This window comes from Achromobacter insolitus, from assembly GCF_002209555.1.
Classification (GTDB): domain Bacteria; phylum Pseudomonadota; class Gammaproteobacteria; order Burkholderiales; family Burkholderiaceae_B; genus Achromobacter; species Achromobacter insolitus.
This window is the reverse complement of record NZ_NJIF01000013.1, coordinates 57,672-148,567: the sequence shown is the minus strand read 5'-3', so window position 1 is coordinate 148,567 and position 90,896 is coordinate 57,672. Positions and strand designations below refer to the sequence as shown.

General features: G+C 63.3%; 81 protein-coding genes, 1 tRNA gene and 1 pseudogene. 21 read left to right on the top strand and 62 right to left on the bottom strand.

Annotated features, from left to right (window positions below; translation table 11 throughout):
- The 3 genes from CEY08_RS27650 to CEY08_RS27640 form a co-directional block, all read left to right on the top strand.
- A partial coding sequence (locus CEY08_RS27650; protein ID WP_088607851.1) for a VCBS domain-containing protein occupies window positions 1–3,788 on the top strand: 3,788 nt, incomplete at its 5' end.
- A gap of 103 nt (window positions 3,789–3,891) precedes the next feature.
- Complete coding sequence (locus CEY08_RS27645; protein ID WP_063639696.1) at window positions 3,892–4,575, top strand: transglutaminase-like cysteine peptidase; 684 nt, start codon at window positions 3,892–3,894, stop codon at window positions 4,573–4,575.
- 17 nt (window positions 4,576–4,592) lie between these two features.
- A complete protein-coding gene (locus CEY08_RS27640; RefSeq protein WP_076817584.1) occupies window positions 4,593–6,551 on the top strand; it encodes a bifunctional diguanylate cyclase/phosphodiesterase in 1,959 nt (652 codons plus the stop codon).
- A gap of 29 nt (window positions 6,552–6,580) precedes the next feature.
- Here the strand turns inward: CEY08_RS27640 and CEY08_RS27635 are convergent, their stop codons facing one another.
- From CEY08_RS27635 to CEY08_RS27625, 3 genes are read right to left on the bottom strand one after another with little or no spacing between them, the layout of a single operon-like run.
- Complete coding sequence (locus tag CEY08_RS27635) at window positions 6,581–7,420, bottom strand: M48 family metallopeptidase (RefSeq protein ID WP_063639583.1); 840 nt, start codon at window positions 7,418–7,420, stop codon at window positions 6,581–6,583.
- Window positions 7,421–7,457: 37 nt separating this feature from the next.
- Window positions 7,458–8,528 carry a chorismate synthase gene (gene aroC / locus CEY08_RS27630; protein ID WP_042792882.1) on the bottom strand — a complete coding sequence of 357 codons (1,071 nt, stop codon included), beginning with the start codon at window positions 8,526–8,528 and terminating at the stop codon, window positions 7,458–7,460.
- A gap of 36 nt (window positions 8,529–8,564) precedes the next feature.
- Window positions 8,565–9,947 (bottom strand): putative bifunctional diguanylate cyclase/phosphodiesterase, encoded by a 1,383-nt coding sequence (locus CEY08_RS27625; RefSeq protein ID WP_042792881.1) that lies wholly within the window; start codon window positions 9,945–9,947, stop codon window positions 8,565–8,567.
- 514 nt (window positions 9,948–10,461) lie between these two features.
- Between CEY08_RS27625 and CEY08_RS27620 the strand changes: the two genes are divergently transcribed.
- Window positions 10,462–12,435, top strand: coding sequence for a bifunctional diguanylate cyclase/phosphodiesterase (locus CEY08_RS27620; protein ID WP_076812419.1), 1,974 nt, complete (start codon window positions 10,462–10,464; stop codon window positions 12,433–12,435).
- Window positions 12,436–12,530: 95 nt separating this feature from the next.
- Window positions 12,531–13,982 carry a sensor histidine kinase gene (locus CEY08_RS27615; RefSeq protein WP_232033747.1) on the top strand — a complete coding sequence of 484 codons (1,452 nt, stop codon included), beginning with the start codon at window positions 12,531–12,533 and terminating at the stop codon, window positions 13,980–13,982.
- Window positions 13,983–13,997: 15 nt separating this feature from the next.
- Here CEY08_RS27615 and CEY08_RS27610 read toward each other — a convergent pair whose 3' ends face one another.
- The 3 genes from CEY08_RS27610 to CEY08_RS27600 all read right to left on the bottom strand — a co-directional run bounded on the left by CEY08_RS27610 (window position 13,998) and on the right by CEY08_RS27600 (window position 16,785).
- Window positions 13,998–14,717: a response regulator transcription factor gene (locus CEY08_RS27610; protein WP_042792879.1), complete on the bottom strand. Its 720-nt coding sequence runs from the start codon at window positions 14,715–14,717 to the stop codon at window positions 13,998–14,000.
- A 212-nt stretch (window positions 14,718–14,929) separates the two neighbouring features.
- Window positions 14,930–16,417, bottom strand: coding sequence for a protein adenylyltransferase SelO (locus CEY08_RS27605; protein ID WP_076812416.1), 1,488 nt, complete (start codon window positions 16,415–16,417; stop codon window positions 14,930–14,932).
- Entirely contained in the window at window positions 16,414–16,785 is a 372-nt protein-coding gene (locus CEY08_RS27600; RefSeq protein WP_042792877.1) for a DUF2069 domain-containing protein, read from the bottom strand. Before CEY08_RS27600 ends, CEY08_RS27605 begins: the two co-directional genes overlap by 4 nt.
- 17 nt (window positions 16,786–16,802) lie before the next feature.
- Here CEY08_RS27600 and CEY08_RS27595 point away from each other — a divergent pair, with 17 nt between their 5' ends.
- On the top strand, window positions 16,803–18,113 hold the full coding sequence (locus tag CEY08_RS27595; RefSeq protein ID WP_076812413.1) for a YihY family inner membrane protein: 1,311 nt from the start codon (window positions 16,803–16,805) through the stop codon (window positions 18,111–18,113).
- A 38-nt stretch (window positions 18,114–18,151) separates the two neighbouring features.
- On the top strand, window positions 18,152–18,610 hold the full coding sequence (locus CEY08_RS27590) for a CBS domain-containing protein (RefSeq protein WP_042792875.1): 459 nt from the start codon (window positions 18,152–18,154) through the stop codon (window positions 18,608–18,610).
- A 28-nt stretch (window positions 18,611–18,638) separates the two neighbouring features.
- Here CEY08_RS27590 and dusA read toward each other — a convergent pair whose 3' ends face one another.
- Complete coding sequence (dusA, locus tag CEY08_RS27585; protein WP_042792874.1) at window positions 18,639–19,619, bottom strand: tRNA dihydrouridine(20/20a) synthase DusA; 981 nt, start codon at window positions 19,617–19,619, stop codon at window positions 18,639–18,641.
- A 221-nt stretch (window positions 19,620–19,840) separates the two neighbouring features.
- Here dusA and CEY08_RS27580 point away from each other — a divergent pair, with 221 nt between their 5' ends.
- The gene (locus CEY08_RS27580; protein ID WP_042792873.1) at window positions 19,841–20,809 is read left to right on the top strand and encodes a homoserine kinase; all 969 of its coding nucleotides are present in this window, start codon (window positions 19,841–19,843) and stop codon (window positions 20,807–20,809) included.
- Window positions 20,810–20,874: 65 nt separating this feature from the next.
- Window positions 20,875–21,678, top strand: coding sequence for a BPSS1780 family membrane protein (locus CEY08_RS30240; protein ID WP_042792872.1), 804 nt, complete (start codon window positions 20,875–20,877; stop codon window positions 21,676–21,678).
- A gap of 6 nt (window positions 21,679–21,684) precedes the next feature.
- Here the strand turns inward: CEY08_RS30240 and CEY08_RS30385 are convergent.
- The 11 genes and pseudogenes from CEY08_RS30385 to CEY08_RS27520 form a co-directional block, all read right to left on the bottom strand.
- Window positions 21,685–21,921 (bottom strand): annotated as a pseudogene (locus CEY08_RS30385) (DUF192 domain-containing protein); the annotation flags it as partial.
- Window positions 21,918–22,790 carry a type II secretion system F family protein gene (locus CEY08_RS27565; RefSeq protein WP_076817582.1) on the bottom strand — a complete coding sequence of 291 codons (873 nt, stop codon included), beginning with the start codon at window positions 22,788–22,790 and terminating at the stop codon, window positions 21,918–21,920. The pseudogene CEY08_RS30385 and the gene CEY08_RS27565, both read right to left, overlap by 4 nt.
- A gap of 99 nt (window positions 22,791–22,889) precedes the next feature.
- On the bottom strand, window positions 22,890–23,735 hold the full coding sequence (locus CEY08_RS27560; RefSeq protein WP_042792871.1) for a type II secretion system F family protein: 846 nt from the start codon (window positions 23,733–23,735) through the stop codon (window positions 22,890–22,892).
- On the bottom strand, window positions 23,732–25,426 hold the full coding sequence (locus CEY08_RS27555; RefSeq protein ID WP_076812405.1) for a TadA family conjugal transfer-associated ATPase: 1,695 nt from the start codon (window positions 25,424–25,426) through the stop codon (window positions 23,732–23,734). Before CEY08_RS27555 ends, CEY08_RS27560 begins: the two co-directional genes overlap by 4 nt.
- Window positions 25,423–26,793 carry a type II and III secretion system protein family protein gene (locus CEY08_RS27550; protein WP_076812402.1) on the bottom strand — a complete coding sequence of 457 codons (1,371 nt, stop codon included), beginning with the start codon at window positions 26,791–26,793 and terminating at the stop codon, window positions 25,423–25,425. Before CEY08_RS27550 ends, CEY08_RS27555 begins: the two co-directional genes overlap by 4 nt.
- Window positions 26,790–27,641: a Flp pilus assembly protein CpaB gene (gene cpaB, locus CEY08_RS27545; RefSeq protein ID WP_076812399.1), complete on the bottom strand. Its 852-nt coding sequence runs from the start codon at window positions 27,639–27,641 to the stop codon at window positions 26,790–26,792. The genes CEY08_RS27550 and cpaB overlap by 4 nt, the downstream gene beginning before the upstream one ends.
- Window positions 27,638–28,429 carry a hypothetical protein gene (locus CEY08_RS27540; protein WP_063639636.1) on the bottom strand — a complete coding sequence of 264 codons (792 nt, stop codon included), beginning with the start codon at window positions 28,427–28,429 and terminating at the stop codon, window positions 27,638–27,640. The genes cpaB and CEY08_RS27540 overlap by 4 nt, the downstream gene beginning before the upstream one ends.
- Complete coding sequence (locus CEY08_RS27535; protein WP_076812396.1) at window positions 28,426–29,037, bottom strand: TadE/TadG family type IV pilus assembly protein; 612 nt, start codon at window positions 29,035–29,037, stop codon at window positions 28,426–28,428. Before CEY08_RS27535 ends, CEY08_RS27540 begins: the two co-directional genes overlap by 4 nt.
- A complete protein-coding gene (locus CEY08_RS27530; protein ID WP_076812393.1) occupies window positions 29,034–30,452 on the bottom strand; it encodes a pilus assembly protein TadG-related protein in 1,419 nt (472 codons plus the stop codon). The genes CEY08_RS27535 and CEY08_RS27530 overlap by 4 nt, the downstream gene beginning before the upstream one ends.
- Window positions 30,449–30,715 carry a hypothetical protein gene (locus tag CEY08_RS27525; RefSeq protein WP_042792867.1) on the bottom strand — a complete coding sequence of 89 codons (267 nt, stop codon included), beginning with the start codon at window positions 30,713–30,715 and terminating at the stop codon, window positions 30,449–30,451. Before CEY08_RS27525 ends, CEY08_RS27530 begins: the two co-directional genes overlap by 4 nt.
- 346 nt (window positions 30,716–31,061) lie before the next feature.
- Window positions 31,062–31,331, bottom strand: a complete 270-nt coding sequence (locus tag CEY08_RS27520) for a MaoC/PaaZ C-terminal domain-containing protein (protein WP_232033891.1) — start codon at window positions 31,329–31,331, stop codon at window positions 31,062–31,064.
- On the opposite strand from CEY08_RS27520, the gene CEY08_RS29915 reads away from it, so the two are divergent.
- The gene (locus CEY08_RS29915) at window positions 31,278–31,418 is read left to right on the top strand and encodes a hypothetical protein (RefSeq protein WP_175147407.1); all 141 of its coding nucleotides are present in this window, start codon (window positions 31,278–31,280) and stop codon (window positions 31,416–31,418) included. The two genes, CEY08_RS27520 and CEY08_RS29915, sit on opposite strands and share 54 nt — an antisense overlap.
- A 15-nt stretch (window positions 31,419–31,433) precedes the next feature.
- On the opposite strand, the gene CEY08_RS27515 is transcribed toward CEY08_RS29915, so the two are convergent.
- Together CEY08_RS27515 and CEY08_RS27510 are read right to left on the bottom strand one after the other, a co-directional pair.
- Window positions 31,434–32,027: a BPSL1445 family SYLF domain-containing lipoprotein gene (locus CEY08_RS27515; RefSeq protein ID WP_042796896.1), complete on the bottom strand. Its 594-nt coding sequence runs from the start codon at window positions 32,025–32,027 to the stop codon at window positions 31,434–31,436.
- Between the two features lie 70 nt (window positions 32,028–32,097).
- A complete protein-coding gene (locus CEY08_RS27510) occupies window positions 32,098–33,123 on the bottom strand; it encodes a LysR family transcriptional regulator (protein ID WP_076812390.1) in 1,026 nt (341 codons plus the stop codon).
- A 166-nt stretch (window positions 33,124–33,289) separates the two neighbouring features.
- Between CEY08_RS27510 and CEY08_RS27505 the strand changes: the two genes are divergently transcribed.
- The 3 genes from CEY08_RS27505 (at window position 33,290) to CEY08_RS27495 (ending at window position 36,549) form a co-directional block, all read left to right on the top strand.
- Window positions 33,290–34,279 (top strand): Bug family tripartite tricarboxylate transporter substrate binding protein, encoded by a 990-nt coding sequence (locus CEY08_RS27505; protein ID WP_076812387.1) that lies wholly within the window; start codon window positions 33,290–33,292, stop codon window positions 34,277–34,279.
- A 38-nt stretch (window positions 34,280–34,317) separates the two neighbouring features.
- Window positions 34,318–35,811 carry a M81 family metallopeptidase gene (locus CEY08_RS27500; protein WP_076812385.1) on the top strand — a complete coding sequence of 498 codons (1,494 nt, stop codon included), beginning with the start codon at window positions 34,318–34,320 and terminating at the stop codon, window positions 35,809–35,811.
- Window positions 35,812–35,973: 162 nt separating this feature from the next.
- Complete coding sequence (locus CEY08_RS27495; RefSeq protein WP_076812382.1) at window positions 35,974–36,549, top strand: acyloxyacyl hydrolase; 576 nt, start codon at window positions 35,974–35,976, stop codon at window positions 36,547–36,549.
- A gap of 100 nt (window positions 36,550–36,649) precedes the next feature.
- Here CEY08_RS27495 and CEY08_RS30290 read toward each other — a convergent pair whose 3' ends face one another.
- The gene (locus CEY08_RS30290; RefSeq protein WP_263283740.1) at window positions 36,650–36,775 is read right to left on the bottom strand and encodes a hypothetical protein; all 126 of its coding nucleotides are present in this window, start codon (window positions 36,773–36,775) and stop codon (window positions 36,650–36,652) included.
- A 208-nt stretch (window positions 36,776–36,983) separates the two neighbouring features.
- On the bottom strand, window positions 36,984–37,235 hold the full coding sequence (locus CEY08_RS27490) for a hypothetical protein (protein ID WP_063962061.1): 252 nt from the start codon (window positions 37,233–37,235) through the stop codon (window positions 36,984–36,986).
- Between the two features lie 880 nt (window positions 37,236–38,115).
- Here CEY08_RS27490 and CEY08_RS30355 point away from each other — a divergent pair.
- Window positions 38,116–38,337 (top strand): CrpP-related protein, encoded by a 222-nt coding sequence (locus CEY08_RS30355; RefSeq protein ID WP_076812378.1) that lies wholly within the window; start codon window positions 38,116–38,118, stop codon window positions 38,335–38,337.
- An 89-nt stretch (window positions 38,338–38,426) separates the two neighbouring features.
- Window positions 38,427–38,756, top strand: a complete 330-nt coding sequence (locus tag CEY08_RS30315; protein WP_313378096.1) for a CrpP-related protein — start codon at window positions 38,427–38,429, stop codon at window positions 38,754–38,756.
- Window positions 38,757–39,315: 559 nt separating this feature from the next.
- On the opposite strand, the gene CEY08_RS27480 is transcribed toward CEY08_RS30315, so the two are convergent.
- From CEY08_RS27480 to CEY08_RS29910, 3 genes are all read right to left on the bottom strand, one after another.
- Window positions 39,316–39,735, bottom strand: coding sequence for a hypothetical protein (locus tag CEY08_RS27480; RefSeq protein WP_063639645.1), 420 nt, complete (start codon window positions 39,733–39,735; stop codon window positions 39,316–39,318).
- Window positions 39,736–40,145: 410 nt separating this feature from the next.
- Entirely contained in the window at window positions 40,146–40,271 is a 126-nt protein-coding gene (locus CEY08_RS30285; protein ID WP_269471923.1) for a hypothetical protein, read from the bottom strand.
- A gap of 43 nt (window positions 40,272–40,314) precedes the next feature.
- A complete protein-coding gene (locus CEY08_RS29910; protein ID WP_126389644.1) occupies window positions 40,315–40,566 on the bottom strand; it encodes a hypothetical protein in 252 nt (83 codons plus the stop codon).
- A gap of 13 nt (window positions 40,567–40,579) precedes the next feature.
- Between CEY08_RS29910 and CEY08_RS27475 the strand changes: the two genes are divergently transcribed.
- The 4 genes from CEY08_RS27475 (at window position 40,580) to CEY08_RS27455 (ending at window position 46,156) form a co-directional block, all read left to right on the top strand.
- Window positions 40,580–40,798 (top strand): hypothetical protein, encoded by a 219-nt coding sequence (locus CEY08_RS27475; RefSeq protein WP_126389647.1) that lies wholly within the window; start codon window positions 40,580–40,582, stop codon window positions 40,796–40,798.
- 408 nt (window positions 40,799–41,206) lie between these two features.
- Entirely contained in the window at window positions 41,207–42,256 is a 1,050-nt protein-coding gene (locus CEY08_RS29905) for a S24 family peptidase (protein ID WP_084738518.1), read from the top strand.
- Window positions 42,257–42,298: 42 nt separating this feature from the next.
- Window positions 42,299–43,651 (top strand): hypothetical protein, encoded by a 1,353-nt coding sequence (locus CEY08_RS29900; protein ID WP_126389650.1) that lies wholly within the window; start codon window positions 42,299–42,301, stop codon window positions 43,649–43,651.
- Window positions 43,652–45,664: 2,013 nt separating this feature from the next.
- Complete coding sequence (locus tag CEY08_RS27455; protein ID WP_197723187.1) at window positions 45,665–46,156, top strand: tyrosine-type recombinase/integrase; 492 nt, start codon at window positions 45,665–45,667, stop codon at window positions 46,154–46,156.
- A 76-nt stretch (window positions 46,157–46,232) separates the two neighbouring features.
- On the opposite strand, the gene CEY08_RS27450 is transcribed toward CEY08_RS27455, so the two are convergent.
- From CEY08_RS27450 to ndk, 20 genes are all read right to left on the bottom strand, one after another.
- Window positions 46,233–46,311 (bottom strand) — tRNA-Ile (locus tag CEY08_RS27450).
- A gap of 9 nt (window positions 46,312–46,320) precedes the next feature.
- Window positions 46,321–48,573 carry an RNA polymerase sigma factor RpoD gene (gene rpoD, locus CEY08_RS27445; RefSeq protein ID WP_042792862.1) on the bottom strand — a complete coding sequence of 751 codons (2,253 nt, stop codon included), beginning with the start codon at window positions 48,571–48,573 and terminating at the stop codon, window positions 46,321–46,323.
- A 776-nt stretch (window positions 48,574–49,349) separates the two neighbouring features.
- The gene (gene dnaG, locus CEY08_RS27440; RefSeq protein WP_076812365.1) at window positions 49,350–51,410 is read right to left on the bottom strand and encodes a DNA primase; all 2,061 of its coding nucleotides are present in this window, start codon (window positions 51,408–51,410) and stop codon (window positions 49,350–49,352) included.
- Window positions 51,411–51,430: 20 nt separating this feature from the next.
- The gene (gene rpsU, locus CEY08_RS27435; protein WP_006218592.1) at window positions 51,431–51,643 is read right to left on the bottom strand and encodes a 30S ribosomal protein S21; all 213 of its coding nucleotides are present in this window, start codon (window positions 51,641–51,643) and stop codon (window positions 51,431–51,433) included.
- A 390-nt stretch (window positions 51,644–52,033) separates the two neighbouring features.
- Complete coding sequence (locus CEY08_RS27430) at window positions 52,034–52,576, bottom strand: phosphoribosyltransferase (RefSeq protein WP_042792860.1); 543 nt, start codon at window positions 52,574–52,576, stop codon at window positions 52,034–52,036.
- 84 nt (window positions 52,577–52,660) lie between these two features.
- Window positions 52,661–53,956: an adenylosuccinate synthase gene (locus CEY08_RS27425; protein ID WP_042792859.1), complete on the bottom strand. Its 1,296-nt coding sequence runs from the start codon at window positions 53,954–53,956 to the stop codon at window positions 52,661–52,663.
- A gap of 76 nt (window positions 53,957–54,032) precedes the next feature.
- The gene (locus CEY08_RS27420; RefSeq protein ID WP_063639647.1) at window positions 54,033–55,190 is read right to left on the bottom strand and encodes an ATP phosphoribosyltransferase regulatory subunit; all 1,158 of its coding nucleotides are present in this window, start codon (window positions 55,188–55,190) and stop codon (window positions 54,033–54,035) included.
- 264 nt (window positions 55,191–55,454) lie between these two features.
- Window positions 55,455–56,357: a protease modulator HflC gene (hflC, locus tag CEY08_RS27415; protein ID WP_042792858.1), complete on the bottom strand. Its 903-nt coding sequence runs from the start codon at window positions 56,355–56,357 to the stop codon at window positions 55,455–55,457.
- 18 nt (window positions 56,358–56,375) lie between these two features.
- Window positions 56,376–57,677: an FtsH protease activity modulator HflK gene (gene hflK / locus CEY08_RS27410; RefSeq protein WP_042792857.1), complete on the bottom strand. Its 1,302-nt coding sequence runs from the start codon at window positions 57,675–57,677 to the stop codon at window positions 56,376–56,378.
- On the bottom strand, window positions 57,643–58,749 hold the full coding sequence (gene hflX, locus CEY08_RS27405; RefSeq protein WP_063639648.1) for a GTPase HflX: 1,107 nt from the start codon (window positions 58,747–58,749) through the stop codon (window positions 57,643–57,645). Before hflX ends, hflK begins: the two co-directional genes overlap by 35 nt.
- 84 nt (window positions 58,750–58,833) lie before the next feature.
- On the bottom strand, window positions 58,834–59,070 hold the full coding sequence (gene hfq, locus CEY08_RS27400; RefSeq protein ID WP_006218585.1) for an RNA chaperone Hfq: 237 nt from the start codon (window positions 59,068–59,070) through the stop codon (window positions 58,834–58,836).
- A gap of 157 nt (window positions 59,071–59,227) precedes the next feature.
- Complete coding sequence (gene hisC / locus CEY08_RS27395) at window positions 59,228–60,301, bottom strand: histidinol-phosphate transaminase (protein WP_042792855.1); 1,074 nt, start codon at window positions 60,299–60,301, stop codon at window positions 59,228–59,230.
- A gap of 3 nt (window positions 60,302–60,304) precedes the next feature.
- Window positions 60,305–61,657 (bottom strand): ribosome biogenesis GTPase Der, encoded by a 1,353-nt coding sequence (gene der / locus CEY08_RS27390; protein ID WP_042792854.1) that lies wholly within the window; start codon window positions 61,655–61,657, stop codon window positions 60,305–60,307.
- A 25-nt stretch (window positions 61,658–61,682) separates the two neighbouring features.
- The gene (gene bamB, locus CEY08_RS27385) at window positions 61,683–62,840 is read right to left on the bottom strand and encodes an outer membrane protein assembly factor BamB (RefSeq protein WP_063639651.1); all 1,158 of its coding nucleotides are present in this window, start codon (window positions 62,838–62,840) and stop codon (window positions 61,683–61,685) included.
- A 5-nt stretch (window positions 62,841–62,845) separates the two neighbouring features.
- The gene (locus CEY08_RS27380; RefSeq protein ID WP_076812359.1) at window positions 62,846–63,484 is read right to left on the bottom strand and encodes a YfgM family protein; all 639 of its coding nucleotides are present in this window, start codon (window positions 63,482–63,484) and stop codon (window positions 62,846–62,848) included.
- 3 nt (window positions 63,485–63,487) lie between these two features.
- Entirely contained in the window at window positions 63,488–64,774 is a 1,287-nt protein-coding gene (gene hisS, locus CEY08_RS27375) for a histidine--tRNA ligase (protein WP_088607852.1), read from the bottom strand.
- 54 nt (window positions 64,775–64,828) lie between these two features.
- Window positions 64,829–66,115: a flavodoxin-dependent (E)-4-hydroxy-3-methylbut-2-enyl-diphosphate synthase gene (gene ispG, locus CEY08_RS27370; protein WP_063639653.1), complete on the bottom strand. Its 1,287-nt coding sequence runs from the start codon at window positions 66,113–66,115 to the stop codon at window positions 64,829–64,831.
- Between the two features lie 13 nt (window positions 66,116–66,128).
- Window positions 66,129–66,623, bottom strand: a complete 495-nt coding sequence (locus CEY08_RS27365; RefSeq protein WP_042792850.1) for a helix-turn-helix domain-containing protein — start codon at window positions 66,621–66,623, stop codon at window positions 66,129–66,131.
- A complete protein-coding gene (rlmN, locus tag CEY08_RS27360) occupies window positions 66,620–67,774 on the bottom strand; it encodes a dual-specificity RNA methyltransferase RlmN (RefSeq protein WP_042792849.1) in 1,155 nt (384 codons plus the stop codon). Before rlmN ends, CEY08_RS27365 begins: the two co-directional genes overlap by 4 nt.
- Window positions 67,775–67,818: 44 nt before the next feature.
- Window positions 67,819–68,244, bottom strand: coding sequence for a nucleoside-diphosphate kinase (ndk, locus tag CEY08_RS27355; RefSeq protein ID WP_042792848.1), 426 nt, complete (start codon window positions 68,242–68,244; stop codon window positions 67,819–67,821).
- Window positions 68,245–68,586: 342 nt separating this feature from the next.
- Between ndk and CEY08_RS27350 the strand changes: the two genes are divergently transcribed.
- Window positions 68,587–71,481, top strand: a complete 2,895-nt coding sequence (locus CEY08_RS27350; protein WP_042792847.1) for a valine--tRNA ligase — start codon at window positions 68,587–68,589, stop codon at window positions 71,479–71,481.
- Window positions 71,482–71,581: 100 nt separating this feature from the next.
- On the opposite strand, the gene trmD is transcribed toward CEY08_RS27350, so the two are convergent.
- From trmD to rpsP, 3 genes are all read right to left on the bottom strand, one after another.
- Window positions 71,582–72,406, bottom strand: a complete 825-nt coding sequence (gene trmD / locus CEY08_RS27345) for a tRNA (guanosine(37)-N1)-methyltransferase TrmD (RefSeq protein WP_076812350.1) — start codon at window positions 72,404–72,406, stop codon at window positions 71,582–71,584.
- A complete protein-coding gene (gene rimM / locus CEY08_RS27340) occupies window positions 72,406–73,023 on the bottom strand; it encodes a ribosome maturation factor RimM (protein ID WP_063639655.1) in 618 nt (205 codons plus the stop codon). Before rimM ends, trmD begins: the two co-directional genes overlap by 1 nt.
- A 91-nt stretch (window positions 73,024–73,114) precedes the next feature.
- Complete coding sequence (rpsP, locus tag CEY08_RS27335) at window positions 73,115–73,375, bottom strand: 30S ribosomal protein S16 (protein WP_042792843.1); 261 nt, start codon at window positions 73,373–73,375, stop codon at window positions 73,115–73,117.
- Between the two features lie 426 nt (window positions 73,376–73,801).
- Here rpsP and CEY08_RS27330 point away from each other — a divergent pair, with 426 nt between their 5' ends.
- Complete coding sequence (locus tag CEY08_RS27330) at window positions 73,802–74,383, top strand: hypothetical protein (RefSeq protein WP_042792842.1); 582 nt, start codon at window positions 73,802–73,804, stop codon at window positions 74,381–74,383.
- 75 nt (window positions 74,384–74,458) lie between these two features.
- Here CEY08_RS27330 and CEY08_RS27325 read toward each other — a convergent pair whose 3' ends face one another.
- The 14 genes from CEY08_RS27325 to panD all read right to left on the bottom strand — a co-directional run bounded on the left by CEY08_RS27325 (window position 74,459) and on the right by panD (window position 90,718).
- Window positions 74,459–74,728: a sulfurtransferase TusA family protein gene (locus tag CEY08_RS27325; RefSeq protein ID WP_063639656.1), complete on the bottom strand. Its 270-nt coding sequence runs from the start codon at window positions 74,726–74,728 to the stop codon at window positions 74,459–74,461.
- A complete protein-coding gene (gene alaS / locus CEY08_RS27320) occupies window positions 74,728–77,352 on the bottom strand; it encodes an alanine--tRNA ligase (RefSeq protein WP_063962050.1) in 2,625 nt (874 codons plus the stop codon). Before alaS ends, CEY08_RS27325 begins: the two co-directional genes overlap by 1 nt.
- Window positions 77,353–77,431: 79 nt before the next feature.
- The gene (locus tag CEY08_RS27315; RefSeq protein WP_063639658.1) at window positions 77,432–78,469 is read right to left on the bottom strand and encodes a hypothetical protein; all 1,038 of its coding nucleotides are present in this window, start codon (window positions 78,467–78,469) and stop codon (window positions 77,432–77,434) included.
- A 41-nt stretch (window positions 78,470–78,510) separates the two neighbouring features.
- On the bottom strand, window positions 78,511–79,143 hold the full coding sequence (locus CEY08_RS27310) for a type 4 pilus major pilin (protein ID WP_084738516.1): 633 nt from the start codon (window positions 79,141–79,143) through the stop codon (window positions 78,511–78,513).
- A gap of 58 nt (window positions 79,144–79,201) precedes the next feature.
- The gene (locus CEY08_RS27305) at window positions 79,202–80,338 is read right to left on the bottom strand and encodes a general secretion pathway protein (protein WP_076812347.1); all 1,137 of its coding nucleotides are present in this window, start codon (window positions 80,336–80,338) and stop codon (window positions 79,202–79,204) included.
- Window positions 80,331–82,049 (bottom strand): ATPase, T2SS/T4P/T4SS family, encoded by a 1,719-nt coding sequence (locus tag CEY08_RS27300; protein WP_063639660.1) that lies wholly within the window; start codon window positions 82,047–82,049, stop codon window positions 80,331–80,333. The genes CEY08_RS27305 and CEY08_RS27300 overlap by 8 nt, the downstream gene beginning before the upstream one ends.
- Complete coding sequence (locus CEY08_RS27295; protein ID WP_063639661.1) at window positions 82,046–82,525, bottom strand: hypothetical protein; 480 nt, start codon at window positions 82,523–82,525, stop codon at window positions 82,046–82,048. The genes CEY08_RS27300 and CEY08_RS27295 overlap by 4 nt, the downstream gene beginning before the upstream one ends.
- The gene (locus CEY08_RS27290; RefSeq protein ID WP_232033750.1) at window positions 82,512–83,834 is read right to left on the bottom strand and encodes a type IV pilus inner membrane component PilO; all 1,323 of its coding nucleotides are present in this window, start codon (window positions 83,832–83,834) and stop codon (window positions 82,512–82,514) included. Before CEY08_RS27290 ends, CEY08_RS27295 begins: the two co-directional genes overlap by 14 nt.
- Window positions 83,835–83,836: 2 nt before the next feature.
- A complete protein-coding gene (locus CEY08_RS27285; RefSeq protein WP_076812344.1) occupies window positions 83,837–85,423 on the bottom strand; it encodes a hypothetical protein in 1,587 nt (528 codons plus the stop codon).
- Complete coding sequence (locus CEY08_RS27280) at window positions 85,420–86,262, bottom strand: TrbG/VirB9 family P-type conjugative transfer protein (protein WP_076812341.1); 843 nt, start codon at window positions 86,260–86,262, stop codon at window positions 85,420–85,422. The genes CEY08_RS27285 and CEY08_RS27280 overlap by 4 nt, the downstream gene beginning before the upstream one ends.
- 188 nt (window positions 86,263–86,450) lie before the next feature.
- Entirely contained in the window at window positions 86,451–87,791 is a 1,341-nt protein-coding gene (locus CEY08_RS27275; RefSeq protein ID WP_042792835.1) for an extracellular solute-binding protein, read from the bottom strand.
- Between the two features lie 4 nt (window positions 87,792–87,795).
- Window positions 87,796–89,052, bottom strand: a complete 1,257-nt coding sequence (locus CEY08_RS27270) for a D-amino acid dehydrogenase (protein ID WP_042792834.1) — start codon at window positions 89,050–89,052, stop codon at window positions 87,796–87,798.
- 180 nt (window positions 89,053–89,232) lie between these two features.
- Entirely contained in the window at window positions 89,233–90,285 is a 1,053-nt protein-coding gene (locus CEY08_RS27265; protein ID WP_042792833.1) for a CDP-6-deoxy-delta-3,4-glucoseen reductase, read from the bottom strand.
- A 64-nt stretch (window positions 90,286–90,349) separates the two neighbouring features.
- Window positions 90,350–90,718: an aspartate 1-decarboxylase gene (gene panD, locus CEY08_RS27260; protein WP_006224022.1), complete on the bottom strand. Its 369-nt coding sequence runs from the start codon at window positions 90,716–90,718 to the stop codon at window positions 90,350–90,352.
- Window positions 90,719–90,896: the final 178 nt, after the last annotated feature.

Sequence of the window (90,896 nt, the reverse complement as noted above, 5' to 3'; positions counted from 1 at the left end):
CCACCGGCACCATCTCCTACTCCTACCAGGAGACGGGCGGCGCCGACGACCACACCGCGGGCGACGACTCCGTCAAGGACAACTTCACCGTCACCGTCACCGACGTGGCCGGCGTGTCCTCCAGCAACGACCTGGTCATCCAGATCCTCGACACGGCCCCGGTCGCCAACGACGACACGGCTGGCATTACCGAAGACACAATTGCTCCGATCACCGGCAACGTGCTGACCAACGACACGCTCGGCGCCGACGCGGCAACGGCCGTCCTCAACACCAGCGATGCCAAGTACGGTCAGCTCGTCGACAATGGCGACGGCACCTGGTCGTATCAGCTCAACAACAGCCTGGCCGCCGTGCAAGCCTTGAAGGCCGGGCAGCTGCTGACCGAAACGATCCGCTACACCGTTACCGATGCTGACGGCGACCTCAGTGAAGCCGTGCTGACCATCACGATCACTGGCACCAACGACATCCCCGTGGTGACCAATGACGCGAAGTCGGTCACTGAAGACGTGGGCGTGTCGGATGGCAAGCTCAGCGTGAACGGCGCGGTCACCATCAGCGACCCCGACGCCGGCGAGTCGACCTTCAACACGAACAGCCTCAAGTTCACCGGCAGCACGCACGCCGGCGGCCAGTTGGGCGCGGTCACCATCAACCCCGACGGCACGTACACCTATAAGGTGGACAATGCCGCCGTGCAGTTCCTGAAGGCCGGCCAGACCATCGTCGAGACCTACACGGTCGCGTCCGCTGACGGCACTGCCACCAGCACCATCACGATCACCATCAACGGCACCAACGACGTGCCGAAGGTGACCAATGATGCGAAGTCGGTCACCGAAGACGTGGGCGTGTCGGACGGCAAGCTCAGCGTGAATGGCGCGGTCACCATCAGCGACACCGATACCGGCGAGTCGACCTTCAACACGACCAGCCTCAAGTTCACCGGCAGCACGCACGCCGGCGGCCAGCTGGGCGCTGTGACCATCAACCCCGACGGCACATACACCTACAAGGTGGACAACGCCGCCGTGCAGTTCCTGAAGGCCGGCCAGACCATCGTCGAGACCTACACGGTCGCATCCGCCGATGGCTCCGCCACCAGCACCATCACCATTACCATCAACGGGACCAATGACCTGCCGGTGATCCAGGCCCAGACCAATCACGGCCTGGAAGACCAGACGGTGTCCGGTAACGTGCTCACGGGCTCCAGTGACACGGACAACGATGCACTGAGCGTCGCCGAATTCACCATCAATGGCACGAAGTATGCCGCTGGCGCCACGGCCAACATCGTGGGTGTCGGCTCGATCTTCATCAATGCCGATGGCAGCTATGTCTTCACGCCCAACGCCAACTGGAACGGTGTGGTGCCGCAAATCACCTACACCGTGACGGACGGCACGGGCCAGGTGTCTTCCTCGCTGGACATCGATGTCCTGCCGGTGAACGACGCGCCTGTGTCCCAGGATGGTTTCGGCCACGTGACCGAGGGCAAGGACTACGTGTTCGGCACGAAGGACTTCGCCTTCTCCGACCCGGTGGAAGGCCATTCGATGAAGTCGGTAATCATCGATTCCCTGCCTTCCGGTGGCACGCTGTACCTCAATGGCCAGGCTGTGACGCAAGGCCAGGAGATCAGCGCGGCGGATCTCGCCAGCGGCAAGCTGGTATATACGCCCAACGCCTCGAACGTTGGCGAGAACGCGGGCGCGTCCTTCCAGTTCCAGGTCAAGGACACCGGCGGCACTGCCAACGGCGGCCAGGACACGTCCAGCGATCAGACGTTCACGCTGCACGTCGACCAGTTCACCACTGGCAATAACGGCGACGAAACCGTGAAGGGCGGGTCCGGCGACGACGTATTGTTGGGCGACCAGGGCGGCATGATGAAGAACGTGACGCCGGGCGCCAGCTACAACATTGCGTTGGTGTTGGATCTGTCCGGTTCGATGGACTACTACTGGGGTAGTGGTTCCAGCCAGGAGCGGCGCATCGAGACCGCCAAGAAAGCTCTCAAGGCGCTGCTTGAGAATCAGTTGGCGACTCACGACGGTACTATCAACGTATCGCTAATCACCTTCGCGGATAGCAGCGCCAAGCTGCAGAAGGCTATCTCGGGCCTGAACCCCGACAATGTCGACGAAATGGTGGACATTCTGCTGGGCCTGAAGGCGGACGGCGGCACACCCTATGGCGCGGCGTTCCACGAAGCCAAGGACTGGTTCAACGGCCAGCCCACGGTTGATGCCAACGGCAAGCCGTACAAGAACCTGACGTACTTCCTGACGGACGGTGAACCCACCTCCGAAGGGTGGTGGGGCTATGACCGGGATGCCGAGTTCAACTCGCTGGCCGGTGTCAGCGATGTCCACGGCATTGGCATCGGCTCGGGTGTATCCACTTCCACGCTCAATAAGTACGACAACACCGGCGGCCGCTATACCTCCGGCGGCGAGGTTTACGCGAACTTCTCCGGAAACACGGGAGCGAACAATCCCGCCAACTGGCAGCAGGATGGAAACGGCACTGCCGTGAAGAACAGCAATGCGATGCGCCTCACCGACACGATGGCGGACGGTAAGGAATTCACCGTAACAATGAATGCCGCCAACAAGATGGTCGTGACCAGCGCCGGCGGCGCCACGTTCAGCTTCGACGCGAGCGTTGCCAACAAGGGAACCGGCGATACATTCAAGTGGGTGCTGCTGAAATGGAATGGCTCCGCCTGGGCACCGGTGGAGTCGGGCTCGGAAGCAAACACCCGCTCGAGCATCCATGGCCCCGGCGAGTATCTGTATCAGTTCGTCCTCAATGACAAGAGTTCCAGTAACAACGCGTTCCGTGTGGATATCGACAATATTCGCTCGTACACGTCGGGCCGTACCGACAACTCGCAAGTGGTGTTGAGTCCGTCGGACCTGGAGTCGGCGCTGGCCGGTGGCAGCACGACTACCGAACTGGCGCCTGTCGGCAACGACAATATCTTCGGCGGCGATGGCAATGACATCCTTTTCGGCGACACGATCAATACCGATCAGTTGCCTTGGGGCGTGAACGGCAATCCCGCCAAGCCGGCCGACCTGGGTGACGGCGCTGGACTGGATGGCCTGAAGCAGTTCCTGCTGCTGAAGAACGGCGTGCAGCCCACAGACGCGGACCTGCATAAGTTCATCCTGGACAATCACTCGATCTTCGACGTGCAGGGCGATACGCGCGGCGGCAATGATGAATTGCACGGCGGCAACGGCAACGACATCATCTACGGCCAGGGCGGCAACGACACTCTGTACGGCGATGCAGGCAATGACACGTTGTACGGTGGCACCGGTAACGACACGCTGTATGGCGGCGACGGCAATGACGTCCTGATCGGCGGCCAGGGCAATGACATCCTGGTCGGCGGCGCAGGCAGCGACACGTTCAAGTGGGAACTCAACGACCAGGGCACCACCAGCGCCCCGGCCATCGACACGATCAAGGACTTCTCGAAGGCCTCGGTCGCCGATGGCGGCGACGTCCTGGACCTGAAGGACCTGCTCGTGGGCGAGAACGACGGCAACCTGTCGCAGTACCTGAACTTCAAGCAGGATCCGGCCAACTCCAACAACACGCTCGTCGAGATCAACACCCAGGGCAAGCTTGGCACCCAGGGCGCGGATCAGAAGATCGTGCTGGAGAACGTCGACCTCACGCACGACGCCAACGGCCAGGTCATGAACAACCAAGCCATCATCAATGACCTGCTGCAGAAGGGGAAGCTGAACGTCGACCACAGCTAAGCGCTAGCAAACAGGGGAAGGGTTCGTCGAGCCCTTCCCCCGGACGTCTCATTTTTTTGGACTTTTCAACAGAAACGTTCAGAAACATGTGAAAATCCGGTTCATGCCATCGACCCGCCGTTACCCAAGCGTGCTGAAGCTGTGCCGATTGGCTTTGCTATGCCTGGCTTGCGGCTGGAGCGGAAGTTCCGCCCTGGAAGTGAACGCCGACCGGCTGCAAAGCCTGTCGGCCAGCCGCTATGGCGCGAAAGGATCCAAAGCGGTGTCGGAATGGCTGCAACTGATGCGCAGCCCTGCTCCCGCGCCGGAAAGAGGCGCGCTCACGCAGGCCAATGATTTCTGGAACCGCTCGTTGATGTCCGGCGAGGACATCACCATATGGAAGCAGGCCGATTACTGGGCCACGCCACTGGAATCGCTGGGCAGAGGCGCAGGAGACTGCGAAGACTACGTCATCGGCAAGTATTTCACGCTGCTGGCGCTGGGCGTCCCGGCCAATAAGTTGCGTTTCATCTATGTTCGCGCTCGTATCGGCGGAGCTGCCAGCAGCACCCAGATCGCCCACATGGTGTTGGGCTACTACGAAACCCCGAACGCCGTGCCACTCGTGCTGGACAACCTGATCTCGACCATTTTGCCCGCCACGCAGCGTCGCGACCTGACGCCGGTGTTCAGTTTCAATGCCGACGGCGTCTACGTGGACGGCAAACCCGCCGCGCCGGTTGACCGCCTCAGCCGCTGGCGTGATCTACTTCAACGCATGGAACGGGAAGGCGTGCGCCCCTGATGTTCGGAAACAAGACTATGTCCATACTTCGACAGCTATTGCTCAGCGTTACCCTTGCCATCGGCGTCATCCTGCTGGGCACGCTGGCGCTCAGCGTAAATGCCGCCAGGGAGTACCTGTCCGGGCAATTGCAGGTACAGAGCACCGACGCTGCCGTGTCGCTTGCATTGTCGCTCTCGCAACCCGCCAACAATGATCCGGTCGTACAGGAATTGCTGGTATCGGCGCTCTACGACGGCGGGCATTTCTCGCTGGTACGCTTGAGCGACCCTGAAGGCAAAGTCCTGATCGAACGGAAGTCCACCGCGACCGCGGCGTCCGTTCCCGCCTGGTTCCAGGCCCTGGCCCCCCTGACCGCGCAATCGGCCAGTCACGCCGTTAGCGATGGCTGGCGCCAGATCGGCGAAGTCACGCTGATCGCCAACGACGCCTATGCCTGGGAAGCCCTGTGGCGCAGCAGCCTGAAGATGATCGCCCTGGTGGTGGGCGCTGGCATCCTGTGGGCGGTATTCGCCTTCATGCTGGTGGGTTGGATCAAAAATCGCCTGCTGCGTGAAATCAGCGACCACGTGCGCAGCATTGGCCAGGAATCCCCGACGGAACAGGTCGAGGCGCGCGTGCCCGAACTGTCGGGAGTGGTGCAAGCGCTGAACCAGACTCGCGAACGCATCCACGCCAGCGTCGAAGAACAGAACGCCAAGATCGAATCGCTGGAGCTGGAACTGAACCAGGACCCGGTCACCGGCCTGCCAAACCGGAAGTACTTCGTCAACGAGTTCCGCCGCGCGCTCGAAGCTCCGGCCATTCCGACGGGACGCGGCATCGATGGCGGTCATGTCCTGGTGTTCCGCCAGCGCGACCTGGCGGACCTGAACCGTCACATGCCGCGCGAGTTCATCGACCAGTGGCTGCGCACGGCGTGCGAGCGCATCCGCGGCACCCTCAAGAGCATGCACGTGGCCTCCCCATTGCTGGCCCGCTTGAACGGATCGGATTTCGCGCTGCTGCTGCCCGGTTGCGCGGCGCCCCAGGCCATGATGGTCGCGGAACAGGTGCGTGCCGATCTGCACGCTTCGCGCATCCCCGTGGGTGAAGGACATCTGTGCCGCTGGGCACAGGCCATGACCGACTACGGCCACGGCAGCCAGGCGGGGCCCGTGCTCGCGCGCCTGGACTTCGGGCTGATGCGAGCGGAAAGCGCCGGCAACGACCAGGTCGTGATCGCTGGAGCCACCGACATGCAATCGCCTTCGGAATCCGGCGAACGCGCCTGGAAGGACGCCATTCTGTCCGCGCTGGAGGACCACCGTTTCGAACTGGCCACGGAAAGCCTGCAAGCCACCGACGGCAGCCCTGTCCGGACCGAGGCCATGCTGATGCTGCGCACTGCCGCCGATCAGGTACCGATACCGGCAACGCTGTTCATTCCGCCCGCCGTGCGCCTGGATTTGGTCGCCGATTGCGATCTGGAAGCCGTGAGCCTGGGGCTGGATTGGCTGGCTGCCAACCCCGGGGAACTGGCGGTGCGGGTGGCCCTGCCCTCGTTGCGCGGCCAGAAGTTCTTCCGCCAATTGGCCTTGCTGCTCACGGAACACCGGCCGCTGGCGCGCCGCCTGTACCTGGAGATCGACGCGCACGGCTTGGTGGAATGCCACGAGCAGATCGCCACGCTGGCCCGCGTCGCCTCGGAATTCGGCGCGCATATCGGCGTGCGGCGGCTGGCGCAGCAGTTCGGCGCGGTGGCGCAATTGCACACGCTGCCCTTGTCGTATGTGAAGCTGGGCGGTGGCTTCGTGGGCGGCATGTCCCAAAGCCCAGGCAGCCAGCAACTGACGGCATCCGTGCTGGAAACCGCGCGCGGCTTGAATATCGCGGTCTATGCGGAAGACGTGCCGGACGCCGAAACGCAGCGCATCCTGGCCAGACTGGGCATCGGCGTCATGCGCGGCCCCGGCGTCAAGACTGCCGCGGCATAAACCGGGCCGCTGGGGCCGCCAAAGCGGCCTCAGCGAGCGGCTTTACCCTTGGACTGTTCGTACAGCGGCAGCACTTGCTGCGCAGCGGCCTGCAGATCGCTGATGCGTGATGCGGCCGACGGGTGGGTCGACAGGATTTCGGGCGGCGCGCTGCCCTGGTCGGCAGCGCCCATCTTCTGCCACAGCGTCACGGCGGCGCGCGGATCATAGCCGGCCCTGGCCGCCAGCTCCACGCCCATGCGGTCGGCTTCCGTTTCGTGCGTGCGGCTATTGGGCAGCGTGAACATCACGCTGGTGAACTGTTCGCCCAGATCGGAAGCTGCGGAAGACCCCGTAGCGATCGCGAGGACCGACAACCCCAGATTGGTGGCCATCTGCTGGGATACGCGTTCGCGCGCATGCTCACGCAAGGCGTGCGAGATCTCGTGCCCCAGCACCGCCGCCAGCTCGTCGTCCGTGGGCTTGATCTTGGAGAGCAGGCCCGTATAGACGGCGATCTTGCCACCCGGCATGCACCAGGCGTTGATTTCGTTACTGGACAGCACGTGCACTTCCCATTTCCAGCTGGCGGCGTCCGGCCGGAACACACCGGCCTGCGCGATCAACCGCTGGGAAATCGCGCGAACGCGCGCCACCTGCTGGGGGTCGCGGTCCAACAGCCCCTTGGCTTGCGCCTGCTTCAGGATGTCCGCGTACTGCTGGGTCGCTTCCTGCTCCAACGCCTGCGAAGGCACCATGCTGGACATGTACTGGGTCCGATTGACGCCTATGGCGCCGGACTGCGTGGTATTCATGCCCGTGCAGCCAGCCAGGGCCGCCAGCGCGAGCGCAGCGCCCGCATTGCGCAGCAAATGACGTTTCCGTTTCATGGCGTGCCCCCAGTCGATTTAGAAGAACGACAGCGTATCAGACTACCGGATCACCGCACTGGCCGCGATGGCGCAGGGCATGGTCGATCAAGACCAGCGCGAGCATCGCTTCGGCGATGGGCGTGGCGCGGATGCCGACGCAAGGATCGTGGCGGCCCAGCGTCTGCACCATAACGGGGTCGTTGGCGCGGTTCACGGAACGACGTTCGACGCGAATGCTGGAAGTCGGTTTGATGGCGAGCGACACCGTCACGGGCTGCCCGGTGGAAATGCCGCCGAGCACCCCGCCCGCGTTGTTGGTCAGGAAGCCGTCCGGCGTAAGCTCATCGCCGTGCTCCGAGCCGCGTTGCGCAACGCTGTCGAAACCCGCGCCGATCGACACGCCCTTCACGGCGTTCAGACCCATCATCACATGCGCGATGTCCGCATCCAGACGATCGTAGATCGGCTCGCCCCAGCCAGCAGGCAGGTTCTCGGCGATGACTTCGATCCGGGCGCCGACGGAGTCGCCATCCCTGCGCAACTGGTCCATGTAGGCTTCCAGCTCCGGCACGATCCCGGCGTTGGGCGCGTAGAACGGATTATTGGGGACGTCGTCCCAGGTCACGAAGGGAATGGGGATAGGACCAAGCTGGCTCATGTAGCCGCGCACTTTGACGCCGTACTGCTCTGCCAACCATTTCTTGGCGATGGCGCCCGCGGCGACAGTGGGCGCGGTCAGGCGCGCCGACGACCGGCCGCCCCCGCGCGGATCGCGCACGCCGAATTTGCGCCAATAGGCGTAATCGGCATGACCCGGACGGAACGTATCGGCAATGTTGGAATAGTCCTTGCTACGCGCATCCGTGTTGCGGATGAGCAGGCCGATCGGCGTACCCGTGGTCACGCCCTCGAATACGCCCGACAGGATTTCGACCTGGTCCGCTTCTTGGCGCTGCGTGACGTGGCGGGAGGTGCCAGGACGCCGGCGGTCCAGTTCAAGCTGGATGTCGGAAGCGTCCAGCGACAGCCCCGGAGGACAGCCGTCCACGACACAACCGATGGCCGGCCCGTGGGATTCGCCGAAATTGGTAACGGTAAAGAGGGTACCTAGGGTATTGCCGGGCATAGGGAGTCAACAGGTCGGATTTGCAAGCAACCCCGATTATGACACCGCCGAGGCCAAAGCCTGGATTTCCGATGCCGGCGCCGGGCGCCCCAACAGGAAACCCTGCATCACCCGGCAACCCAGGGACTTGAGGATCTCGCGCTGCCCCTCGGTTTCGACACCCTCCGCAACCACCGGCAGGTGCATCGCCTGGCACAGCCCGAACAAGGCCGAGACGACTTCGCGGCTGCCTGCGTCGGACTCCAGCGCGGAAATGAAGCTGCGGTCGATCTTGACCCAATCGATGGGCAGACGGCGCAAGTGGTTCAGGCTGGAATAACCGCAGCCGAAGTCATCCAGCGCCACGCCTATGCCCATCGCCCGCAGCGTGTTCAGGATTTTCACGTGCCGTTCGTAGTGCAGGATAAAGAGGGATTCCGTGATTTCCAGCACCAGCTTACGAGGCGCCAGGCGCGCGGCTGCCAGCGCATTCGACACGAGTTCGACAAGACCGTCCTCGTTCATCTGCTTGACCGACAGGTTCACGTGCACACGCCAGCTTGCCGGCCAGAGCGCCGCCTGCATGCAGGCCTTTTCGAGGATCCAGGCGCCAAGCGGCACGATCAGCCCGCTGCGTTCGGCCAATTCGATTGTCACGGCGGGCGAGACGCTGCCAAGCACGGGATGATGCCAACGCAGCAGCGCTTCGCACCCCTGCACCATGCCGGTGCCGCTGTCACAGACCGGCTGGTAATACAGTTCGAACTGCTCCATGGCCGGCGTCGTCAGCGCCAGCCGAAGGTCGTTTTCCAGCCCTTGCTGGTCGCGCTGGCGTGCCAGCATCCTGAAGTCGAACAGATTCCAGCCCGGCCCGCCACGTTCCTTCAGCGGCAATAGGGCCACCTGCACGCAACGCTGCAATTCTTCCACGCTGCGGCCGTGCTCGGGGTACAAGGCCGCCCCAACCCGGAACATCGCCATCAGCGGGCGCCCGCCCAGTTCATAGGGCACGCTCAATGCTTCCAGCAGCTTGGCGGACACTTGGGCCGCGCCCGCTTCATCCACGTCGGGCGCGCAGACGGTGAACGCATCCGCCCCCGTGCGTGCCACCATGCCGCCCATGGAGCGGCAGATCAGGCGCAGGCGGTCGGACACCTGCAGCAGCAGGTGCTGGTCTTCGCCCGCGCGCAACATGGCGCTGATCTCGGCATATTGCTCGAAGCTCACCAGGAAGAAAGCGCCGCGGGCCGTTCGGCCTTCGGCATTGTTCAGCCAGGCGCGCGCGCGCCGGTGCAGTTCCTGCTGGCTCAGGGCACCGGTCAATTCATCGCGCGTCAGGCGTTGACGCAACCGACGTTCCCTGCGCACGAAGACCAAGCACATCGCCACAAGTGCGCCCGCAAGCGTCAGGCACAGTGCGAGCAGGTAACTCTCACGCACGGAGCCCCCTATCCATAAGCCCCTGGCGTTGCGGTTCGGAATGGAACCCAAGGGCTGTAACATTTTTTAAAATATGCATTATTTTCGCAAAAACGCCACACACTTCAGAGGCAACGCACCTCTTTTCCCTGTATTCCTACGGTTTCTCTGGTTGTTCACGGAGGGTTCGGACGGACCATGTAAGGCTTGGGCCGGCCCCTATTGCGCCATGCTCGCCCTACTACTACGACAGCCGCACCCGAAAAATTAATACACCGTGTCTCGATAGTTGTCATTCAAAAACCGACAGCATCGAAATAATTGCACAGCTTGTCCCCTCCTGGCACGAATTTAGTAATATTCGGTACCTTCTGTGACATGTAGAATTGCTGTGCCACTGATGTATTAGTGGCTCGTGTCACCCTTCGTACCCAGGCTTTTATTGCGCCGGTCACGATCCGACGCCGTTCCAACCGGACACCTGGCAGTCCTCAGTTCAGGCCGCTCAGCGGCCAGGAAGGGAACCTCCACATACATGTCCACATTCCGCCGGCTACTCGTCTTCACCACCATCCTGATCGGCCTCGTTCTGCTCGGCGCGCAGGCGGTGGGGATGTTGGCTGCGCACCGCTATCTCAGCGCGCAACTGGCACAGCAAAGCACTGACGGCGCCAACGCGCTGGCCTGGGCCTTGTCGCATGCCGCGGGCGGCCCTGGAGAGCGGATGGCGCTGGCAGATCAAATGTTCGCGCGAGGCGGTTACGCGCTGGTGCGCATCACGGACGACCACAGCTCCTCCATCATCGAACGGCAAACGCCGCCGACCGATTCCCAGTCCCGGGAACACGATTGGCGCGATGTCTGGCTGAGCATGGAAGCGCCCGCCGTTTCGCTTTCATATGCAAGCCCGGACGGCACCCTGCGTGGCACCGTCACGGTACAGGCCGATTCACGCGCAGCTCGCAATACGCTGTGGCAAGGCGGCGTGCGGGTCTTGGGGCTGGTACTGGCTGCGGGGCTGTTGTGGGTCCTGTTTTCGGTGAACCTGGCGCGACGAATGGAAGCTCGCACCTCGCGCGATATCTGCGAACGCGTGCGCGCGCTGGCCCCGGGAAACCGCAATGCGCTGAGCGGAGGGTGCGAACTGGCAGGCGTTGATCAGGCGCTGGTCGACGCACAGCGCATGGTTGCCGCTACCGTCCAGGAACAGAATGCCCGGATCGAATCTCTGCAAAGCGAGATCTACCGGGATCCCATTACCCGCCTGCACAACCGCAAGTATTTCATCGACCAGTTCAGGTCGGCTCTGGCGGACAAAGACCCGGAAGCCGGCGGCCACCTGCTGATGTTCCGCCAACGCGACCTGGCGCAGATCAATCGGCATCTCTCGCGGGCCTTCACGGACCAGTGGCTGCGTTCGTCCTCCGACCGCCTGCGCAAGCTGGTCGCCGAATTTGGCGGCCCTGCGGCCATACTCGCGCGCATCAGCGGTTCCGACTTTGCGCTGCTCTTGCCTCGCACCTCGGCCCCGCAGGCCAGCCTGCTGGCCGAGCGGGTCCGGCGCGAACTGCGCTCCTTGCGCGTGCCCATGGACAAGCACGAGTCCTGCCGCTGGGCACTGGCGCTCGCCGCCTACGCGCCAGGCGACAGCATGAGCGACACGCTGGCGCGACTGGACCACGCCCTGATGTGCGCCGAGAGCGCCGACGACGATCAGATCGCCCAAGCCAGCCGCGCGCCCGACAGCACCCACATCGGGGAGTACAGCTGGCACGACGCCCTGGTCACCGCGCTGGAACAACACAGGTTCTCCTTGTCCGTGCAGCCCCTGCATGACATGTCCGGCGCGCTGTTGCACCAGGAGGCCAGCCTTACCCTGCACGACACCACGGGCGCCGACCCCGTGCCGGCCTCCATCTTCATGCCTGCAGCCGTGCGGCTCGGCCTCTCCACCGAATGCGACATACAGGCCATTCGCCTGGGGCTGGACTGGCTGTTCGCGCGTCCTGGCGCGCTGGCAGTGCCGATCTCGCTCCCCTCCATCACCCAGCCATCGTTCCAATCGCGGCTGCAACGCATGCTGGCGGACCGCCCAGCCCTGAGCGCCCGCCTGATCGTGGAAGTCGACGCGGCCGCGCTGGCCGTGCAAGGAACGGAGCTGCGGCAGCTGTGCGACATTGTCGTGGCCGCCGGCGCCAGGGTCGGCGTGAGCCGGCTGTCGTACCAGTTCGGGGCCATCGAGCATCTGCACGAGTTTCCCCTGTCCTACCTCAAACTGTGCGGCGGCTTCATCACCGGCCTGCTCCACAGCCCGGGTAGCCAACATCTTGCGGCGACGGTCGTCGCAACCGCCGCGGCGCTTGGCATCGCCGTCTATGCGGAAGACGTGCCCGACATCGCCACGCAGAACGTGCTGGCGGGCATCGGTGTCCACGCCATGCGCGGGCCTGTCGTAAACTCCGCCCAGACGCAAGACCTCGTTCCTGATCATCCATGGGTTTCCAGTTGACGGAAGGCATGCTGCTTCGCATCTGTTGGCTTCTTCGCATCCGCAGGCCTTTGCGCCCGCGCCGCGCCGATGACGCGCCCGCGGCGCGGCCAGCCATGTTGCCCCGCCTGGGAGCCTTGCTGTGCGCCCTGCTCGGCTCCAATGCGGCCTTGGCCTACAACCTGGACGTCTCATACGAAGACTTGCACCTGGGCTTGACGGCCGGTGTCGCCATAGCCTGCGGCACCGCCTGTGCCGTTGCCTGGGCAGCCACCCGCAATGCCATCTACGGCGCCGGACTGGCCTTCATGCTGCTGGAAGGCGTATTCCGCTCCATGCCTGCACTGCTGCCGCCGGCGGCGTTGCAAGCCGGCTCCTATGCGGCCTTGCTGGCCCTGACCACGCCCATGCTCTCGGCCGCGTCCGCGACCAAACTGGCAACAGCCACCCGCTGGTCCAGCGTGGCGCTGACGATAGCGGCGGTGCTGGCGCTGATCATCGCCTACGACCCCGGCAACGGCATTGTGTCCACCGTCATTGCCGGCGCGTGCGCCATCGCGAGCCTGCCACTGGCTGTCTGGTTTCTGGTCCGCGCCGCAGGCAAGACACCCGCGCGCGCCTCCTCGCTGGCCTTGGCCTGTGCGTACATCGTTTCCACCTGGCTGCTGGGCCACGATGCCTGGCTGATGGGCGGCGGCGCGGCCGCGGGCACGCTCGCCGAACTGGCCCGGCTGCTGCTGGTGGCAAGCGCCCTGCTCTTGCTGGCGATCGGCCAACAAGCCCATGCGCAGAAGGGCTCGAAGCGCGCGGGCCATGAGCATAGCGACGCGGAGCACCTCGCACAGGGAGAACTCAGGCTGGCCGAACTGGCGGGCGCGCTCGACACGCAGCGCCAAATGAACGCGCTGATCTCGCACGAACTGCGCGCGCCGCTGGCCACGGTCAGCGCGGCAGCCCAGTCCCTCGACATGATTCTTGCCGAAAGCGGCGAAGCCGTGGACAACCGCCTCGCGCGCATCCATCGCTCGGTCGCCCGCATGACCGAACTCATGGACCAATTGTTGAACCAGGACCGGCTGGGTGAACAGGCGTGGACGCCTCGTGGCGAACAGACCGACATGGCGGATCTCGTGCGCGATGTCGTCACCGCGATGCAACCGGATACCGCGCACGCGCTGATGTTGCAGGCCGGGGACTCCCTGCCCGTCTACTGCGATCGCCCCCTGACCAGCGTGGTCGTGCGCAACCTGATCCACAATGCCATCAAGTATTCGCCGGCCAACGAACCTGTCCGCATAGAAACCGGCCATACGCGGGTCGGGGCCATTCCCATGGCTTGGGTAGCTGTCATCGACCGCGGCCCGGGGATAGGCACGGAGGAGCAGGCCAAGATTTTCGAACCGCATTTCCGGCGCTCGGCGCATCGGGAAACGCAAGGCATGGGCATCGGCCTGTACCTGGCCCGGCGCATCTGCCAGAACCAGGGCGGCTCGCTGACCATGGAAAGCGAGGTCGGCGTCGGCACGCGCTTCGTCGTGACCTTGCCGTCCAGCGCGCCGGCGGCTTGACCGCCATCACGAGATTCAGGCGGCGAACACGTAACCCTGACCGCGCACCGACAGCACGGGCAATTTCAGGCCCGCGCTTTGCGCCTTGGCGCGCAAACGACTGACCAGCACGTCGATGCGGCGCAATTCGAAGCCGCCCGGGCTGTCCGGCAAAAACAACTCCGCCAGCACTTGGCGGCTGACTGCGCTGCCGGCAGCATCCATGAGGGCAATCAGGAAAGTCCGTTCCTGGGCGCTGAGGTGCAGCGAAGCGCCGTCTGGGGCAACCAGGATCCAGCCGCCATCCTGCAGGGACCACGAAGTATCGGCGGAGGCGCGCGTTTCCGAATCCGCGGGGCGCGGCGCCTTGGCCAGACGCATCCGGCGGGCCAGGCTGCGGATGACCGAACTTAGCTCCAGCAGATCCACCGGCTTGGTCATATAGACATCGGCGCCCCCCTCGAGGCCGCGCACCCGGTCTTCCAGCGCACTACGACCCGTCAGCATGACAATGCCAACCGGACTGAGCGCGCGCAAACGGGTCGCCACGGAGAAACCGTCTTCTCCAGGCAGATGGGCGTCAAGAATGACAATATCGCAGGGCTGCTCCTGCAACCGGCGATAAAACGCCGCGGCATTATCACAGGCAAATGCCACGCGGAAACCATAGCCACCCAAGCCTAACGCCAACTCCTCCCGGAAGTCGGCGTCATCCTCAAGCAGACCGATACACAGCAAACCATCTGCGCCAGCCATATTTAGAGTGCTTTATTTTGAAGATTATCGACAAATGCCCCGCGACGCAGAGTCCCGGGTATTCCGTTGGCGATAATCTTACGTCTTTTACAATGGAAACGAATGATTGCAATGAAAAAAACTGCGATATTCCTTGTCCAAACGGTTATTTTCTCGTAAATCGCAGCAAAATCGCTTTCATCCGCGTTCGGTTTTTGCCGCTGGCAGCCGAATCACGACGAGCAGCTGACCTCCAGGCTGCCCGCCCAATCCGGCGGCAGCCCCGCATATCGCTCATGTCCCGGCTGGGCCTCGTAAGGGTTGCGCAGCAGCTTCATCAGCGTGTCGATCTCGCCGGCATCGCCGGATTTGGCCGCGCGAATCGCCTCTTCCGCCAAGTGATTGCGAAGCACATAAAGCGGGTTCACACGATTCATGCCTGCAACCACCTCCTGTGCCGGCCGGCCATCCTGGGCATGTCGTCCGACCAGGCGATCCAGCCACGCGCCCGCGGCCGGCCGGTCGATAAACAAATCCTCGAATGCGCTGCGCTGGCCCGACAAGGCATCGGCCATGCGCCGCCACGTCAACGTAAAGTCGGCCTGGTTGGCGTCCATCAGCTTGAGCAGATCGTCCAGCAGCGCTTCGTCGGCCGGCCGCCATGCGGCCAAGCCCAGTTTGGCGCCCATCCGGTCGTGGAAGGCACGCGTAAAAACCGGTTCAAATTCGTCCAGAACGGCTCGCAGCCCCTCCACGTCCTGCACCAGCGCGTGCAGGCTGCCGCCCAGGCGATACAGGTTCCAAAGCGCTACGGACGGCTGACGGTTCCAGGAATACCGGCCCTCGGAATCCGAATGATTGCAGACATGCCCCAGGCGGAAACCGTCCATGAAGCCATAGGGGCCGTAATCCAGCGTCAATCCCAATATGGACATATTGTCGGTATTCATCACCCCGTGGCAGAAGCCAACGGCCTGCCAGTCCGCCATCAATAGCGCGGTGCGCCGCGTGACGGCGCGCAGCAGGTTCATATAGGGAGCGACGTCGTTATTGGCCTCGCCCGTCCCTGCATCCCGGCATTCGGGGTAATAGCGGTCGATGACGTAGTCCGCCAAGGTCTTGAGCAGATCAGGCTGGCGGCGCGACGACCAATGTTCGAAAGAACCGAAACGTACGAAGCTCGGGGACATGCGGGTCACGATGGCCGCCGTCTCCACGGTTTCCCGCATGACTGGATCATCGGACACCACCAGCGCCAGCGCCCGCGTCGTGGGCACGCCCAGGCCATGCATCGCCTCGCTGGCCAGGTATTCACGCACCGAAGAACGCAACACCGCGCGGCCATCGCCCATGCGCGAATAAGGCGTCATCCCGGAGCCTTTGAGCTGTAGCTCCCAGTTTCCCTGCGGCCCTTCGACCTCGCCCAACAGGTGGGCCCGGCCATCGCCCAACTGGCCCGCCCAGACCCCGAACTGGTGGCCGCTGTAGACCGCCGCCAATGTGTCCCCTCCGGGCAGAGGCCGAGCGCCGGAGAACACGCTCAGAAACTCGGGAGTCGACAATACGGACGGATCCAGGCCGATCAGACCGGCGGCCTCGGCGTTACCGTGCAAGAGACGCGGATTATTCAGCGCCTGCGGCTCGAGCCGGGTGTAGAAGGCTGCGGGCAAGTCCGCAAAGGAATTGACGACACGCAGATCGGACAGCGTATGGGCGCTCATGCGCGTTGCCTCCTGGCGGCCCGCTTGGCGGGCCGCACGTAAAAAATGGCGCTTAGAAAGAAGGTGGCCGACAGCAGGATCTCGCCCCAGGCCATCATTACCGACAGGGGCGCCGGGTCCGACATGGCGCGCACCACCCCTTCCATCAGGTAAAGCAGCGACAGCATCGAAGCCCACTGGTAGGTATAGAGATTGCCCCGCAGGACGCCACGCAGCGGAAATGCCAGCGGCAGCGCCTTGAGCAACATCCAGGACCCGCCCGGCCGCACCGGCGCCACCACGGTTTCCCAGGTGACGCAAAGCACTATCAGGGCGAATAGCGAAACCGAGGCCAGCAGGCGCAAACGGGGGTTGAGTTCAGGGTTCATGCTGCTATTATCGCCTGATGAATCGCCCCGCCGAGCCTGCCGCCACGCCGGCGGCCACCGAGCACTCGACCCCGCGCTCTTCATGGATCGTGAGGGCCGGTCGCGTTTTGCGCTTCAGCGCCGAACGCGCTGGCGAAGAGAAACTGCTGCAAGTGGCGTCCAGCCTGACCTTCACGACCGTCCTGGCCATTGTGCCGATGTTGGCCGTGGTCCTGTCGCTGTTCACCGCTTTTCCCGTATTCCAGGAATTCCGCGTCGCCCTCGAGGATTTCCTCGCCAACAGCCTGATGCCGCCGTCCGTGTCGGACAACATCATGGATTACCTGAATCAGTTTGCGCGCCAGGCTTCACGCCTGACCGCCATCGGTGGCGCGTTCCTCCTGATTACGTCGCTATTGCTGATCATGACGATCGACAAGGCATTCAACGACATCTGGCATGTGACGCGTCAGCGCCCCCTGCGCCAGCGCGCGCTGGTGTATTGGGCCATTATCACGCTGGGCCCAGTAGTGGCCGGCGCAAGCCTTTGGGCGACCTCGTTCGTGGCGCGGGAATCGCTGGGACTGGTCCGCGACGTGCCGGAAGCCGTCAGCATGGCGGTGTCGTTCATTCCGCTGATCCTGACTGGCCTCGGTTTCGCCGCGCTGTTCGTCATGGTTCCCAACCGCGAAGTTCTCTGGCGCGACGCCCTGGTCGGCGGCTGCGTAACGGCGATCGTGCTGGAAATCATGAAGTCGGCATTCGCCTATTACCTCACGCGCTTCCCCACCTACACCGTTATTTACGGCGCTTTCGCCACCCTGCCGATTTTCCTGCTTTGGATCTACCTGTCTTGGCTGGCCGTACTGCTGGGGGCCATCCTGGCATCCAGCGCGCCGCTCATCCGCCTGGGCCGCTGGGACATCAACCGTTATCCCGGCGCACCGTTCGTGGACGCCGTGGATGCGCTGCGTACCCTGCGCCAGGCGCAGGCGACCAATCCTCCGGGCCTGCCCGCCAATGTCCTGGCGGCGCAGCTTCGGCTGCACCAGGACGAACTTAACGAAGTGCTGGAAACCCTGGCTGAAATGGGGCTCGCCACGCGCAGCCCGGAAGGCCTTTGGGTCTTGACCTGCGATGCCCGCCAAACCTCGATGGCGCCCGTGGTGGACCACTTTCTGCTGGATCGCAGCCAGCCCAGGGTCCGCAACGACCCGGAAATATTGCGAGTCGCCTCGGCCGTAATTTCCCAGCAAAATGCGCCCACGCTGGAAGAAGTCTGCGGAGAAGCGCAAAATACCGAAAATGGAATCGCTCCCATATTGCAGCTGGAAGCGAAAAAGAATTAGCAAATAGCATCAGGGCGTAGTCCGCCCAGGAGGAACCGATGTTGAAGGTCAGCGAGATTTTGCGCGTCAAGGGCGATACGCTCTACACGGCGTCGCCCGACATGCCTGTGTCCCAGGCCGTCCAAACAATGAGCGAGCAGGACATAGGCTCGCTGGTGATCATGGAATTCGGGACGCTGACCGGCATGCTCACGTTCCGCGAGATCATCCGCCACATGCATGCGCATGGCGGCGCCGGTGAAACCACCATCCGCTCCATCATGGACGATGCCCCCGTCAGCGTGTCGCCCAACACCAGCGCCGACGAAGTGCAGCGCCTGATGCTGGAAAAGCACGCCCGCTACATCCCGGTCATGGACGGCCCCACCCTGATGGGCGTCATTTCGTTCTACGACATGGCCCAGGCTATCGTGGCGGCCCAGCAGTTCGAAAACAATATGCTGAAGGCCTACATCCGCGACTGGCCAACGGAAAGCGCCGAACCCGCCAAATCCTGAAGCCGGGGCCAGCCACGCTGGCAGCCCGTCACACCCCTGCCGGCGCCGCTTCTATCGCGGCGCCGCGCATATCCGGCGCATGCCGCTGGCTGCGCCAGGCATCGTAGATCAGTTCGGGATTGTTCGCGGCCAACAGGGCCGGATCCGACAACATGCGGCGCCAGCGGCGCGCGCCGGACTGGCCATTCACCAGCCCCAGCATGGGGCGGGTCATTACCCGCAACGGCACGCCACGAGCTACCTGCCGCGCCGCGTATTCCGTCATCGCGTCGACCACCTGCGCATCGCTGGGTAGCCGTACCGATGGCCATAGCTGCAGAGACACCTCCGACAACACCCGCGGCGTGTGCCACGCCGCACGGCCCAGCATGACCCCATCGAAATCCCCGGCGGCCCGCACGGACTGCTCGGCATCCGCCAGACCGCCATTGAGCACGAAGGTGCAGTCCGGGAAGTCGCGCTTCAATTGCCGCACCACGTCGTAGCGCAGAGGAGGAATTTCCCGATTGTCCTTGGGCGTGAGGCCCTTGAGCACCGCGTTGCGGGCATGCGCAATGAACACCCGGCACCCGGTGTCGTATATCTTGCCCACGAAATCCCGGACGAACTCATAGGACTCGTCGTAATCCAGCCCGAGCCGATGCTTGACGGTGACCGGGATGTCCACGGCATCCTGCATGGCCTTCATGCAATCTGCCACCAAAGACGGCTCGGCCATCAGGCATGCGCCAAACGCGCCCTTTTGCACCCGCTCCGACGGGCAACCGCAGTTCAGGTTGATCTCGTCGTACCCCCACTTCCGGCCCAGCCGGGCCGAATGCGCCAGCGCGTCCGGCTCGCTGCCGCCCAATTGCAGGGCCACCGGGTGCTCGGCTTCGTCAAAATCCAGGTGACGTTCCACATTGCCGTGCAACAGCGCGCCAGTGGTAATCATTTCCGTGTACAGGCGCGCGCGCGGCGCCAGCAACCGATGGAAATAGCGGCAGTGGCGGTCGGTCACATCAATCATCGGGGCGACGCACAGCCGCCAGTCGGGGGAGTCCAAGAATCACTCTACAAAACAAGGGGATGCGGTATTTTACGGTGCTTGGCGGCTTTGTGCCCGGGCGATGGATCCGGCCGCTTCGCCGGATGGCGGGCAGGCAGGCCGTCCATGTGGTCTAAAATTGCGCCGCCGCAGCCGAAACCGGCATGCCAGCGCGTCCGACAACCCTTACATCCCGCACATCAATGGCCGTATTCACCCCTGTCTCCGAAGACGACGCTCGCGCCCTCCTGGCGCATTTCGATCTGGGCGAGTTTGTCTCGCTTCGGGGGATTACGGCGGGTATCGAAAATACCAACTATTTCCTGTACACGACCCGCGGCGAGTACGTCCTGACGCTATTCGAGGTGCTTACGCAGGCGCAGCTGCCGTTCTACATCGAGCTGATGTACCACCTGGCCGAACGCGGCATTCCCGTGCCGAGGCCCCAGACCCTGCTGGACGGCACTCGCTTGACGACCCTGCACGGCAAGCCCTGCGCCATCGTGTCGCGCCTGCCAGGCGGTTACGAGCCCGCGCCCAGCGCGGCGCATTGCGCCCTGGCGGGCAGCACGCTGGCCCGCGCCCACCTTGCAGCGCGAGATTTCCCGCTGCACCAGCCCAATCTGCGCGGCCTATCGTGGTGGCTGGAAACGGCGCCCAAGGTCATGCCCTTCCTGGAGCCGGCCCAGGCACAGCTCCTCTCGTCGGAACTGGCTGACCAGCAGGCTGCTGCCGCAACGCCGGCCTGGCAGGCCTTGCAGGCGGGCCCGGCCCATTGCGACCTGTTCCGGGACAACGTCCTTTTTGCAGGCACTTTCGAAGACCCGCTCATGGGCGGCATTATCGATTTCTATTTCGCTGGTTGCGATACCTGGCTGTTCGACGTGGCGGTAAGCGTCAATGACTGGTGCATCGAGCGGGACACGGGCGAATTCGTGCCCGAGCTGGTCGAATCCTGGCTGGCGGCATACGCGGCCGTGCGTCCGTTCACCGACGCGGAGCGTGAAGCATGGCCGCTGATGCTGCGCGCCGCCGCGCTGCGCTTCTGGATATCGCGTCTGTATGACTTTTTCCTGCCGCGGCCGGCGCAAACCCTCAAACCGCACGATCCCCGGCATTTCGAAAGAGTGTTGCAAGCACGCCACCGCCCCGGCTTGCCAATATTGCCGTAACCGTTGCGCCCCCCATAATGAGGACAACGCCTCCCTTTTTGAGAGATCACCCCCTTTAAAGAGCCATGCAAGCAGCATTCCTACCCGCGACATCCGGCTGGCAATGGGTCCGAGACGGCTTCCGTCTGTTCCGCAAGCAACCACTGGCCATGTTCACCTGGGCCATGGCCATCAGCCTTCTGGTCATCTTTGCCACCGCGACGCCGCCGGTCGGGCCCATACTGGTCGTGGCGCTGATGCCCATCATTACCCTGATGACACTGTCGGCGTGCAAGCACGTCGAAGCCGACCGAATCATGCTGCCCTCGATGTGGGCCAAGCCGCTCAAGCAGCCAGGCGTATTCAGGAAACTGTTCCTGATGGGCCTGCTGTACGCGGCGCTCTGCATCGTCACCGGCCTGGTCATTTTCCTGCCCTTCACCGACGCAATGGTCGAGGGCATGCGGATCGCCTCAGTGGAAAAGTCCATGGAGCCCATCCTGTCCGCCATGGCTGTCCCTCTGACCCTGTTCGCGGTCGTGTATGTCGTGATCGCTGCGCTGTTCTGGCACGCACCGGTGCTGGTCGCCTGGCATGGACTGAAGCTGGTCCAGGCCTTGTTTTTCTCCGGCATCGCCTGCTGGCGCAACAAGCTGCCCTTCCTGGTCTACGGCGCCACGTGGATCCTGGTGTTTCTTTTCATTGACCTCTGCGCCGGCCTTCTGGTTGCGATCGGGTTGTCACCGCAGTTGGCCGGCACGCTGCAAATTCCGTTCAATATTGCCGCGGGTGGCGTGCTGTACTGCAGTTTCTATCCCGCCTATACCTCCGTGTTCGGCATCGAAAACACCGGCGCGCATCTCGACAGCGGCAACGGCGCCCAGGCATAAGGCTATGCGGCAGGGCGCAAGCGCCCTGCGCACTCCCACAACCCTACCCTGTCTCGATACAAACGCCACGTCGATGGCGTAACGCATGCCAAAGGTGTGCACCGCGGCGCAAGGCATCAGCAGGATGCCAGTCCGCGGCCCGGGCGGCCTGCGCCCCAGCAAGCCTCGCGCGCGTCCGCACCAGCTGGAAACCTTGAGCAGCCTGAGCCGGGCGCGCGGCGCCGATGACCCGCCGCCATTCATTGCACGCTCTGCAACAGCTGCACCACAATCGGAAAAGCCAGCACGATGAAAGTGCACGGAAAAATGCAGCCGATCAGGGGCAGCAACATTTTCACGGGCGCCTGCATCGCCAACTGCTCCGCGCGCGCATGACGGTCACTGCGGCTTTGCGCTGCCTGCGCACGCAGCACGGGCCCCAGGCTGATGCCCAACGCTTCGGCCTGCGCCACGGCAGCGGCCCAGTTGCGCGCAAGCGGGCTGTTGCTGCGTTCCGCCAAGGCCTTGATCGCGGCCGATCTGGCGACCCCTGCCCGCATTTCTGCCAAGGCATCGGTCAACGCATCGCGCAACACGCCGGCCGGCCCGCTTTGCGCAGCCATCTGCAAGGCTCCGTGTACGCTCAGCCCTGCTTCCACGCACAACGTCATCATGTCGAGCACAAAAGGCAGGTCGCGTTCGATACTGCGCCGCCGCTTGAGCGCCAGCCCTCGCAACCAGAATATCGGCGCGGCGCCAGACACCAAGGCAACCGCCACCGCCCACGGGCTCCAAGCCCAGGGCTGCGCCTGCGTCAACATGATGGATCCCACAACCGCCAAGCCGCCGGCCGCCACCGCCGCGCTCCAGCATAGCGCCGCTACATGCGCATAACTTATGCCGGCGGGCAAGGCGGCCTGCTCGATCGCTCGCGTCAACCGTACACGCCAGCGCCAGGAACACAACGGCTCGGCCAAGGGCGCCACCGCCGACACCCAGGGCCAGGCGGCCCGCCACCACCATGGCAGCGCGGATGATGCGCCCGGGCTTTCCAATAACAATGGCTTCAAGCCCACCCACGTCAACCAACCGGCAACCAGCGCGGTCGTCAACAGGCTCAAGTACAACCACATGACTTCCTCCGTCACGCCATCCACCAATTTCCCGGCTTCATGGCAAAAGCTCGCCGGGGTGTTCCCGGCCGCCACACATGACACCCAATGCACGGAACCTCAAATATCGATCCGGATGATGCGCCGGATCAGCAACATACCTGCGATCTCCAATACGGCCACGATGGCCAGCACGCTCCAGCCGATAGGGGTATGCCAGAGCAACCCCATGATTTCGGGCTCCAGGCGATCCAGCACGACCAGGAGCAACAAGGGTAAGGCTCCCACTATCCAGGCCTGCAGCCGGCCCTGGGACGTCAGCGCCTGCAGCTTTGCCTGCAGCTGCAGCCTGGCGCGCAGTGTCTGGGCGATACTCTCAAGCGCTTCCGCCAGGTTGCCGCCGGTCTGCGCCGCAATGCGCATGGCGGCCACGACAAGCACGGTGGAATCGGCCGGCATCCGGCCACGCAGATTCTCAAGCGCTACGTCCCAGGACACCCCCATGCGCTGCTCACGCATCATCAATCCGAATTCCTGGGCCAGCGGCGCCGCGCTCTGCTCGACCACGTGGCGCAAGCCTGTCGTCAATGCGACGCCCGCGCGCAAGGCGGAGGCGAGCATCAGCAACGCCATCGGCAGTTGGTGTTCAAACCGCCGGGCACGCCTGCGCCGCAGTGCATTCACAAGAGCCCCGGGCAAGCGAGACGCAAGCACTGCGGTCCCGGCGGCCAGCACCCCCTTGCCCGTGGCGGCGTAGGACAATGCGGCGGCCAATGCAGCGCAGGCCACCGCGCCCACCCATAACTGGGCCGGATCGATGAACAGGAACACCTCGCTCAAACGCAAGCCCGCCTCCTGGGTGTAGACCTGGCGGTAGCGGCGCAGCGCCGGGGCAAACCAGGCCTGGACGCGCCACGCCAGCAGCAACACGCAGATCATGGCGCCACCTGCCGCAAGCCAGATCATGGCGTGCCTTGCGAGAACACCGCGGCGCCCGGTCCGGCCTCGGACGTATCGGAGAACCAGGCTGGATCGAAGGTCTCCTCGGTTTGCGCCCATTCGCGCACGAAGCCGGGCAAGGCACCGCACCCAGCGAAACCCCGCAGACGGTCGTACCGGAACAGGTCCTGAAGCTGTATGCGCCCGCTTTCCATGCCGGTGACCTCCGCGATGGACGTCACGACTCGCCGTCCGTCGGATAGCCTGGCCTGCTGCACCACGATGTCCACACTGGCCGCAATATGTTCCCTCACCGCGACCAAAGGAAGATCCAGGCCCGCCATCAGGATCATCGACTCCAGCCGGCCCAGAGCATCCCGAGGCGAATTGGCATGCAATGTCGTCAGCGATCCCTCGTGGCCGGTGTTCATCGCGGTCAGCATGTCGAACGCTTCCGGCCCACGGCACTCGCCCACCACGATCCGATCAGGCCGCATGCGTAACGCATTGCGCACAAGCTCCCGGATATCGATGCACCCGCGCCCCTCCTGATTGGCCGGACGGGCTTCAAGCGCCACGAGGTGCTCGTGGTTCAGGCGGAGCTCCGCCGCGTCCTCGATGGTGACCAAACGTTCGCCATCGGGGATTTCATTCGACAGAATGTTGAGCAATGTCGTCTTGCCGGATCCGGTGCCGCCGGACACGACCAGGTTCCTGCGTTTTCTTACGCACAGCGCCAGGAACTGCGCCATGGCGCTACTCAATGAGCCCGCCGCAAGCAGATCGGGCATCCCGGGGCGACGTTGCGGAAACTTGCGTATGGTCAGGCAGGCACCCCGCATTGCCACCGGCGGAATGACGGCATGCACGCGGGAACCGTCCGCAAGGCGCGCATCCACCATGGGCGAGCTCTCGTCGATACGCCGCCCCAAGGGAGTAACAATGCGCTCGATGGCCCACCGCACGGATTGTTCGCTGGTAAACGCTGCCTGATGGCGCGACAGGCGGCCCGCTCGCTCGACGTAGATTTCGTCATGGCGATTGACCATGATCTCGGTGATGTCGGCGGCGGCTAGCAGCGGTTCCAGCGGCCCCAGGCCGACCGCTTCGTCCAGCACCTCGCGACAGAGCGCTGCGCGGTCCACCTCAGCAGGCAAGTCTGCGTCCGTGGCGACAATCTGTGTCAACAAGCGCTCCGCCTCGGCACGCAACATGCTGTCGCTCATGCCGGCCACGTCACGTCGGCGCAGATCCAGCGCTGCGAGCAAGGCCGCGTGCAAACGCCGACGTTCCTGCAACTGATATTGCGGCGACAGGATGGGCGGTGAGATTGCGGCGACGGGCGGTGCTGGGGAATCCGGCACCAGCATCGATCCCTGTGCCGAAACGTCGGGCGTAGCGCCGCCCGGCGTGTCATCGTGCTGGCTACCAGCGGCCGGGCGGACCCGCAACCGGCAAGGCCCGATCAGGATCTCGTCGTCGGGCAATACCGGGCCGTGGCGCACGATTCTTTCGCCGTTCACCAGCGTTCCCGCCAATGTGCCAAGATCTTCGAGAACGATGGCAGCCTCTTCGCGCAGCAAGCGGGCATGCTGACGCCCAACCCGCCAGTTCGCGATGCGCAGGCCACATTGCGCCGCACGTCCGATCAGCACCGGCATGGCCACCGTCAAGCGGCGTACCGCCGCATCCTCGAATGTCATTTCTATGTCGATCATGGCCTCGTTTCCATTAGAGAGTGCGGAACATCGGTACGGCGAGCGCTCCATTGCGAACCCGCGCCCGAATGGGTATTCCAACCGCCCGCGGTTGGCACGGCGGTCCCCAGGCGAGGCGGCAATGGGAAAGCCGCTTCCAGGACTTCCCGCCCCCGTTGCACACGTTCCGCCATGGCGGGCTCGGCCTGCGCAATGACCTTGGGGGTCACGAAAATCGCGAGCTCGGTTTCACGCAACTGGTAGCGGCGCGACGAGAACAAGGCGCCCAGAATGGGCATGTCCTGCAGCCAAGGAAGGCCGCTGGTTCCCTCATCCCGTTCCCGGGACAAGAAGCCGCCGATAACCAAGGTATCGCCCGACCGGACGTTGAATTCGGTGGAAGCGCGGCGCGTGCGCAACGCCGGCCCGCCGGGAACGCTAAGCGCCGTATCCACGGAACTTGCCTCCACCTCGATCAAGGACCGGATGACTCCGCTGCGATCGATGCGCGGAGTGATCTTGAGCATGACGCCATAAGGTTTGAACAGCGTCGTGGCATTGCCACGCGCATCGGTCGACGAGTAAGGGACTTCGCCACCGGCCAGGAACGTGGCGCTGGCGCCGCTGCGCGCCAGCAATTGAGGCTGGGCCAGCATGACGGCCTCGCCGCTCTGAGCCAGCAATGCGATACGCGACGACAACAGGGCATTCACGCCGAAGTAGCCCGCCGCCGCCGACGCCGAGCCCAGGGTCTCTATGACTTCTTCTCCGGGGCGGCGCATGCGCCCCAAGGACCCCGCATCCCAGGCCAGTCCGGCGTTGATGCCGCCTTGGGTCGTCGTGCCCCAATTCACTCCAAGCTCTCTCAACCTGGAGGTGGGAATCTCCACCACCTGGACATCCAACTGCACCATGTGGTCCCAACCCACTTGCCCGGTAAAGTCCAGTACGGTCGGATAGCGATCCGCCAGGGCAGCGATACGCAAGCGATCATCATCGGAAAGGTCATTGCCTTCTATCAGGATGCGGCCGCCCACTTCGGTGCTGCGCGCCCCCGGAATGCGCGCAAGCAAGGCTTCGACCTCAGCCCGTAAACGCGGTGCTCCAGCCGGGACAACTCTCAGCTCATAGGCTTTGGCGAGACCACGGTTCGTCCAGACATGCATGGACGAGACTCCCTCGGCACGAGCAAACACGACGACCTCTCGCCCTTCGGCCTCGATGGCGCCAATCACCTGGCTATTGCCTATCGCCACGCGCTTGACTCCGGGATGCGACAAGACATGTGTTTCGCCCACCTGAAGTTCGATTACCTGATCCGCCGGCCACGTTGCCTCGCTGACCAGACCTAACGCCAAGGCGAACAAGCTGACTATGACCTGCCTCATGGCTGCTCCTTGTTGGTTCCTGACTGAACAGCCGCCAAATTCGATATGCCTTCGTCCAGCCTGGAATCCAAGCGGTCTCCGTAGACGATGCTCACGCCCGGTAAAACGCGGGGTTCCGGCTCCAGCCCGATCAGCGAGGCAAGGTCGCTTTGCGCGGCGCCGCTAACGACCGCGGCATCATCCCGATGACGTAGCATCGCGGTCAGCACTCCGCTTTGCCGAGCCGCCACGAAGCGCATGGCTTCATCCGGCGTTGCAGCGAGGGTGATGCTGCCGCCCTTGCTTTCGCCTTCCGGCTCGCTGCCCACCATCAGCACCCGCATGCCCTGCAATAGGGGTACCGTCAGTTCCCGCTGGCGATGCGCGAAACTGACATAGATGTCGATGGCATCGCCGGCACGCAGTACGTCGGCCAGGCCGCCCAAATCGGCCGCCGCCACGGTCAAGGCACGCTGCCCGCTATGCAGGCGCGAAGCCAGCGCTGGAGCGGGAGCAGTGAACGTCAGATGGCCGCGCAGCAAGGCTTCGCCATTGGCGACGTCGGCCAGCAAAGTGGCGCCGAGCAGACTGGAAAGATCCAGAGGATCGATGCTGGCCCTCGAAGTCCATTGTTCTGGGATCTCGCGCACGGCCAGATGCACCTCTTCGAGCTGCGTGCCCGCAGGCAGGTCATACGCCGCGACCAGGCGGCTGACCATGGGCATGCGCGCCTCGGCTTCCAGCGCTTGGACCCGTTGCTGCACATGCTCCCGCACAGCCCAGGCCGACACCAGGCCTGCAGCCAGCGCGATCGCGTATACACCGGTCCTGCGCAAGCGCTGCAAGACATGACTCATCCTGTTCATCATGGCGCTCTTCCGCTGACCAGAAGCCCGCTGCCGCCCTCCAGGGGCACCAGCGACAGCCGCATGCGCGTCTTCCCCCGCGTCCACCAATGCTCTTCGTCGGACGCCGGCAGACGATGCCAACCGCTCTGGATCAGGCGATCCTCCAGCAATGGGGCCAATTGTTCCGGCGGCAAAACGTATTGCCAGATGCTCTCGGAGAAGCGAACGCCGTCCTCCATCATGGCCACATCCAGCCTGAGCCGACTGCCCGCCGGGAGCCAATCGGGTACCGGGGTGCCGTGTGAAGCCAGCAGATTGACCGCCGAAATGCTGCCCGCCGTCCGGCGCGCGCCCAGACCTTCCATCTGAATGACCCACCGTTCCTGCCCCACTCGGCCGGACAGAATCGCCTGGCCGGACAACACATTGAGGTCGGTCAGAGCGGGTTGCTGGGCAGACAGATAGCGGATCAGTTCGGGCGTGCTGAGCGGTGTGTCGAATATCAGTACACGCGCGGGGACGCCGTGCAGCCATATGCCGTCCGCCAGTAGCCCACGCCGTGATCCCACAGGAAAGCGCAGGGCCTCCAACGAGGCGATACCAGGCTTTCGCTTGCTGGAAGATCCTGCTTCCTGACCGCCAGCCGCCAGATCCTGAGCGGCAGCGATACTGCGCCCTCCTACTGCCGCCACGGCCAGCGCGCCAGCCAGCAACAGTCGAAATACGCGCGCCACCACCGGACTGCGCCAACTGCCACCCCACGCTGCGCCCAAGCCGGCCGGTAATGCCGAAGAACAAAGTCGCGTCATTTGTCTTTCCCCTTGCGGATGGCCAGCCGATCCATAGGCACCACGTCTGCCCAGACAGACACCCAATCCAGCGACAACCCTGGCCTACCCCAAGGACCGTCGATCCGATCGACGACGGGCTTCAAGCGGCGGGCCTGCGCCAGCGAGGCGCTAGCCGTTTTTCCCCAGGGTGTAGGCGCTTTGCCAATGCGGCGCTGGGCGTCCGCATCGCCGTGCGCATAGCCCGCGCCGCTTGCCACATACGTCTGGCGAGCAATACGTGGACCAGCCACGGGGTCGCGGCGCGCCGTGCTTGCCGTCACCGACAGCAACCTCAGGTGCTCGCCGAACCATTCGTCCTGTAAAGCGGCGACCTGCGGCAAATCGATACCGTGCAACAAGCTAGCCCCGCCCGACAGGGTCGCGCGCTTTGCCTTGGGCAAGTCATGCATAGATTGCCCCATGGCGCTCGCCATCACCGCCTTGCGGCTGGCCTGCGCCATTTCCTGCGCAGCAAACTGCAGGCCTCCGATCCAGGTCACCCCCCACAACAAGAGGGCCAAAAGAGGCAGTATCAGCAACGCTTCGACCATCGCCTGGCCCTGCTGCCGAGTCAGAGCCACCGTCATGGGGTCCTCCGTGCCTGCGCCGTCTCGGCGGCGGTTACCGCGGACAAGCGGGCGTCCCAATAGGGCCGAAAGAGTGTGCCGAGTTCATCAAGGCCGTCGTTGCGGCCTTCCGGCCGGGCATAGTAGGTTTCGGCCGCGGAAGTCACGGTGACTGCGCCCGTCCGGCCAAGCGCGGCATAAGCGAATTTGCCCAGCGGCGCACGGACATCGCTATTGGCATCGGTGGTTTTCAAGACTGAACCAGCAAGCCGAACCGCCACCGCAAAGCGCAGGGGATCGCCACTGCGCGACAAGGCGATTTCACGATAGGCCGGCAGGCCGCGTCCCGGCCAACGCTGCGCTGCAGCCATGGCATATGAATTGGCAAGGCGATTGCTTGCGTCGCCAAGCAAATCCCAGCTGGTGGACTGCTCTACCCAGCGCCAGAAGTCCTGCTCGGAAAAATCCAGGGGTGGCTCTTCCACGTACTCCAGGCCATCAGGCGCCTTGATTTTCTGGCCCTGGGCCGTGCCCCAGCCCATGGCGTACTCACGGAAGTAGCAACCCCGCCAGCGATTAAAGCGAAGCGCGTGATAGGACTGGGTATCGAGCGCCCCCCAACGTCCGTCTGGTCCCAACCAAGTCGAGCCCCGGCGCCGCAACTCGTGCCGATGCAGAGGGCAAAAAGGACGGACCATCCACGGATTGCGGCGTGTGACGTTGCGGCGCTTGAGAAACCCATAGTGGTCCGCGGCCTGCTCGACGGCAGGTCGCAGACCCGCGTCGCGCGTGGCCAGCCGACGCGCCACATAGCCCGGCCAACCATCCGTCAACCATTGCAGATTCGATCCATTGAAACGTGCGCTACCCGCACCCCGGACCTGGATGCCGTCGGAAAGATTGGCGGACAATACCTTGTTCATGATGCGGTCGCGCGAAGCGGGCAGGCCGGCAACCGCCGATGCCGCCGTCGCGTCGAGGACCTGGCGGACCACTCTGTCATGCTCGCCAAACGCTTCCGCCAGCCGCTGTTCGGCGTTCGGCACCGCCCTGGCCGCTTGATAGGCCAAGCCCATATCGGGGCCGAACAGCATGGCGATCAGGCCAGCTGGCGGATTGCCGCGGTTGCGCTGCGACTGCATCGCGCGGGCGAACTGGGCGGACGCCCCCAACGTGACCAGATGCGCCATGGCGACCTGATGCGCGATCTGCGTCCGATTGATGTAGGCCAAGGCATTCAGCGCACGAGCCTGCGCCAACGCTCCGCTGTACGCCGCCGCATCCGCGGCGTGAGTCAGCTGCTGCCGCGATCCGACGGTTTGCCCCAAGTTGTACAGGACGACCAGGGATATGCCTCCCGCCGCTACCATCAGCAGGCCCAGGACCAGTGCCTGGCCCCGCTGATGGACCAGCCGTGCGCAGTGCGGCGACGTCACTTGGCGTCCGCGGCGTTGCCGGTAAAGGACTTGAGCGAACGGGCCTTGGTTTGCGCCGCCGCCTTTTGCGCCGCCTGCTGCGCCGCGCGGTTCTGCGCGCCGCCATCCTCGCCCGCGAGTTCGCGCGCCATGGCGGCGGTCTGCGACCGCACCACCTGGCCGAAGTATTGATATACCGCGATGGCTGCCACCGCTACCAAGGCCACGACCACGATGTATTCCGTCATGCCCTGCCCCAACTGACGCTTCTTAAACCCTGACATATCCGCTCTCCGGCATTGTGAAGAGGCTTCAGTGTCTGCGTCTGACGATGGCGTCACAATTCGCGGATACCGAGGCGGATAAAGTCGTGGCTGGCCGGTTGACTGCTGGCTGCCTTCATTAGCCGGTGATGACGGGACTCGGTGCAGGCCGCACCAGAATCTTGTAACCCTTTAATATTCAAGGGTTTTCCCTATTGCCCAGCCTATAGCGCAGCAGTAGATTTGAGTTGCCGGGCTGTCTGACACCCATCGCGTGCGAAGCCGGGCAGGAGCGCCTCAGACTCACCTTGAGCTGGGGCGCTCTTCCATTTTGCAGCGCGCAAATGCCGCAAATGCGCAGCGCCCGCTATGCGATGCGCGGGATCCCATTGTCGATGACGATCGCGTCGCGCTCCACCACCTTCGCCCTGAAAGACCCGTCCCGCCAAACTTCCACGCTCAACGTCTCGCCGGGATACATCGGTCCCGAAAAACGCAGCGATACGGAACGCACCGCCCCAGGCGCCGCAGGCTGCAACCGTCTGGCGACTGCATGCGACACCAAGCCAAACGTGCACAACCCATGCAGTATGGGACGAGGAAATCCAGCCGCCTGGGCGACCTGCCGAACCGGCACCTGTCGCCGCGCATCCGTGCCTTTGTGGATGCGATGAGCGAGGCCCTGCCGCCCCATTTGCCCTGGGAAAAGGCCATGGGCCTGTGAGGCGGCGTTCGCCGCTTACAGCAGCAGCGGCGAGATCTTGCTCCCGTCCACCGATACCCCGGCCATGAGGCCTCCATTGTTCAGGACGAAACCCACGATGGGCTGCTGGGCAGTGTAAGTATCGATGCTGCCGTTCACGCCCACGTTGGCCACCGCGACAGTCGCGTCCGCGCCCACCGTCCAGCCGCTGCTGGCCCGGAACTTGGCCAGCGCGCCATCGGTCATGAACAACACCACCATCGCTTTGGACTGCGCGCCGGCCTGCAGGCCGATGGAGCCGCCGGTGATGCTGTAGTAACCGGTATCCGACCCGCCCACCCGCAGCACGCCGGTGCCATGCTGCGCCCCCACGATGAAACTCGCGCTCAACACGCCCGGAAACACCAGCACCCCGCGCGCGCGCTCCACCAGTTGCTTGGCCTGCGACGAGGATTGATAGAGCTTGGACAAGGTGGCGTCCGCCGCGGCATCCAGCTCCTGTTTCTTTTCCGCGGCCGTGGCCGAGGATTGGGCGGTGGTGGTGGTGCAACCTGAGAAGATCAGGCTGGCTACGCTAAGCACGGCGGCGGCAACGCCGGGCCGGCGCAACTTCGAAAACAGATCAGGCATGTGGCGCTCCATTCTTGCTTCTTGTTAATGCTCCGGGCAGCCCGGAGCCGTCCAAATGGGAGCTGCAATCCTACCTTTTTTGACGGAGCGCCGTAACCGCGCGGGCGCCCAGCAGGGGCGCCTTGAGATATTCGGACCCGGAATTGGCGCAATCGACCACCAATTGTCGAAACAACTGTGCCGCAGGACGAGCGGTGACTTGCTTGTTCCAAACCGCGACCACCGGTTCAACTTGGCCGCCCAGGTCGAAACGCACCCGCCTCGCAACCTTCGCAGTGCACAGCTGCTCGGCAATGCCCTCCGGGAAGACCGCCAGATAGTCGCCCGCCTGCAGCAAGCTGGCCGTGACGGATACATCGCTGGTGTGCACGCCCTCCGAAGGTAGCGCAACGCCCAAATGGTGCAGCGCGGTCTGCAGCAGATGGAAGATGCGGGATCCTGCGTTCGGGATGCACCACCGCTGCCTTGCAAGCATATCGGCCGTGATTCTCCGGCGAGCCAGCAGCGGGTGATCTCTGCTGGCGATGACAACAACCTTCTGTGCCGGCAAGATGCGCACCGTGGACAGGCTGGCCAGGTCCAAACGCGGGTCTGCATAGGTAAACAAAATGTCCAGCGATCCATCGACGAGCTGCTCGATCAGTTCGACGATGCCCCCCTCCACCATGCGTACCGTCATCCCCGGCCTGTCCGTATTGAAGGTGGCAAGCGCATGGCACAGCAGCGGATGTACGGACAGGGTCCGGCTCGCCAAACGCAGTTCCCCTTTGCCCCCTTTCTGGATTGCGCTCATGGACTCTGCCAGGCGCTCCAGCTGCACCAGCAACACGGTCGCATGGTTCGCCATCTCGCGGCCGAGATCGGTCAGCGCCAGGCCTCGGCGGCCCCGGCCTTCCCATAATGGCGCGCCCACAATGGCCTCGATCTCGGCCAGAGACTTCGAGATGGCGGCAGGACTGACATGGAAACGCCTGGCCACCGCCGCAGCCGTTTGCACTTCGCCCAAGGCTCCAATGATGCGCAAGTGGCGCAGCTTCAGGCGCGACAGTATCAGGTGCGCGGATTCTTGCCCGCTTGGGGAATGAGGGTCTGGCATGTCCACTACTTGGAGCACTGCGTCATAGTGCTTTTTATATTAACCATTAGGTAAATATTAACTTCTTTTAATTCGCTATTTGTTTCCATTCTTCGATTCTATAGTGCCATCACGACACATTCATTTCCGACGCAGCCCCGGTCTGCGACACCAAGGAGTTCGAGCGATGGCGAACGCGATTCCCTTTCTGAAATATGCCTGCGGCGTCTTGGCGTGCGCTGCATTGACGACAGCCTGCGTGGCTGCGGGTACCGATTGGCCCAAGGCGCCGTTGCGCATCATCGTTCCGTACACCAGTGGCGGGTCCGTCGACGCGATAGGCCGGGCATTGGCTGAAAAACTCGGAACCAGACTAGGCCAGAAACTCGTCGTAGAGAACATTGCCGGCGGTGCGAATGTCCCTGCTGTGAAGAGTGTGTTGTCTGGCGCGGCAGATGGCTATTCACTTTTGCTGGCCAGCGACACGGCGCTCAGCATCAATCCCCACGTAATCAAAGACCTTACCTACGATCCCGAGCGTGACTTGACTCTCGTCACCGTGGTCAGCACGCAGCCTCACTGGATCATCACCCGGCCCGAGCGGAAGGAGCTTGGCAATCTCGAGGACTTGAAGGCGTACATCAAAAGCCATCCTGGCAAGGTCTCCATCGGCGTAAATGTGGTGGGCGGTGCTGCCCATCTGGGGCTCGCGGACTGGCGGCGTCGCAACGAACTGGATTTCGCGATCGTCCCTTATCGGGCGCCCGAGCAAGGTACGGTGGACCTGATCGGCGGACGTCTTGACGCCAAGGTCGACCCCATCGGGGCATCCCGTAATCTGGCAGAAGAAGGCAAGGTCAAGCCGCTCGCCATTCTGCAGGACACGCCCATTCCGGCGTTTCCCGGCATCCCGGCTCAAGAGCCGAACAGCGCAGCCGCGTTAACGGTACGCGCGCACATATCGCTGGCGGTAAAGGCTGGCACACCCCCTGCCATCGTCGACCGGCTCTACCAGGAAGTACGCGCCAGCGTACTGGAACCGGATTTTCTGAATCGGCTGAAGGTTTTCACATACCTGCCGGTCCTGACGCCACCGGAAGAAAGCCGCCAACGCATCCAGGCCGAAACCGCCCGCTACGGGAGCATCGCCAAGAACATCGATCTGGACGGCAACTGACCCCAAACCCGCTAAACCGTTCCACTGGAGCCCTATCCATGCGTTTCGTCATTGCGCTGGTCCGCCATGAAACCAACTCATTCTCTCCCAATCCCACTCCGCTCTCGTCGTTTAATCGGGGCGGCGGGAGTTCGGGGCCGCTATACGGCAACGACGCAATCCAGGCATGCCAAGGAACCAATAGCGCGGCGGCCGCGTTCATCGATCTGGCCAGGGCGCAAGGACACGAATTCGTCGTGCCCTTGATGGCATACGCCATGCCTAGCGGGCTGGTGACAAGCGCAGCATTCGAACACATCGCCACGACCATCGTCGAATCCGTCCGGCAAGGCTGCGATGCGGTATTGCTGGATCTGCACGGCGCCATGATTTCCGACCACTACTCCGACGCCGAAGGAGAATTGTTAAAGCGGATCCGGGCCGTGGCGCCGGACGTCCCTATTGCGGTCGCACTCGATTTTCATGCCAATTTCAGCTCGGTGCTGATCGAAAACGCGACCGTCGTTACGGGCTATCGCACGTACCCTCACATCGACATTTACGAGACGGGCGAGCGCGCCGCCCGCACGCTCATGGCTGCGCTTCGTGGCGAGGTTACGCCTGCGATGATCTGGCGCAGCCTTCCCATGCTGACGCATACCCTGCGTCAAACTCCACTGGCGCAACCCATGAAAGACATCATGGACCGCGCGCGGCAAGCGGAAAGCGACGGTGAAATTCTCAATGCTTCGGTATTTGGCGGCTTCCCATACGGCGACACGGCTCATGCCGGCCTCACGGTTGTCGTGGTGGCCGACACCAATCACCTGAACGCAGCCCAACGGGTTCTCGATGAGCTCTGTTCCGAAGCCTGGGCGCGCCGCGCCGATTTCAGGTTCCATGCGGAACCCATGGAAAAATCGATTGCTCGAGCGCTCTCGGCCAAAGCAGGCCCGATTGTGATGGCGGACCATGGCGACAATTGCGGTGCAGGCGGATCAACGGACGACATGACTGTCTTGCGCGAGGTTTTGCACCAAGGATTACAGGACGTGGTAGCCGGCCCATTCTGGGACCCCGCCGCCGTAGCCGCAATGGTCGACGCGGGTGTGGGCAGTTCAATCACGGTCGATGTGGGCGGCAAGACAGATGTGCCCGCGCTGGGCATCAGCGGCCAGCCTCTGCGTTTGACGGGGCGCGTCCGGTGCATCACGGACGGACAACACCGGGTCTTCGGTCCCATGCACACAGGCATGCTCGTCACTCTGGGCCGCACGGCCGTGCTCGATACAGGCAGTGCGCTTGTGGTCATCAGCGAAAAACCACAGGAGCCATTTGATACCGGGGTGTTCACGCATGCCGGCATCGACCCGGCCCGACACAAGTATGTACTGATCAAATCTCGCCAACACTTCAGGGCTAGCTTTGAACCCATCGCGAAGGAGGTCATACTCGTCGCGGGACCGGGAGTGGCGAGCGCCGATCTGGAACAGTTTCCCTTCAACAATCTACGCCGTCCGATATATCCGTTCGATCCCGAAATGACTATCTGACACCGGCTTTCCCGCTCACACTCATATATTGGCACCCAGCATTTCGCAGCCTGACGGTGCCAATACCCGCTTAAAACTTCACACTACTTCATATTTTTCGTCTGGACGATTGATAGAGTTAGCCCGCCATTAAGCAACTCCGCCCGGAAACGGGATTTCCAGATGAACACCAACAAAGACAAACTCACGCAGAGAAAGCTCCAGCGCAAGATACTCGTCCCAGCCTTGCTCAGCCTGGTATTGGCAGGCGCGGGAGCCGAGGCGGCGGCCAACTCCGTCGGCACGAAAGGCGGCGTCAGCCTGCACTATGGCGTAGGCGAACATTACAAGCGCTACACGCTGAACTATGAAACTTCGCCGCTCTGGAGCACGGAGTTCAGCGGCAGTTGGGGCCGACTGGACCTGACTCCGGAGTTCGGCGCATCCTATTGGACTGCGGACGGATCCCGCTCGCCCGGCAATGTCTGGCAATTCAGCGCCATTCCCATGTTCCGCTGGTGGACCAGCGAACGGTTCTATATAGAGGCTGGCATTGGAGCCACCGTTTTCACGCGCACCCGCTTTGCGGACAAGAACATCGGCTCCGCATTCCAATTCGGCGACCACATTGGCGCAGGCTTTCTGCTAACGCCAAACAACCGCATCGGCCTGCGGTACTCGCATTTCTCGAATGCCGGCATCAAGCGGCCGAATCCGGGCCTGGACACGGTGCAAGTCACTTATACCTATCAGTTCTGATTGGCGCAAAGCTGCGACCACGACGTCGTAAATAGACTGACTTGCGCAAATGCGATGGGTGATTATCTTCCCGGATAAAGCCATTAGGGCCGCCCCGGAGCTACCCGTCCAGATCCCCATGCTCTTCGGCGTCGCGGCGGTACGCTTGCGCCTTCGCCCATATAGCCAACATGACGGCCAGCAAGATGATGACCAGAACGATCAGGATGATCTGCCACCAGGTCATGCCAAGAGCTCCTGTGCCACGCCCCGAAGCACGGGCGCCTGGCCGTCAGCGTTGTTTATTCAAGTCAATCTAGCAAGCATTGGGGCGGGGTCATATCCTCTTTTTGATGGGGTTCAGATGAATCTGGTGAATCGGCGCTCTCCCGCCAACGCCGAGAATCGAAGCCGCCCCGCCCCGGCGACGCGTCCGGGACAGCGACCGACAACGTTCATTTCGGCTCGCTCGGAGGCGTTCCATCCCATCTCTCCACCGCCTGGATCCTGGCAGCGTCGACCACGCACAGCGTCCGGTAGAACATCGCACCGCTGGCGATAAGCGCGCCGAGGTCCTGCTCATCAAGCTTCGGCGCCAACCGCTCCAGGTGGCGCGAATAGATCATGAGAACGCTATCCCAATTGCCAGGGCTCGGCGCAGGCGCGGGCATCGAGATCATTAGCGCCAACAATTCTTCGCTGTCCATGGGTTTACTCTCGCCAAAGAAATGCAACGTCACATAGAGCGTGTGGCTACAGCGCTTTTCTCGGACCGCTGCGGCCCTGGTCGCGCTTAGATCTTAGTCCTCTTGCGGGGCCGTCCCTCTTCGGGAGCCCTGAAAAATGAAGCGAAATGAAGCCCGCAATTCGCGTTCCCGGAGTGGCGTTTGGCACGCCGGCTGCAATGATCCGCGGCGGCAATACATTGTGTTTTCAGCCAAGCACGCCTTCTGCGCCCTTACGCGCGGACAGCTTTTTCTTGGCGGGAATGAAGGAACGGTATTTGCTCCACGACCAGCGCCTCCAGGAGGATAGTCATGAAGCCAACTCACGCACTTTTAACCATTGTCTTGCTCGTCGCAGGCACTCACGTACAGCCCGCCAAGCTTTACGCCCAGGGCCAGGCACAGGTACAGCAACCCCGCGACAAAGTCAGCAAGGAACCCGCCACGGCCTCCGAACAGAAACCCACCAATTCAACTGAGGACGGCGCACCTGCCTCCGAAAAAACGCCCACGGACGCGGCCTCCGCCACACCCGGCGGCCCAGGAGAGCAGACGCCTCAGCCCGTGCGAGGCCAGGGTACCGTTGAGGGGTCACGCGCCAATCCCGCGCCAGAGGGCACATTGCCCGGCGGCCGGGCGGGTAGCGGCGGACACAAAACCAACGAATTCGGGCGGTAGCACCCACCGATTGCTGCGGCCCCATTTGCAAGGTTTGCTTGCACTTTACCGCTGCGCGCTGGTCAAGTCCGAATTTTTAATGCGGGCCATCCCTCCTCTATTTCCGTCGGTAACGTCGGTCGACATCCGGCGTTATCGCGTCCATCGTTTTACCTAGGCCAATGCCAACGTGAGGAGGTGCGTAATGGATGACTCTGTACGCCTCGCAGGTCGAGAAGCAGCCAGACACGGTGTCCCGCTCTCGGCGTGCCCATTCATGAAAGCCCCCAATATGTCAGGCCATGCAGGCGCACCGCCGCAGCATTGGAATGCCAAGCTGACCGCCTGGGAGACCGGCTGGCGAGAAGAGACTGAGGCCCGACTCGCCGAGCTTAAGCGGCGAAAACTCCTCCGCGACTCTGATTAAGCAGAATTAGACCGCAAGCACTAGATGCAGCGTGGGGGAATGACGCACTCGGCGAACTGTTTGGGGGCCCATGGTCGCTACGTGCGGAAATGAGATGGCGTCGCGCCAAGGCGTCCGGTGTAGAAACACTATTGCGGCGCCCCCTCAATTCACTACATACTGGCCCTCCGTTCATCTACTTTTGGAGGAGTGCCGAAATGCATGAGGACATCCGAAAGCAAGGAGCGCTGGCCGCCCGCCAAGGATTGACCCTATGGGATTGTCCCTACCTTAAAGCCCAGGCGATGCCAGGGCACACAGGAGAGTCACCAGCAGCATGGCAGGCAAAGGTCGACGCTTGGGAGGCCGGATGGATGCGTGAAAGGAACCTGACGAGGCCGCCGAAGCGAACTACGCTCTCTCGCGAACGCCGAGTGTGATACATGGAAAGCGCCCCAAATACAGGGGCGCTTTTCCATTGAAGACTTTGTGTTCGCAACTGGCGGACTGCTCCCGCAACCCCAATTGGCCGATGCCCTCCGGCCTTGGCAACTGCTACAGGTATAGCGCCACGGGATTGCGCCTGCTGGCACAACTACCCGAATGCAGGCGCCGACTCTAGGGGAAAGCCAATGGCCACCGGGACACGGCTCGCAGATGTCATCGTCAAACTGCCGGATCGATCTACCTGTCGGATCCAACGCCGATTGGTGATAAAGCGCGGGACGACGGATCCGCCAAAGCCCGAATATCACTGTTCACTGCCAACCGGGGAGCCTGTTGTATGGCTGGGCGATGGAAAGTACCGCCTGCCCGATGGGTCAATCGCGGTGGCCGTAGCCCATCGGCCGCCCGCGGCATAAGTATTTCGCAGGATCGTCCCGCGTCGCGGGCGCCATCTCTTCTCCGCACAGCGGCATATGCCTGGATGCGCAAGGGGAGGCCCCTATGACCGCATCGTCCGGGGCAAATATCGCCACCCGCATGGCAGAGAGCGCCCTAGTTCAGACGATCCAATCGCCAGTCCGTGGTAAGACCGTTGCCAGTCATGCTGACCCGGTAGTCATACGTGACGTTGGGTTTGACCGATACCTGTTGGTACTGAATGGGCTCGGTCACATTGTCCATCTGCAAACCCAGTCGTATCACTCCCTCCGGTACTTGCAGCTCAAGGACACGATTCGCGTCGACGTTCGCCACATGGCGCCCGTCGATGTATATCAATGCATTCCTTGCGGAGCCAAACACGCCACGGTCTCTGACTATCCGGATGGTCCCCTTTTCCGCCCCCTCCACAAGCAGCGCGGGATCGAGAACAGCGGACGCCTTTGCCCTCGGGGCGGTGGCGACATCTGCCGGAGACGACGCGCATCCGGCAATAACGGTCAACAGCAAGGCGGCGAACCCCGTACGCATCATCCTTTCTCCTTCAGATCGGTGCGCGGCCAATATACCCTAGCCATTTATGGGCTGCAGACCAACCGCCATTCCCTGTTCCCGAGGACTTGCCGTCCAATGAACTCTGGAGCAGCCCGACGCACACCGGGCGATCAACGCCATCAAAACAGCGCGTGGCCAGATCGGCAAAAATCCCCCACGCAAAAGAAAACGCGGGTTTGCATGAACTTCATGCAAACCCGCGTCAATACTTGGTAGGCCCCCATCAGACCTACGTGTGCATCCGCGACGAGAAGCGGGCCAGCGCCTATATGGAATTTATGCGAGAGACAAATCAATGTCTTCGACAGTGACGTTTTTAGAAGCATGGAGGCCACGGCGTTGCCTCCCTGACAGCCTTACGATGCGCTGCATGGAAAACGAATTGCGCCCTACACGTCCAGCGGACCGATCTGGACCCCGTCATCTGCTTCGCCAGACTCAGCTTGCTCGGAAACGCCGCCGTCCTGGGTGTCGTACGGGACGTTGAAGAACCAGACAGCCTCTTCCGGTGCCACTTGGTGGCGCGCTAGCCGCGCGCCGAATGTCATAGGGGCGGCGCTATGCATATGCCGCACCCGTATATGGCTTAAGACGGTTGATACACATCCATTCGCGAAGTTCTACGGGAAGTGGAAAGGTTCGCGCGTACTTGATGGCCTGCGAAAATGCCTGTCGCAGCGATTCCGGATCTTCGGTCAGGCCGTCCAGAAAGGCCGTTGCCGCCCCTTCACTTAAGATTGGGCGTCCGAACACTTCGCAGCAGTACGACAACCATTCAATCGGGGTCGCCCCCGTAAGGATTTCGCTCAAGGAAGATCACTCCTTGAAGATGCATGCCGTCAGTGACATCGAAGAGGTCATTGCAAAATCGCTCTCCGAGCTGACGGGGAAGAATGTCAGAATCACTATCGGGAAAATTGACTTCGAATTCGGAGCCTGGACAGGTACGCGGACGAAATTCGACGTGGCTATGGATGAACGACCGGTAGTTCGGGACAACGAGGCAGACTTGCCCGATTGGGCTAAGGACCCGCAGCCCTGAACACTCCGGCTATGCATCGGAGAGCTCCTGATGAACGCAAAAACCAAAACAGGGACTGCTGTGTGTTGATGTCATGCCGCCCTCGTCTCTTCGGCCAACTCTGGCCAAATACGCAGGAAGTCGTCAGGCCTTTGATCCTGACGACGGATCGCCCCACCAGTTGCAAGCTCCAGGCCAACGCAGTTCTCAGGCGAAGGGAGGCGGTCCTTGTATCGAATGCGCCACTGTCGTATCTGCGCGTCGTTCTTGACGTCGTAGCCAAGCTCAACCATGCGCGCACGGAGTTGCGCCACGGTCAGGGCGCCAGGGGAAGACAGGATGAGTTCAGGTCCATGCGCACATATTTGTAGCGTTTGCTACGTTTCGTAATTAGCAAATGCACCAGTAGCACATGCTACTTTTCGGATCATGAACGAGATAGAACTAAACGAGTTCCGGATCGCCCGTCTTTCGGCGGCTGTGGACCACGTATCAAAAGGGAATAAAACCGACTTTGGCCGCCGGCTTGGCTACAAAGACGGCGCCTTCGTTCGTCAGGTGCTTTCTGGAATCCGGCCGGTCACGGAAAAGACCGTTTGGGCAATTGAAGCCATGCCTGGAATGAAAGGCTGGTTTGAGCCTGATGGCCCTCCCGTTTCGACCGCCGACGTCCAACAGCCCACTGACTGGCCATTCCCAGAGATTCCCGAAGACCAAGTTCGGGCCCTTCCCCCTGCCAAGCTAAGCGCCCTTCAAGGAGCGATGGCCCTCGCTATAGCTCAGATGAACTTGCCGATCACAGTCGCGCCGGGGCAGACGAGTGGATCGCCTGCCCGCAGCTCGCTCGTGGACATGGACGCAGCGGATGATCCCTTCTTCACACCAATCGCTAAGCCAGCCGCTCCTTGGGAAGGTGGCAAGACCACGCACCAGGCAGAGCGCGAGCGCACGCTACGAATCAGTACCCAAACGGGCGTAGTGGCAAATGTCGGGGTTGGTGAACCTCCCGCTGCCAATGACAAATTCGAGAAGGTCCCCGAGCTAGCCGATGTGCGTCTGGCGGCCGGCGAGCCCATCGAGAATCACGCCGAAGAGCAGACTGGCATGATCCAGTTCCGCAAGTCGTTCCTGAAGTCGGTGGGCGCGGACAACGGGAGAGTTCGTGTCGTATACGCGAAGGGCGACAGCATGGTACCCGTCATCCGTGACGGCGCCGCGCTGCTCATCGTGCCCAATGAGAGCCTGACGCTACGTGATCTGGCTGCTGGCGGGGTCTACGCCATCAACTATGACGGCAAGATGATCGTGAAGACGGTGACCAAGGAACGTCTCTCCGGGCGCTGGGTGGCCCGGTCGTTCAATCCCAGCTATGCCGATATCCCCCTGGAAGACGGCCACCCTGTGCGTGTGCTTGGCCAGGTCGTCTGGGCTGGCGCTAGGTTGCGGGATGACGAAGCGGGACAGTGGGTGAAGTCGTGACGCGCGACAACGCGAACTCGAGCTCTCGACAAGGGACGGATCATGAAGACGATGCATCACTGGTTGGCAATCGCGGTGTTCTCCTTGATGACCGCTTTCGGAGCACAGGCGCAGGATGGGGCCCCCTCCTGCAAAGCCAACGTCACCCAGGATGGCGCCACGCACAGCATTCCCTGGACAGGAAAATGCATAAATGGTCGAGCCGACGGCCTGGGGGTTTGGATTCTGCCGCGAACAGGTTCAAAACCCACGCTGGTTGTGCTGAACCTGGTAGACGGTAACCCTGATCGTTCCAACCTCTATGGCAGCATGACGCGCGCCGATGGGCAGACCGCGTTTTTCAAAGGCGACCCTCGTTCGCAGCAAAACGGCTTTGTCTGGCTGGATTCCGAGGCCTGCCTAGCAATACCACAATGCCAAACGATAGCCCGCTATAACCTGACACCACTCAAGGCGCGCTACCAGAGCGACGCCAACGTAAGCACACCGACGGCGGCTGCGATCCGCACAGCCAGCCCCTCAACCCGCACCGGCAATAAGCATTGCCCAACAACGTTCCACCATTTCGAATACTTGATCAGTGGCATGCAGAAATCGCCACCACGACCACTCTATGAGTGGGTCTGGTTCAAGTACCCAGTGGGCACCCCCATCCCGACCACCGGCGGCCCTGATATCCCGCTTCCGCGTTTGTCGATTCCGACTCCTTTGCAGAGCAACGCACAGGTGGCCCGCCTCACCCGCGACGATTGGCAAAAAATCCGCGTTGCGATGGCGGCATCGCGGTCAAACTGGAACAACATGATCACACAAGCTCAGGGCGACCCGACACAACGTGACTGGGCCGCCGGTCGCGTCAAGGAGGCGATGGCCGAGCGAGAGCAATTCGACGCAATCATGGATTGCTATGGCGGCACAGCAACCGATGCCGCATCCACTGCGGCCAGCACTGCACCAGCAGCCGTGCAACTGAGCGGACGCGGCGAGGAGCCCGACGGGCCGGCCACCGAGGCCTCCCGATTACTGGACACTCAACGCTCGAATTATCAACAGGCCCAGTCCGGACAAGGCAAATCATCCTCTGCCTCTAGCCGTAACCTCAATGCCCCCTATGCACGCAATGACTGCGTGCAGATGGTCCACAACCAGAGTGGTACGACTCTGCCCTCGCGATGGCAGAACCGTTGCGCCATGCCGATTGCCGTGATCGCATGCGCAGCGCCGCCAAATACTCTCGAACAGCGCTGCGCCACCCAAGGCGGCTGGGGAACCACGAGCGTCATTCCCCCTGGCGGCAGTTACCCTTTCGTACGGGGCTTCACCGGGCCGTGGCAAGTGAAGTTCTTCGTCTGCGACATGACGGATGGCAAGAAACTCTGCCGAAGGCCTAAGTGAACCGCGTCCGCCGAACCCACAATGACACGGCCACGCTAGAGGCCTTTATCTTTTAGCTCGTGGTATGCACAGGCCAGTCAAAGATGGAATGGCCAGACACTCACGAACGCTTATCTAGCAGCACAGATCGCCCGAGGATGCCGGCCCGGTTCGATAGGTCAGCCGTGCGTCCTCAATCTCAGTGCCGTACGCGGTCAGCATCGTGTGAATTGAAGCCTTGATCAGTTCCTTGTGGACTCCTTGTGAATTGCCGGGCGGTCAACGCGACTCGCCCCCTACTTGCATTCCACTCCTTCCGCTGCGCAGTGTTCTGCGTTTTTGGGAAAGTATGTGAACCCCTTCCCCCTGCCCGCCTAGAGCGGGCTTTTTCTCGCCTGTTACAAAGAAGCGTAGCATTTGCTGTCATTTTGATGCGTAGCGATTGCCACTATTCTTTCAACGCTGCACCAGCAGTACCGCTCTTTAACAACCGAGGCCGCCCGCCCCTCCGCAAGGGAGAAGGGCTAAACAGGACTACCCCAGAGGCCAGCGCCCCGGGGGCCCTGTGTGTCTGGCCCCTCGCGGACAGGCAACGCCCAGCCGGGCGTGGCGACGATAACCCCGGCCATCCGAACCGCTGAAAAGCGGGTTTCGGCCAGCGCTGCGAGTCAGCGCTGGCCGAAGCCTCATTGAGTGGAAAGACGGCAATGCAGTTTGGCGAACTGAGTGAGTTACGCCAAGCTTCTGCCAGTGTTTAACCCACTTAGGTGCCGTCTCGAATCACTGGAAGGTGGCCAAGAGCGAAGCGTGTGTGTAGACGCCATCTACCACCACGCCGACTTTCGGAATCCATCCGCCTAGGCTTACTTTCACTGGTTGCGGGACCTCGGGCGGAGAGAATTCCCATTCCCAATCGATCGTCTGACTCGTGGCGGAATCATTCATGCCAATAGACTCCTTCGGCTTAGAGCCAAGACATTGAGCGAACTCCCTCGCAACTCCATTGAATGAGGTGAGCAGCCTTTCGCTCAATTCAGCCGTCATTACGGACTTATCCGGAACAGTGGGTACCTTGAAAGTGCAGTAGACCGACCTGAATGGGGTTCCGCTTTTATAGGTCTTGTCCTGGATGTAGCACGTCTCGAAGGGCTTAATGTCTCCCCTCATAGCCCAACGCTGCCGCTGGAATAGCGCCCCCGGCCGGTTAGTGCTGGGCACCTCCTGGCCCCGAAGGCCATCCCAACGATTCGACTTCTGCGAAACGATCGTTTTTATCGTCGCGCATTGCGCATCTGGCATGGATAGCGCTTGCGGTGATCCAACCAACGAACATATCGCTGCTGCCCCGAGGGTAACCCGCAGTGCTGCCATTGGTAGCCGGATCTTTGCCATGTCTATCCCCTCGTTCTCCGAACAAACAGCGTATTCGCAAAGGAGGAGGAAGTAACTCATCCAGATAGAGCAGTCCGATCCTTTTGACCAGGGACGCGTTCGTTCTCCCTAGGTTTCAAGAATGACGCATCCCGGGTCGTAGCCGGGACCTCAACAAACTGCCTGAAACGGTGACCGCAAACTTTGCACATGGCCCGAACTGAATCGACCGCCGAGCGCTTTAGGCGGGCAGTTCGGCAGAAACCCCACCCATTTCCCCACGACCAAGTCAACGGAGAAATCCGTGCTCAGGTTCTTTGAAGAGCTGTTCGATATCGTCGCGTCCATTCTCAACGTGCTGGACCGCAACGGCGACCTGTAAGACCGCACCATCCTGCCCCGCTCGTCGGGGCGGCTTCGGAGAGCAGGCCGGCGCCGCAACGTCAGCGGTACAAAAGTGACTTTCATTCGATGCCACTGACCGCTTTACCCGGCCTGCTCTCCGAAGCCCACCACCGCGCATACCGCGCAAATCCCCCTGCCCTCAACTATCCCCGCCATCTGGTGGGGCCTGGCGCTGCTCGCCCTGATGGCGGTGGCCCTGGTGCCCCTCGGCAATTACTTCATCCGCCGCTATGTCGCGGCCGATCCCTGGAGCCCTACATGAACACCATCAGCGCGAGCGCCCCCCCGGTGCGCATCCGCCCCCTGCAAGCCATCGCGGATGACACCTTGCGTTTCCTGGAGACCGACATGCGCGACGGCTTCCTGCACGTCCGCCAGGGCAAGACAGCTCAAAAGCTGCGAATCGAAATTACGGGTGAACTCGCGGCCGTCATTGGCCGGATCATGGCCAGGAAGGCGCGATACCGGGCCGAAAACAGGGTGGTCAGTCTGTACCTGGTGGTGAACGAATCAGGCCTGCCGCTGGCGGCCGGAGCACTGCGTGACCGATTCGATAAGGCGCGGGAAGCAGCCGGTGTGCCCAAGTCTGCATTCCAATTCCGCGACTTGCGCGCCAAGGCCGGCACCGACAAAATCGAGGCCGCCGGCGATATCCGTCAAGCCCAAAAGCAACTCGGCCACGGGTCGGTTACGACCACCGAGAAATACGTCCGGCGCCGCAAAGGCGATAAGGCGGCACCCACGCGCTGAGCCGAATTGCGGAAAAGCCCCAGCATTGCGGAAAACAAAACGGGTCTCGGATTGCTCCGAGACCCGCATGTTTACTTGGTAGGCCCCCCGAGAGTCGAACTCGGCACCAACGGATTATGAGTCCGCTGCTCTAACCAGGCATGAGCTAGAGGCCCGAAAAAAGATTACTGCCCTTCCAGGAAGCTCTTGAGCTTGTCGGCCCGGCTGGGATGACGCAGCTTGCGCAGCGCTTTAGCCTCTATTTGGCGAATGCGCTCGCGTGTGACGTCGAACTGCTTGCCCACTTCTTCCAGGGTCTGGTCCGTGCTCATTTCGATGCCGAAACGCATGCGCAGAACCTTGGCTTCACGCGGGGTGAGAGAGTCTAGCACTTCCTTGACCACATCGCGCATGGAACCGTGCAAAGCCGCATCGGAAGGCGCCAGCGTGGACGTATCTTCGATGAAATCGCCCAGGTGCGAATCGTCGTCGTCACCGATAGGCGTTTCCATGGAGATCGGCTCCTTGGCGATCTTCAGGATCTTGCGGATCTTGTCCTCGGGCATATCCATCTTCTGCGCCAGGGTCGCGGGATCCGGCTCGGCGCCGGTTTCCTGCAGAATCTGGCGGCTGATGCGGTTCATCTTGTTGATCGTTTCGATCATGTGAACCGGAATACGGATGGTGCGGGCCTGGTCGGCGATGGAACGCGTAATGGCCTGGCGGATCCACCAGGTCGCGTAGGTCGAGAACTTGTAGCCGCGGCGGTACTCGAACTTGTCCACGGCCTTCATCAGGCCGATGTTGCCTTCCTGGATCAGATCCAGGAACTGCAGGCCGCGGTTCGTGTACTTCTTGGCGATCGAAATCACCAGGCGCAGGTTGGCCTCGGTCATTTCGCGCTTGGCCTTGCGGGCCTTGGCTTCGCCGGTGGCCATGCGCTTGTTGACGTCTTTCAGGTCCTTCAGCGGCAGGACGACTCGCGTTTGCAGGTCGATGAGCTTCTGCTGCAGTTCCTGCACGGCGGGGATCTGGCGCTCCAGCGTTTCGGCGTACGGGTGGCCGGCGGCCACTTCATCGACGACCCACTGCATGTTGGTTTCGTTGCCCGGGAACACCTTGATGAAGTGCGTGCGCGGCATGCCGGCACGGTCCACACACGTGTGCAGGACGGCGCGTTCGAGCTGGCGCACTTCCTCGACCTGCTGGCGCAGCGTATCGGCGAGCTTCTCGACCATCTTGGCCGTGAAGCGGATGCCCATCAGTTCGTTCTGGATGGATTCCTGGGCGCGCACGTAGACGTCGGACTTGTAGCCGTCCTTCTCGTACGAATGGCGCATCTTTTCGAATTGCTTGCCGACTTCGTCGAACTTTGCCAGTGCCTTGACGCGCAGGTCTTCCAGCTGCTTGCTGGACATGCCACCGGCGGGACCGTCGTCGCCCTCGTCTTCCTCGGCCGAGACGCCAGCGCCGGCGTACTCTTCGCCGTCTTCCGGATCGACCAGGCCATCGACCACTTCGTCGATCTGGGCCTGGCCTTCACGCACGCGCAGGATGTGGGCCAGGATCTCGTTGATCGTGGTCGGGCAGGCCGAGATGGCCATGACCATGTGCTTCAGGCCGTCTTCGATGCGCTTGGCGATTTCGATTTCGCCTTCGCGAGTCAGCAGCTCCACCGAGCCCATTTCGCGCATGTACATACGCACGGGATCCGTCGTGCGGCCGAAATCGGAGTCCACCGTGGTCAGCGCGGCTTCGGCTTCGTCTTCGACGTCGTCGTCGTTGGACGCGACCGGCGCGTTTTCGCTCATCAGCAGCGTTTCGGCGTCGGGTGCCTGGTCGTAGACCGCGATGCCCATGTCGCTGAACGTGCTGATGATGCCGTCGATGGCTTCCGCGTCGACCAGGTCATCAGGCAGATGGTCGTTGATTTCGCCGTAGGTCAGGTAGCCGCGGTCCTTGCCCAGCTTGATCAGCTGCTTCAGGCGGTTGCGGCGCGCTTCATATTCTTCGGGCGTGACGGGGCCGCGGGCGATCAGATCCTTGGGATCGGCCTTGCCACGCTTGCCGCCGCGCTTCGGCGGCTTCAGATCGGGCAGGACTTCGCCATCGCCGTCCATCGTATCGTCGAAGCCGTCGGAATCGTTGTTTGCGTTCTTGGCGGGACGGCCCGGGCGGCGACCGCTGGGCGCGGGGCGCGCGCTGCCAACCAGGTCGGCGAGCTTGTCTTCGGCCTTCTTGGCGCGCGCCTTCGTCACCTTCTCTGGCTTGTCAGCCGCGGCAGCCTTGGTCGCCTTCTTGGCAGCCGTTTTGGCGACCTTCACCGCCGTCTTGGCGGGCGCCTTTTCCGCTGCCATGCTTACGACGCGCTTGGCCGCCGTGGCCTTGGTTTCGGCCGCATCAATTGCAGAGGAGGATTTGCCGGTGGATTTGGTCATAGTCGCTTCCGTGGTCGTCGCAACCCGTTTGGGCATGTTGCACCGCATGAGGCCGCCTTGGACGGCAGCCCAACGCGGCGGTTATACGGGTAAATCTGGTGAATCAGCGGAGTTCACACGGCTGCGTTGTTCGCAGCACCGGCTCTTGCGAGCCCGCTCGACGCCGTTCCGGTGCAGTACCGTACTTGCGCCTTGCGTGCATGACCTCATCCAGTGGGGGCTCCCGGGCGTTGGGGGGGCTGCCTGCCTATAAATAGGCGTTGCTTGCTTATCGGGCCTTTGCCCCAAGCAGCTGAGTAGACACAGCACCCAAACCACTAACGCTACGCGGAGATGACCGCCGCCGAACTGCGTAATTCACCGCTCAGCTATATTAATTAACTATGTAACAAATTTGACGCGCGCATCCGCTTTTATTTCTGCCGTTCCGTGTCGATATTCCAATTTCTGGAACACCCACAACGTCCGGATCGCAGGTCCCGCGTCAAACCCTATACATCCATTAGATTCCAGCGGCCAGAATAGATTCCGCCCGCCAGAGGCATTTCTTGTTGCCTATGTATCGCAGCGCCAGGATTACCACCAAATTCAGTCGGAATTCAGCAAAATCAACTGTAAACGCTACAATCCATAAGCGGGGGCCCTTGATTCGGCGGCCCTTGCCTTGATTTCTTACCTGATTTCTTACCTGATCTCTTACTGCTACCGCCCAACTCGATCATCCCTAAGGCAAAGATCAGCCTCCGCCAGCGGGACAACCTTTGATTTTAGCGCATTTAGCGCACGCCGGCACCCTTCAGCACGGCCATCCGGCTGGAAAGCTCCAGATAGCGCTTGCGCGCTTCCTCCGTAGCCAGCCCCGCCGCGGCGAGCTTGGCGATCTCCAGCTTCGCCGAGTCAAATTCGATTCGTCTCAAGGCATCGTCCCATTCCGTTTGCGGATCCGGCAGGTCTTCCTGGGACAGGATGTCGGCGCGCAGGCCTTTCAGCACCGTGGCCAGGTCCGAATCGGGATCCGCGGCCTCCAACAAGGCGCCGACATGGCGCGCGCCGCTGGACTGCGCCAGCATGATCAAGTCTCTTACAAGACCTAGATGGGGACCATGGTCGATGACTTCAAGCTGCTGGTCTCCCATGGAGTCGACCAGCTCTGGATGCGCCAGCAGCAAGCCCAGCAATCGCTTGGCCAGCGACGGCATCGTGCGGCGCCCCTCAAATCCGCCCACGTCATTATCGCGCTTGCCCTTCCAGTTGCCTTTGCCACCCTTCCAGTCGCCCTTGCCCTTCCAGTCGCCCTTGCCTTTCCATTCCTGCTTGCCGCCGCTACGCTGACCGCTCCCGCCGCCAAAATCGGAACCTTGGGCAGGCAGTTGGACGTAATCCGCGTAATCGGGCTCGTCGGCCGGAATGTCGTGGAAATCGTGCCCGGCAAAGTCGTAGCCCATGTCCGGATGGCCGGCCTCGGACTCCCGGATCGGCGCTCCAGTCGCCGCGACATCGCCCGCAGCAACGCCCGGCTTGGACGCAGGCGCGAATGGCTTGGCCGGCTGCTGGGCCAGGACCTGGGTCATTTCCTCTGGCGTCAGTTGCACCAGCTTGGCCATTTCGCGTTCGATCTGCACGCGCAGCGCGCATTCGGGGATGGCGGCCAGCAGAGGCTTGGCCTCGTGCAGGCAACTGGCCCGTCCTTCGGCCTCGGTCATGTTGTGCCGCGACGCCAGCTCATCCAGCAGGAAGCGAGAGAGCGCCACCGCCTCACCCAGGCACGCCCGGAAGGCTTCGGCGCCCAATTCACGCACGTATGAATCGGGATCGTGTTCGGATGGCAGGAACAAGAAGCGGATCGCGATATCGTCGCGCAGCACCGGCAGACAAGCCTGCAAGGCGCGCCACGCGGCGCGCCGGCCCGCCCCGTCGCCGTCGAAACTGAAAATCACCTTGTCGCTGGCGCGCAGCAGCTTCTTCACATGGTCTGGCGTGGTAGCCGTACCCAGCGTGGCCACCGCGTTGGCGATGCCTTGCTGCGCCAGGCCGACCACGTCCATGTAGCCTTCGACCACAATGACCTGGCCTTCCTGGCGTATGGCCTGGCGCGCTTCCCACAATCCGTAGAGCTCATGCCCCTTGGAAAACAGCGGGGTTTCGGGAGAATTCAGGTACTTGGGTTCGCCCTTGCCGATAATACGGCCGCCGAATCCAATGAGACTGCCTCGCGCGTTGCGGATCGGGAACATGATGCGTTCCCGGAAACGATCGTAGCGACGCCCATCTTCGGATTCGATAACCAGCCCGGACTCGACCAGCGTCGGGTCCTCGTAGTTCGGGAAGACTTGCGAAAGGCCGTGGCGATCGGTTCCCGACCATCCCAAACCGAAATGCGCGGCAATTTCGCCCGTCAGGCCGCGTTGCTTCAAATAGCGTATCGCCGCGGGCGATGCCCGCAGTTGCTTCAGATAATGCGCTTGGGCTGCATCCAGCACCTGCGTGTGGCGGGATTCCTCGGCCTTGCGGCGCGCGGATTCCTGCTGCTGGCGCGGACTGCGGTTTTCTTCGGGGACCGTCATTCCCGCCGACGCCGCGAGAGTACGCACGGCATCGGGGAAACTGGCGCCCGTGTGTTCCATCAGGAAAGTGATGGCACTGCCATGCGCACCGCAACCGAAGCAGTGATAGAACTGCTTGGTGGGGCTGACAGTGAACGAGGGACTTTTTTCGTTATGAAAAGGGCACAGGCCAAGCAAGTTGGCCCCGCCCTTTCTCAACTGCACGTATCGCCCGACTACGTCGACGACGTCGACTCGGGCGAGCAAATCCTGGATGAATGATTCTGGAATCAATAGATTCGGGAATCAAAAGATCAATACAGGCGCGGGGGCAGTTGTTGGCTACGGATGCGCTTGTAGTGGCGCTTCACAGCGGCGGCATGCTTGCGCTTGCGCTCAGCCGTGGGCTTCTCATAGAACTCGCGTGAACGCAGCTCGGTGAGCAAACCGGTCTTTTCGATGGTGCGCTTGAAGCGACGCAGAGCGGCTTCAAACGGTTCGTTTTCCTTCAGTCGAACGATAGGCATAAAGTGATTGGCCTGCTTGTAGGGTAACAAAAGTTGATGACAAACCTGGCTTGCTTACCAGCAACGCTGCGCGGGTCCAGGTACGCGTAAACGGCCTCGTCGATACCAAAATCATACCAACAGAGGCAGGTACCGCGAACTGGGAACCTTGAAAGCGCAATCCCGGCGCCGGATGCCGGTTTCAGTACTGCCTAGCAGCCCTGAACCACGGATCCATCCCGGATTTCCGCTGGCTGTTTCCGTTACCCAAAGACTACCCAAAGAGTAACAAGCCAAGTTCGGTTTAGCGATAACCAGCGATTCTAGCATGGTCATGGCTGTTTTGACTACTGGAGGGGCAGCCTGGCGCCTTGGGCGACCAGAATGCCCTCTCCCGCCGGCACGCCATGCTCAGCTCTTGGAACCCTTGCGGATCCAGGCTTCGAGCTGATGGGGACGCAGACTGTCGTAATCTTCGAAAGGCTGGTGAATCCAGGGATTGGTCGGCAGCTTGTCGACGTAATAATCCGGCGTCGCCTGGGAATGGCCCTTCCACCAAAGCACCGCACTACGCAACTCGGTGATGTCGGCAAACTGGCTCTTCAGGTGATCGTAGACTTTGCTGAAGGTCTTGCCGGTATCGACCATGTCGTCCACCAGCAACACCCGCCCGGACAATGTGCCGCGCGTGATGGTGATGAACTGGGCGATATCCATGTCGCCTTGCTTGGTGCCGGCCGCTTCGCGATAGCTGCTTGTGGCCAGGATGCCCAGCGGCACATCAAAAATACGGGACATAACGTCACCGACGCGCATACCGCCGCGCGCCAGGCAAAGAATCTTGTCGAACTTCCAACCCGATTGATGCACCTGCAAGGTAAGGCGCTCGATCAGGCGGTTGTAGTCGTCCCACGTCACCCACAGATGGCTGTCATCATTGGTCGGCGTGCTCATAGGCAAGCATCTCCTGCTTAATAAATACGAAAAGGCCGCCGCCGGTATGAGACCGGCGGCGGCCTTGCGAATAATAACCCGATGTCAGCCCTTCAGGGGATGACGCAACACAATGGTTTCGTTGCGGTCCGGGCCGGTCGACACGAGGTCGATAGGCACACCGCAGACCTCGGCCACGCGTTCCAGGTAGCGACGGGCCGCCTGAGGCAGCTTGTCGTACTCGGTGATGCCGACAGTGGATTCGCTCCAGCCGGGCAGCTCTTCCAACACCGGTTGCGCCTGCGCCACCGCGTGCGCGCCGTAAGGCAGCACATCGCGGAATTCGCCGTTCACGCGATAGCCGACGCCCAGTTGAATGGTTTCCAGACCATCCAGCACGTCCAGCTTGGTAATGCACAGGCCGGTAATACCGTTCAGACGGACCGAACGCTTGAGCGCCGCGCCATCGAACCAGCCGCAACGGCGCGGACGGCCCGTGACGGAACCGAATTCCTTGCCGATGGTGGCCAGGCGGGTGCCGATCTCGTCGACCAGTTCCGTGGGGAACGGACCCGAACCGACACGGGTCGTGTAGGCCTTGGTGATGCCCAGGACGTAGTCCAGCTGTTGCGGACCGACACCAGCGCCGGCCGACGCCGCGCCAGCAACGCAGTTGCTGCTGGTGACGAAGGGATAGGTGCCGTGATCGACGTCCAGCAAAGCGCCCTGCGCACCCTCGAACAGCAGGCGCTTGCCTTCCTGTTGCATGGCGTACAGATTGCTGGACACGTCCTTGACCATCGGGGCGATGGCCGGTGCCAGCGCCATGGCCTGATCGCGCACTTCGTTGGCGGAAACCGCCTCGGCGCCCAGGTACTTGGTCAGCACGAAGTTGTGGTAATCCAGCACTTCGGCGAGCTTTTCGTCGAACAGCGCGGGATTGAACAGGTCCTGCACGCGCAGTGCGCGGCGGGCGACCTTGTCTTCGTACGCGGGGCCGATGCCGCGACCGGTCGTGCCGATCTTGCCGTCGCCCTTGCGCGCTTCGCGCGCCTTGTCGATGGCGACGTGGTACGGCAGGATCAGCGGGCAGATTTCGGAAATCTGCAGGCGCGAACGCACGTCCAGGCCAGCGGCCTCAAGCTCTTCGATTTCCTTGAGCAGGGCTTCCGGGGACAGCACGACGCCGTTGCCGATGAAGCAGGTGACGCCGGGATGCATGATGCCCGACGGGATCAGGCGAAGAATCGTCTTCTTGCCGTTGATCCACAGCGTATGGCCGGCATTGTGACCGCCTTGGAAGCGGACCACGCCCTGGACGGATTCCGCCAGCCAGTCGACGATCTTGCCCTTGCCCTCGTCACCCCATTGGGTGCCGATTACGACTACGTTCTTGCTCATGTTACGAATCAATATCGAGTTTCTCGGGAAATCCGGAAATCTCCCCGCGGCCCTCTCGTTACCGAGAGGGAGTTAGTCACAGCGTTCTGACCGTCCAGGCGCCATCCAGCAGCGCCAGCTCGCGATCGCAAACGAATTCGTCCTGATCCTGCTCGTGACCGGGCAATACCTGAACGACAATTTCCCCCGACCGGCGCAGGCGGCGCACCGCCTCGGTCAGAGCGGGGGCTTGCCCCCAAGGCGCGCGAACCGCACGCGCCCTTTCCGCCGGCGGCAAACCCGCCGCCAGCTTGCGTAAATCAAGACTGAAGCCGGTGGCGGGACGGGCCCGACCGAACGCACGGCTGACATCGTCATAGCGGCCGCCACTGACCAGCGCGTCGCGCCAGCCTTCCGCGTACAGCGCGAACTTCACGCCGGAATGATAGCCATAGCCCCCAACGTCGGCCAGGTCCACGCCGAACGCAACATTGGGCATGGCGTCGACCACCAGTTGCAACGCATCCAGCGCCGCCACGACACCGGGCAGCAATGGTAGTTCGCGGCGCGCTTCCTTCAGCACTTCAGGCCCGCCATACAGCTTGGGCAGCAATTGCAGCGCCTTCAGGGTCTCGCTGCGCAGGCCGGGAGCCCGCGTTGCGAGTTCGCCCAATCCCGGAACGTCTTTCTCGCGCATCAGCAGAATTACGTCTTGCGACAGGGCCGCCGCGGCCGGGTCGGATTCCAGGAGAGCACGCAGCACGCCCGGGTGGCACAGATCCAGCCGAGGGTTGCGTACGCCGGCAATGGCCACCGTTTCCAGCACCAGCTGGATGATCTCCAGGTCCGCCTCGAAACCGGCATGGCCGTAGATCTCGGCGCCGATCTGCAGCAGTTCGCGGCTCGACAGGAGGTCCGCCGGGCGGGCATGCAGCACGTTACCGCAATAGCACAGGCGGGTAACGCCCGCGCGGTTCAACAAGTGCGCATCGATGCGCGTGACCTGAGGAGTCATGTCCGCGCGCACGCCCAGCGTGCGGCCCGACAGCTGGTCGACCAGCTTGCACGTGCGCAGATCCAGATCGCTGCCGGTGCCGGACAGCAATGAATCAATGTATTCGACCAGGGGCGGCGCGACCAGCTCGAATCCGTAAGTGCGGTACAGATCGAGAAGTTCGCGGCGCAATTCCTCGATGCGCCGGGCCTCTGCCGGAAGTACGTCGGCAAGGCTCTCGGGCAGCAACCAGTTACCCATGAATGTTTACCTGAATAACGCCAAGAGATGCGTGGGCGTCGCCCAAACGAAAAAGCGGCTGAGGGGGCGTAAGCCCGCTCAGCCGCTGCGGAATGTTTTCTAGCTTACGCGGTATTGTACATGGTTCAGCGGCGAGCGCCAGCCGGGATTGCCCGCGCAAGCAACCGTCCCCGATTGCAGCAATGCAGGCCAGCCCGCCCGCCAACAATCAAAAAGCCCCTTGGAATACCAAGGGGCTTTTCGTTCCGCGTTACCGCCGCATTATCACTTGGAGGGCACGGTGACCGGCGCCAGCGCGTCGCCGGTGGGGTCCTTCATGAACTGGAAGAAGCTGGAGCTGGGATCGACAACCAGCACGTCGCCCGGCTTCGAGAACGAAGCACGATAGGCTTCCAGACTCTTGTAGTACGTGTAGAACTGCGGGTTCTTGCCGTAAGCCTGCGAGTAGATCGCAGCAGCCGCGGCATCGCCCTCACCCATGATGCCTTGGGCCTTGGCGTAGGCCTGGGCAACGATCACCTCGCGTTGGCGGTCTGCCTCGGCGCGGATTTTTTCGCCTTCGGCGGCGCCGATGGAACGCAGCTCGTTGGCGACGCGCGTACGCTCCGCTTCCATGCGGCGATACACCGACTCCGAAATCTCCGGCGCGAACTCGATGCGGCGCAGACGCACGTCGACGATCTGCACGCCCAGGGGCTCGGCACGCTTGGCGACGTTGGTCAGGATCTCGGCCATGATCTTGTCGCGTTCAGTCGAAACCACGTCGCGTACGGTGCGCACGTTGACCGAGGCGTTCAGCGCGTCACGGATCAGCGCTTGCAGGCGCTCCTGCGCCACGCGCTCGTTGCCGCCGGTGGACACGTAGTACTGGCGAGGATCCAGGATGCGCCACTTGACGTACGAATCGATCAGCAGGTTCTTCTTTTCGGAAGTCTGGATGCGTTCGGCTTCGTTCGTTTCAATGGTCAGAATGCGCTTGTCGAGCGTCACCACATTCTGGAACGGAGGCGGCGCCTTGAAGTAAAGGCCGGGTTCGTTAATGGTCTTGCGCACTTCACCCAGCGAGAACACCAGGGCATAGTCGCGCTCGCGCACGACGAAGACGCAAGAAGAAAGGGCAGCCAGCACGATGAGCAGGCCGACCAGGACAGGCATGAGACGTTGCATGATCAGGACTCCTCCGGGTTAGCGCGACGTACGGTCGCGGGGCAGCGTGTTGCTATTGCTGCTGCCGGAAGACTGAGGCACCGGCGCGGCGCTGCCACGCGACGGCGCCTGGGCGGGCGGGCTGGCCAGGGTGGAGGAACCCGAACCGGCGACACCGGACTTGCTGGCGTCCTGAGCAGCCAGATGCATGATCTTGTCCAGGGGCAGATACAACATATTGTTGTTGCTCTTGGTGTCGACCATGACCTTGCTGGCGCGCGTGAAGATCTCCTGCATGCTTTCCAGATACATGCGCTGGCGCATGACCTGCGGCGCCTTCTCGTATTCGCCGAGGATGCTGGTGAAGCGCGAGGTATTACCCTGGGCATCGCCGACAACCTTGGCCTTGTAGCCTTCGGCCTGCTCGGTCATGCGGGAAGCCTGGCCGCTGGCCAGTGGCACGACCTGGTTGGCATAGGCCTGGCCTTCGTTGATTTGGCGCTCGCGATCCTGGCCAGCCTTGACGGCGTCGTCGAACGCGGCCTGCACCTGCTCGGGCGGCTGCACGTTCTGGATGGCGACGGTGCTGACCTGCACGCCCGTCTGGTAGCGGTCCAGGATCTGCTGCATCAGCGTCTGCACTTGCGTGGCCACCGTCGTACGGCCTTCGTACAGCACGAAGTCCATCGACTGCTTACCCACGACTTCGCGCATGGCCGTTTCAGAGGCCTGGCGGACGGACTCGTCCGGATCGCGCGTCATGAAGAGGTAATCGGGCGCACCGTCGGCGCGCAGGCGATACTGGACGACGAACTGCATATCGACGATGTTCTCGTCCGTCGTGAGCATCAGCGCTTCGGGCAGAACCTTGTTGCGCGCGCCGCCACGGAAACCGACCTCGAACGTGCGCAGCTGCGACACGTTGACCATCTCGTGGCTCTGGATGGGATACGGCAGGCGCCATTGGAACCCGGCTTGCGACGTCGACTTGTATTTGCCGAACTGTGTCACAACCGCGACCTGGCCTTCCTGCACGATGTAGAAGCCGCTGGCGAGCCAGATGCCGGCTGCGACCAGGGCGATCACCCCCAGGCCGATGCGTGCACCACGTGGCGAGGGCGGCGTCATGCCGCCCCGGTTGCCAGGGCGGTTATTGCCGCCCCCGCCCTTGCGCCCGAACAGGGATCCGATGCGATTATTGAAATCGCGCCAGACCTCGTCCAGGTCGGGTGGGCCGTCTCCGTTGCCTTGAGGCCGCTTGGGCGGAGGCTCGGAGCCATTGTTGTTCCCACGACCCCAGCCGGGGTCATTCAGATTGAAGAGTTTGATAATTCGAGGCATTGTTTCCCACAATCTGTCCGGTTTCCGCAATTGCCCCGCGCAACGCATCCAAACCGGCGCGCTCGGTGGCGCTTACAAATACTCGCGCAATCGTACCATGTGCATCGCGCTCCACCCGCGGTTCCAATCCGGCACGATCTATCTTGTTGTATACGAGAATGGTGGGAATCGAGGCTGCGCCGATTTCGGCCAGAACCTTGTTGACCTCGAATATCTGCTCGTCGCGCTGCGGACTGGCGGCATCGACCACGTGCAGCAGCAGGTCGGCATGCACGGTTTCTTCCAGGGTCGCGCGGAACGCCGCGATGAGGCCGTGCGGCAGGTCGCGGATGAACCCGACCGTGTCCGACAACACCACCGAGCCCGCCCCTTCTATCCAGATGCGGCGCGTGGTCGTATCCAGCGTGGCGAACAACTGGTCGGCGGCGTAGCTGTCGGCGCGCGTCAGGGCATTGAACAAGGTGGACTTGCCGGCGTTGGTATAGCCGACCAGCGACACCGACAATGCGCCGCCACGGGCGCGCGCCCGCCGCTGGGTTACGCGCTGGCGCTCGACCTTGTCCAGGCGCTCGCGCAGCACCTTGACCTTGGCGCCGATCATCCGGCGGTCCATTTCGAGCTGCGACTCGCCCGGCCCGCGCATGCCGATACCGCCACGCTGGCGTTCCAAGTGGCTCCACAAGCGAGTCAGGCGCGTCGCAAGATGCTGCAGCTGAGCCAGTTCGACCTGCATCTTGCCTTCATGGCTTTTCGCGCGCAGCGCGAAGATGTCGAGGATGAGCGCGACGCGATCCACCACGCGCAGGTTGAAGGCGCGTTCGAGGTTGCGTTGCTGGGCGGGGGAAAGCGGCTGGTCGAAAAGAACGATGTCGGCCAGCAAGGCCTGAGCCATCGCCACGCCTTCATCGGCCTTGCCCGAACCGATGAAGAATTTGGCGTCGGGCCGATCCCGCCGAGCCGTCAAGGTGCCGACGATTTCCGCGCCCGCACCCTTGGCCAGCATGGCGAATTCCTCGGCATGGGCCGCGAAGTCGGGATCTCCCAGATCCACGCTGATGATCAGAGCGCGCATACATGCACCATATTGGAGCCAAAGCGAAAATGCCCGCCGACGAGGACCGTCCGGCGGGCAATAAAAGGTAAAGCTGGAGCGAGATTACTCAGCAGGGACTTCCACCTGGAAATTCACGGCACGCGCGGGAACGACTGTGGAGATGGCGTGCTTGTAGACCATTTGGGTAACCGTATTGCGCAACAGCACCACGTATTGGTCGAAGGATTCGATTTGCCCTTGAAGCTTGATGCCGTTCACCAAGTAGATCGACACGGGCACATGGTCCTTGCGCAGCGTGTTCAGGAACGGATCTTGCAGAGTTTGCCCTTTATTGCTCATTGGCCAGGCTCCATTTGTTTGTTATTGAGTGGTGGCGTACTTTTTGTACTGGTGGGGTACGCCGAAACTTGTACTCTACAGGGTTTTCCCGGCCCGTGCTACTTGGCCGGGAAGCAAAAGTGACACCAGAGTTTTCCAACTGGAAAGCCCGGACTGCTTAGCCCTGCAGGACCTCCGCAAGCGCCTGCAACAGCAGTTCGCACTGCTCATCGGTGCCCACGGTGATACGCAAGAACTGATCGATGCGTTCATGCCGGAAATGCCGCACGATGATGCTGCGTTCACGCAGGGCGGCAGCCAGGCCTGCGGCATCCTTGGAAGCGTGCCGAGCGAACACGAAGTTCGCGGCCGAAGGCAGCACCTCAAAGCCCAGCGACTCAAGCCCCGCCGTCATCCGCGACCGGGTCTGGATCACGGCTTGGCGCGTACGCTCAAAGTACTCCACGTCTTCCAGGGCCGCTACCGCGCCGGCGGATGCCAGGCGGTCGATGGGATAGGAGTTGAAACTGTTCTTTACACGCTCCAGCCCGTCGATGAGCTGGGCGCTGCCCACGGCGAAACCGACGCGCAAACCGGCGAGGGAGCGCGACTTGGACAGCGTCTGCACGACCAGCAGGTTGTCATAGCGGTCAACCAAAGGAATGACGGATTCTCCGCCAAAATCCACGTAGGCCTCATCCACCACGACGACCGCGTCCGGATTGCCGGCCACGATGCGTTCAACCTCCGCCGCGCTGAGGGCGCAGCCGGTGGGCGCATTGGGGTTGGGGAAAATGATGGCGCCGGCCGGCCCCTGGCGACCGGGCAGATAGTCCTCGACGTCGATCCTGAAATCGGGCGTCAGCGGCACCGTTTCGTATTCGATGCCGTACAGGCCGCAATAGACCGGATAGAAGCTGTAGGTGATATCCGGAAAACGCAGCGGACGTTCATGTTTGAGCAGCGCCAGGAAAACATGCGCCAACACCTCGTCGGAACCATTGCCGACGAAGACCTGCCCCGGTTGCACGCCGACCGTGCCAGCGATGGTTTGCCGCAGGCGGTCGGACGAGGGATCGGGATACAACTTCAGCGTATCGTCGCAGGCCGAGCGGATCGCGTCGAGCACCCGTGGCGACGGGCCATAGGGATGCTCGTTGGTGTTCAACTTGACCAGGTTCTGAAGCTTGGGCTGCTCGCCCGGAACATACGGACTGAGCGTCCCGACCACGGGACTCCAGAAACGGCTCATGGATCAGCTTTCCTGCGTGTAGGGGTTGTGCGAAGACTTGAATTCGATGCGCAGCGGCGTGCCAGCCAAGTCAAACGCGTTGCGGAAACGCGTTTCCAGGTAGCGGCGATAGGAATCCGGAATGGCGTCCAGCGCGTTGCCGTGAATGACGACCAGCGGAGGATTCTGCCCGCCCTGGTGCGCATAGCGCATCTTGGGGCGGAAAATACCCTTGCGGGGAGGCGGCTGCTGCTCGACCGCGGCCTGCAGTTCACGCGTCAGCTTGGGCGTGGACAGCTTGGCAAACGCAGCTGCGTGCGCCGCGTTGATGGATTTGAGCAAGGGCTTGACGCCCTGCCCGCGCAACGCCGAGATCGTGTGCATACGCGCAAACGACAGGAAACGCAGCTTGCGCTGGAATTCGCGTTCGATGCGTTCCTTGGCTTCGCCGTCCAGACCGTCCCACTTGTTGATGGCGACGACCACGGCGCGCCCGGTTTCCAGAACGAAGCCTGCGATATGGGCGTCCTGTTCGGAGATTTCGGTCTGCGCATCCAGCATCAGGAGCACGACGTTGCTGGCTTCGATGGCTTGCAGCGTCTTGATGACCGAGAACTTCTCGACCGCTTCGAAAACCTTGCCGCGCTTGCGCAAGCCTGCGGTGTCGATGAGCGTGTAACGGCGGCCATCACGCTCGAAGTCGATCTCGATGGCATCCCGGGTCGTGCCCGGCATGTCGAACGCAATCACGCGTTCTTCGCCCATCAAGGTGTTGATGAGCGTGGATTTGCCCACGTTGGGACGGCCGACGATGGCCAGCTTGATACGGTGATCGTGCTCGCCTTCCTCGGGCACTTCCTCTTCGGCGGGCGGCTCGGCCAGATCCTGCAGGGCCAGCTCGATCAGGTCGACAATGCCGTCGCCATGCGCCGCCGAAATCGGATAGGGCTGCCCCAGTCCGAGCTCGTGGAATTCCGAAATGGCCGAGCCCGCGCCCATGCCTTCCGCCTTGTTCACCGCCAGCAGCACACGCTGCTGGCCGGATTTACGCAGCAACTGGGCGATTTCGTGGTCATGGGCATTGATGCCCGCGCGGGCATCGACCAGGAACACGACGACATCGGCCTCGGCAATAGCCTGCCGGGTCTGGCGCGCCATCTCCAGCAGGATGCCGTCTTTGGCGACGGGCTCGAAACCACCGGTATCGATGACGATGAAGGGGATCTCGCCTACCCTGCCCTCGCCGTAATGGCGATCGCGGGTCAGGCCGGAATAATCGGCCACCAGCGCGGCGCGCGATCGCGTCAGGCGGTTGAATAGGGTCGACTTCCCGACATTGGGACGGCCGACCAGGGCGACGACAGGCTTGAAAGACACGGTGTAAGGCTTTGTTCTATAGGTTTTAGTTGGCGCCGATCAGGACGAGGTTGCCATTGCCCGTCTGGATCAGCACTCCCTGGGAAGTGGTCTGCGGCGGCGAAACCACAGGACCACCGCCCACCGACAGGCGCGCCATCAGGCTGCCGTCGCTGCGCGACAGGAAATGCACGTAGCCATCCAGATCGCCCACCGCCAACGCTCCGCCCAGCATGGCGGGCGCGGTGACTTGGCGGTTCTTCAATGCTGCCTGCTTCCAGACGTTGCCGCCATTATCCAGCGCAAATGCGTTGATCACGCTGTTCTGGTCCGCTGCATAGGCGAAGCGCTCGTCCAGAGAGAGACCGCTGACGCTGGAGAAGTCCTTGGCCCACAGCGGACGGCCACCGGCCGTGACGTCGAAGCAGACGATGCGTCCCTGGTAGGCCACGCCGCACAACAGGTTGCCCGCGATGCGAGGCGCGCCGACCACGTCGGTCAGGCGCTCCAGGTCGCTCGCGCCGCGCGGCGTTGCCACCGTGCCTTCCCATTGCACGTTACCACTATTGGAGGCGATGGCCAGGAGCTTGCCGCCCGGCAGGCCCGTAATGACCAGACCTTCGGCCAGCACCATCTGCGACACGCTGCGCAGGGCCAGCGAGGGACCGGGACGCTGCACGTTCCAGACGCGTTCGCCATTGTTGGCGTCGAAGGCCTGGATGCGGTAGTCGCCGCTGCGCACGACGACGATGCCATAGCCCACGACGGGCGGGATGGTGACGTCGCTGGTGGCGCGGACCTTCCACTTCACCTTGCCGGTGTCGTCGAAGGCGATGACGTCGCCATTCGGCGAGGCGACCGCCGTGGTAGTGCCATCGCTGCCAGCGCCGGCGGACAACTTGCCGTCGGTCTTGGCCGTCCAGATGGCGCGGCCGCTTTGCAGGTCATACTTGCCGACCGAGCCGTCAGGAGTGGCGGCGTAGATGGCGTCGCCCAGCACCGTGGGCGCAAAGCCCAGGCCCGAACCGCTGCCGACGGACACGCTCCAGACCTGGCGCACGGACATGCCGGCCTTGTATTCGGTCAGGGGCGCGGGATCGTAGCGGCCGTCATCATGGGAAAACATGCCGCATCCGCCCAGGGCGAGCAAGCCCGCCAGGCAAACGGCGCCACGCCACATACGACCAGGTGCAAATTTACGCATTACAGTCACGCTCCGCTCAGGGCATCCAGTTTCAGTTGCACAACCTGGGTCAGGGGATTTCCGGCGCCCAGGCCATCGATGGCGCTTTGCCAGGCCGCGCGCGCTTCATCGCGCTTGCCCTGCGCGGCGAGGATATCGCCGCGGCGGTCCGCGAACAAGGCGGCAAAGGCGGCCGGCGGATTGTTCAGTTGGGCCAAGGCGGCATCGTATTGCTTCTGGTCCAGCATCATGCCGGCCAGGCGCAGGCGCGCCACGGACTGCATCGACGGGTTCTTGCTTTGCGCGGCCAGCCATTCCAGCTGTTCACGGGCGCCGGCATCGTCCTTCTGGGCCTGCAGCGCCTGGGCTGCCACCAGGGCGCCGCGCGCGGCGTAGCCCGTGGAAGGATACTGCTCGCGCAGCGTGGCCGCAGCCGTCTTGATGCGCACCGAGGAATCCGCGCCGCCCAGACGGGCCGCGTCTTCCAGCGCTTCGAAGTAACCCATGGCCTGGTTGGCTCGGTGCGACTGGTAGGCCTTCCAGCCCCACCATCCGCCCCAGGCCAGCGCAACCGCGGCCACCAGCGTCACCACCAGGGTACCGTAGCGCGCCCACCAAGCCTTGATCGCGTCGAGTTTTTCCTGTTCTTCCAGATCGTATGCCATGCATTAACCCTTGTTATTCAATACGTCGGCCAATCCCGCCAACGGGACTTGCTGCTGGGCGGCCTCGCCCTGCGCGTCGGCGCGCAGGAACTTGACGCTGGCCGTCTGCGCAGCCACCTCGTCGGCGCCAAGAATAACCGCAACCCGGGCGCCGCTGGCATCGGCGCGCTTGAATTGCGACTTGAAGCTCGCAGAACCTGCATGGACGATGACCGACAGGCCGGCATCGCGCAGGTCTTCGCCAACCCGCGCAGCCAGGCGCTGGGCCTCTTCGCCCTGGTGCACGACGTAGACGTCGCACTCGGCCGGCTGTTCGACCTGCACGCTCTGTTCCCAGAGGTCCAGCAGGCGCTCCATGCCGATCGCAAAGCCCACGGCGGGCGCAGGCTTGCCGCCCAACAGTTCGATCAGGCCGTCATAGCGGCCGCCGCCGCATACCGTGCCCTGCGAGCCAAGGCGATCGGTGACCCACTCGAACACCGTGAGGTTGTAGTAATCCAGCCCACGCACCAGACGCGGATTCAGGCGGTATTCGATGCCGGCGTCGGCCAGGCGCTGGCAAACGCCATCGAAGTGCGCGCGCGATTCCTCGCCCAGGAAATCGAACAGGCGCGGCGCGCTGTCGGCCATTTCCTGCATGGCGGGGTTCTTGGTATCCAGGACTCGCAGCGGATTGCTGTACATGCGGCGCTGACCGTCTTCGTCCAGGATGTCGCGGTGCTTTTCCAGGTGCTCGATCAGCGCGGCGCGGTGAGCAGCGCGTTCGGACGGCTGGCCCAGCGAGTTCAGTTCCAGGCGCACGTCGGTCAGGCCCAGCAGCTTCCACAAGCGAGCCAACATGACGATCAGCTCGGCATCCACATCGGGACCGGCGAAGCCAAGCGCTTCGACGTCGATCTGGTGGAACTGGCGATAGCGGCCGCGCTGCGGACGCTCGTGGCGGAATACCGGACCGATGGAATAAACCCGCTGCGGACGGTCGTACAGCAGATTGTGCTCGATGGAGGCGCGCACGATGCCGGCGGTCATTTCAGGACGCATGGTCAGCGACTCGCCATTGAGCGCGTCGGTGAACGTATACATCTCTTTTTCGACGATGTCGGTCACTTCGCCGATGCCGCGCGCGAACAGGCGCGTATGCTCAAGCACGGGCGTACGCACATTGCGATAGCCGTAGCCGCGCAGCCAGCCGCGCACGATTTCCTCGAATTGCTCCCAGCGGGCGCTTGCCCCCGGCAACAGATCATTCATGCCGCGTATGGCGGCGACTTTCTGGAAAGCTTGAGTCATCTTGATCATGCCGCATCGCGCGCCGGCAAGCGCGCTAGCGGCTACACCCTTACTTTAATGAGAGGCGAGCGCGCCGTAGCGACGCGCGACGTAGTCTTCGACGATGGCCTGGAACTCTTCGGCAATATGGTCACCCTTGAGCGTGACCGTGCGTTCGCCGTCGACGAATACCGGCGCTGCCGGCACTTCGCCGGTGCCCGGCAGGCTGATGCCGATATCGGCGTGGCGGCTTTCGCCCGGCCCATTGACCACACAGCCCATGACGGCAACGTTCATGCTTTCGACGCCGGGATACTGGGCGCGCCAGACCGGCATCTGGCGGCGCAGGAAGGTCTGGATGCTGTCGGCCAGTTCCTGGAAGAACGTGCTGCTGGTGCGCCCGCAGCCGGGGCAGGCAACAACCATGGGCGTGAATGCGCGCAAGCCCATGGTCTGCAGGATTTCCTGCGCCACGACGGCCTCGCGGCTGCGGTCGCCACCAGGTTCGGGCGTAAGCGAAATGCGTATGGTGTCGCCTATGCCTTGCTGCAGCAGCACAGCCAGGGCGGCGGTGGACGCGACAATGCCCTTGCTGCCCATGCCGGCTTCGGTCAGGCCCAGATGCAGCGGGTAGTCGCAACGCGCGGATAGATCGCGGTAGACGGCGATCAGGTCTTGCACATGGCTGACCTTGCACGACAGGATGATGGCGTCTCGCCGCAGGCCCAGTTCTTCGGCGCGCCGCGCATTGCTGATGGCGGACACGACCAGGGCGTCGCGCATCACGGCCTGGGCTTCCCAAGGCTGGGCGCGCTGGTTGTTTTCGTCCATCTTGCGCGCCATCAGCTCGTGGTCCAGGCTGCCCCAGTTCACGCCTATGCGCACCGGCTTGTCGTAGCGGCAAGCCACTTCGATCATCTGCGCGAAGTTGTCGTCGCGCCGCTTGCCGCCGCCCATATTGCCCGGGTTGATCCGGTACTTGGACAATGCTTGCGCGCATTCGGGGAACTGCGTCAACAGCTTGTGGCCGTTGTAGTGAAAGTCGCCGACCAGCGGCACATTCACGCCCATGCGGTCGAGCTGTTCACGGATGGCAACGACTTCGCGAGCGGCTTCGGGAGTATTCACCGTGATCCGGACAAGCTCGGAGCCGGCCTGAGCCAGCTCCTTGACCTGAATCGCGGTGGCGATCGCGTCCGCCGTGTCGGTGTTGGTCATGGACTGGACCACGACCGGGGCATCGCCGCCGATCTTCACGACACGATCGCCCCACTTCACCGCCACCGAGCGCGTGGCGCGGCGCTCGGCCGCCCCCACGGAGGGAGGCGGGGCATCCTGGCAAGGCAGAGAAGATTCTTGCATCGGTGGAACCGGTTTACTTGGTCGACTTCGGCAGCCAGTCGGAAGGCAGCCAGTGCTGCGGCAACCAGCCTTGCCAGAAGGCATACGCCACCCCGGCAGCCAGCACCAGCACGATGGCGATGAGCCAGCCCCAGGAGGTCGAGGACGAACGATCGTCGTCGGCGCTGGACTGAGGAATGGAATGCGCCGAATGCAGGGCGCCCGGGCTGAGCTTCACCGGGCCGGTGACGCGCGCCTTGGGATCCAGCGAGTCGACGATGGCTTGCGAATCCGCGCCCAACAGGCGCGCGTAATTGCGCACCAGGCCGCGCAGCGAAACGCCAGTGGGCAGATTGCCCCACTGCTCGTTTTCCAGGGCTTCGATTTGCTTCGTGGAAAACTTGATGCGGCTGGACACTTCGTCGAGCGACCAGCCCTTGGACTGGCGCAGCGCGCGCAATGCCGAGCCGACGCTGCCCGCAGCGCCTGCGGGCGTTTCTGAAACTGCAGAAGCGAAATCCTGCGTCATGCATGCACCTGTTTAATTGGTATGGTCTGGCGCTGTGCGGCGTTCCGTTCGGTGATCCGGGTACGGTCGCGCACTTCTCCGGCCAGTTGACCACAGGCCGCATCGATATCGTCGCCCCGGGTCTTGCGGACGGTGGTGATGATGCCGGCGTCCATCAGGCGCTGGGCAAACACCTTCACCCGCGCCGAGTTCGAGCGTTTCAGGCCGGACTCGGGGAAGGGGTTGAACGGGATCAGATTGAGCTTGCAGCGCAGCTGGCGTGCAATTTGGATCAGTTCCTTGGCGTGCTGGTCGGTGTCGTTGATGCCGTCCAGCATGCAGTATTCAAAGGTGATGAAGTCGCGCGGGGCGAACGCCAGGTAGCGTTCGCAGGCAGCCAGCAGCTCCTTCAAGGGGTACTTCTTGTTCAGCGGCACCAATTCGTCGCGCAGCGCGTCGTTGGGCGCGTGCAGGGACACGGCCAGCGCCACGGGACAGTCCTGCGACAGCCGGTCCATCATGGGGACCACGCCGGAGGTGGACACGGTGACACGGCGGCGCGACAGGCCGTAGGCGTTGTCGTCCAGCATCAGGCGCAAGGCAGGCACGACCTGATCGTAATTGAGCAAGGGCTCGCCCATGCCCATCATGACCACATTGCTGATGACGCGCGTATCTTCGGTGGCGCGGGCGCCTTCCAGGCGCGCGGTGCCGATGTCGGCTTCCAGGACACGCTTGGCCCACCATAGCTGGCCGATGATCTCGCTGGTCTTCAGGTTGCGGTTGAAGCCTTGGTGCCCGGTCGAGCAGAAACGGCAGTTCACGACGCATCCGGCCTGGCTGGAAATGCATAGCGTGCCGCGGTCGTCTTCGGGGATGAAGACGGTTTCGATGGCATTGCCCTGCCCCACGTCGAACAGCCACTTGCGGGTGCCGTCGGTCGAGCGCTGCTCGATGTTGACGGGCAATGCCTCGATGCGGCAATGCGTCGCAAGCTGGCTGCGGAAATCGCGGGCCAGGTCGGTCATGGCGTCGAACGAATCGGCGCCGCGCTGGTGCATCCAGCGCTGCAACTGGCGAGCCCGAAACGGCTTGCCGCCCCACTTTCCGACCAGTTCGGAGAGGGCGGAGCCGTCAAGCCCCAGCAGATTGATTCGTTCGACGGATTCCATGGCCAGGGTAAAACCAAAAAGCTAGAACAGGTGTTCCGCGAAAATCAACGGCTGTGGATGTTGATTTCGGGGAAGAAGAAGGCGACTTCGACAGCGGCCGTTTCCGGAGCGTCCGAGCCGTGCACGGCGTTGGCGTCGATGCTGTCGGCGAAGTCGGCGCGGATGGTGCCGGGAGCAGCCTTCTTCGGGTCCGTGGCGCCCATCAGGTCGCGGTTCTTCTGGATGGCGTCTTCGCCTTCCAGCACTTGCACGAACACGGGGCCCGAAACCATGAAGTCAACCAGGTCCTTGAAGAAGGGGCGTTCCTTGTGCACGGCGTAGAAACGCTCGGCGTCGGTGCGCGACAGCTGGGCCAGGCGGGCGGCGATGACCTTCAGGCCGGCTTGCTCGAAACGGCCGACGATCTGGCCGATGACGTTCTTGGCGACGGCGTCGGGCTTGATGATCGAGAGGGTGCGTTGAATGGACATAAAGAACTCCGAAAACTGATTTCTGACTTGGTTTCTGATGAATTGCCTGGCGTGGCTCTGCGCTTGTCGGTGTCACCCTTGAAGCGTCATCGCGCTGTTGGCGCACGGGCGGTCCGAAACGAATGCTTGTCTCGGGCCGTCCCGAACCACTGGTCCAAGGCAGGGATTCGACACTGCCTACCTGTCGGACTAGCCCGGAATCCTCAATGAATTCAGGGACTTCTAAAAGGTTTACAGTAACCCGGTATTCTAACACGCTGAGAAGACCGTATTACATCTTAAAATGTGCGGTTTGCCGCCCGTCTCCCTAGCCCGGGCGCCCCTGTTTGCCGGAACCCTGCAATGACTCAAGCTGCTCCCCCGAACGCCGCGAATACCGCGAGCGACACCCAGGAACTCTCCAAGAGCTTCGAACCCTCCGAGCTGGAATCCCGCTGGTACGCCGAGTGGGATAAGCGCGGGTACTTCCAGGCGGGCCAGCATGTAAAAACGGGGACCGATAGCCAGCCCTATGTCATTCAGTTCCCGCCGCCCAACGTGACGGGCACGCTGCACATGGGCCACGCCTTCAACCAGACCATCATGGACGGACTGGTCCGCTACCACCGCATGCTGGGCGACGACACGGTGTTCATCCCCGGCACCGACCACGCAGGCATTGCCACGCAGATCGTGGTTGAGAGACAACTGGACGCCCAGAAGGTTTCCCGCCACGACCTGGGCCGCGAGAAATTCGTGGAAAAAGTGTGGGAATGGAAGGAAAAGTCCGGCAATGCCATTACCAGCCAGGTCCGCCGCCTGGGCGCCTCGGCCGACTGGCCGCGCGAATACTTCACCATGGACGACCGCATGTCGCGCGGCGTGGTGGAAACCTTCGTGCGCTTGCACAAACAGGGACTGATCTACCGCGGCAAGCGCCTGGTCAACTGGGATCCGAAGCTGCTGACGGCCGTTTCCGACCTGGAAGTGGTGTCCGAGGAAACCGACGGCCACATGTGGCACATCCTCTATCCCTTCGTCGACGGCCCGCAAACCATAGTCGACAAGGAAGGCCAGACGGTTACGCTGCGCGGCCTGACCATCGCGACGACCCGCCCGGAAACGATGCTGGCGGACGGCGCGCTCTGCGTGCATCCCGAAGATCCGCGCTACAAGCACCTGGTCGGCAAGGAAGTGGAGCTGCCGCTGTGCGACCGCAACATTCCCATCATCGCGGATGATTTCGTCGACCCCGAATTCGGCACGGGCTGCGTGAAGATCACCGGCGCCCACGACTTCAACGACTACGCCTGCGCGATACGCCACGATCTGCCCATGATCGTGATCTTCACGCTGGACGCGCACATCAACGAAAACGGCCCGAAACAGTTCCAGGGCATGGAGCGCTATGAGGCCCGCAAGGCCGTGGTGGCACAGCTGGAAGCTGAAGGCTATCTGGTCAAGGTCGAGCCGCACAAGATGATGCAGCCCAAGGGCGACCGCACCGGCGTCGTGCTGGAACCGATGCTGACGGACCAATGGTTCGTGGCGATGAGCAAGCCTGCGCCCGAAGGCACGCTGAATCCTGGCAAGAGCATTACCGAGGTCGCACTGGAAGTGGTGGCCGATGGCCGCATCCAGTTTTACCCGGACAACTGGACCACCATCTACAACCAGTGGCTCAACAACATCCAGGACTGGTGTATTTCCCGCCAACTGTGGTGGGGCCATCAGATCCCCGCCTGGTATTCCGAGGATGGCCAGGTCTTCGTGGCACACGACGAAGCCGAAGCCACGGCCCAGGCCCGCGCAGCCGGGGTGACCGGCGAACTCAAGCGCGATCCGGACGTGCTGGACACCTGGTTCTCGTCGGGCCTGGTGCCATTCACCACGCTGGGCTGGCCTGAAAACACGCCGGACCTGCAGCGCTACCTGCCGTCCAGCGTGCTGGTCACCGGCTTCGACATCATTTTCTTCTGGGTGGCTCGCATGGTCATGCTGACCACCCACCTGACCGGCCACATCCCGTTCAAGCATGTCTACGTGCACGGCCTGATCCGCGACGCGGACGGCCAGAAGATGAGCAAGTCCAAGGGCAACACGCTGGATCCGGTGGACCTGATCGACGGCATCGATCTGGACGGATTGGTGACCAAGCGCACCTACGGCCTGATGAACCCGAAGCAGGCCGGCGCCATCGAGAAAGCCACGCGCCGCCAATATCCGGACGGCATCCCGGCCTTCGGCACAGACGCGCTGCGCTTCACGATGGCCGCCTACGCCACGCTGGGCCGGAATATCAACTTCGATCTGAAGCGCTGCGAAGGCTACCGCAACTTCTGCAATAAGCTGTGGAACGCCACGCGCTTCGTGCTGATGAACACGGAAGGCCACGACCTGACCGGCCCGGACGCTGGCGAATTGTCCTTCGTGGACCGCTGGATCGTGAGCCAGATGCAGGCACTGGAAGCGGACGTCGCGCGCGGCTTTGCCGATTACCGCTTCGACAACATCGCCAACTCGCTCTACCGCTATGTGTGGGACGAGTACTGCGACTGGTACCTGGAACTGGCCAAGGTGCAAATCCAAACGGGCACGCCGGCCCAACAGCTAGGCACGCGCCGCACGCTGATCCGCGTACTGGAATGCGTGCTGCGCCTGGCGCACCCGATCATTCCGTTCATCACGGAAGAGCTCTGGCAAAAGGTGTCGTTGGTGGCCGGCAAGCGCAAGGAAGGCGTATCGGACAGCGTCAGCGTCCAACCGTATCCCCAAGCCAACCCTGCTGCGGTGGACACGGCCGCCGAAGCCGACGTCGCCGAGCTGAAAGCTCAGGTCGAAGCCGTTCGCGCCCTACGCGGTGAAATGAACCTGTCGCCCGCCCAGAAGGTGCCGCTGTGCGCCCAAGGCGACGCCCCCACGCTCACCCGCAACGCGCCGTACCTGGCCGCGCTGGCGAAGCTTAGCCAGGTCGACGTGCTTGACGCCTTGCCCGACGCTGGCGCACCGGTACAGGTCGTGGGCGGCAGCCGCCTGATGCTGCATGTTGAAATCGACGTTGCGGCTGAACGCGTGCGCCTGGATAAGGAAATCGCGCGCCTGGAAGGCGAAATTGCCAAGGCCAACGGCAAACTGTCCAACGCCAGCTTCGTCGAACGCGCACCGGCCGCGGTGGTCGAGCAGGAAAAGGCACGCGCCGCGCAATTTGGCGAGACCTTGCAAAAGGTGCGTGAGCAGCGCGCCAAGCTGGGCAACTAGGCCCACCCATCGCTGAAAGCAAAAACCCCGGACCTGGATCCGGGGTTTTTCTTTGTCCGTCGCCAGCAAGCAAAACGCGTAAGCGAGAAAGCAGACAGCCTCAGGAGGCCTTGGGCGACTTGGGACGGGACGAGCGGCGCCGCTTGGCAGGCTCAGGCAAAGGCGTGCCCGCCAGCGCGGCCAGAAAGCGCTCATCAGCCTGGGTCAGCACCCCTTTTTCGCGCGCAGCATCGATCAGTTCGGGACGCCGGGCCGTGGTCAGCTCCAGCGAACGCTCGCGCCGCCAGCGGGCAATGTTGGCGTGATGCCCGCTAAGCAGAGGCGCGGGCACGGGCTCACCCTCGTAGACTTCGGGACGCGTGTAATGCGGACTGTCGAGCAGGCCGGACAAGGCATCGTTGAACGAATCCTGGAGCGCGGACTCGCCGTCATTGAGCACGCCGGGCAGCAGCCGCACGGCGGCGTCGATCACAGCGAGCGCGGCGATCTCCCCACCCGACAGCACAAAATCGCCCAGCGAGATTTCCTGCGTAACGCAACGCGCGATAAAGCGTTGGTCCACGCCCTCGTAACGGCCGCAAATGAGGATGATCCCCTCGCTTGCCGCCAGAGATTCAGCGCCCGCCTGATCGTAGCGCCGACCGACCGGGGCCAGCAGCGCAACAGGGGCACGGCCCAGGCCAAGCGCTGCGCGCGCGTCCTGGGCGGCATTGACGGCGGCTTCCAGAGGCCCCGCCATCATCACCATTCCGGGACCGCCGCCATAGGGGCGGTCGTCCACGGTGCGATGCACGTCGTGCGTGAAATCACGGGGATTCCAGGCATGCAGGGACCACCGGCCCTGGGCATGCGCCCGGCCGGTGACACCCAGGTCCCGCACTACCCCGAATATTTCGGGAAAGAGCGTAACAACGTCGATGCGCATCAAAGATCCGCCGGCCAGTCGCTGTCTATGCGGCGAGCAGCCAGATCGACGGCGTGTATGTGCGCGCGCACGAACGGAACAAGCATTTCGGCGTGTCGGCCCTTGGCGTTCAGGATGGGCTCCGGACCTTCGGCCCCCACCCTTTGGCGCAAGACCCTCAAAACGGCATGGGCGCCATTGTCGAGGACCTCGTCGACCACGCCCAGCAGCTCAGGCTCGCCGTTGGCACTGGTGTACAGCGCGCAACCGATGAGATCGACCCAGTAGTATTCGTCTTCCTCAGGCGCGGGAAAGGATCCCCGCGGAGCCTGCACGGAACAACCGCGCAAGGCCTCGGCCTGATCGCGATCCGCAATGCCCGCCAGCTGAGCCACCACGGTGGCCCCTTGCGAACGGGCTTGCACAACCTTGTATGCGACAGGCGCAGACGCGACAACGCCCCGCGCCAATTCAGGCACAGGGCGAGTCAACCACCATTGAGATGCTGAGAGCAGCACTTCGGCATTGGCCGAATGTGGCTGCACCTTGACCCAGCCTTTCACACCGTAGGCTGCACTGATGCGGCCCAGCTCGATCAAATCCGTCGGCGCCGCGTTGGAGGTTGCGGCATCAGGCATGTATCGTGCTCTTGGTAACTATGAAGCAGCTATGAATGGCAGCTTTTGAAAGCGCAGTAAAGCTCAGGGCTCGGGTATGCGACGCGGGCAATTAAGCCGCGGCGGAAACCTTGGCCGAGTACTCTTTGACCAGACGCTCGACAGCGGGCGACAGTTGGGCGCCGTTGCTGGTCCAGTGTTGCACGCGATCCAGCGCAATGCGCAGGCTTTCCGTGCCTTCGCTGGCTACGGGGTTGTAGAAACCCACGCGCTCGATGAAACGGCCGTCGCGACGGTTACGCGAATCGGTGGCCACCAGGTTGTAAAACGGACGCTTCTTGGACCCACCGCGGGCCAGGCGAATCACCACCATAGGTAATCCCTTGAATTAGTTGTGAAAAACGGGAAATTCTAGCACTTAAACAAGCCTGCTGGCAAATGACGGTGCCGAATTGTGCGTAGCGGCGTGATTTGTATCCTAAAACACCACATCCGGGTATCCTACAAATACGGGCCGGGGGCCCGCGCCGCAATTCGAAGTGTAGCCGCCCCGCCCCGTTCTTGCCTGTCTTAGTGCGTCAGAACTCAGTGCGTGTGAAGAAATAACCCGATTCAGGAGATCGGTTTTATGTCGACCTACGCAAGACCCCGCGCTTCGATCCCCCCTGCCGCCTCGCCACGGCGCCGCCACCGCACTGGCATCAAGCCCTCATCCTGACCCGCGGCATTCGCCGCTAGTCGCCGCCCCCATTTTCCAGCGCTTTCCCCCCAACTTCCTCTAACCGGAGGGTGCACCACCATGAAGAACCACAAATCAGTCTTCACTCCTGTCGCGCGCCTGGCCCTGGCGGGCTTGCTGGCGGGCACCTTGGCCATGCCGCTTGCCGCGTCGGCCCGAGTGATCGGAGCCGCCCTGACGACAGCCACCGGCAAGGTCACTGCGGTAGACCCGGCCAGTCGGACTATCACGCTACAGGGCGAAAATGGTAATAGCGTGGACATCCAGGCTGGCCCCAATATCCGCAACTTCCAGCAGATCAAGCCCGGCGACACGCTCACGCTCGACTACTACGAGTCGGTGGCGGTGGATGTGCGCCCCGCCGGATCCGGCATCCCGGAGGTCAAGACCGAAACCGCGGCGACGCGCAGCGCCAAGGGCGCCATGCCCGCCGGCGCGGCGGGACGCCAGACTACGATCACGGCTGAGATCTGGCACATAAACAAGAGCGCCAATCTGGTCACGCTGAAGGGGCCGCAAGGCGGCATGCGCACCATCCAGGTACAGGACCCCGCCCTGCAGGCGCGCCTGCAGCAGTTGAAGGAAGGCGATCTTGTGGATTTCACCATCACCCGGGCAGTCGCCGCCGCCATTCGCAAGTAGGCAAGCGCCAAGCCAATGCAAAGGGGCCCGCTTTACGGCGGGCCCCTTTGTATTTCACGCGTGACGGGAAGCTGGTCAGCGCCGCCGCAGGAAATGCACCCCGCGGCCATCGACTTCCTGCTGAGCCACCAGCACATTGCCGGTCTGGCGGGCAAACGCCTGGAAGTCGCGGATGGCATTGCGGTCCGTAGTGATGACGCGCAATACTTCGCCACTGGCCATCTGCGCCAGGGCCTTCTTGGCGCGCAAGATCGGCAGCGGGCAGGTCAAGCCGCTGGCATCGACTTCCTGCTCGAAGGAAGGCGCGTGCGCGCCGCCGTCAAGACTGACATCCGCCCCGCTCATCACAGACGCTCTTCCACCCATTTCTGCACGCTGGCGACCGCCGTAGGCAGGGCCGCGAGATCGGTGCCGCCCCCCATGGCCATGTCGGGACGACCGCCGCCCTTGCCGCCAACCTGCGCGGCAACGAAGCCGACCAGGTCGCCTGCCTTGACGCGGCTAGTCAGGTCGGCGGTAACTCCGCCGACCACACTGATCTTGCCGTCGGCCGAACCCGTGGCCAACAGCACGACCGCGGGCTTCAAGCGGTCTTTCAGGTTGTCGACCATGCCACGCAATGCCTTGGGATCCACGTCGCCGATGCTGGCTGCCAGGACCTTGATGCCCTTGACGTCGACAGCAGCGCTGGTCGCCAAGTCATTGCCTGCGCTGGCGGCAAGCTTGTTGCGGGACTGCTCCAGCTCCTTCTCCAGGGTCTTGACCTGCTCCTGCACTTGCGCAATGCGCGCCGGCAAGTCGGCCGGCGTGCTGCGCAGCATGCCGGCAACCTGGGTCAACAAAGCGTTCTGGTTCTGCACCCAGGCCAGCGCGTTGTCGCCGGTGATGGCTTCGACGCGGCGCACGCCCGCGGCCACGCCGCCTTCGGAAACGATCTTGAACAGGCCGATGTCGCCCGTGCGGCTGACGTGGGTCCCGCCGCAGAGCTCGCGCGAGAAGCCGATGTCCAGCACTCGGACCGTATCGCCGTATTTTTCGCCGAACAGCGCCATGGCGCCGCCCTTGACGGCGTCGTCATAAGCCATGACCTGCGCCACGGTGGGCTGGTTGGCCAGGATCTCGGCATTGACGATGGCTTCGACCCGCGCGATCTGCTCGGCGGTCAGCGGCGCGTCCTGGGCGAAGTCGAAGCGGGTCTTGTCGGGATCCACCAGCGAACCACGCTGCTGCACGTGCGCGCCCAGTACCTGGCGCAGCGCCTTGTGCATCAGGTGAGTGGCCGAGTGATTGCGCACCGTGCGGGCGCGGCGCACCGCGTCCACCCGCGCAAGCAGCGTATCGCCCACGGACAGCGTGCCGGATTCCAGTTCGCCATGGTGGCCGAAAACGCCGGCCTGGATCTTCAAGGTATCGGCCACGGCAAAACGCACGCCATCGGCCTCGAGCAATCCGGTATCGCCGACCTGGCCGCCCGACTCCGCATAGAACGGGGTCGCGTCCAGGACGACAACGGCGTTTTGGCCAGCCTTGACCTGCTGGACCTGCGTGCCATCGACGTACAGGGCCGTAACCTTGACGTTGTCGAGCTCCAGCTTTTCGTAGCCTTCAAAGCGGGTATCGGCACCTTCGTAGCTCAGGCCTTCGGCCATCTTGAACTTGCCGGCGGCGCGAGCCTGGTCGCGCTGGCGCTCCATGGCGACTTCGAAGCCGGCCATGTCCACGTCGACTTCGCGTTCGCGGCAGATGTCGGCGGTCAGGTCCACCGGGAAGCCGTAGGTGTCGTACAGCGTGAACAGCGTCGTGCCATCCAGCTGGCCGCCCTTGGGCACATTGGCCAGGGCGGAATCGAGGATGCGCATGCCGTGCTCCAGCGTTTCACCGAAGCGCTCTTCTTCCTGCTTGAGCACCTGGGCGACGCGCTCGGCCGTGGCGGCGAGTTCCGGATAGGCATCGCCCATTTCGGCGACCAGGTCCGGAACCAGGCGATGGAAGAACGGCTTGGTCTGGCCGAGCTTGTAGCCGTGGCGCAGCGCGCGGCGAACAATGCGGCGCAGCACATAGCCGCGGCCTTCGTTGCTGGGAATGACGCCGTCGACGATCAGGAAGGAGCAGGCGCGGATGTGGTCGGCGATGACCTTGAGCGAGTTGTCCTCCAGATTCTTGATGCCGGTTTCGCGCGCGGCGGCCGCGATCAAGTGCTGGAACAGATCGATTTCGTAGTTGGAGTGCACGCCCTGCAGCACGGCGGCGATGCGCTCCAGACCCATGCCGGTATCGACACAGGGACGCGGGAGACGCGGCATGTTACCGGCGGCATCTCGTTCGAACTGCATGAACACCAGGTTCCAGATCTCGATGTAGCGATCGCCGTCTTCCTCGGGCGATCCCGGCGGGCCGCCCCAGATTTCGGGACCGTGGTCATAGAAGATCTCGGAGCAAGGGCCGCAAGGACCCGTATCCGCCATCTGCCAGAAGTTGTCCGACGCGTAACGCGCGCCCTTGTTGTCGCCGATGCGGATGATGCGTTCGGCGGGCACCCCGACTTCCTTGGCCCAGATGTCGTAGGCCTCGTCGTCTTCCTGGTAGACCGTGACCCAGAGCTTTTCGGCGGGCAGTTTGTAGACCTGGGTCAGCAGCTCCCAGGCATACTGGATCGCATCGCGCTTGAAGTAGTCGCCAAAGCTGAAATTGCCCAGCATTTCGAAGAACGTATGGTGGCGGGCGGTATAGCCCACGTTCTCCAGGTCATTGTGCTTGCCGCCGGCGCGCACGCTGCGCTGCGACGAGGTAGCACGCGTATAGGACCGCGATTCCTTGCCCGTGAAGACGTCCTTGAACTGGACCATGCCCGAATTGGTGAAGAGCAAGGTCGGGTCGTTGCCGGGGACGAGCGACGACGAAGGAACAATGGTGTGTCCCTTGGACTTGAAGAATTGCAGAAACTGCTGGCGAATCTCAGAGGATTTCATCGTGGATGAAGCAGAATTTAGGCGAATTTTTCATTATAGAGGGTTGGCGGGCTCCCCGGGAAAGAGGGCTTGCCGGGATTCAGCGGACGCAGACGTAACCCGTAGTCCAGCCCTCGGTCTGGGTCCATTTGCCGCCTGCGGAGACGATCACCGCCTTGTAGCCGGCCGGACACGAGCAGGTTCCGGTGCGGGGATTGGCGGTGGACACGCCTGTGTAGTGGTAACAACCCAGCGGATGGTTGAAGCTGTAGGCCCCGCCGAAGCCCCCGCTTGCAGGCTCCCAGGTCCCCGATTGGCAGGTCAGGAGCTCTCCTTGCTCGGAGTTGGCCATCGTGCCCGAGGGCAGGCGGCAAGCTTGGCCCGCGCCAGCGCGTGCGCCCACGGCGAGATAGGAACCGATCTGCGCCGAGGAAGCCACCGACAGATTTCCCTGCAACTGCGGGTCGCGCGTATCCCGCAGCCTGACATAGCGGTCCAGGTCCGGTCCGCCGGCGCCGACCCCGGCCCATAGGGCCAGGGTGCCCGGCGGGTGGACCGGCAAGCCCGGCATCAACGGATTGGGGAAGCTGAATGCCGCGCCACGCACCAGGCCCGGCTTTCCCGGCCATATGGCTCCGCCGTATCCGCGGGCAGCATCGATTGCCGTCGAAATGCCAATCAGGTCCGGGGCTTGCGTCCCTGATTTGAGCAGCGGAGCGGCACTATAGACCAGCCCGTCCAGGCGACAGCGTTCGCCCGGACACGAAGGCGCCCTGGCGATCCGGATTTGCGCCGAAAAACCCAAAGCGGAACGGTCGGGAAAATCGGCGGGCAACATGCCCAGGCCGCGCAGCTCGTCCATGGTGGGCGCAAGCGGATCCGCGAACAGTGGAACCCCCTGCTCATTGCGCGGCCCCTCCCCTTTGGCAAGCACGGCGAAGTGCCGCGCCAGCACATCGGCGACCGCCTGGCGGATCTGAGTCAGCCATACCCCGGCGGCTCGCGCAGCGGAGTCCTCGATTCGCTGCACCACTTGGCCTGAAGCCCAGATCGCGGCCATGGTGCTCAAGGCCAAGGTCACCACCAGGCCCGGCAACGAGAAGCCGCGCTGGCGCTGATGCTGGCGCGGGCGCTGCATAGCGGCCGGCGATCCAGCGCGCACGAGGTGGCCATGCGGACTCATTTTGCGACGAACACAAAGGTGTTGACGTCACCTTGGCGGCACTGGGCCTGCGCCACGGCTGCGCGATACGGCACACTGGGCGTCGCGAACGCATCCTTCACGACCTTCAGGCCCCCTCCTCCGCTGATCGAGATGGTTTCGGACATCCGCTGCAATACCGAAGCCAGCGACGGACACGCGGCTTGGCTGACGTTGGTCAGCTTGATAGAGAACGCGGATCCCAGCCCAGCGCTGCCGAAGGACGCTGCAGCGACTTCGACCACTCCGTTGCCGCCCACGCCGCTGCCGCCCAGGCCGTGAGCGATGCGCGCCGCGCTGCCGAAGCCCTCGACGGTCAGGACACTGGATTCCCGCAAGGCATTGGCCATGGCGCCGGTATCCAAACCCGCGTAGGGCGTGAGGCCGCCGCCTTGCGCGTTGGTCTTCATGCTGGCGATGAAGCGCTGCAGTTCCTCGCCCACCTTGGGCACCTTGTTTTCAACGACGTAAGAGCCGATAGCCGGAATACCCACGATGGCGATTATCAGCACGATGGCGGTGACGATGGACACCTCCATCAGCGAAAAACCACGCTGGCGGGGCATGCGGCACAGGGGTGCATGAAACTGGAATGCTTGGAGGTCGTGCATGGTTGCTTTCCTTGTAAATGAAGCACGCGGGCGGAATGCGCGGCGTGCCGGCCGCGGCCTATTGACTGGCATAGAAGTTGGTCAGGTTCTGGCGCAGTTCGTCGACTACGCAGTAATGCCAAAGCGTGATGCCCAGCACGGCCGCCAGCGAGGTCAGCAGCAGCGACCAGCGCAATGCGAAGGCCTGCCACCGCACCCGCGCCAGCAGGCGCGATTCAATGCGCATCCGCACCTGCGCCAGCCCGGCCTCCATGCCCAGGGCATCCATCATGTCGGCCATGTACCACCACGTTTCTGGGTCCAGCAGGCCAGTGCCGAAGATCTCGGGTCCCGTCTGGCCGCCCTCTATCCGCTCCAGCATGTGCAGCAGATGCGCATGCAGCCAGGGCCCGGCATCGCGGGCCTGAACGGCCAGGGCGCGCCGCAAACGGGTGTCGGCCGCGCCGTGCTGCCTGACCAGCACGGCCAGCAGCGCCAAGAACCGGATGGCGTGAAAATCCCGGTAAAGCCGCCAAAGCAGCCAGCGATCCAGCCAGGCGCGCATGGCGCCGGTGAAATGCGGCAGCGACCACAAGCTCATGGACACCAGGCCCAGCAACAGCACCAACCACAAAGCGAGCCATTGCCTGAGCACCTGAGCCAGGGTGAATAGCGCGCGGGTCAGCTTTCCGTAGTCCTCGGCGGGAACGGCCTGGAACACCTGCTGCAAGCGCGGGACGCTGAAAAAAGGAATGGCGCAAAGCAGAGCAAAAGCGACCATCGCCGCCACGATGCCCGCCGCTGCGGCAGAGACCAGCGCCCGCCAGGCGGCCGACGCCAGTCGAGCGGCGTGCGCGACGTCCCGCAACGCCGCCGGCAGATCGCCGCCCTCCTCCTGTACACAACTGAGCAGCAGGCATTCGCTCGCGGCCAGCGTGTGCGCCCAGGCAGCGCCCAAGTCTCCTCCCGCTTCCAGGTACCTGCCCGCCCAATGTCGCGACAAGCGCCCCCGCACGGTATCTACACCGTAACGGCGCGCATCGTCCTCGAATACGTCACGCAGGCTCTTGCGTCCTTGCGTTCCTTCAATCAGATCCGCCAGATACTCGTAGTAGTCTGCACGCCCTGGGCGAAAGCGCCAGGCGTCCAGACGCAACAGCAGGCCGCGGCCGGCAATGCGTTTGCGGAAAGGACGTAGCAGGAGCCGCCTAGCCATGACCGGCCCCGCAAGGTGGAACGTGGTGCGCCGGCACGACCGCCGGAACGTCGAAGCGGCGCACCAGTGAGCGCGGATCTACCTCTCCACGGCTGACCTTGTACAGGGCGCAATCCCGCGCCGGCCCGCCATGCGTGGCCGCGCTGCGCCAGGAGGCCGGACCGCCCCCCTGGACCAGCCGCTTCAGCCCGACGTTGTCGCGTGCGCGCACGAGCTCCAGGAAGCCCCCGATGCGCTCAGGCTCCACCATCTCGGCCACCACGCTGCGGCCCGATAGCCCGTTCAGCTGGGGCAGTTGCGGTCGCCTGCAAGCGTTGCAACCTGCCGCGTTCCTGACCCGTAGCGGGGCAAGATCCAGCAGGAAATCCTGCTGCATCCGTTGCAGCCACCCGTGCCAATCGGCCCTTGCGGTATCGGCGGATGCGGACCAGAGACTGTCGGCCGGCAGCGCACAATGGGCACACAGGCGTGGCAGCAAAGTCTGATAGACCAGCAGCTTGAGGATGCCGGGGGTCGCCAGAAAATCACGCGACACGCCTATCGCATCCGATGCCAGGCGTTCGGGAATCAGCACGGCGCCAGCCGCGTGGGTCGTGGTGTAGAGGCTGACGCCAGAACTGGCCAGGTCCATGAACGCACGGCCGGTATCGATGTCGCGGATCTCGCCAATGAGCAAATCGTTCATCGCCGAACGTTTGATGGTCTTCAGCTTGGCGTCGAACGCAGGCCACGCCGACTCGGCCAGGGCGCCGCCAAGTGTGTTCTGTAATGCGTTGTCGATGAGGTATTCGACCGGATCCTCCAGCGTGATGGCCTTGCGCGTGGGCGCGATACCGCGCATCAACGTTGCGATGGTGGTCGACTTGCCGGAACCGACCACGCCAGCCAGCACGATGGCCCCGCCTTCGCGCTCGCGTGCCCGCGTCAACGTCTCGACCTGCCCAGGCAGGTAGCCCAACGCAAGCAGGTCGGAGTGGGCCGTCGCGTCCAGGCGCAATATGCGCAGGCAGACCGAAGGGCCTGCATCGGTCGCCAGGGACGCCCAGCGCAACACGATAGGCACGCTGTCGATATCAAGCGCGATGCGGCCCTGCTGTTCGAGCGCCGGATCGAAAACCGCGCCATTGCCGCCCCTGACTTCCATCCAGGCCACCGCCAGAACCTCCAGCAGCGTCGCGCTGGACAAACCGGCGAAGCGCTCCGTGCCGATATATTCGCCATTGATGGTGTAGCGGATCTCGCTGGCCTCGCGCCGCCGATTGACGTTGATGTGCACGTCGCTCGCCCCTTGCGCTACCCCCCAGCGCACGATGTCCAGGAACAGTGAGGCCAGCGCCGAAGCGCGCTCCTGCTGCCGCTCCTTGCCACGTGTTGCCAGCCCACGCGCCGCCAATTGCCCGCGGGAGATCATCAGCAGCAGCGGTGCGGGCAACTGATAGCGCGGCACTTGTGCCAGCCGATGACCGGCAGCCTGCACCATGCGCTCGACTTCGTCGATCTGGTCTCCCAGCATGTAATCCTTTACGGCAAACACGGCGACCTCGCCGCTTTCGAGCAACACGGGGCAAAGCCTCCCGGCAAGCGCGGCAAGATCGAATTCGTGTCCCAACGCCCGCGCGAATGCGGGTTTCAGACGAGCGATGTCTTCGGGTGTCTGAAGTTGGGGCGGAGTCCCGGCCGCCGCAGCGGGCTGTAGAGCGTGCGCGCTCATGGCCGTGCCGTGCCTGCATCGAGGCAGGCCGTGCGCTCGATATCGTCGCGGCGTAGCCTTACGCAGCCCTCGTCGATGGCAAGCAACTGATAAGTGCGCGCAGTGGGGGTCCCCGCAACCGGCTCTCCCCGACCCGCTTGGTAGCGAAGCATCGCGCCGTTGAAGATGATGTCGGCGCTCAGGCGCCGAGCGGTTCCGAAAATCGCCCTTACCCGGATATCGTCGGATGCCTTGACCGGCTGCATCACCGGGACGGCTGGTTCCGTGCCCGAGCGGCATAGGCCGGGCACGCGGCAGTCCGCCAGCGCCGCCGCCGCGTCCGCGCGCAACAAGGCGCGCACCGTCTGGGCCTCTGGCCATGGCCGCGGATCCGGGACGGCCGGCGCAGACGAATGGCCGTATGCCGCAGCCCCCGGCATGGCCGACAATGCCAGCCCCAAGATGAAGCCTGCTGCGCCCACCCTATTCCTGTTCATAGATTTCTCCCTGCAGTTCGGCGACCAGCATGCTGGCGGCCAGGGCGGGCTGAGGTTGCGCCTGGACGTCCAGAGACAGACGGGACCATCTGGCCGCGGCAACGGCGCCGTCCAACAACGTGAAAGAACGCAACGGCCCGCGCAATGTGAGGGTCCTGCTGCGGACGGCGGGCGAGCCCGGATAGCTGGCGCCGGCATGGTCTGATGCAGTACGAGCAGACATCGGAAGAAGCAGCGGCGAGGCTGGCGCCAGGACAACGGACGTGAACGCGGCCCGCATGCGCTGCAGCTCGGCGACCAGGCCCGTATCGACCTGCAGTGCGGTCGGCAGGACAAGGTCGGCCAGCCTTCCCGGCGACGAAGCCAGGCTCCAAGACAGGGTGGCTTCCTCCAGCGGTTGGAATGTCACCTGCCAACCGGCTGGCCGCAACCCATGCAGCAGGTCATTGGCGGCATGAGGATGGGCCCGCACATAGACTGCGGAACAAGTCCAAGCCTGATCGCCGGCGAGACAGCGCGCATGGGTCAACGCCCAGCCGCTTACCTGGATGGGCAGCTTGCCGACGCTGTCCATCAATCGGGCGACCTCGGAGGGAGAGTGGACCGGAGCACTCCGCAACGCGGTCAGGGAGGGATCTTCCTGCGAAGGGAGATCCGACGGGTCGACATGCCCGGTCGCAGCGCGGCCGGACAGCGGGCCGATCAAGGCATTCCATAGCGACGGGCCGACAGCGGCAAGCCCCGCGCAGGCCAGGAACAGACGGAACACAAGCGGCAACTCGGCCCAGCGGGAGGACAAAGCGTCCAGGCGAGCGGCCGGATCCGCTGCCTGCACCAGCAGCGCCCAAGCCTCATCGGGTGCCTGCGCGGGCAATGCGGGCCGCTGCGCGAGCAAAAGCGTTTGCTCGCGCAGGGCTTCGTCAAGCGTTGCGAACACTTTGTCGGTCTGCGACAGCACCGTGCCGCGCTGAGCTGCCACCAACCAATGCCCGCCGTCCGGCAAACGGATCAGGCTGTGTCCTCCGTCGGGGTACAACAGGGCGTACAGCTGCGCGGCGGCCTGCACCTGCGCGTGGCGACGCCGCTGGGTGCGCAGACCGTTGCGCCACGTGCGGCGCATGCGGCCATAGCCGGCCACCATGGCCGGCGCGCCGCCCACGACATAGTGGCTAGCGCGCAAACGGCGGCCGCGCGAGCGGGCCAGCGCGGGAACGTTGGAGCCGATCAGGGCAAACCAGCGCAGGCCGAAAGCCAACGTCCGGCCGGTGCCGGGCACCTCGAGCAGCAGCGTAGGAGGGATGCGTTCCATCCTTAGTAACCTTCCTCGACCTGCGCCGTCACAAGCACCAGAGTCGTCATGCGTTCCGAGGCGGCGCTATCCCGGCCGCCCGCGATGAGCGGCAATCCGGGCGCCAGGCGTTGGCGGTGGTGCTGCTCCTGGTTGCGGTCGAAACCGGAAACAATGATGGGCTGGCCGGGGCGCAGCTCGATCTGCTGCACCGTGCCGTTGCCGTCGATCGTCACCTGCTGGACCTGGATCTGATTGCCGCGCTCTCCGAACGTGATGGTCTTCAAGGGCTGAGCGACCGCGTTGTCATAGGCGAGCGAAAGGAGTATCTGCCCGTCCTCCTGGATGTCGGGCAGCAGCGTCAGGAACGAGCCGATCGTCTCCTCTTTCTGGCTGATGGATACCGCAGGCAGGGATCCGTTGGCACCGCTCGCTGTGGCGCCGGGGACGGCCGTGCTCTGCACCCGGTCGATGTAGCTGAACGTGGTCCTTACCGCGTGGGTGACTGGGCGGCGGTTCAAGGTCAGGATGGGGACCTTGTTATGCCGCACGATGGCGCCCATGGTGCTGAGCGCGGAGACAATGGCTTGCGTGCCCTGGAACGGCCCACTGGACATGGCTGCCTCCACGTTGCTGGTTGACGCTCCGGCCCCGGGCAGCGCCAACCGCGCGGCCGTTCCCGCTGCGGCGTAGACGATGCTCCAGTCGATACCGCCCGACGTGGCGTCATTGGCGACGACCGTGATTTCCTCGAACATCAAGCGGATTCGGCGGGTCAACGCCTTGTTCTCGCGTTCGAGATAGCGCGCGACACGCTCCAGGGCTTCCGGCGTGTCCGTGACGACGATCGAAGTAGCACCTTCGACCGCTTCAGCGACGACGCCGGAACGCGTCAGGAATGGCGCAATATTGGCGCGCAGGATCGCCAGCGCGTCGTGCTGTCCCGCCGACAAGGATGTATTGGAGGTGCTCTCGAAGCCCTCACCTTCGGCGCTGCCCTGACGGCCAAGCCGGACATCTACTTTGCTGGCCAGCGACAAGGCACGCAAATCGAATACGCGGGTTTCGGTTCGGTAGAACTCGAGCGCATTGTGCTCGTAGCGCCAATGCACCGAAAAACGCGCGGCCAGCGCGTCCAGCAAATCTGCCAGCGGCTGCGCGCCAGCGCGGACCTCGAAGCTGGCAGGCGCCGGGACGGACAGCGCGCCGTTGACGGCCAGTCGGGGCAGGAACAATTCCAGGGGCAGCAAGGCATCTGGCCGCACCCGGACCGGAATGCCGGTGGCGGCAGTCAGACGCTGGGCCAGGACGGGAAGATCGGCGTCGTCAGCCAGCATCAACGTCGTCCGGACGTTTTCTCGCAAGGCAGGCGGAAGCAGCACCTCGCGCGCCAAGGGTTGCGGCTTACCTGCGAGCCATGGCGCGGTGACATCCTGGGCCGCCAGGCGCGCGGCGCGATCGGACAGTCCTTCAGCAAAGGCCTGATGGCTGGCGGCCAACTTGGTTTGACGCGCGTGCGCCGCGCGGCGCTGGTCGGCAACCTGTTGCGAAGCGGCGCAACCGCCCAACACTCCGGAAACGACGATACCCAGACAGACGATGCGCATCATGCCGAGGCCCCTCCTGGCGCGGCCATGCGCGTGCAGGATTGCGCCAAAGGCACCACGCGCAATACGCGGTTGCCGTAGAAGCACGGCTGCAGCGGCTTTTCGGCGAGTTCGGTAGCCCCCAGCAGTTCGCGTACGGCGGATTTGAAGTCGCCGGAGAACTCGGCGGCCGCTGACAAGGGAATGTCGACGTCCACGGCCCAATGCTGAGCTTGGAAGGTCCAACCTGAGAGGCTGGCCCAGCGCGCGAGGACGGCGCGCAGCGTGGCGTCCGGAGGCGCTGCGCGATAGACCGGCTGCGACGCCGACGCCGGCGCCGACGCTGCGGTGCTGGACGACGCCAGCGCCAAGGGGCCGGCGGCTTGCAGGGTTCCGATAGCGGGCGCAGCTGGCTCGACCGGCCGGGTCGGACCGACGGGCTCCGCAACCGCATCCGCCGTCGATGATGCCGATTCGTGCCCAGGCTTGGCTTCGGCGACCGCCTGCAGGCGCTGAGCCCTAGCGGTCAGGCGCCCGCCGCGAAACAGCAGGCCGCTCCAGCCTCCTGCCAGCACGACATAAGGGTCGCGCCTCAAGTACGGCAAGGCGCGCTCGCCATCGCCGCCGACGCCGAAGATCGCGGGCAGCGCCTGGCCAGGCGCGAACTGCAGCCAGGTCTCCTTGCCGTCGTCGAACACCTGCATGGGCGCCACGGCGGGATCGCCGGACAACTGCCAGTCGAAGCGGAAGCCTTGGGAAGCCTGGCGCGAGGCCTCCCATGTAGCTGCGGCCGGACTCTTGCCGGCCCCTGTGCAGGCCCCCAGGCAGGACAGCCCTGCCGCCAGGAAGAAGAAACGAACCATGCCTCACCGCGAACAAAAGGCGCACCGGGATCGATACGCATGAGAGGCATGGTGGACGAGCGGCCAGCGCGTCACCAGACTGGCATGTACGCATGGATGGTTTGGTCGCGTACGGCTCAGAACAAAAAAAACCCGGTCCAGAGACCGGGTTCGGGCCAGGGTGGCGGCGTTTGCGCCGCCTGCCTGGATCAGCGTTGCGCGGCGATGCTGCGCGCTTGCGACGCGGCGTTGTTCAGCGCCGCAACCGGCGGCACTTTGCCTTCGAAGGCATCGTTGAGCTGCTGGTTCAACACCGGCTCGATGCGCGTGTAGTTGGCCATGCGGAAGCCGCGGCTGTTGGTCGTCGGCTGGGTGCGCATGGACGCGATCAGCGCCTGGACGCCCGGAATGCGGTCATAGAACGACACGTCCGAAGCGCGGAATGCGGCTTCCGTCAGCGGCAGGTAGCCGGTGCGCTGGTGCCATTCCGCCGCGATGACGGGCTTGGACAGCCAGGCCAGGAACTGCGCGGTGGCCTTTTCTTCGGCCTGGGGATGGCCTTCCAGCACCCACAGCGCCGAACCGCTCACGAACGGCTTGCCGCCGTCCTTGGTGACTTGGTCGTAGTAAGGCAGCGGCGCCACGCCGAAGGACAGCGACTTGGTGTTGATGAACTGGCCGAACGCACCGGTGTTGGCCGTCAGCACAGCGCATTCGCCCTTGGCGAACAACTTGTCGCTGGCATTGTCGGCAGAATGCGCCGTGAACAACAGCGAACGCTTCCAGCTGACCATCAGCGAGATATGGCGCATGTACAGCGTGTCGAACTGCATGGCGGGCGCGGCCGACTTCTTGGTGACCGCGTCCAGGCCATTGTTATTGCTGGTGAACTGCTGGTTGTTGACGGGCGCCAGGTTCTCCAGGTGGACCGTAACCTGGTCGCTCGAGGCGTAGGGGCAGTCGATGTCGGCCACGTCGCGCAGCTTCAACAGCTCGCCTTGCAGGCCGACCCAGGTGCGCGCGGGCTTGTTGGGGTCCAGGCCAGCTTTCTTGTAGGCGGCGGTGTTGTAGAACATCACCGGCACTTCGGCCATCCAGGGGAAAGCCAACAAGCGGCCCTTGCTGTCGCGGGTGAAGCTGCTCGTGGCGGGCACGAACCAGTTCAGGTCCTTGATCGGGTACTTGGCCAGCAGCTCGTACAGGGGCAGCACAGCCTTGTGCTGGGCGACGACTTCAGGCGAATGGTTGTCGGTCAGTTGCAGCAGGTTGGGCCCCTTCTTGGCCTTGACCGCCGAGACGGCTTCCTGCTCCAGCGCGCTGGGCGAGGCGAAGCCGCGCAGCGTCACGCGGACCTGGTCCTGCTCCTTGTTGTATTGCTTGGCGAGCTTTTCGAACTCGGCCTTGTTTGCGTCGGTCAGCGTATGCCATACCTGGATTTCGACCGCCGCGGCATTCGCCGCACCGGCCATCGCCATGGCGGCGCCGAACAACCATGCGCGCCGGCTGGCGAACATCGCGCGGGCAACGCCCGCCAATTGCAGATTCTTCATAGGTTCACAGACCAAGAAAAGGGAATTCCGGTTCCGGCCGCCTTCCGCTAAGCAGATCGGCCAATGCCCGGCCCGAGCCAACGCCCATTGTCCAACCGAGCGTACCGTGTCCTGTATTGACGTACAGATTGGGGATACGGCAGCGGCCGATAATGGGCACGTTAGAGGGAGTGGACGGGCGCAAGCCCGACCAGTAACTGACGCGCTCGAAATCGAGCGCGTCGGGAAAGAGTTCGCGCGCCAGGCGGGTCATGGCTTCACAGCGTCCGGTGTTCAAGCTGCGGGAATATCCCGACAGCTCCGCGGTTCCGGCCATGCGCAGCCGGTCGCCCAGGCGCGAAAAAACAACCTTGTGGCTGCTGTCCGTCAGGCTGACCGTGGGCGTGGCCTCCGGCTTGAGCACCGGAAAAGTCGCGGAATAGCCCTTGGCCGGATAGACATTGCACGGCACGCCCAGCGGCCGCAACAAATAGGGGCTGAAACTGCCCATTGCCACCACGTAGGCGTCCGCCGACACGGTGCCATAACGGCCGTCGGGTTCGATGATCTCAATGCTTTGCACCGTGCCGCCGGCGGTCAGCAGCCGCGTGGCGCGCGTGCTGTAGCGGAATTCGACCCCCGCCCGGGCGCAGCGCTCGGCCAAGGCCACGGTGAACAGATGCACGTCGCCGCTCTCGTCTTCGGGCGTGTAGTCGCCGCCGACGATGGTCTGGCGGTGCGGCGCCAGCGCGGGCTCGATGGCGATGACTTCATCAGCCGAGACCACGCGGCGTTCCACGCCGAAATCGCGCATGAGACCTGCGGCGCGCTGCGAGTTTTCGAATTCGTGGGGATCGCGATAGAAATTCAGGATACCGCGCTCGAGGTGGTCGTACTGGATGCCCAGCTCTGCGCGCATGCCGCGCAGCGTGGCGCGGCTGTACTCCGCCATGCGGACCATGGCACGGATATTGGGCGCGAGACGGCCAGGCAGGCACTCGCGCAGGAACGACAGCCCCCACATCCATTGCCGCCAGTCCAGCTGCGGGCGGAACAGCAGCGGAGCGTCATCCTGGAACATCCACTTGAGCAGCTTGAGCGGTGCCTGGGGATTGGCCCAGGGTTCGGCATAGGAAACCGAGATCTGGGCGCCGTTGGCCAGGCTGGTTTCCTGGGCGGGACCGGTGCAGCGATCTATGACCACGACGTCATGTCCGGCCTGGTTCAGCCACCAGGCGCTGGAAATTCCGATGATGCCGCCACCCAATACCGCTACTTTCATGCCCGCATTGCTCCTTGCGTGCCAGCTCGGTTCGCCGACCCGATGTCCGCGATCCATGGCAAGCTGCTGCCACGGCAGTTTACCCTGGCGCTTTGCCCGCGCCTATGGAATAAAAAGGGGCGGAAGTCACAAACCTTTCCAGGCCCGCTCGTTCCACCCCTTTCGCTCATGCCCTGTTACTCAAGACTGGGCGGCGGCCTTGGCCAGATCGGCTTCCGACGTAAAGGCGTCCGCGTAGAACTCTTCGGGCGGCAGCCCGTTCTGGGCGCTGAATTCGCGCCTGGCGGCGTCCACCATCAGCGGCGTGCCGCAGGCATAGACCTGATGGCCCGACAGGTCGGCGATGTCCTGCATGACGGCTTCATGGACGAAACCGGTGCGCCCCGTCCAGCCGTCTTCCTGCAGGGCGTTGGACACCACGGGGACATAACGGAAATCGGGCAGCATGCCGGCCCACGACTGCGCCAGCGCATCCATGTAGAGGTCGCGCGGACGGCGTCCGCCCCAATACAACGCCACCGGACGCTTGATGTTCTTGTGGATCATGTGCTCGACGATGGCCTTGACCGGGGCGAAGCCCGTGCCGCTGGCCAGCAGCACGACGGGCTTGTCGCTGTCTTCGCGCAGGAAGAAGGAGCCGAAGGGCCCCTCCAGGCGCAGGATCTCGCGCTCTTTCATCTGCGTGTCGCCCGCGCCGAACACGTGGTCGGTAAACACGCCGCCGGGCATGTGGCGGATATGCAATTCGAGGGGGCTGCCCGTGTGTGGCGCGCCAGCCATCGAATAGCTGCGCCGGCGACCGTCCTTCAGGATGACCTCGATGTACTGGCCGGCGTAATAGCGGAACTGCTCGGAAGCGGGCAGCTGCAGCTTGATTACCGTAACGTCCGGGGCCACACGCTCCAGCGTCTGCACGCGCGACGGCAGCTTGCGGATCTGGATGTCGCTGGCAAGGCGGACTTCGGTCGATTCGACCACCATGTCGGATTCAGGCCGGGCCTGGCAGAACAGCGTATAGCCATCCGCCAGCTCTTCGGGCGAAAGAATCTGCGCCGGATATTGTCCGGCGTCGTACTCCCCGGAAACCACGCGGCCCTTGCAGGTGGAGCAGGCGCCGTTGCGACAGCTGTACGGCAAGACGATGCCGGCGGCCAGCGCGGCATCGAGCACGGTCTGGCCGGGTTCGACCGGGAATTGGTGCTGGCTGGGTTGGATGATGACCTGGAAGCTCATGATGAAACGATTCAGGGTTTTGACGGAGCGCCTCGCGGAAAGACGCGCTCCGTGCGGGCCGGCCTCAGGCCGGGAACTTGCGGATTTCCTTGACGCGGTTGGCGTCGTCCACCAGGACCACCTGGGGCTTGTGCGTCGCCGAATCGGCTTCCGACATCGGGCCGTAGGTGCAGATGATCAGCAGATCGCCAACCTGGGCCCGGCGCGCGGCCGCGCCATTCAAGGAAATGGCGCCGCTGCCGCGGGCCGCCTTGATGATGTAAGTGTCGAAACGTTCGCCGTTGGTGACGTTGTAGAGTTCGATGCGTTCGAACTCGCGCATGCCGGCAGCGTCCAGCAAGTCTTCGTCGATGCCACAAGACCCTTCGTAATGCAGGTCGGCTTCGGTGACCGTGACGCGGTGCAGCTTTGCCCGCAGCATGATGCGTTGCATGATAAATATCCTGGTTTCGCGGCCCGGAACGCGAAGTGTTGCTAGAGTGATGCCCGGCACCCGGTTTTGCCGTCGGAAGCCGGTATTCTATAATTTTTGCCGCAGCGGGACGGCCCGTTGCCGCATGCGGCCGGATGGCCGGTGTGTCTGTTTCTGGGGACGGCCCCTCGCGCCGGCG

Bases quoted from the DNA above. Each gene is read 5' to 3' on its own strand.
- CEY08_RS27645 (WP_063639696.1), top strand. From the start codon at position 3,892: ATGCCATCGACCCGCCGTTACCCAAGCGTGCTGAAGCTGTGCCGATTG.
- CEY08_RS27640 (WP_076817584.1), top strand. From the start codon at position 4,593: ATGTCCATACTTCGACAGCTATTGCTCAGCGTTACCCTTGCCATCGGC.
- CEY08_RS27635 (WP_063639583.1), bottom strand. From the start codon at position 7,420: ATGAAACGGAAACGTCATTTGCTGCGCAATGCGGGCGCTGCGCTCGCG.
- aroC (WP_042792882.1), bottom strand. From the start codon at position 8,528: ATGCCCGGCAATACCCTAGGTACCCTCTTTACCGTTACCAATTTCGGC.
- CEY08_RS27620 (WP_076812419.1), top strand. From the start codon at position 10,462: ATGTCCACATTCCGCCGGCTACTCGTCTTCACCACCATCCTGATCGGC.
- CEY08_RS27615 (WP_232033747.1), top strand. From the start codon at position 12,531: ATGTTGCCCCGCCTGGGAGCCTTGCTGTGCGCCCTGCTCGGCTCCAAT.
- CEY08_RS27610 (WP_042792879.1), bottom strand. From the start codon at position 14,717: ATGGCTGGCGCAGATGGTTTGCTGTGTATCGGTCTGCTTGAGGATGAC.
- CEY08_RS27605 (WP_076812416.1), bottom strand. From the start codon at position 16,417: ATGAGCGCCCATACGCTGTCCGATCTGCGTGTCGTCAATTCCTTTGCG.
- CEY08_RS27600 (WP_042792877.1), bottom strand. From the start codon at position 16,785: ATGAACCCTGAACTCAACCCCCGTTTGCGCCTGCTGGCCTCGGTTTCG.
- CEY08_RS27595 (WP_076812413.1), top strand. From the start codon at position 16,803: ATGAATCGCCCCGCCGAGCCTGCCGCCACGCCGGCGGCCACCGAGCAC.
- CEY08_RS27590 (WP_042792875.1), top strand. From the start codon at position 18,152: ATGTTGAAGGTCAGCGAGATTTTGCGCGTCAAGGGCGATACGCTCTAC.
- dusA (WP_042792874.1), bottom strand. From the start codon at position 19,619: ATGATTGATGTGACCGACCGCCACTGCCGCTATTTCCATCGGTTGCTG.
- CEY08_RS27580 (WP_042792873.1), top strand. From the start codon at position 19,841: ATGGCCGTATTCACCCCTGTCTCCGAAGACGACGCTCGCGCCCTCCTG.
- CEY08_RS30240 (WP_042792872.1), top strand. From the start codon at position 20,875: ATGCAAGCAGCATTCCTACCCGCGACATCCGGCTGGCAATGGGTCCGA.
- CEY08_RS27565 (WP_076817582.1), bottom strand. From the start codon at position 22,790: ATGTGGTTGTACTTGAGCCTGTTGACGACCGCGCTGGTTGCCGGTTGG.
- CEY08_RS27560 (WP_042792871.1), bottom strand. From the start codon at position 23,735: ATGATCTGGCTTGCGGCAGGTGGCGCCATGATCTGCGTGTTGCTGCTG.
- CEY08_RS27555 (WP_076812405.1), bottom strand. From the start codon at position 25,426: ATGATCGACATAGAAATGACATTCGAGGATGCGGCGGTACGCCGCTTG.
- CEY08_RS27550 (WP_076812402.1), bottom strand. From the start codon at position 26,793: ATGAGGCAGGTCATAGTCAGCTTGTTCGCCTTGGCGTTAGGTCTGGTC.
- cpaB (WP_076812399.1), bottom strand. From the start codon at position 27,641: ATGATGAACAGGATGAGTCATGTCTTGCAGCGCTTGCGCAGGACCGGT.
- CEY08_RS27540 (WP_063639636.1), bottom strand. From the start codon at position 28,429: ATGACGCGACTTTGTTCTTCGGCATTACCGGCCGGCTTGGGCGCAGCG.
- CEY08_RS27535 (WP_076812396.1), bottom strand. From the start codon at position 29,037: ATGACGGTGGCTCTGACTCGGCAGCAGGGCCAGGCGATGGTCGAAGCG.
- CEY08_RS27525 (WP_042792867.1), bottom strand. From the start codon at position 30,715: ATGTCAGGGTTTAAGAAGCGTCAGTTGGGGCAGGGCATGACGGAATAC.
- CEY08_RS29915 (WP_175147407.1), top strand. From the start codon at position 31,278: ATGCAGTATGGGACGAGGAAATCCAGCCGCCTGGGCGACCTGCCGAAC.
- CEY08_RS27515 (WP_042796896.1), bottom strand. From the start codon at position 32,027: ATGCCTGATCTGTTTTCGAAGTTGCGCCGGCCCGGCGTTGCCGCCGCC.
- CEY08_RS27510 (WP_076812390.1), bottom strand. From the start codon at position 33,123: ATGCCAGACCCTCATTCCCCAAGCGGGCAAGAATCCGCGCACCTGATA.
- CEY08_RS27505 (WP_076812387.1), top strand. From the start codon at position 33,290: ATGGCGAACGCGATTCCCTTTCTGAAATATGCCTGCGGCGTCTTGGCG.
- CEY08_RS27500 (WP_076812385.1), top strand. From the start codon at position 34,318: ATGCGTTTCGTCATTGCGCTGGTCCGCCATGAAACCAACTCATTCTCT.
- CEY08_RS27495 (WP_076812382.1), top strand. From the start codon at position 35,974: ATGAACACCAACAAAGACAAACTCACGCAGAGAAAGCTCCAGCGCAAG.
- CEY08_RS30290 (WP_263283740.1), bottom strand. From the start codon at position 36,775: ATGACCTGGTGGCAGATCATCCTGATCGTTCTGGTCATCATCTTGCTG.
- CEY08_RS27490 (WP_063962061.1), bottom strand. From the start codon at position 37,235: ATGGACAGCGAAGAATTGTTGGCGCTAATGATCTCGATGCCCGCGCCT.
- CEY08_RS30355 (WP_076812378.1), top strand. From the start codon at position 38,116: ATGGATGACTCTGTACGCCTCGCAGGTCGAGAAGCAGCCAGACACGGT.
- CEY08_RS30315 (WP_313378096.1), top strand. From the start codon at position 38,427: ATGAGATGGCGTCGCGCCAAGGCGTCCGGTGTAGAAACACTATTGCGG.
- CEY08_RS27480 (WP_063639645.1), bottom strand. From the start codon at position 39,735: ATGATGCGTACGGGGTTCGCCGCCTTGCTGTTGACCGTTATTGCCGGA.
- CEY08_RS29905 (WP_084738518.1), top strand. From the start codon at position 41,207: ATGAACGAGATAGAACTAAACGAGTTCCGGATCGCCCGTCTTTCGGCG.
- CEY08_RS29900 (WP_126389650.1), top strand. From the start codon at position 42,299: ATGAAGACGATGCATCACTGGTTGGCAATCGCGGTGTTCTCCTTGATG.
- CEY08_RS27455 (WP_197723187.1), top strand. From the start codon at position 45,665: ATGAACACCATCAGCGCGAGCGCCCCCCCGGTGCGCATCCGCCCCCTG.
- rpoD (WP_042792862.1), bottom strand. From the start codon at position 48,573: ATGACCAAATCCACCGGCAAATCCTCCTCTGCAATTGATGCGGCCGAA.
- rpsU (WP_006218592.1), bottom strand. From the start codon at position 51,643: ATGCCTATCGTTCGACTGAAGGAAAACGAACCGTTTGAAGCCGCTCTG.
- CEY08_RS27430 (WP_042792860.1), bottom strand. From the start codon at position 52,576: ATGAGCACGCCGACCAATGATGACAGCCATCTGTGGGTGACGTGGGAC.
- CEY08_RS27425 (WP_042792859.1), bottom strand. From the start codon at position 53,956: ATGAGCAAGAACGTAGTCGTAATCGGCACCCAATGGGGTGACGAGGGC.
- CEY08_RS27420 (WP_063639647.1), bottom strand. From the start codon at position 55,190: ATGGGTAACTGGTTGCTGCCCGAGAGCCTTGCCGACGTACTTCCGGCA.
- hflC (WP_042792858.1), bottom strand. From the start codon at position 56,357: ATGCAACGTCTCATGCCTGTCCTGGTCGGCCTGCTCATCGTGCTGGCT.
- hflK (WP_042792857.1), bottom strand. From the start codon at position 57,677: ATGCCTCGAATTATCAAACTCTTCAATCTGAATGACCCCGGCTGGGGT.
- hflX (WP_063639648.1), bottom strand. From the start codon at position 58,749: ATGCGCGCTCTGATCATCAGCGTGGATCTGGGAGATCCCGACTTCGCG.
- hfq (WP_006218585.1), bottom strand. From the start codon at position 59,070: ATGAGCAATAAAGGGCAAACTCTGCAAGATCCGTTCCTGAACACGCTG.
- hisC (WP_042792855.1), bottom strand. From the start codon at position 60,301: ATGAGCCGTTTCTGGAGTCCCGTGGTCGGGACGCTCAGTCCGTATGTT.
- bamB (WP_063639651.1), bottom strand. From the start codon at position 62,840: ATGCGTAAATTTGCACCTGGTCGTATGTGGCGTGGCGCCGTTTGCCTG.
- CEY08_RS27380 (WP_076812359.1), bottom strand. From the start codon at position 63,484: ATGGCATACGATCTGGAAGAACAGGAAAAACTCGACGCGATCAAGGCT.
- hisS (WP_088607852.1), bottom strand. From the start codon at position 64,774: ATGACTCAAGCTTTCCAGAAAGTCGCCGCCATACGCGGCATGAATGAT.
- ispG (WP_063639653.1), bottom strand. From the start codon at position 66,115: ATGCAAGAATCTTCTCTGCCTTGCCAGGATGCCCCGCCTCCCTCCGTG.
- CEY08_RS27365 (WP_042792850.1), bottom strand. From the start codon at position 66,623: ATGACGCAGGATTTCGCTTCTGCAGTTTCAGAAACGCCCGCAGGCGCT.
- rlmN (WP_042792849.1), bottom strand. From the start codon at position 67,774: ATGGAATCCGTCGAACGAATCAATCTGCTGGGGCTTGACGGCTCCGCC.
- ndk (WP_042792848.1), bottom strand. From the start codon at position 68,244: ATGTCCATTCAACGCACCCTCTCGATCATCAAGCCCGACGCCGTCGCC.
- CEY08_RS27350 (WP_042792847.1), top strand. From the start codon at position 68,587: ATGACTCAAGCTGCTCCCCCGAACGCCGCGAATACCGCGAGCGACACC.
- trmD (WP_076812350.1), bottom strand. From the start codon at position 72,406: ATGCGCATCGACGTTGTTACGCTCTTTCCCGAAATATTCGGGGTAGTG.
- rimM (WP_063639655.1), bottom strand. From the start codon at position 73,023: ATGCCTGATGCCGCAACCTCCAACGCGGCGCCGACGGATTTGATCGAG.
- rpsP (WP_042792843.1), bottom strand. From the start codon at position 73,375: ATGGTGGTGATTCGCCTGGCCCGCGGTGGGTCCAAGAAGCGTCCGTTT.
- CEY08_RS27330 (WP_042792842.1), top strand. From the start codon at position 73,802: ATGAAGAACCACAAATCAGTCTTCACTCCTGTCGCGCGCCTGGCCCTG.
- CEY08_RS27325 (WP_063639656.1), bottom strand. From the start codon at position 74,728: ATGAGCGGGGCGGATGTCAGTCTTGACGGCGGCGCGCACGCGCCTTCC.
- alaS (WP_063962050.1), bottom strand. From the start codon at position 77,352: ATGAAATCCTCTGAGATTCGCCAGCAGTTTCTGCAATTCTTCAAGTCC.
- CEY08_RS27315 (WP_063639658.1), bottom strand. From the start codon at position 78,469: ATGCAGCGCCCGCGCCAGCATCAGCGCCAGCGCGGCTTCTCGTTGCCG.
- CEY08_RS27310 (WP_084738516.1), bottom strand. From the start codon at position 79,143: ATGCACGACCTCCAAGCATTCCAGTTTCATGCACCCCTGTGCCGCATG.
- CEY08_RS27305 (WP_076812347.1), bottom strand. From the start codon at position 80,338: ATGGCTAGGCGGCTCCTGCTACGTCCTTTCCGCAAACGCATTGCCGGC.
- CEY08_RS27300 (WP_063639660.1), bottom strand. From the start codon at position 82,049: ATGAGCGCGCACGCTCTACAGCCCGCTGCGGCGGCCGGGACTCCGCCC.
- CEY08_RS27295 (WP_063639661.1), bottom strand. From the start codon at position 82,525: ATGAACAGGAATAGGGTGGGCGCAGCAGGCTTCATCTTGGGGCTGGCA.
- CEY08_RS27290 (WP_232033750.1), bottom strand. From the start codon at position 83,834: ATGGAACGCATCCCTCCTACGCTGCTGCTCGAGGTGCCCGGCACCGGC.
- CEY08_RS27285 (WP_076812344.1), bottom strand. From the start codon at position 85,423: ATGATGCGCATCGTCTGTCTGGGTATCGTCGTTTCCGGAGTGTTGGGC.
- CEY08_RS27280 (WP_076812341.1), bottom strand. From the start codon at position 86,262: ATGGTTCGTTTCTTCTTCCTGGCGGCAGGGCTGTCCTGCCTGGGGGCC.
- CEY08_RS27275 (WP_042792835.1), bottom strand. From the start codon at position 87,791: ATGAAGAATCTGCAATTGGCGGGCGTTGCCCGCGCGATGTTCGCCAGC.
- CEY08_RS27270 (WP_042792834.1), bottom strand. From the start codon at position 89,052: ATGAAAGTAGCGGTATTGGGTGGCGGCATCATCGGAATTTCCAGCGCC.
- CEY08_RS27265 (WP_042792833.1), bottom strand. From the start codon at position 90,285: ATGAGCTTCCAGGTCATCATCCAACCCAGCCAGCACCAATTCCCGGTC.
- panD (WP_006224022.1), bottom strand. From the start codon at position 90,718: ATGCAACGCATCATGCTGCGGGCAAAGCTGCACCGCGTCACGGTCACC.